The organism is Micromonospora sp. WMMD558, from assembly GCF_049315255.1.
In the GTDB taxonomy this organism is placed as follows: Bacteria; Actinomycetota; Actinomycetes; order Mycobacteriales; family Micromonosporaceae; genus Micromonospora.
This window is the reverse complement of record NZ_CP186061.1, coordinates 5335562-5448512: the sequence shown is the minus strand read 5'-3', so window position 1 is coordinate 5448512 and position 112951 is coordinate 5335562. Positions and strand designations below refer to the sequence as shown.

110 protein-coding genes and 1 riboswitch (1 of these 111 only partly in view) are annotated in these 112951 nt (G+C 74.0%); of the genes, 95 read left to right on the top strand and 15 right to left on the bottom strand.

From position 1 onward, the window contains the following. Positions 1-639: the 3' portion of an acyl-ACP desaturase gene (locus ACN26Y_RS25950; protein WP_155332772.1), read on the top strand. The gene continues 297 nt to the left of window position 1, outside the view; 639 of the gene's 936 nt are visible here — the last part of the coding sequence; the start codon falls outside the window, past its left edge; it ends in the stop codon at positions 637-639. A gap of 146 nt (positions 640-785) precedes the next feature. Here the strand turns inward: ACN26Y_RS25950 and ACN26Y_RS25945 are convergent, their stop codons facing one another. After that, on the bottom strand, positions 786-1301 hold the full coding sequence (locus ACN26Y_RS25945; protein WP_422733663.1) for a PaaI family thioesterase: 516 nt from the start codon (positions 1299-1301) through the stop codon (positions 786-788). A 56-nt stretch (positions 1302-1357) separates the two neighbouring features. Between ACN26Y_RS25945 and ACN26Y_RS25940 the strand changes: the two genes are divergently transcribed. Next, positions 1358-1834, top strand: coding sequence for a winged helix-turn-helix transcriptional regulator (locus ACN26Y_RS25940; protein WP_155332770.1), 477 nt, complete (start codon positions 1358-1360; stop codon positions 1832-1834). Positions 1835-1915: 81 nt separating this feature from the next. Here the strand turns inward: ACN26Y_RS25940 and ACN26Y_RS25935 are convergent, their stop codons facing one another. Next, entirely contained in the window at positions 1916-2746 is an 831-nt protein-coding gene (locus tag ACN26Y_RS25935; RefSeq protein ID WP_155332769.1) for an SGNH/GDSL hydrolase family protein, read from the bottom strand. 251 nt (positions 2747-2997) lie between these two features. On the opposite strand from ACN26Y_RS25935, the gene ACN26Y_RS25930 reads away from it, so the two are divergent. From ACN26Y_RS25930 to ACN26Y_RS25805, 26 genes are all read left to right on the top strand, one after another. Beyond that, the gene (locus tag ACN26Y_RS25930) at positions 2998-4053 is read left to right on the top strand and encodes a S1 family peptidase (RefSeq protein WP_155332768.1); all 1056 of its coding nucleotides are present in this window, start codon (positions 2998-3000) and stop codon (positions 4051-4053) included. 202 nt (positions 4054-4255) lie between these two features. Further along, a complete protein-coding gene (gene aspS / locus ACN26Y_RS25925; RefSeq protein WP_155332767.1) occupies positions 4256-6061 on the top strand; it encodes an aspartate--tRNA ligase in 1806 nt (601 codons plus the stop codon). A 106-nt stretch (positions 6062-6167) separates the two neighbouring features. Continuing rightward, positions 6168-6980: an SDR family oxidoreductase gene (locus tag ACN26Y_RS25920; protein WP_155332766.1), complete on the top strand. Its 813-nt coding sequence runs from the start codon at positions 6168-6170 to the stop codon at positions 6978-6980. An 87-nt stretch (positions 6981-7067) separates the two neighbouring features. Continuing rightward, positions 7068-7661: an ArsR/SmtB family transcription factor gene (locus ACN26Y_RS25915; RefSeq protein WP_155332765.1), complete on the top strand. Its 594-nt coding sequence runs from the start codon at positions 7068-7070 to the stop codon at positions 7659-7661. Further along, positions 7661-8962 (top strand): MFS transporter, encoded by a 1302-nt coding sequence (locus tag ACN26Y_RS25910; RefSeq protein ID WP_155332764.1) that lies wholly within the window; start codon positions 7661-7663, stop codon positions 8960-8962. The genes ACN26Y_RS25915 and ACN26Y_RS25910 overlap by 1 nt, the downstream gene beginning before the upstream one ends. 179 nt (positions 8963-9141) lie before the next feature. Then, positions 9142-9351 carry a hypothetical protein gene (locus ACN26Y_RS25905; protein WP_155332763.1) on the top strand — a complete coding sequence of 70 codons (210 nt, stop codon included), beginning with the start codon at positions 9142-9144 and terminating at the stop codon, positions 9349-9351. Positions 9352-9427: 76 nt separating this feature from the next. Continuing rightward, entirely contained in the window at positions 9428-10936 is a 1509-nt protein-coding gene (locus ACN26Y_RS25900) for a replication-associated recombination protein A (protein WP_155332762.1), read from the top strand. A gap of 2750 nt (positions 10937-13686) precedes the next feature. Continuing rightward, positions 13687-14310: a hypothetical protein gene (locus tag ACN26Y_RS25895; protein WP_155334299.1), complete on the top strand. Its 624-nt coding sequence runs from the start codon at positions 13687-13689 to the stop codon at positions 14308-14310. Positions 14311-14461: 151 nt separating this feature from the next. Continuing rightward, complete coding sequence (locus ACN26Y_RS25890) at positions 14462-14923, top strand: DUF948 domain-containing protein (protein WP_155332761.1); 462 nt, start codon at positions 14462-14464, stop codon at positions 14921-14923. 32 nt (positions 14924-14955) lie between these two features. After that, complete coding sequence (locus ACN26Y_RS25885) at positions 14956-15261, top strand: hypothetical protein (RefSeq protein WP_155332760.1); 306 nt, start codon at positions 14956-14958, stop codon at positions 15259-15261. Next, the gene (alaS, locus tag ACN26Y_RS25880) at positions 15258-17936 is read left to right on the top strand and encodes an alanine--tRNA ligase (protein WP_155332759.1); all 2679 of its coding nucleotides are present in this window, start codon (positions 15258-15260) and stop codon (positions 17934-17936) included. Before ACN26Y_RS25885 ends, alaS begins: the two co-directional genes overlap by 4 nt. A gap of 72 nt (positions 17937-18008) precedes the next feature. Then, on the top strand, positions 18009-18470 hold the full coding sequence (gene ruvX, locus ACN26Y_RS25875) for a Holliday junction resolvase RuvX (protein ID WP_155332758.1): 462 nt from the start codon (positions 18009-18011) through the stop codon (positions 18468-18470). After that, positions 18467-19669: an endolytic transglycosylase MltG gene (gene mltG / locus ACN26Y_RS25870; protein ID WP_155332757.1), complete on the top strand. Its 1203-nt coding sequence runs from the start codon at positions 18467-18469 to the stop codon at positions 19667-19669. Before ruvX ends, mltG begins: the two co-directional genes overlap by 4 nt. Then, entirely contained in the window at positions 19669-20493 is an 825-nt protein-coding gene (locus ACN26Y_RS25865; protein WP_422733662.1) for a shikimate dehydrogenase, read from the top strand. Before mltG ends, ACN26Y_RS25865 begins: the two co-directional genes overlap by 1 nt. A gap of 151 nt (positions 20494-20644) precedes the next feature. Further along, positions 20645-22345, top strand: a complete 1701-nt coding sequence (locus ACN26Y_RS25860; protein ID WP_155332755.1) for a DUF7594 domain-containing protein — start codon at positions 20645-20647, stop codon at positions 22343-22345. A gap of 227 nt (positions 22346-22572) precedes the next feature. Further along, on the top strand, positions 22573-24501 hold the full coding sequence (locus ACN26Y_RS25855; RefSeq protein WP_422734969.1) for a hypothetical protein: 1929 nt from the start codon (positions 22573-22575) through the stop codon (positions 24499-24501). Positions 24502-24593: 92 nt separating this feature from the next. Further along, positions 24594-25136 (top strand): acyltransferase, encoded by a 543-nt coding sequence (locus ACN26Y_RS25850; RefSeq protein ID WP_155332754.1) that lies wholly within the window; start codon positions 24594-24596, stop codon positions 25134-25136. Next, the gene (locus ACN26Y_RS25845; RefSeq protein WP_366603292.1) at positions 25129-26748 is read left to right on the top strand and encodes a lipopolysaccharide biosynthesis protein; all 1620 of its coding nucleotides are present in this window, start codon (positions 25129-25131) and stop codon (positions 26746-26748) included. Before ACN26Y_RS25850 ends, ACN26Y_RS25845 begins: the two co-directional genes overlap by 8 nt. Before the next feature lie 2 nt (positions 26749-26750). Then, positions 26751-28115: an O-antigen ligase family protein gene (locus ACN26Y_RS25840; RefSeq protein WP_155332752.1), complete on the top strand. Its 1365-nt coding sequence runs from the start codon at positions 26751-26753 to the stop codon at positions 28113-28115. Then, positions 28112-29695: a lipopolysaccharide biosynthesis protein gene (locus tag ACN26Y_RS25835; RefSeq protein WP_155332751.1), complete on the top strand. Its 1584-nt coding sequence runs from the start codon at positions 28112-28114 to the stop codon at positions 29693-29695. The genes ACN26Y_RS25840 and ACN26Y_RS25835 overlap by 4 nt, the downstream gene beginning before the upstream one ends. Positions 29696-29703: 8 nt before the next feature. Further along, on the top strand, positions 29704-30606 hold the full coding sequence (locus ACN26Y_RS25830) for a sulfotransferase domain-containing protein (protein ID WP_155334297.1): 903 nt from the start codon (positions 29704-29706) through the stop codon (positions 30604-30606). Beyond that, entirely contained in the window at positions 30603-31865 is a 1263-nt protein-coding gene (locus ACN26Y_RS25825; protein ID WP_155332750.1) for a hypothetical protein, read from the top strand. Before ACN26Y_RS25830 ends, ACN26Y_RS25825 begins: the two co-directional genes overlap by 4 nt. A 222-nt stretch (positions 31866-32087) precedes the next feature. Then, the gene (locus ACN26Y_RS25820; protein ID WP_155332749.1) at positions 32088-32570 is read left to right on the top strand and encodes a UDP-N-acetylglucosamine--LPS N-acetylglucosamine transferase; all 483 of its coding nucleotides are present in this window, start codon (positions 32088-32090) and stop codon (positions 32568-32570) included. Positions 32571-32625: 55 nt separating this feature from the next. Beyond that, positions 32626-33291: a glycosyltransferase gene (locus tag ACN26Y_RS25815; RefSeq protein WP_155332748.1), complete on the top strand. Its 666-nt coding sequence runs from the start codon at positions 32626-32628 to the stop codon at positions 33289-33291. Continuing rightward, positions 33288-34208, top strand: a complete 921-nt coding sequence (locus ACN26Y_RS25810; RefSeq protein ID WP_155332747.1) for a glycosyltransferase family 2 protein — start codon at positions 33288-33290, stop codon at positions 34206-34208. Before ACN26Y_RS25815 ends, ACN26Y_RS25810 begins: the two co-directional genes overlap by 4 nt. 134 nt (positions 34209-34342) lie before the next feature. Then, positions 34343-34999: a methyltransferase domain-containing protein gene (locus ACN26Y_RS25805; protein ID WP_155332746.1), complete on the top strand. Its 657-nt coding sequence runs from the start codon at positions 34343-34345 to the stop codon at positions 34997-34999. Positions 35000-35014: 15 nt separating this feature from the next. Here ACN26Y_RS25805 and ACN26Y_RS25800 read toward each other — a convergent pair whose 3' ends face one another. Beyond that, positions 35015-36253, bottom strand: coding sequence for a cation:proton antiporter (locus ACN26Y_RS25800; protein WP_155332745.1), 1239 nt, complete (start codon positions 36251-36253; stop codon positions 35015-35017). 180 nt (positions 36254-36433) lie between these two features. Between ACN26Y_RS25800 and aroC the strand changes: the two genes are divergently transcribed. Both aroC and ACN26Y_RS25790 read left to right on the top strand, forming a co-directional pair. Then, on the top strand, positions 36434-37612 hold the full coding sequence (aroC, locus tag ACN26Y_RS25795) for a chorismate synthase (protein ID WP_155332744.1): 1179 nt from the start codon (positions 36434-36436) through the stop codon (positions 37610-37612). Continuing rightward, entirely contained in the window at positions 37612-38115 is a 504-nt protein-coding gene (locus ACN26Y_RS25790) for a shikimate kinase (RefSeq protein WP_155332743.1), read from the top strand. Before aroC ends, ACN26Y_RS25790 begins: the two co-directional genes overlap by 1 nt. Here the strand turns inward: ACN26Y_RS25790 and ACN26Y_RS25785 are convergent. Together ACN26Y_RS25785 and ACN26Y_RS25780 are read right to left on the bottom strand one after the other, a co-directional pair. Continuing rightward, the gene (locus ACN26Y_RS25785; protein ID WP_155332742.1) at positions 38105-38881 is read right to left on the bottom strand and encodes a cytochrome c oxidase assembly protein; all 777 of its coding nucleotides are present in this window, start codon (positions 38879-38881) and stop codon (positions 38105-38107) included. The two genes, ACN26Y_RS25790 and ACN26Y_RS25785, sit on opposite strands and share 11 nt — an antisense overlap. After that, complete coding sequence (locus tag ACN26Y_RS25780) at positions 38878-39402, bottom strand: DUF2243 domain-containing protein (protein WP_155332741.1); 525 nt, start codon at positions 39400-39402, stop codon at positions 38878-38880. The genes ACN26Y_RS25785 and ACN26Y_RS25780 overlap by 4 nt, the downstream gene beginning before the upstream one ends. A gap of 141 nt (positions 39403-39543) precedes the next feature. Here ACN26Y_RS25780 and aroB point away from each other — a divergent pair, with 141 nt between their 5' ends. From aroB to nusB, 4 genes are all read left to right on the top strand, one after another. Continuing rightward, a complete protein-coding gene (gene aroB, locus ACN26Y_RS25775) occupies positions 39544-40620 on the top strand; it encodes a 3-dehydroquinate synthase (RefSeq protein WP_155332740.1) in 1077 nt (358 codons plus the stop codon). After that, the gene (aroQ, locus tag ACN26Y_RS25770) at positions 40617-41048 is read left to right on the top strand and encodes a type II 3-dehydroquinate dehydratase (RefSeq protein WP_155332739.1); all 432 of its coding nucleotides are present in this window, start codon (positions 40617-40619) and stop codon (positions 41046-41048) included. Before aroB ends, aroQ begins: the two co-directional genes overlap by 4 nt. A gap of 256 nt (positions 41049-41304) precedes the next feature. Then, positions 41305-41862 carry an elongation factor P gene (gene efp / locus ACN26Y_RS25765; RefSeq protein ID WP_091095583.1) on the top strand — a complete coding sequence of 186 codons (558 nt, stop codon included), beginning with the start codon at positions 41305-41307 and terminating at the stop codon, positions 41860-41862. Between the two features lie 23 nt (positions 41863-41885). Further along, positions 41886-42296, top strand: coding sequence for a transcription antitermination factor NusB (gene nusB, locus ACN26Y_RS25760; RefSeq protein ID WP_196255944.1), 411 nt, complete (start codon positions 41886-41888; stop codon positions 42294-42296). Positions 42297-42404: 108 nt separating this feature from the next. On the opposite strand, the gene ACN26Y_RS25755 is transcribed toward nusB, so the two are convergent. Beyond that, complete coding sequence (locus tag ACN26Y_RS25755; RefSeq protein WP_013285505.1) at positions 42405-42893, bottom strand: transcriptional regulator; 489 nt, start codon at positions 42891-42893, stop codon at positions 42405-42407. 285 nt (positions 42894-43178) lie between these two features. On the opposite strand from ACN26Y_RS25755, the gene pyrR reads away from it, so the two are divergent. The 19 genes from pyrR to ACN26Y_RS25660 all read left to right on the top strand — a co-directional run bounded on the left by pyrR (position 43179) and on the right by ACN26Y_RS25660 (position 65557). Then, a complete protein-coding gene (gene pyrR, locus ACN26Y_RS25750) occupies positions 43179-43763 on the top strand; it encodes a bifunctional pyr operon transcriptional regulator/uracil phosphoribosyltransferase PyrR (protein WP_155332737.1) in 585 nt (194 codons plus the stop codon). Next, complete coding sequence (locus ACN26Y_RS25745) at positions 43760-44686, top strand: aspartate carbamoyltransferase catalytic subunit (protein WP_155332736.1); 927 nt, start codon at positions 43760-43762, stop codon at positions 44684-44686. The genes pyrR and ACN26Y_RS25745 overlap by 4 nt, the downstream gene beginning before the upstream one ends. Then, positions 44683-45960, top strand: a complete 1278-nt coding sequence (locus ACN26Y_RS25740) for a dihydroorotase (protein WP_366603268.1) — start codon at positions 44683-44685, stop codon at positions 45958-45960. The genes ACN26Y_RS25745 and ACN26Y_RS25740 overlap by 4 nt, the downstream gene beginning before the upstream one ends. Beyond that, complete coding sequence (gene carA / locus ACN26Y_RS25735; protein WP_155332734.1) at positions 45957-47126, top strand: glutamine-hydrolyzing carbamoyl-phosphate synthase small subunit; 1170 nt, start codon at positions 45957-45959, stop codon at positions 47124-47126. Before ACN26Y_RS25740 ends, carA begins: the two co-directional genes overlap by 4 nt. Further along, positions 47126-50473, top strand: a complete 3348-nt coding sequence (gene carB / locus ACN26Y_RS25730) for a carbamoyl-phosphate synthase large subunit (RefSeq protein ID WP_155332733.1) — start codon at positions 47126-47128, stop codon at positions 50471-50473. Before carA ends, carB begins: the two co-directional genes overlap by 1 nt. A 94-nt stretch (positions 50474-50567) precedes the next feature. Beyond that, positions 50568-51578, top strand: coding sequence for a quinone-dependent dihydroorotate dehydrogenase (locus tag ACN26Y_RS25725; protein WP_422733660.1), 1011 nt, complete (start codon positions 50568-50570; stop codon positions 51576-51578). 123 nt (positions 51579-51701) lie between these two features. Then, positions 51702-52985, top strand: coding sequence for an adenosylmethionine--8-amino-7-oxononanoate transaminase (locus tag ACN26Y_RS25720; protein WP_155332731.1), 1284 nt, complete (start codon positions 51702-51704; stop codon positions 52983-52985). Between the two features lie 207 nt (positions 52986-53192). Continuing rightward, on the top strand, positions 53193-54032 hold the full coding sequence (gene pyrF, locus ACN26Y_RS25715; RefSeq protein ID WP_155332730.1) for an orotidine-5'-phosphate decarboxylase: 840 nt from the start codon (positions 53193-53195) through the stop codon (positions 54030-54032). 173 nt (positions 54033-54205) lie between these two features. Next, positions 54206-54523 (top strand): integration host factor, actinobacterial type, encoded by a 318-nt coding sequence (gene mihF / locus ACN26Y_RS25710; protein WP_007458370.1) that lies wholly within the window; start codon positions 54206-54208, stop codon positions 54521-54523. A gap of 26 nt (positions 54524-54549) precedes the next feature. Next, a complete protein-coding gene (locus tag ACN26Y_RS25705; RefSeq protein WP_155332729.1) occupies positions 54550-55083 on the top strand; it encodes a guanylate kinase in 534 nt (177 codons plus the stop codon). 43 nt (positions 55084-55126) lie between these two features. Beyond that, a complete protein-coding gene (rpoZ, locus tag ACN26Y_RS25700) occupies positions 55127-55393 on the top strand; it encodes a DNA-directed RNA polymerase subunit omega (RefSeq protein ID WP_013285517.1) in 267 nt (88 codons plus the stop codon). 14 nt (positions 55394-55407) lie between these two features. After that, positions 55408-56616: a bifunctional phosphopantothenoylcysteine decarboxylase/phosphopantothenate--cysteine ligase CoaBC gene (gene coaBC / locus ACN26Y_RS25695; protein WP_155332728.1), complete on the top strand. Its 1209-nt coding sequence runs from the start codon at positions 55408-55410 to the stop codon at positions 56614-56616. 88 nt (positions 56617-56704) lie between these two features. Further along, positions 56705-57898, top strand: a complete 1194-nt coding sequence (metK, locus tag ACN26Y_RS25690) for a methionine adenosyltransferase (RefSeq protein ID WP_422733659.1) — start codon at positions 56705-56707, stop codon at positions 57896-57898. After that, positions 57895-59859 carry a primosomal protein N' gene (locus ACN26Y_RS25685; RefSeq protein ID WP_155334296.1) on the top strand — a complete coding sequence of 655 codons (1965 nt, stop codon included), beginning with the start codon at positions 57895-57897 and terminating at the stop codon, positions 59857-59859. Before metK ends, ACN26Y_RS25685 begins: the two co-directional genes overlap by 4 nt. A gap of 134 nt (positions 59860-59993) precedes the next feature. Beyond that, positions 59994-60977, top strand: coding sequence for an AAA family ATPase (locus ACN26Y_RS25680; RefSeq protein WP_155332726.1), 984 nt, complete (start codon positions 59994-59996; stop codon positions 60975-60977). A 153-nt stretch (positions 60978-61130) separates the two neighbouring features. Next, positions 61131-62396, top strand: a complete 1266-nt coding sequence (locus tag ACN26Y_RS25675) for a cytochrome P450 (RefSeq protein ID WP_155332725.1) — start codon at positions 61131-61133, stop codon at positions 62394-62396. Between the two features lie 47 nt (positions 62397-62443). Beyond that, positions 62444-63004 (top strand): peptide deformylase, encoded by a 561-nt coding sequence (gene def / locus ACN26Y_RS25670; protein ID WP_155332724.1) that lies wholly within the window; start codon positions 62444-62446, stop codon positions 63002-63004. A gap of 7 nt (positions 63005-63011) precedes the next feature. Further along, on the top strand, positions 63012-63938 hold the full coding sequence (gene fmt, locus ACN26Y_RS25665; protein ID WP_155332723.1) for a methionyl-tRNA formyltransferase: 927 nt from the start codon (positions 63012-63014) through the stop codon (positions 63936-63938). Next, the gene (locus ACN26Y_RS25660; RefSeq protein ID WP_370463274.1) at positions 63935-65557 is read left to right on the top strand and encodes an RsmB/NOP family class I SAM-dependent RNA methyltransferase; all 1623 of its coding nucleotides are present in this window, start codon (positions 63935-63937) and stop codon (positions 65555-65557) included. The genes fmt and ACN26Y_RS25660 overlap by 4 nt, the downstream gene beginning before the upstream one ends. A 12-nt stretch (positions 65558-65569) precedes the next feature. Here the strand turns inward: ACN26Y_RS25660 and ACN26Y_RS25655 are convergent, their stop codons facing one another. Beyond that, entirely contained in the window at positions 65570-66436 is an 867-nt protein-coding gene (locus ACN26Y_RS25655; RefSeq protein WP_155334294.1) for a septum formation family protein, read from the bottom strand. 90 nt (positions 66437-66526) lie between these two features. After that, the gene (locus ACN26Y_RS25650) at positions 66527-67423 is read right to left on the bottom strand and encodes a septum formation family protein (RefSeq protein WP_155334293.1); all 897 of its coding nucleotides are present in this window, start codon (positions 67421-67423) and stop codon (positions 66527-66529) included. Positions 67424-67679: 256 nt separating this feature from the next. Here ACN26Y_RS25650 and rpe point away from each other — a divergent pair, with 256 nt between their 5' ends. From rpe to argH, 25 genes are all read left to right on the top strand, one after another. Next, a complete protein-coding gene (gene rpe / locus ACN26Y_RS25645) occupies positions 67680-68360 on the top strand; it encodes a ribulose-phosphate 3-epimerase (RefSeq protein ID WP_155332722.1) in 681 nt (226 codons plus the stop codon). Position 68361: 1 nt separating this feature from the next. After that, positions 68362-69342: a GGDEF domain-containing response regulator gene (locus ACN26Y_RS25640; RefSeq protein WP_155332721.1), complete on the top strand. Its 981-nt coding sequence runs from the start codon at positions 68362-68364 to the stop codon at positions 69340-69342. Positions 69343-69399: 57 nt separating this feature from the next. After that, positions 69400-69573, top strand: a riboswitch (FMN riboswitch). A gap of 158 nt (positions 69574-69731) precedes the next feature. Then, on the top strand, positions 69732-70793 hold the full coding sequence (gene ribD, locus ACN26Y_RS25635; protein ID WP_155332720.1) for a bifunctional diaminohydroxyphosphoribosylaminopyrimidine deaminase/5-amino-6-(5-phosphoribosylamino)uracil reductase RibD: 1062 nt from the start codon (positions 69732-69734) through the stop codon (positions 70791-70793). A 1-nt stretch (position 70794) separates the two neighbouring features. Next, complete coding sequence (locus ACN26Y_RS25630) at positions 70795-71490, top strand: riboflavin synthase (RefSeq protein ID WP_155332719.1); 696 nt, start codon at positions 70795-70797, stop codon at positions 71488-71490. Then, a complete protein-coding gene (gene pnuC, locus ACN26Y_RS25625; protein ID WP_155332718.1) occupies positions 71490-72179 on the top strand; it encodes a nicotinamide riboside transporter PnuC in 690 nt (229 codons plus the stop codon). Before ACN26Y_RS25630 ends, pnuC begins: the two co-directional genes overlap by 1 nt. Next, positions 72176-73441, top strand: coding sequence for a bifunctional 3,4-dihydroxy-2-butanone-4-phosphate synthase/GTP cyclohydrolase II (locus ACN26Y_RS25620; protein WP_155332717.1), 1266 nt, complete (start codon positions 72176-72178; stop codon positions 73439-73441). Before pnuC ends, ACN26Y_RS25620 begins: the two co-directional genes overlap by 4 nt. Positions 73442-73443: 2 nt before the next feature. Continuing rightward, positions 73444-73944: a 6,7-dimethyl-8-ribityllumazine synthase gene (gene ribH, locus ACN26Y_RS25615; RefSeq protein WP_422733658.1), complete on the top strand. Its 501-nt coding sequence runs from the start codon at positions 73444-73446 to the stop codon at positions 73942-73944. Between the two features lie 65 nt (positions 73945-74009). Continuing rightward, complete coding sequence (locus ACN26Y_RS25610; RefSeq protein ID WP_155332715.1) at positions 74010-74273, top strand: phosphoribosyl-ATP diphosphatase; 264 nt, start codon at positions 74010-74012, stop codon at positions 74271-74273. A 46-nt stretch (positions 74274-74319) separates the two neighbouring features. Further along, positions 74320-75165 carry an ATP phosphoribosyltransferase gene (gene hisG, locus ACN26Y_RS25605; protein WP_366602661.1) on the top strand — a complete coding sequence of 282 codons (846 nt, stop codon included), beginning with the start codon at positions 74320-74322 and terminating at the stop codon, positions 75163-75165. A 65-nt stretch (positions 75166-75230) separates the two neighbouring features. After that, the gene (locus tag ACN26Y_RS25600; RefSeq protein ID WP_366602663.1) at positions 75231-76286 is read left to right on the top strand and encodes a DMT family transporter; all 1056 of its coding nucleotides are present in this window, start codon (positions 75231-75233) and stop codon (positions 76284-76286) included. A 260-nt stretch (positions 76287-76546) separates the two neighbouring features. Continuing rightward, on the top strand, positions 76547-77020 hold the full coding sequence (locus tag ACN26Y_RS25595) for a PH domain-containing protein (RefSeq protein WP_155332712.1): 474 nt from the start codon (positions 76547-76549) through the stop codon (positions 77018-77020). A 361-nt stretch (positions 77021-77381) separates the two neighbouring features. Continuing rightward, positions 77382-77996: a translation initiation factor IF-3 gene (gene infC / locus ACN26Y_RS25590; RefSeq protein WP_155332711.1), complete on the top strand. Its 615-nt coding sequence runs from the start codon at positions 77382-77384 to the stop codon at positions 77994-77996. 20 nt (positions 77997-78016) lie between these two features. Beyond that, positions 78017-78211, top strand: coding sequence for a 50S ribosomal protein L35 (gene rpmI / locus ACN26Y_RS25585; RefSeq protein ID WP_155332710.1), 195 nt, complete (start codon positions 78017-78019; stop codon positions 78209-78211). Between the two features lie 32 nt (positions 78212-78243). Beyond that, the gene (gene rplT / locus ACN26Y_RS25580) at positions 78244-78636 is read left to right on the top strand and encodes a 50S ribosomal protein L20 (protein ID WP_155332709.1); all 393 of its coding nucleotides are present in this window, start codon (positions 78244-78246) and stop codon (positions 78634-78636) included. 29 nt (positions 78637-78665) lie between these two features. Then, positions 78666-79556 carry a TrmH family RNA methyltransferase gene (locus ACN26Y_RS25575; protein WP_422733657.1) on the top strand — a complete coding sequence of 297 codons (891 nt, stop codon included), beginning with the start codon at positions 78666-78668 and terminating at the stop codon, positions 79554-79556. 167 nt (positions 79557-79723) lie between these two features. Beyond that, positions 79724-80791, top strand: coding sequence for a phenylalanine--tRNA ligase subunit alpha (gene pheS, locus ACN26Y_RS25570; protein ID WP_422733656.1), 1068 nt, complete (start codon positions 79724-79726; stop codon positions 80789-80791). Between the two features lie 35 nt (positions 80792-80826). Continuing rightward, positions 80827-83373 carry a phenylalanine--tRNA ligase subunit beta gene (pheT, locus tag ACN26Y_RS25565; RefSeq protein ID WP_155332706.1) on the top strand — a complete coding sequence of 849 codons (2547 nt, stop codon included), beginning with the start codon at positions 80827-80829 and terminating at the stop codon, positions 83371-83373. 213 nt (positions 83374-83586) lie between these two features. Continuing rightward, on the top strand, positions 83587-84588 hold the full coding sequence (gene argC, locus ACN26Y_RS25560) for an N-acetyl-gamma-glutamyl-phosphate reductase (RefSeq protein WP_422733655.1): 1002 nt from the start codon (positions 83587-83589) through the stop codon (positions 84586-84588). Positions 84589-84664: 76 nt separating this feature from the next. Continuing rightward, the gene (gene argJ, locus ACN26Y_RS25555) at positions 84665-85837 is read left to right on the top strand and encodes a bifunctional glutamate N-acetyltransferase/amino-acid acetyltransferase ArgJ (RefSeq protein WP_422733654.1); all 1173 of its coding nucleotides are present in this window, start codon (positions 84665-84667) and stop codon (positions 85835-85837) included. Then, the gene (argB, locus tag ACN26Y_RS25550; protein WP_155332703.1) at positions 85834-86769 is read left to right on the top strand and encodes an acetylglutamate kinase; all 936 of its coding nucleotides are present in this window, start codon (positions 85834-85836) and stop codon (positions 86767-86769) included. Before argJ ends, argB begins: the two co-directional genes overlap by 4 nt. Next, positions 86766-88073, top strand: coding sequence for an acetylornithine transaminase (locus ACN26Y_RS25545; protein WP_155332702.1), 1308 nt, complete (start codon positions 86766-86768; stop codon positions 88071-88073). The genes argB and ACN26Y_RS25545 overlap by 4 nt, the downstream gene beginning before the upstream one ends. Continuing rightward, the gene (gene argF / locus ACN26Y_RS25540) at positions 88070-89041 is read left to right on the top strand and encodes an ornithine carbamoyltransferase (RefSeq protein ID WP_155332701.1); all 972 of its coding nucleotides are present in this window, start codon (positions 88070-88072) and stop codon (positions 89039-89041) included. The genes ACN26Y_RS25545 and argF overlap by 4 nt, the downstream gene beginning before the upstream one ends. After that, positions 89038-89553, top strand: a complete 516-nt coding sequence (locus ACN26Y_RS25535; RefSeq protein WP_422733653.1) for an arginine repressor — start codon at positions 89038-89040, stop codon at positions 89551-89553. The genes argF and ACN26Y_RS25535 overlap by 4 nt, the downstream gene beginning before the upstream one ends. Further along, entirely contained in the window at positions 89550-90755 is a 1206-nt protein-coding gene (locus tag ACN26Y_RS25530) for an argininosuccinate synthase (protein ID WP_155332699.1), read from the top strand. Before ACN26Y_RS25535 ends, ACN26Y_RS25530 begins: the two co-directional genes overlap by 4 nt. Positions 90756-90834: 79 nt before the next feature. Beyond that, positions 90835-92298 carry an argininosuccinate lyase gene (gene argH / locus ACN26Y_RS25525; protein ID WP_155334291.1) on the top strand — a complete coding sequence of 488 codons (1464 nt, stop codon included), beginning with the start codon at positions 90835-90837 and terminating at the stop codon, positions 92296-92298. A 115-nt stretch (positions 92299-92413) separates the two neighbouring features. Here argH and ACN26Y_RS25520 read toward each other — a convergent pair whose 3' ends face one another. Both ACN26Y_RS25520 and ACN26Y_RS25515 read right to left on the bottom strand, forming a co-directional pair. After that, complete coding sequence (locus ACN26Y_RS25520; protein WP_230688776.1) at positions 92414-92770, bottom strand: MmcQ/YjbR family DNA-binding protein; 357 nt, start codon at positions 92768-92770, stop codon at positions 92414-92416. A 129-nt stretch (positions 92771-92899) separates the two neighbouring features. Next, complete coding sequence (locus tag ACN26Y_RS25515) at positions 92900-95497, bottom strand: AMP-binding protein (protein ID WP_155332698.1); 2598 nt, start codon at positions 95495-95497, stop codon at positions 92900-92902. Between the two features lie 76 nt (positions 95498-95573). Between ACN26Y_RS25515 and ACN26Y_RS25510 the strand changes: the two genes are divergently transcribed. Both ACN26Y_RS25510 and ACN26Y_RS25505 read left to right on the top strand, forming a co-directional pair. After that, a complete protein-coding gene (locus ACN26Y_RS25510) occupies positions 95574-96233 on the top strand; it encodes a DNA-3-methyladenine glycosylase (RefSeq protein ID WP_155334289.1) in 660 nt (219 codons plus the stop codon). 121 nt (positions 96234-96354) lie between these two features. Further along, on the top strand, positions 96355-96687 hold the full coding sequence (locus ACN26Y_RS25505; RefSeq protein WP_155332697.1) for a hypothetical protein: 333 nt from the start codon (positions 96355-96357) through the stop codon (positions 96685-96687). 402 nt (positions 96688-97089) lie between these two features. Here the strand turns inward: ACN26Y_RS25505 and ACN26Y_RS25500 are convergent, their stop codons facing one another. Further along, positions 97090-97245: a DUF5919 domain-containing protein gene (locus ACN26Y_RS25500; protein ID WP_422733652.1), complete on the bottom strand. Its 156-nt coding sequence runs from the start codon at positions 97243-97245 to the stop codon at positions 97090-97092. A 62-nt stretch (positions 97246-97307) separates the two neighbouring features. Between ACN26Y_RS25500 and ACN26Y_RS25495 the strand changes: the two genes are divergently transcribed. After that, positions 97308-97553, top strand: coding sequence for a hypothetical protein (locus ACN26Y_RS25495; RefSeq protein WP_422733651.1), 246 nt, complete (start codon positions 97308-97310; stop codon positions 97551-97553). Between the two features lie 228 nt (positions 97554-97781). After that, positions 97782-98171 (top strand): DUF2267 domain-containing protein, encoded by a 390-nt coding sequence (locus tag ACN26Y_RS25490; protein WP_422733650.1) that lies wholly within the window; start codon positions 97782-97784, stop codon positions 98169-98171. Between the two features lie 32 nt (positions 98172-98203). Here ACN26Y_RS25490 and ACN26Y_RS25485 read toward each other — a convergent pair whose 3' ends face one another. Beyond that, entirely contained in the window at positions 98204-99031 is an 828-nt protein-coding gene (locus ACN26Y_RS25485) for a hypothetical protein (RefSeq protein WP_422733649.1), read from the bottom strand. Continuing rightward, positions 99024-99554, bottom strand: coding sequence for a SigE family RNA polymerase sigma factor (locus tag ACN26Y_RS25480; protein ID WP_422733648.1), 531 nt, complete (start codon positions 99552-99554; stop codon positions 99024-99026). Before ACN26Y_RS25480 ends, ACN26Y_RS25485 begins: the two co-directional genes overlap by 8 nt. Positions 99555-99707: 153 nt before the next feature. Between ACN26Y_RS25480 and ACN26Y_RS25475 the strand changes: the two genes are divergently transcribed. Beyond that, a complete protein-coding gene (locus tag ACN26Y_RS25475) occupies positions 99708-100403 on the top strand; it encodes a GntR family transcriptional regulator (protein WP_230688775.1) in 696 nt (231 codons plus the stop codon). Next, complete coding sequence (locus ACN26Y_RS25470) at positions 100400-101425, top strand: 1-aminocyclopropane-1-carboxylate deaminase (protein ID WP_155332691.1); 1026 nt, start codon at positions 100400-100402, stop codon at positions 101423-101425. Before ACN26Y_RS25475 ends, ACN26Y_RS25470 begins: the two co-directional genes overlap by 4 nt. A 26-nt stretch (positions 101426-101451) precedes the next feature. Here the strand turns inward: ACN26Y_RS25470 and ACN26Y_RS25465 are convergent, their stop codons facing one another. Together ACN26Y_RS25465 and ACN26Y_RS25460 are read right to left on the bottom strand one after the other, a co-directional pair. Next, the gene (locus tag ACN26Y_RS25465) at positions 101452-102171 is read right to left on the bottom strand and encodes a hypothetical protein (protein WP_155332690.1); all 720 of its coding nucleotides are present in this window, start codon (positions 102169-102171) and stop codon (positions 101452-101454) included. Beyond that, complete coding sequence (locus tag ACN26Y_RS25460; RefSeq protein WP_422733647.1) at positions 102164-102619, bottom strand: RNA polymerase sigma factor; 456 nt, start codon at positions 102617-102619, stop codon at positions 102164-102166. The genes ACN26Y_RS25465 and ACN26Y_RS25460 overlap by 8 nt, the downstream gene beginning before the upstream one ends. Positions 102620-102821: 202 nt before the next feature. On the opposite strand from ACN26Y_RS25460, the gene ACN26Y_RS25455 reads away from it, so the two are divergent. From ACN26Y_RS25455 to ACN26Y_RS25405, 11 genes are all read left to right on the top strand, one after another. Beyond that, entirely contained in the window at positions 102822-104075 is a 1254-nt protein-coding gene (locus ACN26Y_RS25455) for a YncE family protein (protein ID WP_422733646.1), read from the top strand. 479 nt (positions 104076-104554) lie between these two features. After that, positions 104555-105316, top strand: coding sequence for a DeoR/GlpR family DNA-binding transcription regulator (locus tag ACN26Y_RS25450; protein ID WP_155332687.1), 762 nt, complete (start codon positions 104555-104557; stop codon positions 105314-105316). Then, entirely contained in the window at positions 105313-106257 is a 945-nt protein-coding gene (locus tag ACN26Y_RS25445; RefSeq protein ID WP_155332686.1) for a 1-phosphofructokinase family hexose kinase, read from the top strand. The genes ACN26Y_RS25450 and ACN26Y_RS25445 overlap by 4 nt, the downstream gene beginning before the upstream one ends. A gap of 65 nt (positions 106258-106322) precedes the next feature. Beyond that, entirely contained in the window at positions 106323-107495 is a 1173-nt protein-coding gene (gene mtlA / locus ACN26Y_RS25440; protein ID WP_155332685.1) for a PTS mannitol transporter subunit IICB, read from the top strand. A gap of 5 nt (positions 107496-107500) precedes the next feature. Beyond that, entirely contained in the window at positions 107501-107809 is a 309-nt protein-coding gene (locus ACN26Y_RS25435; RefSeq protein WP_155332684.1) for a PTS lactose transporter subunit IIB, read from the top strand. Then, positions 107802-108272, top strand: a complete 471-nt coding sequence (locus ACN26Y_RS25430) for a PTS sugar transporter subunit IIA (RefSeq protein WP_155332683.1) — start codon at positions 107802-107804, stop codon at positions 108270-108272. The genes ACN26Y_RS25435 and ACN26Y_RS25430 overlap by 8 nt, the downstream gene beginning before the upstream one ends. Continuing rightward, positions 108269-109309 carry a zinc-dependent dehydrogenase gene (locus tag ACN26Y_RS25425; RefSeq protein WP_155332682.1) on the top strand — a complete coding sequence of 347 codons (1041 nt, stop codon included), beginning with the start codon at positions 108269-108271 and terminating at the stop codon, positions 109307-109309. Before ACN26Y_RS25430 ends, ACN26Y_RS25425 begins: the two co-directional genes overlap by 4 nt. 39 nt (positions 109310-109348) lie before the next feature. Beyond that, on the top strand, positions 109349-109630 hold the full coding sequence (locus ACN26Y_RS25420; RefSeq protein WP_155332681.1) for an HPr family phosphocarrier protein: 282 nt from the start codon (positions 109349-109351) through the stop codon (positions 109628-109630). Beyond that, entirely contained in the window at positions 109623-111287 is a 1665-nt protein-coding gene (ptsP, locus tag ACN26Y_RS25415) for a phosphoenolpyruvate--protein phosphotransferase (protein ID WP_422733645.1), read from the top strand. The genes ACN26Y_RS25420 and ptsP overlap by 8 nt, the downstream gene beginning before the upstream one ends. A gap of 223 nt (positions 111288-111510) precedes the next feature. Next, positions 111511-112596, top strand: coding sequence for a WD40/YVTN/BNR-like repeat-containing protein (locus ACN26Y_RS25410; protein ID WP_422733644.1), 1086 nt, complete (start codon positions 111511-111513; stop codon positions 112594-112596). Positions 112597-112600: 4 nt separating this feature from the next. Continuing rightward, positions 112601-112873, top strand: a complete 273-nt coding sequence (locus ACN26Y_RS25405) for a MoaD/ThiS family protein (RefSeq protein WP_230688773.1) — start codon at positions 112601-112603, stop codon at positions 112871-112873. The last annotated feature ends 78 nt before the right edge of the window (positions 112874-112951 follow it).

The window sequence follows — 112951 nt, the reverse complement described above, 5'->3', positions numbered from 1 at the left end:
GTGCACCGGTGGACCGCCGAGGAGGGGCGGCACGGCACGGCGATCCGGGACTACCTGACGGTGACCCGTGCCGTCGACCCGGTGGCCCTGGAGCGGGCCCGGATGACGCACATGTCGAACGGGTTCCACAACGCCCACGACGAGGAGATGCTGCACTCGCTCGCGTACGTGTCCTTCCAGGAACTCGCCACGCGGATCTCCCACCGCAACACGGGCAGGGCCACCGGCGACCCGCGGTGCGAGGCGCTGCTCGCCCGGATCGCCGCCGACGAGAACCTGCACATGGTGTTCTACCGCAACCTACTCGGCGCGGCCCTGGAGTTGGCCCCGAGTCAGGCGATGCGCGCCGTGGCCGACGTGCTGGCTGACTTCCAGATGCCGGGCAACGGCATCGACGGCTTCGCCCGTAAGTCGGTGGCGATCGCCCTGGCCGGCATTTACGACCTGCGGCAGCACCGCGACGAGGTGGTGGTCCCGGTGCTGCGGCAGTGGGACATCTTCAAGGTCACCGGTCTGAACGGCGACGGTGAGGCCGCCCGCGAGCAGATCGCCACCCACCTGGACGATCTGGAGCGTGCCGCGTCCCGCTTCGAGGAGAAGCGCGACGCCCGCCGCGCCCGCCGGAGCGCGCTCCGCTGACCCCCTCGGCCTGCTGACCTCGGGCCTGCTGACGCGGCCCCGGGCGCGACCGTCGCCGGCTCTCGGAAGCGACGGCGCGCGCCCGGGGAGTTCCGGGGCCCCTCCCCGGGACTTCCTGCCGGTGCGGGAGGAGGGGCGGCGGGGGATCAGGCCCGGGTGGGGGCGTCCACGGGGAACAGGAGGCAGGTGGACGTGGCGTGGGCGATCAGCCGGCCCCTGGTGTCCGTGAGGCGGGCTTCGGCCAGGGCCGTCCGGCGGCCCCGCTGGAGGACGGTGCCCTCGCAGCGCAGGGTGCCGGAGTCGACGGTGACCGGGCGGAGGAACTTCACGTTCAGGTCGAGTGAGGTGTAGCCCACTCCCGCCGGCAGGGTGGTGTGCACGGCGCAGCCCGCGGCCGTGTCCAGCAGCGTGGAGATGACGCCACCGTGGACGGTGCCGAGCGGGTTGTAGTGGAACTCCTGCGGCACCAGCTCGACGGCGACCCAGCCCTCCTCGGCCTCCATCCGCGCCATGTCGACCAGGTGCATGATCGGCGGGGCGGCCAGCTCGCCCGCGATCATCGCCCGCAGCAGGTCGAGGCCGCTGCGCCGACCGAGCTGAGCGGCGTTGATGCCCGGGTCGGACCAGGAGAACGTACGGCTGCGGTCCTGCGTCTGTGTCATGGACTCAGCCTCGCAGCCGTTTGCTGAGTCTGTCAATCAGACCTAGCCTGGCGGGTATGAGACCCGCGGCACTGGACTGGTCGATCGAGAACTGCACGATCGCCCGCGCGATGGAGGTCCTCGGCGAGAAGTGGACCCTCGTGGTGCTGCGTGAGGTGTTCAACGGCGTCCGCCGCTTCGACGACATGCGGGTCCGCACCGGCGTCCCCCGCCAGGTGCTCACCAACCGCCTCGCCATGCTGGTCGCGCATGGCGTGCTGCGCCGCGAGCCGTACCGGGAGCCCGGCAGCCGGGTGCGTCACGAGTACCGGCTGACCCCCAAGGGCCTCGACCTGTGGCCGGTGCTGGTCGCCGTGCTCGGGTGGGGCGACCGGTACCTCGCCGACCCGGAGGGTCCCCCGCTGCGCGTCGACCACCGTGACTGCGGCGGCGAGGTGGGTGTCGTCCTGCGCTGCGAGCGGGGCCACCAGATCGACGAGCCCCGTGACGTGGTGCCCCGGCCGGGCCCAGGGGCGCGCCGCCGGGCCGGCTGACCCGGTCGGCGGCGCCTGGTGCCGCTGCGGGGAGGCCGGGCGCGCGGACGCCGGAGCGCCGCGCGCCGGTCACGGGCTCGCCTACCAGCGGAAGCCGGCGGCGTACGACACGCTCGCCAGCACCTGCTGCCCGCTGGTGTTCGGGTGGAAGTAGTCCCAGCCGGAGAGCTGGCTCAGGGTGAAGGGGTAGCCGAAGACGGCGTTGTTGTCGAAGAGGCAGTTCGCGCCGTACGCCGCGCAGGCCGCCGCGAGCTGGGCGTTGAAGTCGATCACCCGTTGCCGGACCCGGTTGCGCCGGTCGACGTCGGCCTGGGCGGTGGAGGTGGGGTTGGCCAGCATGGACTGGCAGATGCCGAAGAGCGACCAGGCGCTGCGGGCGCTGCCGCTGCCCTTGCCGACGAACCAGAGCCGGTGGATGTCCGGGACGCTGATGAGGAAGACCTTGGCGTTGGGCAGACCCGCCTTGAGCCGGTTGAGCGCGGAGTCGATGTTCGCCCGGAAGGTGGTCACCGAGGTCATCGTCGACTCCGAGCTGGTGCAGGCGTCGTTCGCGCCGATCAGCATCGTGACGTACCCGACGCCCTGGCTGACCGCGGTGCCGGCCTGGCCGTACATGTCGGCGGACTTCGCTCCCGACCGGGCGTCGTTGTGGTTGCGACCGTTGATGTTCGGGTTGACCGCGCGGATGCGCAGGTAGTGACTGTTCACCGTGGAGTAGTCCCCGGTGCTGAATGAGCGGGAGGTGCAGTCGACGTACCACCCGCAGGCGTTGAAGCCGCGGGTGATGGAGTCGCCGAGACTCGCCATCGAGTTCGGTGGCGGGCCAGCGTCGGCGACGGCGGGGGTGGCGGCGAGCAGGACGAGGGCGATGACGCCGGCGAGGGCGGCCAGCGCGCGACGGATGACGGTCATGGGGGCCTCCGGGTCGCGGGTGCCGGGATACGCGGTTACCGGAGCGTATAGATAACGGTCTGTGTCCACAATGTTGCCGGGCCGTTACATGTGGCCGTTGGGTGAATTCGGGCAAACGGAGGCCTTGCCTATGATCTTAAATATGTGAATACTTCCCTCAGCTCGGCCGGTTCCCGCAGCTAGCCGGGTTGACCCCCGCGGTCCCGCTGCCCTGGCGTGGGCCGTCCCCCCCCGTTCACGGAGGTTGTTACATGCGACCCACGAGGTCCACGTTCCGCCGCGCCGCCACCCTCGTCGCGGCCGGAACCCTGGTCGCCGGAGCCCTGATGGGAGCCCCGGCCCAGGCCGCCCCCGCCGCCGCCTCACCGGACGCCGCCGCCACCCTCGCCGAGCGGCTCGGTGACCGCGCTGCCGGTACCTACGCCGGCGCCAACGGCAAGATGGTCGTCGCCGTGACCGATGCCGTCGCCGCCCGCCAGGTCGCCGCCGCCGGCGCCACCCCGAAGATCGTCACGCGCGGCGCCGCCGAGCTGAACCGCGCCACCGCCGAACTGGAGCGCACCGCCAAGATCCCGGGCACCGCCTGGTGGGTCGACCCGGCCACCAACCAGGTCGTCGTCTCCGTCGACAGCACCGTGACCGGCGCCAAGCTGGAGCGGGTGAAGGCCGCCGCGGCGCGGACCAACGGCGCGGTGCGCATCGAGGCCGAGGCCGGCGTGCTGAGCACCCGGATCTCCGGCGGCCAGGCCATCTACGCCGGCGGCGGCGGGCGCTGCTCGCTCGGCTTCAACGTGCGCAGCAGCAGCGGCGTGAAGTACTTCATCACCGCCGGCCACTGCACGAACATCTCGTCGAACTGGTACTCGAACTCGGCCCAGACCTCGCTGCTGGGCACCCGGGCCGGCTCCAGCTTCCCGGGCAACGACTACGGCATCGTCCGGTACAGCAACCAGACCACCACGCAGCCGGGCAACGTCTACCTGTGGAACGGCAGCTACCGGGACATCACCGGCGCCGCCAACGCGTACGTCGGCCAGTCCGCGCAGCGCTCCGGCAGCACCACCGGCCTGCGCAGCGGCTCGGTCACCGCGCTCAACGCGACGGTGAACTACGCCGAGGGCTCCGTCTCCGGCCTGATCCGCACCAACATCTGCGCCCAGCCCGGTGACAGCGGCGGCTCGCTGTTCAGCGGCTCCACCGCCCTCGGCCTGACCTCGGGCGGCAGCGGCAACTGCAGCACCGGCGGCACCACCTACTTCCAGCCGGTCACCGAGGTGCTGAGCCGCTACGGCGTCAGCGTCTACTGACCGATCCGTCCCGAGCGGGCCGCCGGACTCCTCCTCCGGCGGCCCGCCCGCACGTGGCGGTCCGCCCGCATGTAAGGAAGGGCCCCTTCTTGACACCCGCACGTTAAGAAGGGGCCCTTCCTTACACCCGTGGAACGTGGCGCCGGCAGCCCTGACAGAATGCCGGGGCAGAGACATTCCGCAGACGAGGGAGACGCACGTCGTGATCCGTACCCATGACGCCGGCAGCCTGCGCGCGACGGACGCCGGCACCACGGTGACGCTCGCCGGCTGGGTGGCCCGCCGGCGCGACCACGGCGGTGTCATCTTCGTCGACCTGCGGGACGGCTCCGGCGTGGTGCAGGTCGTCTTCCGCGAGGAGGACGCGCACGCGCTGCGCAACGAGTTCTGCGTCAAGGTCACCGGCGAGGTGACCCGCCGCCCCGAGGGCAACGAGAACCCGGACCTCGCGACCGGCGAGGTCGAGGTGACGGCCGTCGAGCTGGAGGTGCTGTCCGAGGCGGCTCCGCTGCCGCTGCCGGTCGACGACCAGGTGGAGGCAGGTGACGACGTCCGCCTCCGCTACCGCTACCTGGACCTGCGCCGCAGCGGCCCGGCGAAGGCCATGCGGCTGCGCTCGCGGGCGAACCAGCTCGCCCGGACCGTGCTGCACGAGCGGGACTTCCTGGAGATCGAGACCCCGACGCTCACCCGCTCGACCCCCGAGGGCGCCCGCGACTTCCTGGTTCCGGTGCGGCTCCAGCCGGGCACCTGGTACGCGCTGCCCCAGTCGCCGCAGCTGTTCAAGCAGCTGCTCATGGTCGGCGGCATGGAGCGGTACTACCAGATCGCCCGCTGCTACCGCGACGAGGACTTCCGCGCCGACCGGCAGCCGGAGTTCACCCAGCTCGACATCGAGATGTCGTTCGTCACCGAGGACGACGTGATCGACCTCGGCGAGGCGATCGTCGGCGCGCTGTGGAAGGACCTGGCCGGCCACGAGATCGCCCGGCCGATCCCGCGGATCACCTGGCACGACGCGATGGCCCGGTACGGCTCCGACAAGCCGGACCTGCGCTACGGCGTCGAGCTGACCGAGCTGACCGACTACCTGCGCGGCACGCAGTTCCGGGTCTTCGCCGGCGCGATCGACGCGGGCGGCTACGTCGGCGCGGTCGTCATGCCGGGCGGCGCGAGCCAGTCCCGCAAGGAGTTGGACGGCTGGCAGGACTGGGCCAAGGCGCGCGGCGCGAAGGGCCTCGCGTACGTGGTGCTCGACGCCGAGACCGGCGAGGCCCGCGGCCCGGTGGCGAAGAACCTCTCCGAGGAGCACCTGGCCGGCCTGGCCGACGCGGTCGGCGCCAAGCCCGGCGACGCGATCTTCTTCGCCGCCGGCGCCAACATCCGGGAGGCGCAGGAACTGCTCGGCGCCGCCCGGATCGAGATCGCCAAGCGGGCCAACCTGGTCGACGAGAGCGCCTGGGCGTTCTGCTGGGTGGTCGACGCGCCGATGTTCGAACGCACCGACGAGGGAGGCTGGACGGCCGTGCACCACCCCTTCACGTCGCCGAACGCGGAGTGGGTGGACCGCTTCGAGGAGGCGCCGGACCGGGCCCTGGCGTACGCGTACGACATCGTCTGCAACGGCAACGAGATCGGCGGCGGCTCGATCCGTATCCACCGTGGCGACGTGCAGCGGCGCGTCTTCGACCTGCTCGGCATCACGCCCGACGAGGCGCAGGACAAGTTCGGCTTCCTGCTGGAGGCGTTCAAGTACGGCCCGCCCCCGCACGGCGGCATCGCGTTCGGCTGGGACCGGGTCTGCATGCTGCTCTCCGGCGCCGACTCGATCCGGGAGGTCATCGCCTTCCCGAAGACGCGCGGCGGCTTCGACCCGCTGACCGGCGCCCCCACCCCGATCACCGCCCAGCAGCGCCTGGAGGCCGGCATCGACGCCAAGCCCAAGCCGCCGGCGACGGCCCACACCGGCACCGCCGGCCCAGCCGCCCCGGTAGCCGACCCCACCTGACGGCCCCACCCGGCTCCAGCCCGCGTCGATCATGAGGTTGACGGGTGGCGACACGGCGTGTCGCACCCGTCAACCTCATGATCGACAGAGTCGGGGGTGGGGCGGGATGACGCTGCTCGTGGTGGGGGCCAGCGGGTTCCTCGGTCGCGAGGTGTGCCGGCAGGTGGTGGCGGCCGGTCGGCGCGTGGTGGGGACGTACTTCGGCAGCGCGGTCGCGGTGCCGGGTGTCCGGGTGCGCCGGATGGACGTCACGGACCGGTCCGCCGTGCGGGCGCTCCTTGCCGAGGTACGCCCCGACGCGGTCGTCGCCACCCCCTACCGGTACGACGACTGGGCGGTCACCGCCGACGGGGCGGCCCACGTCGCGTACGCCGCCGCCGAGGTCGGGGCGCGGCTGGTGCACCTGTCCAGCGACGCCGTGCACGCCGGACGGCCGACGCCGTACCTCGACGACGAGGCGCCCACCCCGATCTTCCCGTACGGTGCGGCGAAGGCGGCGGCCGAGACCGCCGTACGCGCGATCGACCCCGGCGCCGTGCTGGTCCGGACCTCGCTGATCGTGGGGGAGGGGAGCAAGCAGATCCAGCTCTGCCGGGACGCCCTCGCCGGGCGGGCGGCCCTGTTCACCGGCGAACTGCGCTGCCCGGTCGACGTGACCGACCTGGCCGCCGCCGTCCTGGAACTGGTCGACTCCGATGTCGCCGGCCCATTGAACGTGGCCGGCCCGGACGCGGTGAGCCGCGCCGAGCTGGGGCTGCTGGTCGCCGCGTCGTCCGGTCTGGACCCGGCCGGCCTGAAGACCACCACGAGCGCCCAGTTGGGGCTGCACCGCCCCGCCGAGGTACGCCTCGACTCGTCCCGGGCGGCCGGCCTGCTCCGCACCCGCCTGCGCGGCGTCACCGAACTTCTGATCGCCTGAGCTTCGACCCGCCCGGCCCCGGGCCCTGCGCACACTTTCTATGCACAACTCTTGTGCATAGAAAGTGTGCACAACTATTGTGCAGGTATGGCTGAGAGTGAGGGCGCGCGACCGGCACCGCGCGCGGTGCGGATCGACCACCGTCAGGTCCGGGTGCTGGCGCATCCGTTGCGGATCCGGCTGCTCGGGGCGCTGCGGGTGCAGGGCCCGGCCACCGCCACCACGCTGGCCGAGCTGCTCGGCACCAACACCGGCGCCACCAGCTACCACCTGCGCCAGCTCGCCGAAGTGGGGCTGGTCGTGGAGGATCCCGACCGGGGCACCGGCCGGCAGCGCTGGTGGCGTGCCGCGCACGACGTCACCAACTGGGAGCCCACCGACTTCGACGACGACCCGGACGCCCGGGCCGCCGTCGACTGGATCCAGGCCAACCAGGTCCGCCTGCTCGCCGAGCACGCCGACCGGTGGTTCGCGGTGCAGGACCAGTGGTCGCCGGCCTGGCGGGACGCCTTCGGCATGGGCGACATCTTCCTGACCATCCCGGCCGCCCGGCTCCACGCCCTCGAGGCGGAGCTGTGGCAGGTCCTGGAGCGCTACCGCGAGGAGGCGGACCCGGCCGAGCCGGGTGCCGAGCAGATCCAGGTCTTCCTCGCCGCCTACCCGCTGCTGAAGGGGAAGTGATGACAGGGCTGTCGGTCCGTCAGGTCCGCGCCCGTTACCTCGTCCTGCACGGCCTGCGCTGGCTGCCGGTCGGGTTGCTGATCCCGGTGACGATCCTCCTGATGCAGGAGCGCGGCCTGTCGCTGACTCAGATCGGCGTCGTCGCCGCCGCTCAGGGCCTGCTCGTCCTCGCCCTCGAACTCCCCACCGGCGGCCTCGCCGACGCGCTCGGCCGGCGGCCGCTGCTGGTGGTCGCCGCGCTGGTCAACCTGCTCTCCACCGGTCTGCTGGTGGTGGCGGACACCTTCGCGCTGCTGGTCGCGGTCTGGGCGTTGCAGGGCGTCTACCGCGCCCTGGACAGCGGCCCCCTCGAATCCTGGTACGTCGACAGCACCCTCGCCGCCGACCCGGACGCCTCGTACGAGAAGGGGCTCAGCCAGGGTGGGACGGTGCTCGGCCTCAGCATCGCCGCGGGCGCGCTGGTCAGCGGCGGACTGATCGCGCTCGGGCCGCTCGGGCCGGTCAGCGCCCTCACCGTACCGGTCGTGGCGGCCCTGGCGCTCCAGGTGGTGTCGCTGGTGGCGCTGCTCGCGTTGCTGGACGAGCGTCGGCCCACCGCCGGCGCCGCGGCGCTGCGGTCCTCACTCGCGATCGCCGGGCCGATGGTCGGCCAGGCGTTCGGGCTGCTGCGCCGCTCGCGGGTGCTCGCCGCCCTGGTGGTGGTCGAACTGTTCTGGGGCTTCGGCATGGTGACCTTCGAGAACCTGCTGCCGGTCCGCCTCGCCGACGTCGTCGGTGACCCGGACCGTGCGGCGGCTCTGCTCGGCCCGGGCAGTACGGTCGCCTGGCTCGCCTCGGCTGCCGGCGCCGCGCTCGTCCCGCTGCTCACCCGCCGGCTCGGCGCGGCGCCCACCGCCATGCTGCTGCACGTCGTGCAGGGTGCCACGGTGGTCGGCATGGGCCTGTTGGGCGGTCCGGTCGGGGTGCTGCTCGCCTACTTCGCCTGTTACGCCGTGCACGGCGCGGCCAACCCGGTGTACAAGGGGCTCGTCCATCGTCAGGTCGACGGGCCGAACCGAACCAGCGTGATCTCGCTGACCTCGATGATGGGGATGCCCGCTGCGGCGCTCGGCGGGGTGGTGCTCGGCTTCGTGGCCGACCGGGCCGGCGTGACCACCGCGATGCTGGCCGGCGCGATGGCGCTGGCCCTCGCCGCGGCGTTCTACGTTCCCGCCTGGCAGGCGGCGCGGCGCGACAGGTCACGGTCGGACGTCCCGCTCGACGTCGCGCCGGCGCCGGACGCGCCCGCGTCCACACGTTAAAAAGGGGCCCTTCCACTACCGCAGGCGTTAAGAAGGGGCCCCTCCTTTCACGCGAGGTGGGGAGGGTGGCGGGGGCCGGCCCGGGCGACGCGGCGCCGATCCAGGGTGGAGATTGACGGACGGACCGATTGGGTACATCCCGGCCGACCTACTGGGACCCCCCTCACCGGAGGAACGCCATGCTCGCCATTCTCGCGGCGATCGTTTTCGGGTTCGCCCTGCTCCTCGACCTGATGGACACCAACTTCGGCGCGCCGGACCTGTTCAACTGGAACACCCTCGTACTCATCGGGCTGCTGCTGCTCTCCCTGTACCTGGCTGGGGTCGGCCGTGGGCCGGGCGGCGGCGGCGGTCGCTGGTACCGGGGCCGGCGGCCCGGTCGGGGCTGACCGTAACCGATCAGTGAGGGCCCGGTCGGCGGCGCTGATTCCGGCGTCACCGGCCGGGCCCGGTACTGTTCCCGTGATGGAGTCCGACGCCCTCTTCTCCCTCGGAGGCCCCGCCGCCGCGCCCGCCGCGCCGGGGGGCCCGACCGGCGTGGACGGCTTCACTCCGGTCGGGGAGGATTCGCCCCTGGCCGTCCGGATGCGCCCGGCCAGCCTGGACGAGCTGGTCGGTCAGGACCACCTCCTCGCGCCCGGCGCCCCGCTGCGGCAGCTCGTCTCCGGCGCCGCCCCGATGTCGGTCATCCTCTGGGGGCCGCCGGGCAGCGGCAAGACCACGATCGCGCACCTCGTGGCCCGCGCCACCGACCGCCGCTTCGTCGCCATGTCGGCCCTGAACGCCGGGGTCAAGGACGTCCGCGCCGTCATCGAGGCCGCCCGCCGGCAGCGTCGCGCCGGCGGCCCGCAGACCGTGCTCTTCATCGACGAGGTGCACCGGTTCAGCAAGACCCAGCAGGATTCGCTGCTCGCCGCGGTCGAGGACCGGACCGTCACGCTGCTGGCGGCGACCACCGAGAATCCGTACTTCTCGGTCATCTCGCCGCTGCTGTCGCGGTGCGTGCTGCTCACCCTCCAGCCGCTCGACGACACGGCGGTACGCGGCCTGCTCCGCCGGGCGGTCGCCGACGAGCGCGGCCTGCACGGCGCGTTGACCCTCGACCCCGACGCCGAGGACCACCTCGTCCGGCTCGCCGCCGGGGACGTCCGCAAGGCGCTGACCGCGCTGGAGGCGGCCGCCGCCTCGGCCGCCGCCGTCGGCGCCGACCGCATCGACCTCGGCACCGCCGAGCAGGCGGTGGACACCGCGGCCGTGCGCTACGACCGGGCCGGTGACGCGCACTACGACGTGACCAGCGCGTTCATCAAGAGCATGCGCGGCTCCGACGTGGACGCCGCACTGCACTGGCTGGCCCGGATGCTGGTCGCCGGTGAGGACGCCCGGTTCATCGCCCGGCGTCTGGTGATCTTCGCCAGCGAGGACGTCGGCATGGCGGACCCGGGCGCGCTCGGCGTGGCCACCGCCGCCGCGCACGCGGTGGAGTACGTGGGCCTGCCGGAGGCTCAGCTCAACCTCGCCCAGGCGGTGATCCACCTGGCCACCGCGCCCAAGTCGAACTCGGCGACCACCGCTCTCGGGGCGGCCCTCGCCGACGTCCGGAGCGGCCGGGGCGGGCCCGTGCCGCGCGGGCTGCGCGACGCGCACTACGCCGGCGCCAAGGGCCTCGGCCACGGCGCCGGCTACCGCTACCCGCACGACGACCAGCGTGGCGTGGTCACCCAGCAGTACGTGCCCGACGACCTCGTCGGCACCGACTACTACCGGCCCAGCCAGCACGGTTCCGAACGCGCGGTGGCCGACCGGCTGCCGCTGCTGCGCCGGATCGTCCGCGGGCTTCCGGCCCAGGCCGCGCGCCCGCCCGTGGTGGCGACCGCCGGCGGCACGACGGGCAACGGCCGTCGACCCGGGGGGTCGGTCGACGGTGGGGCGCACGAGGGCGGCACGGAAGCCGCCGAGGAGGGTCAGCAGTGAAGTCGCGTGGGGCGGAGCGACCCGAGGACGGCGCCGACGAGCGGCGTACCAAGGGCCGGCGCTGGGGGCGGGGCAAGGCCGAGGCCGAGCCCGAGGAGCCGATCAGCGGCGAGGAGTTCGGCTGGATCGACGACCTGCGTACGGCCAAGGCGCAGCGGACGGAGCTCGGCCCCGGAGGCGGGCCGGCCGGCCCGGCGACGCCGCCGGACCCGTCCGGCCCCGACGGAGCCGCGCGCGGTCCGGCCGCGACGCCTCCGCCGCGCCGTGGCGAGGCGGGGCAACCGCGACCCGGTGCCGCTCCGGGGCCGGGCGCCGCCGAGCCGGCCGGTCTCGCGCGTCGAGGCGACCTCCCCGCACCGGGTGCCCGTCCCGTCCCGTCGGCCGGTTCCGACCCCGCGGCACGCCGGGCAGGCGGGTGGCCGCAGGGCGGCCCCGACGGGCCGGCGCGACCGGTCTCCGGCCCGGGGACCCCGGCCGCCGCGCCACGGTCACAGCCCACGCCACCGCCCTCCGGGCCCCCGGCGGGCGGCCCGCGCCGCGGCGCACCCGCCGGCGCCCAGTCCGGCCCGCCCGCCCAGTCCGGGCCGCGCCGGCCCGCGCCCGCCGACGTACCCGGCCCGCACGCTCAGTCCGGCCCGCCCGCCCAGGCGCCGCATCCGGCGCGATCCGGTGGTCGCGCCGCACCGCCCGGCCCGCACGCGGCCGGCCCGGCGGGTGCCCGAGGCGTTCCGCCGGGCCCCCACACCGCTCCGGCCGATGTGAACGCCCCCGCGCCCGGGGGCCCGCCGGCAGCCCGCCGCCCGGACGCCGGTCGCGCCGGAGCCGACCCCTACCGGTCCGGTGACCTGACCGGTTCGGCGGCCCGGGTGTCCCGGCCCGGTGCGGTGCCGCCGGCCGCCCGTGACGGCGAGTCCCGGCCCGGCCCGGCCGACCCGTACCGGTCCGGTGACCTGACCGGTTCGGCGGCCCGGGCCCGGGTGCCCCGGCCCGGCCCCGCCGCACCGCCCCCGGCCGGCGAACCCCGGCCCGGTCCGACCCGCCGTGGCGCGGCGAACCCCGGGGGGCCCGCGGACGTCGCCCCGGGCTTCGGCCGCCCGCCGGGCGAGGTGTCCGGCGAGCTGCCGGACGTGGCCGCCCGCGGTGGACCCCACCGCCCGCCGGCGGCCGGCCCCGGCCGACGCCCGGCCCCCGGCACCGACGAACCGGTCGTGCCGCGCAGCGGCAACGCGCCGCCGGTGCCCGGCGTCGCGCCGCGCCGGGCCGGCCGGCGGGCCGCCGCCGAGGAGCCGACCGGACCGGCCCACGGTCCACTGCCTGACGCACCGGGCGAGGCCGGCGAGCCCCGTCCCGCGCCGGGACGCCGCGGCGCGCCGGACAGCGCTGCGCCGTCCGGCGGCCTGCCGTCCCCCGGCCTGCCGTCCGGTGGCCGGCGGGCCGCGCCGGAGAGTGCCGACGCGCCGCCGCGCGGGCGGCGGGCCGCCCCGGAGGACGTCGACGCCGCGCCGCGCGGGCGGCGGGCCGCGCCGGAGGTCGCCGACGCCGCGCCGCGCGGGCGGCGGGCGGCACCGGACGACGCCGCGCCCGGCGTCCCGCCGACCGCGGGCACCGAGACACCGGGCCGTCGGGCCGCCGCCGTCGACGGCGACGACCGACCGGCCACGGAGGGCCGGCGCGGCCGGCCGGAGCGCCCGGCCGACTGGCTCCGGCAGGCCGGACGTACCCCGCACCACACCGATCCCTCGCTGCGGACCATCAACCGTCCGGCGACCCCGCCCGGCTCGCCGGTTGCCCCGCGGAGTGGCCCGCCGGCCGGGCGCCGGGCCGCGAACACCGACGCCGGCCGTGGGCCCGCCGACGGAACCCGCTCCGGATTCGAGCCGCCCGGCGACGGCGCCGACACCGGCCGCGCGCGGCCCGGTCGCGCCCGCCCGGCCGACGGTGCCGCCGCCGGTCCGGCCGCCGCACGTGGCGCCGCCCGGCCGGCCGGTCCGACGTCCGGGCCGGGCACGCCCGACCGGCCGCACCCACCGGCCGGGCCCGCCGCCGAGCGCCCCCGTCCGTCCGCCGCCGCCTCCGGTGCCGGACGTGACCGCCGCCCCATCGGACCGGGTGGGGAAGCCCGTCCGCCCCGACCGGACGGCCCGCCGTCCGCCGTCGCGCGCCCGGACACCGGACCGGTCCGGGGCGCCGCGACCCCGCCCCGCCCTGGTACGCCGACGCCGTCGGTCGCCGGTGGCCCGACCCCGCCCGGCATCGCCCGTCCCGGGGCCGCACCAGGTGGCCCGCGGGGGGCGGCGGCCCCGCCCGGTGCCGTCCGCCCCGGCGCGGCGCCGGCCGGTCCGACGCCGCCCGGGGTGGCCCGTCCCGGCGCCCCGGCCGCCGCTCGGGGCGGCGCTCCCGTCCCGGTCCGGCCGCCGGTCGACGACGGCCCGCCGGAGCCGACGTCCGGGGGCCCGCGGCCACCGGCGGGAGTGGCCCGACCGGCCGGACCCCGGCCCGGCCCGGAGGACCGCTCGTACGGCCGGGCGCTGCCGCCCCAACGGGAGCCCGGTCGACCGGAGCCGTCGGGTGTGTCGCCCGTGCGGCCGGCCGAGCCGGCGCTCGCCCGCGCGGCCGTCGCGCCGCCGGTGGGCGCGGCGGCCGCGGTGCCGCCGCCGGACGGCCCGCCGCCGCACCGGCCCACCGCGCCCGACGACGACACACAGAACCCGAGCGGGTCGGATGGCGCCCGGTCGGAGCTGCGCCGGCAGATGCGCGAGCGGCGGCGGCTGCGGATGGCCGTCCTCGCGCTGGTCAGCATCGTTCTGCTCGGGGCGGTGCCGCTCTTCTTCGGGCTCCGGACCCTGAGCCGCGACCCGGCGTTCGACACGCTCGACGAGCTGGACGTGCCGAGCTGGGCCGCGGTGAAGACGGTGGACGACGTGAGCGGCAGTCGCTGGTGCCTGCTCGACTGCCGGCTGCGGGAGCGCACGGTGGAGTCCGAGAAGTCACCGGAGGAGACCGCGCAGGCGTACGAGGCGGCCCTGACCAGGGACGGCTGGCGGCCGTGGAAGGTGACTCCCTGCCCGGAGCAGCCGGCGAAGGGCAGCTACACCTGCTGGCGTCGGGACGAGTTGACGCTGGACCTGTGGGTGCGGGAGCCGACCTGCGTGCCACCGCCGGTGGACGGGGAACCGGCGGTCGTTCCCTCGCCCGACCCGTCGGCCGCAGCGGAGGAGTGCGCCGGCTCGTTGGTGTCGATGAAGGTCCGCAACGCGATCGACGACGACCGTACGCGGCCGCAGCCGAGCACCGACCCGTCGTTGACCGGTGAGGATCCCTTCCCGACGCTGTCCGAGGACCCGCTCGGGGAACTGACACCCTCACCGTCCTGAGCCGGTTTCCATCACGGACGGTAGGGTCTGGGGCTGGCAGGTCCGCCTGCTCCCGTTGGTCCGTCTCGGGGGCGCGCGGCGTGGCTGTGGGTACGACGGTCGCGCGTTCCGGGACGCCCGGCGCCGCGGATTCGGCTTGAGGAGGACAGGCGTGGACTTTGGAGAGGTCGCGGCGCTGATCGCGGCGATCGCGTTCGCGATGCTGGTGTTGATCCTGATGCTGCCCATCCTGCGGCTGCGGCACACCGTGGACGCCGCCACCCGGATGATCAACGACCTCAACGACCGCACCGCCCCGCTGCTCGGCGACGTCAACTCCACGGTGAAGAACGTCAACACCGCGCTGGAGCAGGTGCAGACCTCGCTGGACGGCGTCAACCTCCAGCTCGCGAAGGTCGACACCATGACCAGCCACGCGCAGAACGTCACCGCCAACATCGCCAACCTCGCCACCGTCGTCTCCGCTGCCGCCGCCAACCCGCTGGTCAAGGTCGCCGCCTTCGGCTACGGCGTCCGCCGGGCCGCCTCGGCGCGGCGGCACGCCGAGGCCGAGCGTGAGGTTCGCGACACGATCAAGCAGCAGCGACGGGCGGCCCGGCGCGGCAACCGCTGACCCGGGCCGGCGGCGAGCGGGAGGATGAGAGCATGAGGCGGTTGTTCTGGCTCGGTATCGGGCTGGCCGTCGGCGTGGTGGTGGTCCGCAAGGCCACCCGGACCGCGCAGGCGTACACGCCGGCGGGGATCGCGAGCGGGCTGTCGGAATCCGCTGGCAACCTGGTCGAGTCGCTGCGTAGCTTCGTGGAGGACGTCCGGATCGGGATGGCCGAGCGGGAGCAGGAGATCCACGAGGCCTTCGCCCGCGGCGAGGCGTTCGACGACCAGTTCGCCGACCTGCGGGAGGACCCGCGCATCGGCGACCGAGACATTTTCCCGGAGGAACACCAGCGATGAAGACGGCGGAGATCAAGCGGCGGTACCTCGCGCACTTCGAGGCGAATGGCCACACCGTGGTGCCGTCCGCTCCGCTGCCCGCCATCAGCGACCCGAACCTGCTGTTCGTCAACGCCGGCATGGTGCAGTTCGTCCCGTACTTCCTCGGCCAGCAGAGCCCGTCGTACCGGCGGGCGGTCAGCGTGCAGAAGTGCATCCGGACGCCGGACATCGACGAGGTCGGCAAGACCAGCCGGCACGGCACGTTCTTCCAGATGAACGGCAACTTCTCCTTCGGGGACTACTTCAAGGACGGGGCGATCCCGTTCGCCTGGGACCTGGTGACCAAGTCGGTCGCCGACGGCGGCTTCGGGCTGGACCCGGAGCGGATCTGGCCGACCGTCTACCTGGACGACGACGAGGCGTTCGGGATCTGGCGGTCGGTCGGCGTGCCGGCCGCGCGGATCGTGCGCCGCGGCAAGGCGGACAACTTCTGGTCGATGGGCATTCCGGGCCCGTGCGGCCCGTGCTCCGAGCTGTTCTACGACCGTGGGCCCGAGTACGGCCGCGAGGGCGGCCCGGCGGTCGACGAGGACCGCTACATGGAGTTCTGGAACCTCGTCTTCATGCAGTACGAGCGGGGTCCGGGCACCGGCAAGGAGGACTACCCGATCCTCGGTGACCTGCCGGCGAAGAACATCGACACCGGCATGGGCCTGGAGCGGATGGCGTCCATCCTCCAGGGCGTCGACAACCTGTACGAGATCGACGAGGTCCGGCCGATCCTGGACAAGGCCGCCGAGCTGACCGGCAAGCGGTACGGCGCGCAGTCCGGGCACGTGGCCAGCGAGTCGCACCCGGACGACGTGCGGCTGCGGGTCGTCGCCGACCACGTCCGCACCGCGCTGATGCTGATCGGCGACGGCGTGACGCCGAGCAACGAGGGGCGCGGCTACGTGCTGCGCCGCATCATGCGCCGCGCGATCCGCGCGGTCCGGCTGCTCGGCTGGCAGGAGCGGGCGATGCCCGAGCTGCTGCCGGTCGCCCGGGCCTGCATGGCGCCGTCGTACCCCGAGCTGGCCACCGACTTCGACCGGATCGCGGACTACGCGTACGCGGAGGAGGACGCGTTCCTGTCCACGCTGCGCGCCGGCACCACGATCCTGGACACCGCCATCACCGAGACCCGCACCGCGGGCCGGACGGCGATCACCGGCGAGAAGGCGTTCCAGCTGCACGACACGTACGGCTTCCCGATCGACCTCACCCTGGAGATCGCGGCGGAGCAGGGCCTGGAGGTGGACGCCGAGGGCTTCCGCCGGCTGATGGCCGACCAGCGGGCCCGGGCGAAGGCCGACGCGCAGGCGCGCAAGACGGGGCACACCGACCTGTCGTCGTACCGGGCGGTGCTCGACGAGGGCGGGCCGGTCACGTTCACCGGCTACCACGAGGTCGCGCGGGAGTCGACGGTGCGGGCGGTGCTCGGCGCCGAGGGTCCCCGCCAGGCGGCGGTCGAGGGCGACACGGTCGAGCTGGTGCTCGACACCACCCCGTTCTACGCCGAGGGCGGCGGGCAGCAGCCCGACCTCGGCCGGATCACGGTGGGCGGCGGGCAGGTCGAGGTCCTCGACGTGCAGCAGCCGGTGCCCGGTCTGATCGTGCACCGGGCCCGGGTCGTCCGGGGTGAGGTGCGTGCCGGCGAGACCGGCTTCGCCGAGATCGACACGAGCCGCCGCCGGGCGATCTCCCGGTCGCACACCGCGACCCACCTGGTGCACCAGACGATGCGCAACTTCCTCGGTGAGTCGGCCACCCAGGCCGGTTCGCTGAACGCGCCGGGCCGGCTGCGGTTCGACTTCAACACGCCGACCGGGGTGGCGCCGAGCGTGCTGCGCGACGTCGAGCAGCAGGTCAACGAGGTGCTCCTGGCGGATCTCGAGGTGCACGCGTTCATCACCTCGCTGGAGGAGGCGCGGCGCATCGGCGCGATGGCGCTGTTCGGCGAGAAGTACGGCGAGCAGGTCCGGGTCGTCGAGGTCGGCGACTACGCCCGGGAGCTGTGCGGCGGCACCCACGTCGCCCGCTCCGGCCAGCTCGGCCTGGTGAAGATCCTGTCCGAGTCGTCCATCGGGTCCGGCGTCCGCCGGGTCGAGGCGCTGGTCGGGATGGACGCGTTCAACTTCCTCGCCCGTGAGCACCTGCTGGTCTCCCGGCTCGCCGAGCTGTACCGGGTGCCCAGCGAGCAGGTCGCGGACCGGGTCGAGCAGACGGTCACCCAGCTGCGGGACGCGGAGAAGGAGCTGGAGAAGCTCCGGGCCCAGCTGGTGCTCGGCGGGGCGGCGGCGCTCGCGGCGCAGGCGAAGGACGTGCGCGGTGTCGCGTACGTCGGGACCGAGGCCCCGGAGGGCGCGGCCGGCAACGACGTGCGGACGCTCGCCCAGGAGATCCGCGGCAAGATCGACCCGGCGCGGCCGGCGGTGGTCGCGGTGGCCGCCCGGGCCAACGGCAAGGCGTCGCTGGTGGTGGCGGTCAACCCCGCCGCCCGCAGCCGTGGCCTGTCGGCGGCCGACCTGGTCAAGGTGGCCTTCTCCGGCCGGGGCGGGGGCAGCCCCGACCTGGCCCAGGGCGGTGGCCTGCCGGCGGCGGAGGCGCCCAACCTGCTCCTGACCGTCGAGAAGGCGGTCGCCGAGGCGTGACACGCTGTCGTACCTGGCCAGGGCGGACCGATCGGTCCGCCCTGGCCCGTCTCCGCCGAGGGGTGACCGTCCGTGACTGAACTGTCTCGGGGAGTGCGGCTCGGTGTGGACGTCGGGCAGGTCCGGGTGGGGGTGGCCCGGTCGGACCCGCACGGGGTGTTGGCCACCCCGCTGGTCACGCTGGCCCGCGACCGGACGGCGGCTCCCGACACGGTCCCGAGCGACGTCGCCGAGCTGGCGGCGCTGGTCGCGGAGCACGAGGCGGTGGAGGTGGTGGTCGGCCTTCCGGTCACCCTCGCCGGACAGCAGGGTCCGGCCGCCGTCCACGCGAGGGCGTACGCTGACCGTCTGGCCGATGTAATAGCGCCCGTGCCGGTAACGCTCACCGACGAGAGGATGTCCACCGTCGTGGCTAGTCGTAGGCTTGCCGAGCGTGGCGTCCGGGGACGACGACAACGCGCGGTGGTCGACCAGGCCGCCGCGGTGGAGATTCTGCAGAGCTGGCTGGACGCGCAGCGGAGGCGGACAGGATGATCGACGATCTGGAGCTCGGGTTCGATGAGCAGGAACGGGGGGAGAAGGGCCGGCATCGGCGCGGCTACGTCCGCAAGCGCAAGAACGGCTCCGGCGGCGGGCGCGGCAAGACCGTCCTGGCCCTGCTGCTGGCCCTGGTCCTGCTCGGCGGTGTCGGCGGCGGTGCCTTCTACGGCTTCGACCGGATCCAGAGCTACTTCGTCACTCCGGACTACGAGGGCGGCGGCACCGGCGAGGTGACCGTCGAGATCAAGCAGGGCGCCCTCATCTCGGACATGGCGGTGGCGCTCTACGACGCGGGGGTCGTCAAGAGCACCAAGGCGTTCGTCGAGGCGGCGGAGGAGAACGCCCGCAGCACCAACATTCAGCCGGGCCTGTACAAGCTGCGCAAGCAGATGAGCGGCGAGAGCGCCGTCGCGGCGATGCTCGACCTGAAGAACCGCGTCGTGAACGGGGTCACCATCCCGGAGGGGCGCTCCGCCAAGAACATCTACAAGCTGCTCTCCGAGAAGACCAAGATCCCGGTCAAGGAGTTCGAGGCGGCGGCGAAGGACCCCGTCGCGCTCGGCGTCCCGAACTGGTGGTTCAACCGCGGCGACGACAAGAAGGCGGCGAAGTCGATCGAGGGTTTCCTCTACCCGGACACGTACGAGATCCCGCCGAACGCGACCGCCGAGTCGATCCTCAAGCTGATGGTGGAGAACTTCGTCACCGTCACCGGTGAGCTCCAGTTCGCCGACAAGGTACAGAAGGGCCTGGGCGGCGTCAGCCCGTACGAGGCGCTGATCGTGGCGTCGCTCGCGCAGGCGGAGGCCGGCAACAAGGACGACCTCGGCAAGGTCGCCCGGGTCGCCTACAACCGGGTGTACAAGGGCAACTTCGACTGCGGCTGCCTGGAGATGGACGTCACGGTCAACTACTACCTGGAGCTGACCGGGCAGCCGACCAAGGCGTCCAAGGACATGACCGCGGCCGAGCTGAACAACCCGAAGAACCCGTACAACCGCAAGCTGCGGGGCATGATCCCCGGCCCGATCAACAACCCGGGCAAGGACGCGCTGGCCGGAGCGATGAACCCGCCCAAGGGCAACTGGCTGTTCTTCGTGGCGATCGACAAGGAGGGCCACTCCGCGTTCGCCGAGACCTACGAGGAGCAGTTGCGCAACGAGGCCAAGGCCCGGGAGGCCGGGATCATCTGATGGCGGTCGCGCGACGGGCGGCGGTGGTCGGCAAGCCGATCGCGCACTCGCTCTCCCCGGTGATCCACAACGCCGGGTACGCGGCGGCCGGCCTGGCCGGCTGGTCGTACACCCGGTTGGAGTGCGCGGAGGCGGAGCTGCCGGCCCTGGTCGCCGGGCTGGGCCCGGAGTGGGCGGGGCTGTCGGTGACCATGCCGGGCAAGGAGGCGGCGCTCGCGCTGGCGGCGGCCGCGTCGCCCGTCGCGACCGCCGTCGGCGCCGCCAACACGCTGGTACGGCGTCCGGACGGCACCTGGTACGCGGACAACACCGACGTCGCCGGCATGGTGGAGGTGCTGACCGGGGCCGGGGTACGGCCCGACGCCACGGTGACGGTGCTCGGCGCCGGTGGCACCGCCCGGGCGGCGGTCGCGGCGGCGGCGCGGTTGCGGGCGCGAGCGGTGACCGTGGTGGCCCGGCGCGTGCAGGCGGTCGACGACCTGCGGCCGGTGGCCGGGGCGGTCGGCGTGCCGCTCGCCGGCGCGCCGTGGGACGACGCAGCCGGGCAGGCCACCGCCGACGTGGTGATCTCGACCGTGCCGAAGGGCGTCGCCGACCCGCTCGCCGGGTCGGTGGCGTGGCGACCGGCCACCGTGTTCTTCGACGCCCTCTACGACCCCTGGCCGACGCCCCTGGCGGCCGCCGCGCGGGCCGCCGGCTGCCGGATCGTCTCCGGCCTCGACCTGCTGCTCGCCCAGGCGGTCGGCCAGTTCGAGCAGTTCACCGGCGTGCCGGCGCCCCGCGCGGCGATGGCCGCCGCCCTGGCCGGTGCGCGGGGCGACTGACCGCAGGGGTGGGCGGGACCGTCCCCTGTGGGTGTACCGGGAATCCTTAGGCGACGGTTAAGACCCGCTTAGGTCCCGCTGTCGTGCCCACGCCGGGTGGCGGCCATCGTTACGCTGCCGAGAGTCAACACAGCAGACACAGGGAGTTTCCTTGGGCAGGCGCGGAGTGCACCGACTGACCCGGCACCACGGCCCGCGGCGTAAGGCGGCGCTGCTGGGCGTGACCGCCGCGGCGGTGGTCGGCGGGCTGGTGGCCGGGGTGATGCCGCTGCTGGCGGCCGACGACATGTCCGTGCGGGCGGTGGCGGACACCACGGCCACCTTCGTGTCGCAGGACGGCGACAACGGTGCCAAGACCACCCTCGCGACCTGCCCGGCGCGCTGCGACGCCAACCCCCGCGGCACCCGCGAGGCGGTCGTCCAGTTCGCGGTGACGACCCTGCCGGCGAACGCCGTCAACATCCGGGCCACGCTGCGGGTGCACGCCTGGCAGAAGTTCGCCGCCAGCGTCACCGCCCACGCGTCCACCGTGGACGCTCGCCTGGCGCGGCCCGCGCCGGCGCCGGTGGGCGCCGTCCTCGACACGGTGGACGGGGTCCAGCCCGGCTTCAACGAGTGGGACGTGTCGAAGGTGGTGACCGGCAACGGCACGGTCACCGTGTCGCTGGCGCAGACGGGGCTGGAGAGCCGCATCTACTGGGCGTCGTCGGAGAACCGCAACCCCGACCTGCGCCCCCGACTCGTGCTCCGCTACGACGTCGGCAGCCGGCCGACCCCGGCGCCGAGCAGCGCCGCACCCTCGCCGAGCCGCACGACGGCGCCGACCACCCCGCCCGCGCCGCCGCCGTCGCCGAGCGCCAGCCCGAGCCGTCCGGCGCCGAGCCCGACCCTGACGCCGTCGCCGCGCCCCGGCGGCTGCGGGCAGGTCTCGTCGAAGCTGGTGCCCTCCTGCGGCGCCTGGTGGGGGATGTACTCGCCGGCGAACCCGGCCACCTGGGACCACGGCCGGGCCGTCGCCGACGTCGAGGCGCAGGTCGGGCGCCGGTTCGACATCGTGCACCGCTACCACGACTTCTCCAACCACGGCAGCAACGGGGCCTTCCCGGACGCGTACGAGCAGCAGCAGATGCGCGAGGGCCGGCTGATGTTCTTCGCCTGGGAGTCCCGGATCTTCTCCTCGGGTGCGGTGCTCACCTGGAAGGACGTCTACAGCGGCCGGCACGACGCGACGATCGACGCGGTCGCCGGCCGGATCCGGGCCACCGGCGTGCCGGTGTTCCTGGGCTTCGACCACGAGCCGGAGGACGAGCCGGCCAAGGGCAGCGACGCCGACTTCGTGCGTGCGTGGCGGTACGTGCACGACCGGGTGGTCGCCGCCGGCGCCCACAACGCGGTCTGGGTGTGGACGATGATGGGCTGGTCCGGCCACTACAGCCGGTACGCCGGCCTGTACCCGGGTGACCGTTACGTGGACTGGGTCGCCTGGGACCCGTACAACTTCCACGTCTGCAACGGCAGCACCGTCTGGAAGAGCCCGTCGACCACCATCGGCAGCTTCTACCGCTGGCTCGACCAGAACGGCATCGGCGCGGGCAAGCCGCGGATGCTCGCCGAGTTCGGCACGAACTTCAACTCGGCCGATCCGGACGCCAAGCGGCGCTGGTTCGAGGAGTTCCCCGCCGCGCTCAAGGCGCACCCGAAGATCAAGGCGGCGATCTACTTCAACTCCGCCGGCATGACGACGCGGACGAGCACCTGCGACATGACGATGAACCACGAGTCGTCCGCCCTGGCCGGGTTCGCCCGGGCCGGTCGCGACAGCTACCTGCGCCAACCGACGCCGGGTAGCTGACGGCGGGTCGACCGCGCGGCGGCGGCGGGGTGGCCGGAGGGGAGTCGGACATCCGACCCGGTACGCTCGCCGTCGTCGCGTGGGGTCACTGACCGCCCAATCGGCGGATATCGCCAAGCAGGGTCGGCGAGGCACGCTACGCGGGTTCTCATCCACCTTGGAGGCGCAGCGTGCCCGAAGTCTCGCTCTCTCGGCGTTCTGCCGGATTCCGCATCCGCGCGGCCGCGATCGGTCTGGTGACCCTCGCCGCCGTGTTGGCCGTGCCGTCGGCGAGTTCCGCCGCCGTGGTACCGGCGCCCGAGACGCAGACCCTGGTGTCGACCAACCCCGGCGACAGCACGCCGCACGCGCGCGACGGCGAGGCCCGCGCGTTCGCGCAGGTCGGTTCGATGGTGTACGTGGGTGGCAGCTTCACGCAGATCCGCCAGACCGCCACCTCGGCCTGGACCACGCAGCGCTACCTGTTCGCGTACGACCGCAGCAGCGGGACGGTCTCCACGACCTTCCTGCCGGTGCTCGACGGCGCCGTCAACACGCTGATCGCCGGCCCGAACAACACGCTGATCGTCGGTGGCGCGTTCAAGAACGTCAACGGCGTGTCGCGCAAGAACCTGGTGGCGCTCAACCCGACCACCGGGGCGATCATCGACAGCTGGGTGGGCCGCTCGGACGGCGGCACCGTACGGGACCTGGTGCTGCACGACAACTGGCTCTACGTCGCCGGCGCGTTCAACTGGTTGAACGGCACCGCGCACGGTGGGCTCGGCCGGCTCAACGCCACCACCGGTGCGATCGACCCGACGTTCAACGTCAACGCGACGGTCGGCCGCCACACGACGGCGCCGTACGTGTGGACCATCGACGTCAGCCCGGACGGGAACACCCTCGTCGTCGGCGGCAACTTCATGTACGTCAACGAGCTGCCGCGCAACCAGATGGCGCTGGTCGACCTCTCCGGCACCCCGACCGTCCTCGACTGGAGCACCGAGAAGTTCGTTCCGCCGTGCGCGGCGCCAGCGACGTTCATCCACTATGTGCAGGACGTGAAGTTCGGCGGCGACGGCACCTGGTTCGTCGTCGGCACCAACGGCGGCGGTGGCTGGCCGGCCGCGTACTGCGACGCGCTGGTCCGGTTCGAGACCGCCGCCCGGGGCAGTGGCCAGCTCGCCACCTGGGTCGACTTCACCGGCAACGACACCATCACCTCGGTCGAGGTCGCCGACAACGTGATCTACCTCGGCGGGCACTTCCGTTGGCTGAACAACCCCAACGCGAGCGACCGCGCGGGCGCCGGTGCCGTCGACCGGCTCGGCATCGCCGCGGTCACCCCCGCGACCGGCATGCCGGTCAACTGGAACCCGCGCCGCAGCGGCAGCGCGTCGATGCCCCCGGGGACCAGCGACTGGGGTTCGACGGTGCCGGTGCTGTGGCGGGGCAGCGACGGGCTGTACTTCGGGCAGAACTCCGACGGGATGGGCGGCGAGTACCACGGCCGGCTCGGCATGTTCCCGCTGACCGGCGGACGGACCGTCACCCCGAAGAACCCGCCGACGGCCACCACCGGCAACCTCTACCTGGGCACGGGTGAGGGTCAGCTGGCCAAGGTTCCGTTCGACGGCACGAACGTCGGCGCCCCGACGACGGTCAGCCAGCCGAACTACACCGGCGCCGGGGCGACCTGGCGGGTGAACGACCGGATCTACTGGTCGCACACGGTGGCGGGTACGCCCACCGGCAGCCGGATCGACATCTCGATGTTCAACGGCGGTGCCATCGGCGTGCCGTGGGAGGCCTCCGGCTACAACGACTGGTTCAACGCCGCCAACATGACCGGGGCGTTCTTCCTCAACGGCCGGCTCTACTACACCCGCACCGGCGCGAACGCCCTCTACTACCGGTACTTCGAGATCGACGGGAACTACCTCGGCGCCACCGAGTTCGTCCTGCCCACCACCGGCGTGACGTGGTCGGCGGTGCGCGGCATGGCCTGGGTCGGCGGCAAGATCGTGTACGGGAGCACCGACGGTACGCTGCGCGGCGTGCCCTTCGACCCGACGGCCGCACCGGCGGTCGACGGCGCGGGGGTCACCGTGCTCGTCCCGGCGAGCGCCGAGCTGACCTGGTCTACCCCGCGGACGTTCTTCTCCGTACAGTGACGCTCATCCGTCCGTAACGGAACATCGGTACGTTGTTCACGTTGGGCCGGCGGCGGATCCTCGTCGCCGGCCCCAGACGTGGGGAGGGGTCGTTGGGCGGCATCCGCCGTGGGCTCGCGGTGCGGGCGGTGTTCGCGGTGAAGCGCGGGTGGTACCGGGCGCGTTATCCCCGGCTGACCCTCGGCCGGGACGTGGAGATCCGGGGGCGGATCCGGCTGCGCCGGGGCGTGCGCGTGCACATCGGTGACCGGACCCGGCTCAACAAGCTGGTCCGGTTCGCCGGGCCGGGCGAGGTCCGGGTCGGTGCCGACTGCCTGCTGAACGCCACCTGGATCGGCACGTGGACGTCGGTCACCATCGGCGACCGGTGCCTGCTGTCGGACTGCGAACTGCTCGACAACGACTTCCACAACCTGTCGCCCGAGCGGCGGCACGATCCGCCCACCCCGGCCTCGCGGGCGCCGATCGTCGTCGAGGAGAACGTCTGGATCGGCGCGCACGCGCTGGTGATGAAGGGCGTCCGGATCGGCCGGGACAGTGTCGTGGGCGCCGCGACGGTGGTGCGGACGGACGTGCCGCCCCGCGTCGTGGTCGTCGGAAACCCCCAACAGACAGTGAAGAAGTTCAATGACTGACGCTCCTGGTGGTTCCTGGTCCGCCGACGCCGCTCCGGGCGGCGGGGGAGCGCCAGGCCGCACGGTCACCCTGATCGACCTGCTGCGCGTACCGCTGCACCGCATCCGCCTGGTGGCGGGGGTGGCCGTGGTCGGGCTGCTCGCCGCGCTCGGCTACGTGCTCCTCGTCCCGAGCGCGGTGACGGCCAACGCCGTGGTCGCGGTCCGTCCGGTGGTCACCGACGCGTTCACGCCCAGCGGGGCGTCCGCCGACCGGGCGGTCAACATGAACGTGGAGAGCGGTATCGCCACCGGCACCGACGTGGTGCAGCGGCTGGTCGACGCGACCGGCCGGGACCAGCGCGACGTGCGCGACGCCCTCGAGGTCGAGGTGCCGACCGGTGGGCAGATCCTGCGCTTCCTCTACACCGCTAACTCGCCGGAGGCGGCGGTGGAGGGCGTCAACCTCGCCGCCCAGGCGTACCTCGACGTGCGGCGGGCCATGTACGAGCGGCAGCGGGAGGACATGCTGCGCTCGTACGACGAGAGCATCAAGAAGGTGCAGGACCAGCAGGTGGCGCTCCAGCGGCGCATCGCCGGCGCCCGCGAGGGCGCGGTGGACGCGGCGGTCGCCGAGCTGGCCGGGGTCAACAACCAGCTCACCCAGCTGAGCTCCGCCCGCACCGAGATCGCGGCGGTCGACGTCAACCCCGGCTGGGTCACCCGCAAGGCCGAGAAGGCGTTGGTCGCCGCGGGCGGGAACCGCCCGCTCTACCTGATCGCCGGCCTGCTGGGCGGTGCGCTGCTCGGCATCGTGCTGGCGTACGTGTGGGAGTCGGTGGACCGCCGGATCCGGTCGGTCGACGACGGGCGGGACGCCACCGGCCTGCCGTTGCTCGGCACGGTCCGCAGCCGGGGCCTGCGCGGGTCGCGGCACGCGGTGGACGCCGACATCCGGTACGTGGCGATGGCGATCGCCGAGCGGGTCCGCGAACCGGCCCGGGTGGCGCTGCTGACCACCCGGGAGGACCAGACCACGATGACCGCCGGGCTGGCGGTGGCCCTCGCCGCCACCGGTCGGGACGTGTACGTCGCCGACGACAGCGGTCGCCTGGAGCGGCTGCGCACCGAGGTGCTGGCCGGCCTGGGACGCCTGCCGGCGGCGGCCAATCCGGCCGGCCCGGCCGTGCCCAAGCCCCGCGAGGGCGGGACGGCCAGCGTCGACGACATCACCGAGCAGATCACCGTCCGCCGGCCCTCTCCGCACCCGACCGGCACCCCCCGCCCGTCCACCGACCCGGACGCCACCATGACCCTGCCCCGGGTCGCATCCGGCGTGCCGGCCAGCGGCAAGAGCCAGGTCAGGAAAGCCGCCGACGAGGTGCCCGTGGGCGCCGGCGGGGTCCGCTTCGGCACCTGGCGGCAGCGGGCCGCCACCGGCACCGTGCTGTTCAACGCCCCACCGGCCGAGGCCGACGAGCGCGGTGTGGCGGCGGGCCGGCAGGGCACCGCGGTGGTGGTGGTCGAGCAGGACCGGACACGGCAGGGCGACCTGCGGCGGTTGGCCGAGCGGCTGCGCGCCGCCGGCGTGACACCCCTCGGGTTCGTGCTCACCCGCAGCGGGCGGGGCTGACGGTGCCCGTCACCCGTGCCCCGGCGACCAGCGAGCCGGCCGGGGACGGGCCCCTCCCGATCCTCCCGCCGCCCCCGCCCCCGCCACCCCCGCCCCGGTTGCCGATCTGGCCGCTGGCCATGATGTTCGGCCTGGTGCCGCTCTGGTGGCTGGCCGGCGCGTTCTACCTGGGCTGGCCGCTGCTGGGCGCGTTGCTGCTCGCGCTGCTGCTGGTCCGGGGCCGGGTGCCGCTGCCGCCGGCTGCCGGGATCTGGCTGCTGTTCCTGGCGGTCGTCCTGGTCAGCGCCACGCAGCTCGAAGCGTTCGCCTCGGTGCTGACGTTCGGGCTGCGGTTCGGGTTCTACGCCACCGCGCTCGTCGTCGGCGTCTACGTCTACGCCGTCGCCCGGGAACGCGCCGACCAGAGCGCGGTACTGGTGCCGATCTGCGCCTTCTGGTTCGGGCTGGTGGTGCTGGGCTGGCTGGGCGTGCTCGTGCCGCGGCTCGCCCTGACCACCCCGGTGGAGCTGCTGCTGCCCGGCGGCATCGCCGGTAACCCGTTCATCAACGACATGGTCCACCTCTCCACCGCGGAGTACAGCGTCCGATCGCTGAACCCGATCTACCGGCCGGCGGCGCCGTACGCGTACACGAACAACTACGGCAGCGCGTACGCGATGACCCTGCCGTGCGTGGTCGCGTTCACCATGCTCCGCCGGCGCGGTGCGCTGCGGTGGGCCGTGCTCGGATCGTTGCCGCTGTCGCTGGCGCCGGCCTTCCTCACCCTGAACCGGGCGATGTTCCTCAGCCTCGGCGTGGGTCTGCTCGTGCTCGGCGTGCGGGCCAGCCTGCGCGGCAACATGCGGGTCGCCGCCTCGATCGTCGGCGTGGTGGTGACCGGCGGGATCGCCACCCTGTTCATCCCCGTCGCCGAGCTGATCGGCAACCGCGTGGAGTCCAGCGACACGAACGCCGACCGGCTCTCCCTCTACAGCGAGGTGCTGCGGCGCGTGGGGGACTCGCCGTGGCTCGGGTACGGCGCGCCGGCCAACGTCGACACGGTCTCGGCCGAAGCCCCGATCGGCACCCAGGGGCAGCTGTGGATGGTGCTGTTCAGCCACGGCGTCCCCGCCCTGCTGTGCTTCGTGGCCTGGTTCCTCGTGGCCGCCCTCGTCTGTGGCCGGGCCACGTCCCCGGCGGGGCAGTGGCTCGCGATCGTGCCGGTGGTGTGTCTGGTGCAGATGCCCTTCTACGGCATGGCGAACCAGAACCTGGCGGTCGCCTTCTACGCGGTCGCGTTCGCGATGGCGCTCACCGAGCGGGAGGCGGCCGCACGGCGGGCGTCGGCGCCGACCCTGCCCGTCGGTCCGCAGGCGGTGACCACGTGACCGCCGCCGTCCGGTCCTCGACGGCCGGCTCGGCCGCGCCGAGCGCCGACGCGGAGACCCGGCGCAGCGCGCGCAGCGGATTCGCCGGCCTGATCGGTGCCGCCACCAGCGGCCTGTTCGGGTTCCTGCTGGCCGTCGTCATCACCCGCGGCTACGGCACCGCGGGCTCCGGCGCGATCTTCGCGGCGATCGGGGTGGTCACGGTGGCGACCGCCGTGTGCACCCTCGGCGCGGAGACCGGCCTCATGTGGGCGCTGCCGCGCCGGCGCACCGGGCCCCGGGGCGACGCCGCCCGCTTGCTGCCGGTGGGACTGCTGCCGCCGCTGGTGGTCGCGGTCGTCGTGGCGGTCACCGGTGTGCTCGCCGCCGACGCCCTCGCCCCCCGCGTGCTCGGTGGCGCGGCCGGGGCGGCGCTGCTCGTGACGAGCTTCGCCGCCGTGCCGGTGGTGGTGCTGATGACGCTGCTGCTCGCCGCGCTGCGCTGCGTACGACCGATCCGGGCGTACGTGTCGGTGCAGTTCTTCCTGCTGCCGGTGGCCCGGCCGGCGCTCGTCGGCGCGGCCGTGCTCGTCGGCGGCGGCCTGGTGGCGGGCATGTCCGCCTGGCTGGTCCCGGCCGGGATCGCCCTGCTGAGCTGCCTGGCCCTGGTCGCCGGCCCGCTCGGCGTGGGCCGGGGGGCGGCGCTGCGGCCCGAGCGGCGGGACTGGTCGACGTTCTGGGGCTTCGCGCTGCCCCGCGCCGCGTCGGCCGCCATCGACGCCGGCAACATGTGGGTCGGCGTGCTGCTCACGTCGGTCCTCGCCGGCGCGGGCGAGGCGGGTGTGTTCGGCGCCGTCGGCCGGTACATCCTCGCCGGCCAGCTGGCGATGCAGGGGTTGCGGGTGGCGGTGTCGCCGCAGCTGTCCCGGCTGCTCGGCGCGGGCCGGCCGGACGCGGCGGCCGCCGTGCACCGGCAGCTCACCGCCTGGGGGCTGGTGCTGTCCTGGCCGGTCTACCTGCTGCTCGCCGTGTTCGGGCTGGCGTTCCTGGAACTCTTCGGGTCCGGCTTCACCGCCGGCGCCACCGCGATGACCGTGCTCGCGCTGGCGATGCTGGTGAACACCGGGGTGGGCAACGTGCAGAGCCTGCTGCTGATGGGCGGCCGCAGCGAGCTGCACCTCGCCGCCACCGTCGCCGGGCTGCTGGTCACCGTCTCGCTCGGTCTGGTGCTGATTCCCGGCCACGGTGCCACCGGCGCTGCGGCGGCCTGGGCCGCCGGCATCGTCACCGAGAACCTGACGGCGGTGACGTGCGCCCGTGTCGTGTTCGGGCAGCCGCTGGTCGACGCGCCGATGCTGCGCGCCGCCGCGGCCACCGTCGCCGGGGTGGGCGCCGCCGCGACGGTCGGGGTGCTGGCCGGCGGCCGGGGCATTCCCGGCCTGCTGGTGGCGGCGGCGGTCCTGGCCGCCGGTTGCGTCGGCTTGTTGACGTTGCCCCGGGTGCGGCACGGCATCCGGGTGACCATGAGGCAGATCCGTGGGCGGGGGGAGGCGGCCCCGACCGCCACCGGCTCCGCACCACCGCAGCAGGAGGGCAGGTGAGGTCCGTCGTGCCGGCTATGCGCGATCGGGTGAAGCAACTCGTGCCGACGCAGGTGACCGAGCGGGTGAAGGAGTCCCTGGTCGGGTACGGCGTCCGGACCAGTGACCGGCGACCGCTGCCGGACTTCCTCATCATCGGCACGAAGCGGGGCGGCACCACCTCCCTGTGGAACTACCTCATCCGGCACCCGCTGGTGCCCCGGCTCTTTCCGGCGTGGAACACGAAGTCCGCCCACTACTTCGAGGAGCACTGGCGGCGCGGCGAGGCGTGGTACCGCTCGCACTTCCCGACGGTCCGGCAGCGCGAGGCGTTGCAGCGGCGGCACGGCGGCCCGGTCCGGGTCGGGGAGGCGGCCCCGCTGTACATGTTCCACCCGCTCGCCGCGCAGCGGGTGGCCGCGCTGATGCCGTCGGTGAAGCTGATCGTGCTGCTGCGCGACCCGGTGGAGCGGGCGTACTCGCACTGGAAGGAGCGGCGCACCCACGGCATCGAGCCGCTGGACTTCGCGGACGCCCTCGCGGCGGAGGAGGAGCGCACCGCGGGGGAGCGGGAGCGGTTGATCGCCGAGCCGGAGTACTTCAGCGAGGCGTACGACTGGTACACGTACCGGTCCCGGGGCCGCTACCTGGAGCACCTGGAGCCGTGGCTGGAGCGCTTCGACCGGGAGCAGTTCCTCTTCCTGCCCAGTGAGGACCTCTACCGGGACGCCCGTTCGACGTACCGCCGGACGCTGGACTTCCTCGGGCTGCCCCCGCACGACCTGCCGGACTTCAAGGTCTACAACGACCGCCGTTCGTCGCCGCTTGACCCGGCGCTGCGGGCGGAGCTGACCGCGTACTACCGCCCGCACAACGAGGCGCTGCGGCAGCGGCTCGGCATGGACCTCGACTGGCCGGACCGGGCCGCGTGACCGCGTCCGCGACCACGTCCGCCGACCCGCGTACGCGAACCGACGGGCTGGGCTGGGTGACCCGTGCGGTCTTCGGCGACGACCGGGTCGCGCTCACCCTGGGCGGCCAGCCGCCGGCCGACCACCGGGTGGTGGCGCGGTACGCGGTCGTCCCGTCGCCGGAGCGGGCCCGTTTCCTGCTCCCGCTGGGCGCGCCCCGGGCCACGGCCGCGTCGCTGCTGGCGTACAACGCACTGCGACCGCCGAAGGTGCGGGCCGTCCGGGCCGTCCTCGGCGGGATCGCCCGCCTGCGCGGGATCGAGCTGGCCCGGTTCCCGACGTTGACCGTGTCCCTGCCCGGCGGGGTGGCGGCCGACGAGGCACTGCTCGCGCACCGGCTCGCCGCCCTCCTCGGTGGCGCGCCGGCGTACGCCGCGTGTGGCGTACGCCCTCCGGACCCGAACCACAAGCCGACCCTGCAACTGTTCGACGCGGACGGCCGGCCGCTCGGCTACGCCAAGATCGGCTGGAACGACGCCACCCGCGCGCTGGTGACCGCCGAGGCGGCGGCCCTGCGCGAGTTGCCGGTGCTCGCCGGTGTGGCGGATCACCCGGTGGCTCCCCGACTGCTCGCCGAGACCACCTGGGCCGGGCAGGTCGTGGCGCTGGTCGAGCCGCTGCCGTCCGACGTACGCGGCGTGCCGGTTACCGACCCGCCGGAGGTGGCCGCGGTGCTCGCGGTGGCCCGCCGGGGCCGCCCGCCGGCTCCGCCGCGCCCGCTGGCGGGGTCGACCTTCCTGGACCGGCTCACCACGACCGCCGAGCGGGCGGCGGCTGCGACACCGGACGGCGCGCGGGCGGTCGCCGCGGTGGCCGCGCTCGCCGGCCGGCACGGCGGGACGGCCGTCGAGTTCGGCCACTGGCACGGCGACTGGGTGCCGTGGAACCTGGGCCGGCACGCCGGCCGGCTGGTCGCCTGGGACTGGGAGCACAGCGGCCGGGACGTGCCGCTCGGTTTCGACCTGGCGCACGACGCGTTCCAGCGCGCCCTGGTGCTGCGCGGCGAGCCGGCCGAGGCCGCGGCCGGCGCGGTGGACGCGCGACTCGACCGGTACGGCGACGCGCTGGGCCTGGACCCGGCCGGGCGCCGCCTGGTGGCTGACGCGTACCTGCTGGAGATGTGGCTGCGGACGTGGCGCCTCGCCGACGCCGGTGCGGGTTGGAACTCCGCGTTGCATCCCGCGCTGTTGGACGTGGTCGACAAGCGACATAACGGGTGAACCGCAGATGTCGCCGGGGTGTTGACGCCGGGTCCACTCCGGAGTGTGATGGTAGGGGTGCAGCTAGTGACGATCGTTGATGTCGCCGGATGCCGTGACGGGCAGAGCCCGTGGCCGGCGGCGGTCGACTGATCATCCGGTCGCCCTATACAACCCGCGCGGGAAACGTGATCTGCTCTCGCGTGGCGTCGATCGGAAGTCCAAGCGAACGTGGGGAGTCGCGTGGAGAGGAACATCGAGGATCGCGGCGATCCTCCCGTCCTGCTGCTGGTCGGGTCGAGTGGCGGGCACCTCGCCCAACTGCTCGCCCTGCGCTCCTGGTACGAGCGCTGGCACCGCGTCTGGGTCACCTTCGACACACCGGAGGCGGTCTCGCTGCTCACCGGCGAGGACGTGGTCCCCGCCCACCACCCGACCACCCGCAACGTGCGCAACCTGCTCCGCAACGCGGTGCTCGCGGCGCGGGTGCTGCGCCGGCGCAGGGTCGCCGCCGTGGTGACCACCGGCGCCGGCGTCGCGGTGCCGTTCGTGGTGCTCGCGTGGCTGCGGCGGATCCCGACCGTCTACATCGAGGTGTACGACCGGATCGACACCCCGACCCTGACCGCCCGCCTCTGCCGGCCGTTCCTGTCCGCGATGCTGGTGCAGTGGGAGGAGCAGCGCCGGCAGTACCCGGAGGCGACCGTCGTGGGGACGCTCCTGTGAGCGCGAGGAGTGCAGCGGAGCGGAGCCCCGCAGTCGCGAACGAGAGGCGGGCCCGATGAGCGGCGACTGCGAGGCGGCCGCGCCGCCGGTGCGGCCGGAGGCCGCGACCCGTGTCCCCCGCCAGCGGGACCGCGCCGGCGCGACCCTGACCACCGTCCTGGTCGCCGTCGGCACCGACAAGCACCCGTTCGACCGGCTGGTCGGATGGCTGGAGAGCTGGGCGCCGGAGGTCACCGACCGGGTGGCGTTCACCGTCCAGCACGGACACACCCGCGCCCCCGGCGTCCCCGGCGCGGTGCCCTTCCTCGGGCACGAGGAACTCCAGGCGGCGATGTCCGGGGCCGACCTCGTGGTCTGCCACGGCGGCCCGGCCACCATCCTGGAGGCCCGCCGGCACGGGCGCCTGCCGATCGTGGTCCCCCGGGACCCGGCCCGCGGCGAGCACGTCGACGACCACCAGCTGCTCTTCGCGCGCCGGCTCGGCGCGGCCGGCATGGTTGTCCTGTGCGAGACCCGCGAGGCGCTGGTGGAGGCGCTCGCCGCCGGAGTCGCCGACCCGGGCCGGTTCGCCGTCCGCGCCGACCCCGACTCGGCCCAGGCGCAGGAGACCGCGGTGGCGCGGGTCGGGGAGATCGTGGAGACGTTGGTGGCCGCGTCCAGTGGCCGGCGGACGTGGTGGCGGCCGTGGACACGGCCGCACCGGAACGGAGCGCGACGATGACCGGACACCCCAGCGTCAGCGCGGTGGTGCCCACCCGGGACCGCCCGGAGCTGTTGCGGTCCGCGGTCCGCGCCATCCTCGACCAGGACTACCCGGGCGACGTCGAGGTGGTCGTCGTGTACGACCGCTCCGAGCCGGACCCGACGCTGGCCGAGCTGTCCCGGCCCGGCCGGCCGGTGCGGGTGGTCCGCAACGAGCGAACCCCCGGCCTGGCCGGCGCCCGCAACACGGGCACCCTCGCCGCCACGGGCGAACTGATCGCCTTCTGCGACGACGACGACGAGTGGCTGCCCGGCAAGCTGCGCGCCCAGGTCGACGCGCTCGCCGCCGTGCCGGGCGCCGAGTTCGTCTCCTGCGGCATCCGGGTGAGCTACGACGGGCACACCGTCGACCGGTCCCTGCCGCGCGACCGGGTCACCCTCGCCGACCTGCTGCGCGACCGGATGACCGAGCTGCACCCGTCGACGTTCGTGATCCGCGCCGCCGCGTTGCGGGACGGGTTCGGGCTGGTCGACGAGGAGATCCCGGGCAGCTACGCCGAGGACTACGAGTTCCTGCTGCGGGCCGCCCGCAGCGCGCCGCTGGTCAACCTGCGCACCCCGTACGTGCTGGTGCGCTGGCACAAGCGCTCGTACTTCGCGCAGCGCTGGGACACCATCTCCGAGGCGTTGCAGTGGCTGCTGGAGCGCTACCCGGAGTTCGGCACCCAGCCGGCGGGCGAGGCGCGGGTCACCGGGCAGATCGCCTTCGCCCGGGCCGCGTCCGGTGACCGGCAGGGCGCGCTGCGCTGGGCGCGGCGGACCATCCGGCGCAACCCGCGGGAGCCGCGGGCGTACCTGGCGCTCGCGGTGGCCGGGCGGGTGGTCCGCGCGGACGCCGTCCTGCGCACCCTGCACAAGCGGGGCCGGGGCATCTGAGGCCGTCGGTGCGGGCGGTGCCCGCCCCGCGGCTCACCCGCGCCCCCGGCTGGGCCGGCGTCCACCCGGTCCCGATGGGCGGTGTCGATTCTCCGACTGACGCACCCACCGTGATCGATGGAATACTCAGCGTCATGGCACTCCACTCGCTGAGGTTCCGTCTCGTCGATGCGCCGACGTCGCTCGGCGCGAAGCGCCGGGCCCGCCGCGCCGCCTGGCTGGCCGACGCGTTCCCCGACCTCGCCGACATGTCGGTGCTGGACCTGGGCGGCCGGGTGGGCAGCTGGGAGCGGGTGCCCGTCCGTCCGGCCCGGGTGCACGTCGTCAATCTGGAACCCCTGCCGCCGGAGTTGCCGGACTGGGCCGAGGCGACCCACGCCGACGCGTGCGACCTGCCGGCGCACATCCTGGCCCGCCGGTACGACCTGGTCTTCAGCAACAGCGTGCTGGAGCACGTGGGCGGGCACGAACGCCGGCGGCGGATGGCCGGGGCGATCCGCGGGCTGGCGCCGGCGTACTGGGTGCAGACCCCGTACCGGTACTTCCCGATCGAGCCCCACTGGGTCGCGCCCGGCATGCAGTTCCTGCCGGTGCCGGCCCGGGTGGTCGTCGCCCGGAAGTGGCCGCTGGCGTACACCCCGGGCAAGTCCTACGAGGCGGCGATGCGGCAGGTCCTCACCACGGAACTGGTCGGCCGGGCCGAGATGCGGTATCTGTTCCCGGACGCCACCATCCGCAACGAGCGCCTGCTGGGCCTCACCAAGTCGCTGATCGCGATCCGTACGGCCTGACCGCGGTCGCCGTCGTCAGGACGGCGGCCCGTTCCCGGCCCCGCGACCGTTCCGGCGTTCCGCGGAGGCCGCCCGCAGCCGCTCGTACCAGTGCGGAGTCGTCGCGGGGTCGAAGATCCGGGCGATCGCGAGGTCGGTGGAGGAGTGCGCCAGGATCGACAGGACCACGGTCAGCGCCACGAGGTGGAACACCTCGTCGGCGGCGGCGATGCCGGCCTGGAGGACGAGCAGGCCGTACACGACCGACGCGAAGCCCTTCGGGCCGAACCACATGGCGGCGAACTGTTCGGTGCGGGTCAGATGCGAGCCGAGGAACGACACCGCCAGTGCGACCGGGCGGGCCACCGCGATGGCGAGCACCGCGAAGACCCAGCCGGTCCAGTGGATCTCGCCGAGGAACTCCACCGAGATCAGCGCACCGAAGACCAGCAGGGCGGCGAGCTTGAACACCTCGGCGATCAGCTCGCCGAAGTGCTCGAAGCTCTCCCGCTGCCGCTCGCCGAAGGTCGCCACCGTGATGCCGGCGGCGAACGCCGCCAGGAACAGGTTGGCGTGGGTGACGTGGCCCAGGGCCAGCACCAGGAGGCCGATCGCCACGCCGTTGAGCGGCTCGTACTGGGTGGAGGCGGAGAAGAAGCGCAGCTTCTCCAGCCGCAGCGCCAACCACGGGACCGCCACCCCGATCACCACGCCGAGCAGCAGCTCGGTGCCCAGCTCGTCGAGGTGCAGGTCGGCCGAGCCGGCGGCGATCGCCAGGAAGAGGATGACGAAGGGCAGCGCGAGGCCGTCGTTGATGCCCGACTCCACGTTGAGCAGGTGCCGCAGCCGCCCGGGCACCCGCTCGTTGCCGACCAGCGCGGCGGCGAAGACCGGGTCGGTCGGGGCCAGCACCGCGCCGATCAGCAGCGCCTCCGGCCAGTCCAGCCCGGCCACGTAGTGCGCCAGCAGCGCGGTGATCAGCAGGGTCAGTGGCAGGCCCCAGCCGAGCGCCCGCCCGGGCAGCCGCCACGCCGCCCGCAGGTCGGCGAAGCCGACCCGCATGCCGTCGGTGAACAGCACGGTGAACAGCGCCAGCTCGGCGAGCGTGGCGACGATCTCGCTGTCGGCGGTGATCTCCAGCACGCCGGTGGTGTCCGGGCCGAGGACGAAGCCGGCGACCAGGAAGAGCACCGCCGTGGAGAGGATGCTGCGGTGCGCGAGGCTGGACAGCAGGACGGCCAGCAGCAGCACGGCCGCGAACGCGAAGAGCAGCACCGGTGCCTCCCGATGGGGTCGACGAAGTCTCCGCCGACCAGACTTCCCGGCACGCCGCCATGATCGTACGGGTTTCCTGCCACCGGCGTCGTCCGGGTCACCGGCGGCCGCCGCGTCCGCAGGGCGGGACGGGCCGGCCACCGCCCCGGGGCGGCCACCCGGCGTGACAGACTGGCCGCTGTGTTGCGCTGGTTGACTGCAGGTGAATCGCACGGTCCCGCCCTCGTCGCGCTCCTGGAGGGCGTACCGGCCGGTGTCGAGGTGACCACCGGGGACATCGCCGGTGAGCTGGCCCGGCGCCGGCTCGGCTACGGCCGGGGCGCCCGGATGTCCTTCGAGCGGGACGAGGTCGAGATCATCGGCGGCCTGCGGCACGGCGTCACGCTGGGCAGTCCGGTCGCGATCCGGGTGGGCAACTCGGAGTGGCCGAAGTGGCGCACCGTCATGGCCGCCGACCCGGTCGACCCGGAGGAGCTTGCCCGGCAGGCCCGCAACGCCCCGCTCACCCGCCCGCGTCCGGGCCACGCCGACCTGGCCGGCATGCAGAAGTACGGGCACACCGACGCCCGGCCGATCCTGGAGCGGGCCAGCGCCCGGGAGACCGCCGCGCGGGTCGCCGTCGGCACCGTCGCCAAGGCGCTGGTCAAGCAGGCGCTCGGCGTCGAGATCGTCTCGCACGTGGTGGAGCTGGGGCCGGTGGCCGCGAAGCCCGGCCTGCGGCCGGCCCCGGCCGACGCCGCCCGGATCGACGCGGACCCGTTGCGCTGCCTCGACCCGGAGGCCAGCGCCCGGATGGTCGCCGAGGTCGACGCCGCGAAGAAGGCCGCCGACACCCTCGGGGGCGTGGTCGAGGTCCTGGCGTACGGGGTGCCGCCCGGCCTGGGCAGCCACGTGCAGTGGGACCGCAAGCTCGACGCCCGGCTCGCCACGGCGCTGATGTCCATCCAGGCGATCAAGGGCGTCGAGATCGGCGACGGCTGGCAGCAGGCGCGCTCCCGGGGCTCCGAGGCGCACGACGAGATCATCCCGACCGCCACCGGTGTCCGGCGGGTCACCGACCGGGCCGGCGGCCTGGAAGGCGGCATCACCACCGGTGAACCGCTGCGGGTCAAGGCCGCGATGAAGCCGATCTCGTCGCTCAACCGGGCCCTGTCGACCGTGGACGTCACCACCGGCGAGCCGGCCACCGCCATCAACCAGCGCTCGGACGTCTGCGCCGTGCCCGCCGCGGCGGTCGTCGCCGAGGCGATGGTGGCGCTGGTGCTCGCCGAGGCGGCGGTGGAAAAGTTCGGCGGTGACTCGGTCACCGAGATGCGTCGCAACCTCGCCGGTTACCTCGACGCGCTGGTGATCCGCTGATGGCGCCCGTCTGCGTCCTCGTCGGCGCGCCGGGCTCCGGCAAGTCCACCGTGGGGCAGGCGCTCGCCGCCCTCCTCGGGGTGGAGTTCCGCGACACCGACCTGGACATCGAGACGATGGCCGGCAAGCCGATCCCGGAGATCTTCGTGGACGAGGGGGAGGCGCACTTCCGTACGCTCGAACGGGCGGCGGTGGCGGCGGCGCTGGCCTCCTGCTCCGGCGTGCTCGCCCTCGGCGGCGGCGCGGTCCTCGCCGAGGAGACCCGGGCGGCGCTGGTGGGCCACCCGGTGGTGCACCTCTCCGTGGAGCTGCCCGACGCGGTCAAGCGGGTCGGCCTCGGCGCCGGTCGTCCGCTGCTCGCGATCAACCCTCGCGCCACCCTCAAGCACCTGATGGACCAGCGCCGGCCCCTGTACGAGGAGGTCGCCACCGCGACCGTGGTCACCGACGGGCGTGACCCGGAGGAGATCGCGGCCGAGGTCGCCGCGCTGCTCAAGGGCTGACGGCAGCCGGTTGCGGCCTGCTGGCCGCCCGCTCGGGCCGCCAGGTGACGAGCAGGGCGAGGGCGAGCAGGATCTCGGCCAGGTCCCCGCCGTAGTACATGATCGTCGCGCCGGCCCGCAGCTCGGCCGCCGTGGCCGGCACGTCGACGAGGACACCGGCGTAGAGGACCTGCGCGAGGGCGGCGTGCGCGGCCACCCCGACGCCCAGCACGACCAGGCGGACCGGGACGCGGGGCCGGTGCGGCCCGGGGTCCGGGCCGGCGATCGACCAGGCGAAGAGGTAGCCGCTCAGCACGAAGTGCAGCTGCACCAGGGCGTGCAGCCCGGCGTTGTCCAGGCTGGCCCGGTACAGCGGGGTGAGGTAGAGCAGCCAGAGCCCGCCCGCGGTGAGCAGCAGGCCGGTGACCGGGTGGGCGAGCGCCCCGGCCGCCGGGTGCCGCAGCAGCCGGACGGCCGCCCGCCCGGTCCGCGGCCCGACGGCGCGCAGCGCCAGCGTGCCGGGAGCGCCGAGCACCAGCGCGAGCGGCGCCAGCATGCCGAGCAGCAGGTGCTGGACCATGTGCCCGGGCAGGTCGCGGGCGGGCCAGAGGAGGCCGGCGACGAGCAGCGCGGCGCCGAGCCCGAAACTCACCGTCCGCCGGTGGCTCCACCCGGCCCGGTCCCGCTGCCCAAGCGCCGCGGCCAGATAGCCCCAGAACAGCACCAGGGGTACGAGGGCGGCCGCCGGGAAGCCGTCGGCCGGATGGCCGGCGTGCGTGAGGGTCACCGCCGCCCGCCGTCGCAGAGGTCGACCGGGGCGGCTCGCCGCTGGATCGTCCAGCCGGCGACCACCAGGGCCGCGCCGAGCGCGAGGAAGCCGAGGTCCCACCAGAGCTGGTGCGGGCCGCCGTGGACGTGGTGGATGCCGAGCAGGTGGTGGTCGACGGTCCCCTCGACGAGGTTGAACAGGCCCCAGCCGACCAGTACCCAGCCCCACAACGCCGGGGAGCGCCACAGCCGGCCCCGGGACCGGGTGACCCGCGCGTAGAGCAGCGCCAGGCCGGTGAGCACCGCCACCCAGGTGACCGCGTGGAAGAAGCCGTCCCAGAGGGTGTTCATCTGCAGGCCGGGCACGGTGTCGACCGGGTACGACCGGATCCCCACGTTGTCGGTGTCGGTACTGCTGAGCATGTGGTGCCACTGGAGGATCTGGTGCAGCAGGATGCCGTCGACGAATCCGCCCAGGCCCACGCCGAGGATCGTCGCCGGCACCCGGATGTCCGCCCCGTCGATGGTCGATCTGGCCATGTGCCGCAACCTCCGCGGTCGGTGGTCGTCCCTCCCGCAACCCGTCCCCCCGGTGGCACCGGTCAAACGTCCGTCCCGAGGCCTGGTCACGGAGTGGACACCGGCCGCGTCCGGACCGCCGCCTCGACTAGGCTGCGCGCGATGGACGACGTGACCCGGATCCCGGTGGGCGGCGAGCGGCCGTACGACGTGCTGGTGGGCCGTGGCCTGCTCGGCGACCTGCCGGCGCTGCTGCCCGGAGCGACCCGTGTGGCGGTGCTGTACGCCCCGCCGCTGACGGACCTGGCCAAGGTGGTCGACGACCGGCTCCGCGCCGCCGGCATGATCCCGCTGCCGGTGGAGGTGCCCGACGCCGAGGCCGGCAAGGACATCGACGTCGCGGCGGCCTGCTGGGACCGGCTGGGCGAGGCGGGCTTCACCCGGACCGACGCCGTGGTGGGCGTCGGCGGTGGTGCGGTCACCGACCTCGCCGGCTTCGTGGCGGCCTGCTGGCTGCGCGGCGTGCGGTGGGTGCCGGTGGCGACCTCCCTGCTCGGCATGGTGGACGCTGCCGTCGGCGGCAAGACCGGCGTCAACACGGCCGCCGGCAAGAACCTGGTCGGCGCGTTCCACCCGCCGGTCGGGGTGCTGGCCGACCTCGCGACCCTGGACGGCCTGCCGGCGGCCGAGCTGGCGGCCGGGATGGCCGAGGTGGTCAAGTGCGGGTTCATCGCCGACCCGGCGATCCTCGACCTGGTCGAGCGGGACCCGGCGGCGGCCACCGACCCGGCCGGGCCGGTGGCGCGGGAGCTGATCGAACGGGCGATCCGGGTCAAGGCCGACGTGGTCTCCGGCGACCTGCGCGAGTCCGGTGTCCGTGAGGTGCTCAACTACGGCCACACGCTGGCCCACGCCATCGAGAAGGTGGAGGGCTACCGCTGGCGGCACGGCCACGCGGTCGCCGTCGGGCTGGTGTACGCCGCGGCGCTGGCCCGGCTCGCCGGTCGCCTCGACGACGCCACCGCGCGGCGGCACCGCACGGCGGTGGCCGCGCTCGGCCTGCCCACCAGCTACCCCGCCGACGCGTGGCCTCAGCTGCTGGAGACCATGCGGGTGGACAAGAAGGCCCGCGGTGACCGGCTGCGCTTCGTGGTGCTGGACGGGCTGGCCCGCCCGGCGATCCTGGAGGGCCCCGACGACGAGCTGCTGGCCGCCGCCTACCGCGAGGTCGCCGCGTGAGGGTGTACGTGCTGAACGGCCCCAACCTGGGCCGCCTGGGCACCCGGCAGCCGGAGGTGTACGGCGCCACCACGTACGCCGACCTGGTGGAGCTGTGCGAGCGGACCGGCCGGGACCTCGGGCTGGACGTGGTGGTGCGGCAGACCGACGCCGAGCACGAGCTGCTCGGCTGGCTGCACGAGGCGGCCGACGAGGGCGCCGCGGTGCTCCTCAACCCGGCCGCGTGGTCGCACTACTCGATCGCGGTCCGGGACGCCTGCGCGATGCTGCGCGGCCCGCTGGTCGAGGTGCACATCTCCAACATCCACGCCAGGGAGCCGTTCCGGCACCACTCGGTGGTCTCCGCCGTGGCGACCGGGGTGATCTGCGGCCTGGGTGTGGACGGCTACCGCCTGGCCCTGCATCATCTGGCCGCCCGCTCCGCCTGACCGGCGAGGTCGGCGGGACACGTCAGGTCACGTCACGCTCCGCCCGCCCCACCCTCCTTCTTCCCCCTTTGCTCTGCTTCAACGGACGCACTGGTTCCAGCCGGATACCGGTGCGCGGGGTGAAGCAGAGCAAAGGGCGCGCAGTAGCACCTGGCCAACTGCGCTAGGTGACCGCCCGCCGACGGCGGCGGGTGCTGCTGCGGCGCAGCTAGTAGACTTGCTCAGTCTGTCCGCCAATTGATGATCAAGGCAGGAAATGGCCACCACCAACGACCTGAAGAACGGCCTGGTACTCAACCTCGACGGTGAGCTGTGGGCCGTCGTCGAGTTCCAGCACGTCAAGCCCGGCAAGGGTGGTGCGTTCGTGCGCACCACGCTCAAGAACGTGCTCTCCGGCAAGGTGGTCGACAAGACCTTCAACGCGGGCACCAAGGTCGAGACCGCGACCGTCGACAAGCGCACCATGCAGTACCTGTACGCCGACGGCGAGGACTACGTCTTCATGGACCTGGAGACGTTCGACCAGATCACCGTGCCCGGCGGCACGGTCGGCGAGGCGGCCAACTACCTGCTGCCCGAGGCCGAGGCGACCGTCGCCACCCACGAGGGCGTGCCGCTGTACATCGAGCTGCCGACCAGCGTCGTGCTCGAGGTCACGTACACCGAGCCCGGCCTCCAGGGTGACCGCTCGACCGGCGGCAACAAGCCGGCCACCGTCGAGACCGGTGCGACCGTGCAGGTGCCGCTCTTCATCACCACCGGCGAGAAGATCAAGGTCGACACCCGCGACGGCCGTTACCTCGGCCGGGCCTGATGGCCGAGGGTCCCAAGCAGCAGATGCCCGCGCGCCGCAAGGCGCGCAAGCGGGCGCTGGACGTGCTCTTCGAGGCCGATCTGCGGGACCGCCCACCGGTCGAGGTGCTCGCCGGCTACGTCGAGCGGATCGAGAAGCCGCGTCCCGAGCACCTGGGGTACACGGTCAGCCTGGTCGAGGGGATCGCCGGCCACCTCGACCGGATCGACGAGCTGATCGCCAGCTACGCCGAGGGCTGGACGCTCGACCGGATGCCGGCGGTGGACCGCAACCTCGCCCGGATCGCGGTGTACGAGCTGCTCCACGTCGACGAGGTCGACGACGCGGTGGCGATCAGCGAGGCGGTGGAGCTGGCCCGGCAGATGTCGACCGACGACTCGCCGCGCTTCCTCAACGGCATCCTCGGCCGCATCGCCGAGTACGCCCCCCGCTGAGCAGCCGATTCCCGCAGCCAGCCGGCGAGCGGGGTGGCGGCGCGCGATGCGACAGGAACGACGAAAGGGCCCGTGCCGGACGGCACGGGCCCTTTCGGTCGTCAGCGCTCAGGAGGCGAAGAACGCCCGCGGGTCGGCGACGAGCACGCCGTGCTCGGTCAGCCGCTCGATCAGGCCGGACGGCGAGGCGTCGTAGACGATCGCCAGGGCGCGCAGGTCGTCGGCGCGGATCGACAGGACGCGGCCGTTGTAGTCACCACGCTGCTGCTGGATCGCGCGGGCGTACCGGGCGACGTACGCGAGGTCCTCGCTGGCCTCGTCGTAGAGTCGCTCGAGGTCCAGGACGATCTTGCTGGTCGGCTCGTGACGGACGCCGCTGCCGTCGGGCAGCAGCTCGGAGACGGGAACGCGGTAGAAGTCGGCCAGCTCGGCGAGACGGGACACGGTGACGGCCCGGTCGCCGCGCTCGTAGGAGCCGACCACCACGGCCTTCCACCGCCCGTTCGACTTCTCCTCCACGCCCTGCAGGGACAGGCCCTGCTGCTGGCGGATGGAGCGCAGGCGGGCGCCCAGCGACTTGGCGTACTCAGAGGGCATTCGGACACTCCCAGTGCTGCTCGGGGTTCTCCCGTCGATCGCTACGGAGCGTGACGGTACGGGGATTGCGACAGCCGGTCAAGTGGTCGTGACCTTACTGTTGGGGGCGCTGGGGGAGTTGTCCCCATTTCGCCGCCCTGACTCCGAGGTCAGCGGGTGGCGACGGTCGGTGCGGTGACCACTGGTAACGTGGCTCGGAGCCCCCGGCCGGTCCGCCCGCGGTCCGCGCCGGTCATCCGACGTCCTTTAACGACCCGTCCCGTGAGGCGGGGAAGGAGGTCCGCCGTGGCCTACCCACCGGCTGCCCGGTCGTCGACCGCGCCGCAACCCTCGGTGAAGGTGATCCTCACCAGCGCCGACGTGCAGCGCGTGGTCGACCGCATCGCCCACCAGATCCTGGAGAAGACCCAGGGCGCCCAGCAGACCGTCCTGCTCGGCATTCCCACCCGGGGCGCACCCCTCGCCCGGCGGCTCGCCGCCCGGATCAGCGCCTTCGAGGGCGTCGACGTCCCGGTCGGCGTGCTCGACATCACCCTCTACCGCGACGACCTGCGTCGGCACGCCACCCGCGCGATCGGGCCGACCGAGCTGCCGGCCGGCGGCATCGACGGCAAGCGGGTCGTGCTCGTCGACGACGTCCTCTTCTCCGGCCGCACCGTGCGCGCGGCGCTCGACGCGTTGAACGACGTCGGCCGCCCGGCGTCGGTCCAGCTCGCCGTCCTGGTCGACCGCGGCCACCGCGAGCTGCCGATCCGCGCCGACTACGTCGGTAAGAACATCCCGACCTCCCTGGCCGAGAGCGTGAAGGTCACCCTCGCGGAGACCGACGGCGCGGACGAGGTCAAGCTGTACGGGGGAGCCACCGCATGATCCGTCACCTGCTCTCCGGCGCCGACCTGGACGCCGCCACCGCCACCCGGATCCTGGACACCGCCGCCGAGATGGCGACCGTGGCCGGCCGCGAGGTCAAGAAGCTGCCGGCGCTGCGGGGCCGGACGGTGGTGAACCTCTTCTACGAGGACTCCACCCGCACCCGGATCTCCTTCGAGGCCGCCGCGAAGCGGCTCAGCGCCGACGTGATCAACTTCTCGGCCAAGGGCTCCAGCGTCGCCAAGGGCGAGAGCCTCAAGGACACCGCGCTCACCCTCCAGGCGATGGGCGCCGACGCCGTGGTGGTCCGGCACCCCGCCTCGGGCGCCCCGCACCGGCTCGCCGACTGGGTGGACGGCTCGGTGGTCAACGCCGGCGACGGCACCCACGAACACCCGACCCAGGCGCTGCTCGACGCGTACACGATGCGCTCCCGGCTGGGCCGGCTCGCCGGTCTCTCGGTCGCGGTGGTCGGGGACGTGCTGCACAGCCGGGTGGCCCGCTCCAACGTCCTGCTGCTGTCCACGCTCGGCGCGAAGGTCACCCTGGTCGGCCCGCCGACGCTCATCCCGGTGGACATCGCGCAGGCGCTCGCGCCCGGCACCGACGTCTCGTACGACCTGGACGCGGTGCTGCCCCAGTCGGACGTGGTGATGATGCTGCGGGTGCAGCGCGAGCGCATGAACGACTCCTACTTCCCGTCCGCCCGCGAGTACGCCCGCCGCTACGGCCTCGACGGCCCGCGCATGCGCCGGCTGCCCGATCACGCGATCGTCATGCACCCCGGCCCGATGAACCGGGGCATGGAGATCACCCCCGAGGTCGCCGACTCGCCCCGCTCCACCATCGTCGAACAGGTCGCCAACGGCGTCTCCGTCCGGATGGCCGTCCTCTACCTGCTGCTCGGAGGGAACAACCGGTGAGCGCGTACCTGATCACCAACGTGAGTGTCGTCGGCGGCGCACCGACCGACCTGCTGATCCGCGACGGCGTCGTGGCCGAGACCGGCACGGGCCTCGCGGCGTCCGACGCCACCGTGGTCGACGGCACCGGCCTGGTCGCCCTGCCCGGCCTGGTCGACCTGCACACCCACCTGCGCGAGCCGGGCCGCGAGGACGCCGAGACCGTCGAGTCGGGCTCCCGGGCGGCGGCGCTCGGCGGCTACACGGCGGTGTGCGCGATGGCGAACACCTCCCCGGTCGCCGACACCGCCGGCGTGGTCGAGCAGGTGTGGCGGCTGGGCCGGGAGGCCGGGCTGGTCGACGTGCAGCCGATCGGCGCGGTCACCGTCGGCCTGGCCGGCGAGCACCTCGCCGAACTGGGCGCGATGGCCGACTCCGCCGCCCGGGTGCGGATCTTCTCCGACGACGGGCACTGCGTCGCCGACCCCCGGCTGATGCGCCGGGCGCTGGAGTACGTGAAGGCGTTCGACGGGATCATCGCCCAGCACGCCGAGGAGCCCCGCCTGACCGAGGGCGCCCAGATGCACGAGGGGGAGGTGTCCACCCGCCTCGGCCTGACCGGCTGGCCGGCGGTCGCCGAGGAGGCGATCATCGCCCGGGACGTGCTGCTCGCCGAGCACGTCGGCAGCCGGCTGCACATCTGCCACGTCTCCACCGCCGGCAGCGTCGAGGTGCTGCGCCAGGCCAAGGCCCGGGGGGTCCGGGTCACCGCCGAGGTGACCCCGCACCACCTGCTGCTCACCGACGAGAAGGCGGCCACCTACGACCCGGTCTACAAGGTCAACCCGCCGCTGCGCACCACCACCGACATCGCCGCGCTGCGTGCCGCGCTGGCCGAGGGCGTGATCGACGTCATCGCCACCGACCACGCCCCGCACGCGGTGGAGGACAAGGAGTGCGAGTGGGCGTACGCCCGGCCGGGCATGCTCGGCCTGGAGACGGCGCTGTCGATCGCGCTGGACGTGCTCGGCCCGCAGTGGGACCTCGTCGCCGAGCGGATGTCCCGCGCCCCGGCGCGCATCGCCGGCCTGGCCGACCACGGCCACGACCCGAGGCCGGGCGTACCGGCCAACCTGACCCTGGTGGACCCGGCCGCCCGCCGCACGATCGAGCCCGCGGAACTGGCCAGCCGCAGCCGCAACACCCCGTACGCCCGCATGACGCTGCCGGGTCGCATCGTGGCGACCTTCCTGCGCGGCGAGCCGACGGTCCTGGACGGAAAGGCAGTGAAGTGACCCGTAGACGACCGGCGATCCTCGTCCTGGAGGACGGGCGCACGTTCCACGGTGAGGCGTACGGCAGCGTCGGGGAGACCTTCGGCGAGGCGGTCTTCAACACCGGCATGACCGGTTACCAGGAGACGCTGACCGACCCGTCCTACCACCGCCAGGTGGTGGTGCAGACCGCGCCGCACATCGGCAACACCGGGGTCAACGGCGAGGACGACGAGTCCGGCCGGATCTGGGTCGCCGGGTACGTCGTCCGCGACCCCGCCCGGATCGGCTCGAACTGGCGCGCCACCGGCGGGCTGGAGGACCGGCTCGCCGCCGAGGGCGTGGTCGGCATCAGCGGCGTCGACACCCGCGCGCTGACCCGCCACCTGCGCGAGCGCGGCGCCATGCGGGTGGGTGTGTCCAGCGTGGAGACCGACCCGCGGGCGCTGCTGGCCCGGGTGCGCCAGTCGCCGCAGATGGTCGGCGCGGACCTCTCCGCCGAGGTGACCACCCCGAAGCCGTACGTGGTCGAGGCGGTGGGGGAGCACCGGTTCACCGTCGCCGCCCTCGACCTGGGCATCAAGCGCAACGTGCCGCGGCGGCTCGCCGCCCGCGGGGTCACCACCCACGTGCTGCCCGCCCACTCGACGATCGACGACCTGCTCGCCACCGGCGCCGACGCGGTGTTCTTCTCGCCCGGCCCGGGTGACCCGGCCACGGCGGACGGGCCGGTGGCGCTGGCCCGCGAGGTGCTGACCCGCGAGGTGCCGCTGTTCGGCATCTGCTTCGGCAGCCAGATCCTCGGGCGGGCGCTCGGCTTCGGCACGTACAAGCTGGGATACGGCCACCGCGGGATCAACCAGCCGGTGCTGGACCGGGCGACCGGCAAGGTCGAGGTGACCAGTCACAACCACGGCTTCGCGGTGCGGTTCCCCGGCGCCGAGCCGGGGGCGGTCGTGCCCAACCAGGTGATCGACACCGAGTTCGGCGGTGTGGAGGTCAGCCACGTCTGCCTCAACGACAACGTGGTCGAGGGGCTGCGGGCCAGGGACGTGCCCGCCTTCACCGTCCAGTACCACCCGGAGGCGGCGGCCGGCCCGCACGACGCGGACTACCTCTTCGACCGTTTCGCCGAACTGATCGAGGGCGGCGGCCTCGACCGGAACCACAGCGAAGGCGGGAAGTAATGCCGAAGCGGACCGATCTGAAGCACATCCTGGTGATCGGCTCCGGGCCGATCGTCATCGGTCAGGCCTGCGAGTTCGACTACTCCGGCACCCAGGCGTGCCGGGTGCTGCGCAGCGAGGGGATCCGGGTCAGCCTGGTCAACTCGAACCCGGCGACGATCATGACGGACCCGGAGTTCGCCGACGCCACGTACGTCGAGCCGATCACCCCCGAGTTCGTCGAGCTGGTCATCGCCCGGGAGCGTCCGGACGCGGTGCTGCCGACCCTGGGCGGCCAGACCGCGCTCAACACGGCGGTCGCCCTGCACGAGGCGGGCGTGCTGGAGAAGTACGGCGTGGAGCTGATCGGCGCGAACATCGACGCCATTCGCCGCGGCGAGGACCGGCAGCTGTTCAAGGACATCGTCGCCAAGGCGGGCGTCCGGATCGGCGTCGAGGACCCCGCCGCCCTGGTGCCCCGGTCCCGGGTCTGCCACTCGATGGACGAGGTGCGCGACACCGTCGCCGACCTGGGCCTGCCGGTGGTGATCCGGCCGTCTTTCACGATGGGCGGCCTCGGCTCCGGCATGGCCCACACCGACGAGGACCTGGAGCGCATCGCCGGCGCCGGCCTGGCCGCGAGCCCGGTGCACGAGGTGCTCATCGAGGAGAGCGTGCTCGGCTGGAAGGAGTACGAGCTCGAACTGATGCGCGACCGCCACGACAACGTGGTGGTCGTCTGCTCGATCGAGAACGTGGACCCGATGGGCGTGCACACCGGCGACAGCGTGACCGTGGCCCCGGCCATGACGCTGACCGACCGGGAGTACCAGCGCCTGCGGGACCTCGGCATCGCCGTGCTGCGCGAGGTGGGGGTGGACACCGGCGGCTGCAACATCCAGTTCGCGGTCAACCCGGCCGACGGCCGGATCGTCGTGATCGAGATGAACCCGCGGGTGTCCCGCTCGTCGGCGCTCGCGTCGAAGGCGACCGGTTTCCCGATCGCGAAGATCGCCGCGAAGCTCGCCATCGGCTACACCCTCGACGAGATCCCCAACGACATCACCCTCAAGACCCCGGCGGCGTTCGAGCCGACCCTGGACTACGTGGTGGTGAAGATTCCCCGGTTCGCCTTCGAGAAGTTCCCCGGCGCGGACCCGGAGCTCACCACCACGATGAAGTCCGTCGGCGAGGCGATGAGCCTGGGCCGGAACTTCACCGAGGCGCTCAACAAGGCGATGCGCTCGATGGAGACGAAGGCGGCCGGCTTCTGGACCCTGCCCGACCCGGACGGCGCCACGAAGGAGAACACCCTCGCCGCGCTGCGCATGCCGCACGACGGGCGGCTCTACACCGTCGAGCGGGCGCTGCGCCTGGGCGCGTCGATCGCCGAGGTGGCCGCCGCCTCCGGCGGCATGGACCCGTGGTTCCTGGACCAGATCGCCGGCCTCGTCGAGCTGCGGGCCGAGATCGTGGACGCGCCGGTGCTCGACGCGGACCTGCTGCGCCGCGCGAAGCGGGCCGGCCTGTCCGACCGCCAGCTCGCCGCGCTGCGCCCCGAGCTGGCCGCCGAGGACGGCGTGCGTACGCTGCGGCACCGCCTTGACGTCCGCCCGGTCTACAAGACGGTGGATACCTGCGCCGCCGAGTTCGAGGCGACCACCCCGTACCACTACTCGTCGTACGACTCGGAGACCGAGGTACGCGGTTCGGACCGGCCGAAGGTGCTGATCCTCGGCTCCGGGCCGAACCGGATCGGGCAGGGCATCGAGTTCGACTACTCCTGTGTGCACGCGGTGATGGCGCTGCGGGACGTCGGCTTCGAGACCGTCATGGTCAACTGCAACCCGGAGACCGTCTCCACCGACTACGACACCGCCGACCGGCTCTACTTCGAGCCGCTGACCTTCGAGGACGTCCTGGAGGTGTGGCACGCCGAGGACTCCTCCGGCAGGGCGGCCGGCGGCCCGGGCGTGGTCGGGGTGATCGTGCAGCTCGGCGGGCAGACCCCGCTGGGCCTGGCGCAGCGGCTCAAGGACGCCGGTGTGCCGGTGGTCGGCACCTCCCCGGAGTCGATCCACCTCGCCGAGGAGCGGGGCGCGTTCGGGTCGCTGCTGGCCCGGGCCGGCCTGCGCGCCCCGGCGCACGGCACCGCCACCTCGTACGACGAGGCCAAGGCGATCGCCGAGGAGATCGGTTACCCGGTGCTGGTCCGCCCGTCGTACGTGCTGGGCGGGCGCGGCATGGAGATCGTGTACGACGACCCCACGCTGCGCGACTACATCGGCCGGGCCACCGACATCTCCCCGGACCACCCGGTGCTGGTGGACCGCTTCCTCGACGACGCCATCGAGATCGACGTCGACGCGCTCTGCGACGCCGACGGCGAGGTCTACCTCGGCGGCGTGATGGAGCACATCGAGGAGGCCGGCATCCACTCCGGCGACTCGTCCTGCGCGCTGCCGCCGATCACCCTGGCCGGCTCGCACGTCGCCCAGGTCCGCCGCTACACCGAGGCGATCGCCCGGGGCATCGGCGTGCGGGGCCTGCTCAACGTGCAGTACGCCCTCAAGGACGACCAGCTCTGGGTCCTGGAGGCGAACCCGCGCGCCTCGCGGACCGTCCCGTTCGTCTCCAAGGCCACGGCGGTGCCGCTGGCGAAGGCGGCGGCCCGGATCGCGCTCGGCGCCACCATCGCCGAACTGCGTGCCGAGGGCCTGCTCCCAGCCGACGGGGACGGCGGCACCCTCCCGCCGGACGCGCCGATCGCGGTCAAGGAGGCGGTCCTGCCGTTCAAGCGCTTCCGCACGCCCACCGGCAAGGGGATCGACTCGCTGCTCGGCCCGGAGATGAAGTCCACCGGCGAGGTGATGGGCATCGACACCGCCTTCGGGCACGCCTTCGCCAAGTCGCAGTCCGCCGCGTACGGCTCCCTGCCGACCGGCGGCCGGATCTTCGTCTCGGTCGCCAACCGGGACAAGCGCGGCATGATCTTCCCGATCAAGCGCCTCGCCGACCTGGGCTTCGAGATCGTCGCCACGGCCGGCACCGCCGAGGTGCTGCGCCGGCACGGCATCGCCTGTGAGCAGATCCGCAAGCACTACGAGTCCGGCGAGGGCGAGGACGCGGTGTCGATGATCCTCGGCGGCGACGTCGCGCTCGTGGTCAACACCCCGCAGGGCTCCGGCGCCAGCGCCCGCTCCGACGGGTACGAGATCCGCAGCGCCGCGGTGACGGCGGACATCCCCTGCATCACCACGGTCCCCGGCGCCGCCGCCGCGGTGATGGGCATCGAAGCCCGTATCCGGGGCGACATGCAGGTCCGCCCGCTCCAGGACCTCCACGCGTCCCTGCGGGCCCGCCGGTGACCCCCGCCCGACCCACGTCGATCATGAAGTTGACGGGTGGGTTGATCTCCGATCCACCCGCCAACTTCATGATCAACACGGTGGGGGGCCGACGGTGATGTTCGAGCGGGGGGTGCGGCCGGTTCTGTTCCGGGTGGGGGGTGGGGACGCGGAGGCGGCGCACGAGTGGACGCTGCGGCGGCTCGCCGGCCTCGCCCGGGTGCCGGCCGCGCTGGCGGTCCTGCGGGCCCGGTACGCCGTGCGGGCGCCCCGGACCGTCTTCGGCGTGGAGTTCCCCAACCCGGTCGGGCTGGCCGCCGGGATGGACAAGGACGGCGCGGCGCTGCCGGCGTGGCCGGCGCTGGGCTTCGGGTTCGTCGAGGTCGGCACCGTCACCGCGCACCCGCAGCCGGGCAACCCCCGGCCGCGGCTGTTCCGCCTGCGCGACAGCGAGGCCGTGGTGAACCGGATGGGCTTCAACAACGCCGGCGCCGCGGCCCTCGCGGCCCGGCTGGCGGCGCTGCCCCGCCCGATCGGGGTGCCGCTGGGCATCTCGCTCGGCAAGTCCAAGGTCACCCCCCTCGACGAGGCGGTCGAGGACTACCGGGCGTCGTACCGCGCGCTGCGCGACCACGGTGACTACTTCGCGGTCAACGTCTCGTCCCCGAACACGCCGGGCCTGCGCTCGTTGCAGGACCGGGCGCACCTCGACGCGCTGCTGGGCGCCCTGGTGGGGGAGAAGCCGGTCCTGGTGAAGATCGCACCGGACCTCACCGAGCCGGCGGTCGCCGAGCTGCTGGAGGTCTGCCTGGCCCGGGGCGCGGCCGGGGTGATCGCCACCAACACCACCCTCGCCCGCGACGGCCTGGCCCCGGCCGACCGGGCGCGCGGCGCCGAGACCGGCGGCCTGTCCGGCCGTCCCCTCGCCGCCCGGGCCCGCGAGGTCGTTGCGTTCGTGCACCGGGAGACCGGCGGCCGGCTGCCGATCGTCGGTGTCGGCGGCATCCTCGACCCGGACGACGCCACCCGGATGTTCGACGCCGGCGCGTCCCTGGTCCAGCTGTACACCGGCCTCATCTACCGGGGACCGGCCCTGGTCCGTGCCGCCGCCCGTGCGGCGGCGTGAAGGTCCCGACCCGGTGAGGCGGCCGCGCCGGAGCGGACCCGCCGGGGTCACCCGGCCCGCCGGCGCGTTCCCGGGGCGGGCGGGCCCCGGCGCCGCGACCGGTCCGGGCAGGAAGGAACTCAGGTGACTCCCGAGCAGATCGCGCGGATCCAGGCCGTCGACGCGGCGCACGTGTGGCACCCGTACGCGGCGGTGCCACCGGCCAGCCCGCCGTACGTCGTGGAGAGCGCGCAGGGCGTACGGCTGCGGTTGGCCGACGGGCGGGAGCTGGTGGACGGCATGTCGTCCTGGTGGGCGGCGATCCACGGCTACCGGCACCCGGTGCTCGACGAGGCGGTGACCGACCAGCTCGGCCGGATGAGCCACGTGATGTTCGGCGGGCTGACCCACGAGCCGGCGGTCACGCTCGCCCGCACCCTCGTCGAGCTGGCCCCGGACGGCCTGGAGCACGTCTTCCTCGCCGACTCCGGCTCGGTGAGCGTCGAGGTGGCCGTGAAGATGTGCCTCCAGTACCAGCGGGCCACCGGCCGGCCGGAGCGCCGCCGGCTGGGCACCTGGCGGGGCGGGTACCACGGCGACACGTTCCACCCGATGAGCGTCTGCGACCCGGAGGGTGGCATGCACCACCTGTGGGGCGACGTGCTGCCCCGGCAGGTGTTCGCCCCGGTGCCACCGGGCGGCTTCGACACGCCGCCCGACCCGGCGTACGAGGCGGCGCTCGCGGACGCGGTCGAGCGGCACGCCCACGAGCTAGCCGCCGTCATCGTCGAGCCGGTCGTCCAAGGGGCCGGTGGGATGCGCTTCCACCACCCGCACTACCTGCGGGTGCTGCGGGAGGTCACCCGCGCCCACGGGGTGCTGCTGATCTTCGACGAGATCGCCACCGGCTTCGGCCGGACCGGTGCGATGTTCGCCGCGGAGCACGCCGGGGTGGCCCCTGACGTCCTCTGTGTGGGCAAGGCGCTCACCGGGGGGTACCTGACCCTGGCCGCAGCCCTCTGCACCCCGGAGATCGCCCGGGGCATCTCCCGGGCCGGTGTGCTCGCGCACGGTCCCACCTTCATGGGCAACCCGCTCGCCTGCGCGGTCGCCAACGCCTCCCTCGGCCTGCTGCGGGCCGGGGACTGGCCGGGCGAGGTGCAGCGGATCGAGGCGGGGCTGCGGGCCGGCCTGGAGCCGCTGCGTGGCGCGCCGGGCGTGGTGGACGTACGGGTGCTCGGCGCGATCGGCGTGGTGCAGCTCGACCACGATGTGGACCTCCCGGTGGCCAGCGCCGCGGCGGCCGGCGAGGGCGTCTGGCTGCGGCCGTTCCGGGACCTGGTCTACACCATGCCGCCGTACGTCACCGACGACGCCGACGTGGTCCGGATCGCCGCCGGGGTCGCGGCCGCGGTGAAGGCCGGCTGACCGGCCGGTTCCGGCCGGTGGGGGAGTACGCGGGCGGCGCGGGCCGCCCGCCGGGAAGCGCCCGCGGGGGCGGCGACGGACGCGGGCGGGCACGTGGCCGTCGGTGCAGTCGACGCGCCCGGGCGGGCGCGGTGGTGGCGGGGGCGGCGTGCTGCCGCCCCGAGACGACGACGATGCGCGCTGCGGGCGCGGAGAGGGAGAGCAGCGATGGAGACCTTCGGCGCCCGGTTGCACCGGGCCGTCAGCGAGCGGGGACCGCTGTGCGTGGGCATCGACCCCCACCCGGGTCTGCTCGCCCGGTGGGGGCTCGACGACGACGTGCGTGGCCTCGAACGGTTCGCCGGGACGGTGGTGGAGGCCCTCGGCGACCGGGTCGCGGTCGTCAAGCCCCAGTCCGCCTTCTTCGAGCGGTTCGGGGCCCGTGGCGTGGCAATCCTAGAGTCAACTATCCGACAGTTACGAAATTGTGGCTCGCTCGTTCTGCTCGACGTCAAGCGCGGTGACATCGGCTCGACGGTCGCCGCGTACGCGTCCGCGTACCTCGATCCATCGAGTCCGCTCTATGTCGACGCGGTGACGGCGAGCCCGTACCTCGGCGTCGGCTCACTCGCGCCGATGTTCGAGCTGGCCGCCGCCAACGGGGGTGGCGTGTTCGTGCTGGCGCTCACGTCCAACCCGGAGGGGGCGGCCGTCCAGCGGGCCCGCGCCGCCGACGGGCGGACCGTCGCGCAGACCGTAATCGACGAGATTTCCCAGCTCAACGCGGGTGCGCAGCCGTTGGGCAGCTTCGGCCTGGTGGTCGGGGCGACCATCGGCGAGACCGGCCACGACCTCTCCACGGTCAACGGTCCGCTGCTCGCGCCCGGCCTCGGCGCGCAGGGTGGGAGCGCGTCCGACCTGCGCGTCGTCTTCGGTTCCAGCCTGCCCGCGGTGCTGCCGTCGTACTCCCGCGAGGTGCTGAACGCGGGCCCCGACGTGACCGCCCTGCGGGCCGCCACGGACCGCGTCCTGGCCGACTGCCGGGCCGTCCTGGCTGGCCGCGACTGACTGACGGCTCGGTCACTTTCTGTTGATCATCGCGCGTCCACGTTGCCGAAAGCTCCGCTGACCGCTAGTTTTCCCCGCGCTGGGAACCAAGGACACCTTGGTTCACAGCGACACCACGTTTCACAGTGCGGCGGTGCGTCCCGCCCGTCGCGATAGGGACCTGAGGAGAACTGGTGCCGCTCCCGTCACTGACCCCCGAGCAGCGCGCAGCCGCGCTGGAGAAGGCCGCGGAGATCCGCAAGGCCCGCGCTGAGCTGAAGGAGCAGCTCAAGCAGGGCAAGACCACCCTCGGAGCCGTTCTCGAGCGGGCCGAGTCCGACGACGTCGTCGGCAAGCTGAAGGTGTCCGCCGTCCTGCAGGCGATGCCGGGCATCGGCAAGATCCGGGCGACCCAGATCATGGAGAAGCTCAAGATCGCCGACAGCCGGCGCCTGCGTGGCCTCGGCGAGCAGCAGCGCAAGGCCCTGCTTGGAGAGTTCGCCGCCAACTGAGGCCGGCAGCCGTGTAGAAACAAGCAGTGAGCACGGATGGCGAGACGCGCCCGGTGGCTCGGCTCACTGTCCTGACCGGGCCTTCGGGTTCCGGCCGGGACGGTGTCGCCGCGCTGGTCCGGGCGCGTTCTCCCGCCGTGTGGACGCCGGTGCCGGCGACCACCCGGCCCCGGCGTGACCACGAGGTGGACGGCGTCGACCGCGTCTTCCTCACCCCCGCCGAGTTCGACCGGCTCGTCACCGTCGGCGGCCTGCTGGAGTGGAGCCGCACCGGCCCGCACCGGCGGGGCACGCCCGGCGAGCCGCTGCGGTCGCGGCTCGCCGGCGGTGATCCCGTCCTGCTGCCGCTCGACCTGGCCGGCGCGCTGCTGGTCCGGGCGGCGGTGCCGGACGCCCGGCTGATCCTGCTGCATCCGCCCGGCACCCGGCCCGATCCGGTCACGGCGGGCCACTTCGAACACACCGTGGCGCACGACCTCACCGAGCGGGTCGTGGACAAGCTGGTAGGATTGTTCGGTTCTTCCTTCCTGGCTCCGGCGCGACCGCGCGTGCGCGGTTGACCGCCAGCACCGCGCGCGGTGTGACAGACGCAGAGGTCAACACGTGGGATCCATCGCCACCAACCCCGAAGGCATCACCAACCCGCCGATCGACGAGCTTCTCGAGAAGACCACGTCGAAGTACGCGCTGGTCATCTTCGCCGCCAAGCGTGCGCGGCAGGTCAACGCCTACTACAGCCAGCTCGGCGAGGGCCTGCTGGAGTACGTCGGCCCGCTGGTCGAGACCACCCCGCAGGAGAAGCCGCTCTCCATCGCCATGCGCGAGATCAACGCGGGCCTGCTCACCGCCGAGCCCACCGACCAGCCGTAACCCGCACCAGCCCGATGTCTCCCCGGATCGTCCTCGGGGTCGGCGGCGGGATCGCCGCGTACAAGGCGTGCGAGCTGCTGCGGCTCTTCACCGAATCGGGCCACCAGGTCCGCGTCGTCCCGACCGCGTCGGCGCTCCGCTTCGTCGGGGCGCCGACCTGGGCGGCGCTCTCCGGGCAGCCGGTCGCCGACGACGTCTGGTCGGACGTCCACGAGGTTCCCCACGTGCGGCTCGGCCAGCAGGCGGATCTGGTGGTCGTGACGCCGGCCACCGCCGACCTGCTCGCCAAGGCCGCCCACGGGCTCGCCGACGACCTGCTCACCAACACACTGCTCACCGCGCGCTGTCCGGTCGTCCTGGCCCCCGCGATGCACACCGAGATGTGGGAGCACCCGGCCACCGTCGCCAACGTCGCGACCCTGCGGGCCCGCGGCGTGCGGGTCATCGAACCGGCGGTCGGCCGACTCACCGGCGCCGACACCGGCAAGGGACGGCTGCCCGACCCGGCGGAGATCTTCGCCGTGGCTCGGCGCGCCCTCGCGCGCGGCGTCGCCGCCCCGGCGGACCTGGCCGGCCGGCACGTGGTGGTCACCGCGGGCGGCACCCGGGAGCCCCTCGACCCGGTCCGTTTCCTCGGCAACCGCTCCTCCGGCAAGCAGGGGTACGCGTTCGCCCGCACCGCCGTCGCGCGGGGAGCCCGGGTGACGCTCGTGTCGGCGAACGTCACGCTGCCCGACCCGGCCGGCGTCGACATGGTGCGGGTCGGCACGACGAGCGAGCTGCGCGAGGCGACGCTCAAGGCCGCCGTCGACGCCGACGCGGTGGTCATGGCGGCCGCTCCGGCCGATTTCCGCCCGGCGACGTACGCGACTGGCAAAATCAAGAAATCGGACGACGGCAGCGCGCCCACGATCGAGCTCGTCACGAACCCGGACATCGCCGCCGAGCTCGGCCAGCGCCGTCGCCCGGAGCAGGTGCTGGTGGTGTTCGCCGCGGAGACCGGCGACGCCGAGGCCAACGGCCGGGCGAAGCTCGCCCGCAAGCGGGCGGACCTCATCGTCATCAACGAGGTCGGCCCGGACAAGGTCTTCGGCGCCGAGACCAACGCGGCGACGGTCATCGGCGCGGACGGCTCGGTCAGCCGGATGCCCGAGCAGTCCAAGGAAGACCTCGCCGAAGGCGTCTGGGATCTGGTCGTCGCCCGGCTCGTCGGCCGTTCCTGACGGCTGGAACGGGCACGACCGAAGAGGCCGACTCCGGACGCGGGTGATTACACTGCCGCGGAACGACCTTTCCAAACTTAGGAGTGCCGTGACACGCCGCCTCTTCACTTCCGAATCGGTCACGGAAGGCCATCCCGACAAGATCGCCGACCAGATCAGTGACGGGATCCTCGATGCGTTGTTGGCGGAGGATCCGCGGAGTCGGGTCGCGGTGGAGACGTTGATCACGACTGGTCAGGTGCACATCGCGGGTGAGGTGACCACGAAGGCGTATGCCGACATCCCGACGATCGTGCGTCGCACGATCCTGGATATCGGCTATGACTCGTCGAAGAAGGGTTTCGACGGTGCCTCGTGTGGGGTGAGTGTGTCGATCGGGGCGCAGTCGGCGGACATCGCGCAGGGTGTGGACAACGCGTTCGAGTTGCGTACGGGTGCGTCGGAGAGTGCGTTGGACGCGCAGGGTGCCGGTGACCAGGGGATGATGTTCGGCTTCGCGTGTTCGGAGACGCCGGAGTTGATGCCGTTGCCGATCGCGTTGGCGCATCGGTTGTCGCGGCGGTTGGCGCAGGTGCGTAAGGACGGCACGGTGCCGTATCTGCGGCCGGATGGTAAGACGCAGGTGACGATCGAGTACGAGGGTCTGCGTCCGGTGCGGTTGAACACTGTTGTGGTGTCCAGCCAGCATGCGGCGGACATCTCGTTGGAGTCGCTGCTCACCCCGGATGTTCGGGATCATGTGATCACGCCGGAGGTGGAGTCGCTGGGGTTGGATACCGAGGGGTACCGGTTGTTGGTGAATCCGACGGGCCGGTTCGAGATCGGTGGTCCGATGGGTGATGCCGGGCTGACCGGTCGGAAGATCATCGTGGATACGTACGGCGGGTACGCGCGGCACGGTGGTGGGGCGTTCTCGGGTAAGGATCCGTCGAAGGTGGACCGGTCGGCGGCGTATGCGATGCGGTGGGTGGCGAAGAACGTGGTCGCCGCGGGTCTGGCGGAGCGGTGTGAGGCGCAGGTGGCGTATGCGATCGGTAAGGCGCATCCGGTGAGTTTGTTCATCGAGACGTTCGGCACGGAGACGGTGCCGGTGGAGCGGATCGAGAAGGCGGTCACGGAGGTGTTCGATCTGCGGCCGGCGGCGATCATCCGGGATCTGGACCTGATGCGGCCGATCTACGCGCAGACCGCCGCGTACGGGCACTTCGGTCGGGAGTTGCCCGACTTCACGTGGGAGAGCACCGACCGCGCCGCCGACCTCAAGTCGGTAGCGGGAGCCTGAGCGGCACCACGCGCAGCGACCGGCGACCCGCCGAGGGGTCGCCGGTCGCTCGTGTCTGCGTCGACGTGCCGCTGGCCCACCTCGATCGCCCCTTCGACTACCTGGTGCCCGAGGCCCTCGACGCCGACGCCGCCCCCGGCACCCGGGTGAAGGTCCGCTTCGCCGGCCAACTCGTCGACGGCTGGCTGCTGGAGCGGGCCGACGCGTCCGAGCACCCCCGGCTCGCGTACCTCGACAAGGTCGTCTCCCCGGAACCGGCGCTCGCGCCGGAGATCGCACGGCTCGCCCGCGCGGTGGCCGACCGGTACGCCGGCAGCCTCGCCGACGTGCTCCGCCTCGCCGTCCCGCCCCGCCACGCCCGGGTGGAGAAGGAACCCCACCAGCCACCCGAGGCGGGCGAAGCGCCTCCCGTACCGGACGGCTGGCGCGACTACCCCGCCGGCCCGGCCCTGCTGCGGGCCCTCGCCGACGGCCGCCCCGCCCGCGCGGTCTGGTCCGCGCTCCCCGGCGAGGACTGGCCCGCCCGGTACGCGGAGGCCGTCGCCGCGACCGTCGCCGGTGGCCGAGGCGCCGTGGTGGTGGTCGCCGACGCGCGCGACCTCGACCGGCTCGACGCGGCCCTGACCGGCGCCCTCGGTCCCGGCCGGCACGTCCAGCTCACCGCCGCGCTCGGTCCGGCCCGGCGGTACCGGGCGTTCCTCGCCGCCCGCCGTGGCGACGTCCCGGTCGTGATCGGCACCCGGGCCGCCATGTTCGCCCCGGTGCACCGGCTCGGTCTGGTCGCCATCTGGGACGACGGCGACGACCTGCACGCCGAACCCCGGGCCCCCTACCCGCACGCCCGCGAGGTGCTGCTGACCCGCGCCCAGCTCGCCGACGTCGCCGCCGTGGTCGGCGGGTACGCCCGCACCGCCGAGGCCCAACTGCTCGTCGAGACCGGATGGGCCCGCGAGGTCGTGGCCGACCGGGCCACGGTCCGCGCCCGTACCCCGGCCATCGCCCCCACCGGCGACGACCCGCAACTGGCCCGCGACCCGGGCGCGGCCACCGCCCGGCTGCCCAGCCTTGCCTGGACCACCGCCCGCGACGCGCTGCGCGCCGACGCCCCGGTGCTGGTCCAGGTGCCCCGCCGCGGCTACCTGCCGTCGGTGGCCTGCGCCACCTGCCGCACTCCGGCCCGCTGCCCACACTGCGCCGGCCCCCTGGCCCTCCCGTCCGCCGAGGGGGCTCCCGCCTGCCGCTGGTGCGGGCGCGTCGCCGCCGCGTACGCCTGCCCGGAGTGCGGGGGACGGCGCCTGCGGGCCTCGGTCACCGGCGCCCGGCGGACCGCCGAGGAACTGGGCCGGGCGTTCCCGGGCGTGCCGGTACGGACCTCCGGGCGGGAGGAGGTCCTCGCGACCGTGCCCGGCGGTGCCGGCCTCGTCATCGCGACCCCGGGCGCCGAGCCGGTGGCCGACGGCGGCTACGGCGCCGTGCTGCTGCTCGACTCGTGGGCGCTGCTCACCCGCGCCGACCTGCGGGCGGGGGAGGAGGCGTTACGGCGGTGGCTCGGCGCCGCCGCACTGGCCCGTCCCGCGGCGGCCGGCGGCCGGGTGGTGGTCGTCGCCGACGGCGGGCTCGCCCCGGTCCAGGCGCTGCTGCGGTGGGACGCGGCCTGGTTCGCCGCCCGGGAACTGGCCGAGCGCCGCGACCTGGGCTTCCCCCCGGCGGTCCGGATGGCCAGCGTCACCGGCCCACCGGCCGCCGTCGCCGACCTGCTCGCCGAGGCCCGGCTGCCCGAGGACGCGGAGGTGCTGGGCCCCGTCCCCGCCGACGACGACCGGGAACGGATGCTGGTCCGGGTGCCCCGGGCCCGCGCCGCCGCCCTCGCCGGGGCGCTGCACGCCGCGGCCGGGGTGCGCGCCGCCCGCAAGGCCGCCGACCCGGTCCGGCTCCAGGTCGACCCCCTCGCCCTGTTCTGACCGGTCGCACGCCGCGCCACGGTCATCACCGTCCGTCACCGAAGCGGGTGTGGCGGACACGCTGTGTGGGAAGTGACCCGGGTACGGGTGATAGCATCGCCCGTCATCAGCCGGTGATCAGAGGTGGACCAGTCGTGACCGTTCGTCAGTCGATCGTCTTCAACGGTGACCTCGGCAGCGGCAAGAGCACCGTCTCCGTGGAGATCGCCAAGCGCCTCGGCATGCGCCGGGTCAGTGTCGGCGACCTCTACCGGCAGATGGCGCAGGAGCGGCAGATGACCGCCCTCCAGCTCAACCTGCACGCCGAGCTGGACCAGGCCGTCGACGGCTACGTCGACCAGCTCCAGCGGGACATCGCCGCCTCCGGCGAGAGCCTCGTCATGGACTCCCGGCTGGCCTGGCACTTCTTCACCGACGCGCTCAAGGTCCACATGATCACCGAGCCGGGCGAGGCGGCCCGCCGGGTGCTCCTGCGGCCCTCCGGCCCCGCCGAGAGCTACACCTCCCTGGAGGAGGCCAAGGCCAGGCTCAAGGAGCGCAGCGAGAGCGAGCGCGGCCGGTTCATCGTCCGGTACGGGGTGGACAAGGCCCGGCTGCGGAACTACGACCTGATCTGCGACACCACCCGGGCCACCGCCGAGGACGTGATCGAGCACATCGTCGACGCGTACGAGGGGCGGCTCTGCCCGGACGTGCTGCGGGACACCCCGCCGCTGCTGCTGCTCGACCCGGCCCGGGTCTACCCGACCGAGGACATCGCCGCCCTGCGCGACCTGTGGGACACCGAGTTCGTCGACGACGTCGCCGCGGCCGGCGACGAGGCCCTCGAACCGCTGCGGATCGGCTACACCGGCGAGTACTTCTTCGTCGTCGACGGGCACCGCCGGCTCAGCGCCGCGCTCCAGAACGGGTTCCGGATGGTGCCCGCGCGGCTGGTCGCCGAGGTGGACGAGCCCGTGGTCGGCGGGATGAGCGCGATCGACTACTTCACCGCCCAGGTGCGGCCCAGCCTGATCCACGACTGGGAGGCGGCCCACAAGATCGAGCTGCCGCTGCCGGAGCACGCCCTGCTGGGGCGCGGCGCCGTGCTGGCGGGCGAGCCCGGCGCCGGTTCCTGACCGCCGGGTCGGCCCGGCCCGCCTCGGCCGGGCTCCCGGCCCCGTGGCGTCGGCGCGACCCGCACCGGCGGCCCGTGCCTCGGCGGGGCTGACGGCGGGCCGCCGCGCGCGCATGATGGAGCCTCCGGCACCCCTCGACGCGGGAGGCGACCCATGGACGCATCCGAGGCGGTCGCACTGCTCATGTCGCCGCAGGGGCGGCTCGACCCGTACCCGACGTACGAGCGGCTGCGCGCGCACGGGCCGGTGGTGGAGGCCGCGCCCGCCTTCTTCGTGGTCACCGGGTACGCGGAAGCCGACGCGATCCTGCGCGACGCCCGGTTCGGCGTGCTCGACGACGACCTGCGGGACAACCTCTGGCCCGGATGGCGGCAGAGCGCGGCCGTCGCGTCGATCTCCCGCTCGATGCTGCGGACCAACCCGCCGGACCACACCCGGCTGCGCCGGCTCGCCGCCGGGGCCTTCACGCCACGCCGGGTCGCCGCCATGCGGGACGTCGTCGCGGCGCAGGCCGACCAGCTCGTCGACGCGATGGCCGAGCGGGGACGGGACGGCACGCCGGTCGACGTCATGGCCGACTTCGCGTACCCGCTGCCGGTGGGGGTTATCTGCGCGCTGCTCGGCGTACCCGCGCAGGACCGGCCGCTGTTCCGCCGCTGGGCGGCCGACCTGACCGGCATCCTGGAGCCGGAGATCACCCCGGAGGACCTGGCGGTGGCGGACCGGGGCGCCACCGAGCTGAGCGACTACTTCGCCGAGCTGGTCGCGGCGCGACGGCGGGCACCCGCCGACGACCTGACCACCGCCCTCGTGCAGGTGCACGACGCCGACGGTGACCGGCTCTCCGGCGACGAGCTGCTGGCGAACCTCGTGGTGCTGCTGGTCGCCGGCTTCGAGACCACCACCAACCTGCTCGGCAACGGCCTGGTCGTGCTGCTGGACCACCCCCGGGAGGCCACCGCGCTGCGCGCGCACCCCGACCTCGCGCCGGCGCACGTCGAGGAGCTGCTCCGGTACGACTCCCCGGTCCAGCTCACCACCCGCCGCAGCGACGCGCCGGCCCGGGTCGGGGGCACGGAGCTGCCGGCCGGCAGCTGGGCGCTGCTGCTGCTCGGTGCCGCCAACCGCGACCCCCGGCGCTTCCCGGAGCCGGCCCGGTTCGACCCGTGGCGCGCCCAGCCGCATCCGCTCTCCTTCGGGGCCGGCCCGCACTACTGCCTCGGCGCCGGGCTGGCCCGGCTGGAGGCGCAGGTCGCCTTCCCGCTGCTGCTGCGCCGGCTGCCCGGCCTGGCGCTGGCCGGCACGCCCCGCCGCCGGACCCGGTTGACGCTGCGTGGCTACGACACCCTCCCGGTCACCGTCGCCGCGGCGGTCGGCGATCGCGGTACGCCGGCCGGGGCCGGCCCGGCCACTCCGTAGACTGGTACGGCACGCCCGTCGCCGAGCCCACGAAGGAGCCACCCCGCGTGACCGTCCAGCCCATCCGTCTGTTCGGCGACCCGGTGCTGCGCACGCCGGCCGATCCGGTGGTCGACTTCGACGTCGAGCTGCGCAAGCTCGTCGCCGACCTGACCGACACGATGCGCGAGCAGAACGGTGCCGGCCTCGCGGCGCCGCAGCTCGGCGTGGGCCTGCGGGTGTTCACCTTCGACGTCGACGACGTGGTCGGCCACCTGGTCAACCCGGTGCTCGAATTCCCCGACGAAGAGGAGCAGGACGGCCCGGAGGGCTGCCTCTCCATTCCCGGGCTCTACTTCGACACCAAGCGTCGGCAGAACGTCATCGCCAAGGGCTTCAACGGCTACGGCGACCCGATGCAGATCGTCGGCGCCGGCCTGATGGCCCGGTGCGTGCAGCACGAGACCGACCACCTCGACGGTGTCCTCTTCGTCGACCGGCTCGACGCGGCCGGCCGTAAGGCGGCCATGAAGGCGATCCGCCAGGCCGAGTGGTACGACCCGGCCGCCCCGCCGACGGTCAAACTCAGCCCGCACGCCGCCAGCAGCCCCTTCGGCCTGGGGCGGTGACCGGCCGATGCGCCTGATCTTCGCCGGCACGCCGGCCGTCGCCGTCCCCGCTCTGGAGGCGGTCGCCGCCTCCCGCCACGAGCTCGTGGCCGTGGTCACCCGGCCGGACGCCCCCGCCGGGCGCGGTCGTGGGCTGTCCCGCTCCCCTGTGGGCGCCTGGGCCGACCAGCACGGCGTCGAGGTGCTCACCCCCGCCCGGCCGCGCGAGCCCGAGTTCCTCGACCGGCTGCGCGAGCTGGCGCCCGACTGCGTGCCCGTCGTGGCGTACGGGGCGCTGGTCCCGCCGGCCGCCCTGGAGATCCCCGGGCACGGCTGGATCAACCTGCACTTCTCGCTGCTGCCCGCGTGGCGGGGCGCGGCGCCGGTGCAGCACGCGGTGCTGCACGGCGACGAGCTGACCGGCGCCAGCGTGTTCCAGTTGGAGGAGGGGCTGGACACCGGGCCGGTGTTCGGCACCGTCACCGACGAGATCCGCGCCACCGACACCTCCGGGGACCTGCTGGAGCGGCTCGCCCACTCCGGCGCCGGCCTGCTGGTCGCCGTGCTCGACGCGATCGAGGACGGCACCGCTCGGGCCGAGCCGCAGCCGGCCGACGGGGTGTCCCTGGCGCCGAAGCTCACCGTCGAGGACGCGCGGGTCCGCTGGACCGACCCGGTGTTCGCGGTGGACCGCCGCATCCGCGCCGCCACCCCCGCCCCCGGCCCGTGGACCACCTTCCGCGACGAGCGGGTGAAGCTCGGCCCGGTGACGCCGGTCGCCGACGGTCCCGACCTGAAGCCGGGGGAACTGCTGGTGGAGAAGTCCCGGGTGCTGGCGGGCACCGCCACCACGCCGGTGCGCCTCGGCGAGGTCCGGGCCGCCGGCAAGAAGGCCATGCCGGCGAGCGACTGGGCGCGTGGCGCCCGGGTCGCCGCCGGGGAGGTCTTCGCGTGACCGACCGCGCCGACCGCTCCGACCGTCCCGACAACCCCCGCGGCGGCCGTTTCGACGCCGGCCCCGCGGGCGTCCCGGACGCCGCCCGTCTCGGTCGGGCCGACGAGCCCGGCTCCACCCGGTTCGGGCGGGCCACCGGTGGCCGGCCGGACCGCGCCGCGCCCCGGCGGGCCGGTGCGCCCCGCGACGACCGGCGGGCGGGCGCCGGCCGCCCGGAGCGCGGTGCCACCACCGGGGGCGCACGCCCCGGTCGCCGTCCGGGACCCGCCGACCGGCCCCGGTACGCCGCGTACGAGGCGATCGAGGCGGTCAACCGGGATGACGCGTACGCCAACCTGGCGCTCCCGGCGATCCTCCGCGACGCTGGGCTGGCCGGCCGTGACGCCGCCTTCGCCACCGAGCTGACCTACGGCACACTGCGCCACCTCGGCACCCTCGACGCGATCCTCACCGACGCCGCCGGGCGGGACGTGGCCCGGATCGACCCCCCGGTCCGCGACGCGCTGCGGCTCGGGGCGTACCAGCTGCTGCACACCCGCGTGCCCGCGCACGCCGCCGTCTCGTCGACCGTCGACCTGGTCCGGACCGTCGGGCCGGGCGCGACCGGGTTCGCCAACGCGGTGTTGCGCGAGGTCGCCGGTCGGGACGTCGACGCGTGGGTGGCGAAGCTCGCCCCGCCGATGGACACCGACCCGGTCGGCCACCTGGCGCTCGCGCACAGCCATCCGCAGTGGATCGTGCGGGCGTTCGCCGAGGCGCTCGGCGGCGACCTCGGTGAGACCACCCGCCTGCTCATCGAGGACAACGAACGCCCGCCGGTGCACCTGTGCGCCCGCCCCGGGCTCGCCGACCCGGTCGAGCTGGCCGACGAGGTCGGCGGCGCGCCCGGCGCGTTCTCCCCGTACGCGGTCTACCTGGGCGGCGGCGCGCCGGGCGACCTGCCGGCGCTCACCGAGGGCCGGGCGCACGTGCAGGACGAGGGCTCCCAGTTGGTGGCCGACGCCCTCGCCGTGGCCCCGCTCGACGGGCCGGACGGGCGGTGGCTCGACCTGTGTGCCGGCCCGGGCGGCAAGTCCGGCCTGCTCGGCGCCATCGCCGCCCAGCGGGGGGCGCGGCTCACCGCGGTGGAGGTGTCCGAGCACCGCGCCCGCCTCGTCGCGCAGGCCACCCGCGATCTGCCGGTGACCGTGCTGAACACCGACGGCCGCGCCGTCGGCGACCACCCGAAGCTCGCGGAGGAGCACTTCGACCGGGTGCTGGTCGACGCGCCGTGCACCGGCCTGGGGTCGCTGCGCCGGCGGCCCGAGTCGCGTTGGCGCCGGCAGCCGTCGGACCTGCCGGCGCTGACCCGGTTGCAGCGGGAACTGCTCGGGGCGGCGCTGCGGGCCGTGCGCCCCGGCGGTGTGGTCGCGTACGTCACCTGTTCGCCGCACACCGTCGAGACGCACGTGACGGTCACCGAGTCGGCCCGCCGGGCCGGGGTGCCGGTCGACTTCGTCGACGCCCGCCCGCTGCTGCCGGCGGGGATGCCCGGGCTCGGCGGTGGGCCGACGGTGCAGTTGTGGCCGCACCGGCACGGCACCGACGCGATGTTCCTCGCGGTGCTGCGCCGCGGCTGACGCGGCCGGCGCTCAGCCCATCGGCAGGCCTGAACGGCCGGCGCCCTTCATCGAGCGGGTGAGGTTGCGCTCGCTCACCCACAGGAAGCACTGCACGCCGCGGTTGCCGTCGCGCCACTCCGCCTCGAGCGGGTGGTACCAGATCGAACCGGTGCGGAAGCGGACCTCGCCGCGCGGCACCTTCGCGTACGCGGCGATCAGCGCCAGGCAGCCGTCGCGGACGCGGCGGTCGTTCTTGGTAAACGCCGCGTAGCTGGTGTCCGGCGCGACCCAGACGCCGACGAACTCGGCGTGGTGCGGGCGGGTGCACGACACGGGGGCCATCCGAATGATCCGGTCGTCCTTGACGGCCGGGTTGAAGCAGGTGTGCCGCAGCGGCGACGAGCCGGCCAGCGCCCCGCCGAGACGGGCCGTGCGGGTGACCACGCTCGGGTCGTCCATGCTCCGGATCTCCGCCGCGTCGCAGCGGAACCAGCGGGCCCCACCCGTCCAGGCGGCCGGTGACGGGAACACCACGGACAGGCCGACCCGGCCGCTGCGCCAGTCCGCGCCCAGCGCCCGCGTGGCCTCCCGGTCGCAGGTGGCGTGCGCGGTGCGCGTCCCGGCGGAGCCGGGCGACGGCGGCGTCGTCCCCGTCGCGCCGGCACCGGTCAGCGTGCCCACGTGCAGCGTCTCCACCCGGTGCGGCCGCTCGCACGGCACCGGGTCGTACGCCCCGAGGTAGCCGACCCGGGCCACGTGCGCGTGACACGTCCCCGCCTCGGGGACGAAGGCGGTCGGGGCGCTGATCGTGGCCCAGTCGTCGACCAGGTCACCGTCGGTGCCGGCCGGCGGCGCGACGCAGCCGGTGAGCGCCACGACCACCACGCCGAGCGCCATTCCCGCGAACCAGCGTCGCTTCACCCTCCGACCTCCCGTCGCCCGGTAGACGCGGCATCGTCGATGCCGGCCACGGAGCGGGAGCATACGTCAGATCGCCGGCAGCCCCTGCGGGCCCGCGCCGCGCATCGAGCGGGTCAGCTTCCGGTCGTCACTCCACAGGAAACAGCGCACGCCCCGGTCGCCCTCCTCCCACTCCCGCTGGGACGGCGGGTAGAAGATCGAGCCGGCCCGGTACGGCAGGTCGCTGTTGTTGGGCACGTCGGCGAAGGCGGCGATGAGCGCCATGCAGCGCTGGTGTGCCTGCTGCTCGTTGCGGGTGAACTCCGCCCAGCTCATGTCGCGTTCCACGTACACGCCGACGAACTCGGCCCGGTGCGGCTCGGTGCACAGCACCGGTGCCATGTAGTTGAGGTTCTCGCCGATCAGCTTGGGGTCGAAGCAGCGGTGGATCAGCGCGGAGTCGCCGAGCATCGCGCCGCGGAGGCTCCCGGTCCGGTTGACCGGCCGGGTGTTGTCGATGCTGTCGGTCTCGCTGAGGTCGCAGCGGAACCAGCGGGCGCCACCGGTCCACGCGGGAACGGACGGCAGGGCGATGTTCATGGTGAGGCGGGCGGAGTGCCAGTCACCGCCGAGCACCTCGCGGACCCGCTGGTCGCACTCGGCGCGGGCGGCGCGCAGGTCCGGCGAGCCCGGTTCGGGCCGGCGGGCGCCGTCGGCGACCGGGCCGGTGAACGTGCCCACGTGTACGGCCTCCGCCAGGTGGTTGCGGGCGCAGTCCACCGTCTCGTACGTGCTCGCCTGCACCACGGCGGTGATCCGGGGGAGGCAGACCCCGGCGGCCGGGACGAACAGCCGCGCCTCGGCCAGCGCGGGCCAGTCGTCGGTGAGGTCGCCGTCGGATCCGCCGGGCCGTACGCAGCCGCCGAGCAGGAGCGCGGCCGCGCCGGCCAGCGCCACCGCTCGGAGAGGAAGCCACCGTCGCATCATCCGCCCTTTCCGGGAGCTGACGGCCGGCCACCGCGGACCCGGCCGGCGCGCCAGGTGGTCGTGCGGCCCACGTCACCGTCCCTCATGGAGTTTTGCCGTGTTTCCGTCATCCAGCCAGTCACGAATGACCCTTCGTCCGGATTCACCCGTCCGGAACGGCCAATTCTGCACCACTGGTCACCGCTGGGTCACAGGGCGTCCCGGTTGGTGCCGTGCCGGCGGCGGCTGGTGGCCGCGTTCGTACACTGGCCCCGTGACCGTACCGCCGCCCATCGTCGCGCCGAGCATCCTGGCCGCCGATTTCGCCCGCCTCGCCGACGAGGTCCGTGCCGTCGAAGATGCCGCCGACTGGTTGCACGTGGACGTCATGGACAACCACTTCGTGCCGAACCTGACCATCGGGCTGCCGGTCGTGCAGAGCCTGCGGGCCGCCACGAAGCTCCCGTTCGACGTGCACCTGATGATCGAGGATCCGCGCCGGTGGGCCCCCGGGTACGCCGACGCCGGGGCGTACAACGTCACCTTCCACGCGGAGGCCTGTGACGACCCGGTGGCGCTGGCCAAGGACCTGCGGTCGGCCGGGGCGAAGGCGGGGCTGGCGATCGACCGGGACACTCCGGTCGAGCCGTACCTGGACCTGCTGCCCAGCTTCGACACGCTGCTGATCATGACGATCAAGGCGGGCTTCGGTGGGCAGCGGTTCATCCCGCACCTCCTCGACAAGGTGCGCACGGCGCGCCGGCACGTCGACGCCGGCCACCTGGAGGTGCGCATCGAGGTCGACGGCGGCATCGCCGCCGACACCATCGCCCAGGCCGCCGAGGCCGGTGCCGACGCCTTCGTCGCCGGCACCGCCGTCTACGGCGCGGACGACCCGGCCGAGGCCGTCCGGAAACTGCGGGCCATGGCGGAACGCGCGGCTTCCGGGGCCTGAGGTGGACCCGGCCGGCGACCGCCCGGACGTCATCCTCGTCGTCGACGACGACGAGGACATCGCGCGCTTCGTCGAGTTCAACCTCCGCCTGCACGGGTACGACGTGATCCACGCCAGCGACGGCCAGGAGGCCCTCGAGGTGATCGGGCGTCAGCGTCCCGACCTCGCCGTGGTGGACCTGATGATGCCGCGCGTCGACGGCCTGGAGCTGACCCGGCGGCTGCGCGCCGACCCGATGACCGCGGCGCTGCCGGTGATCATGCTGACCGCCAAGGGGCTCACCGTGGACAAGGTGCACGGCCTCAGCGCCGGCGCCGACGACTACCTGGTCAAGCCCTTCGACACCGCCGAACTGGTGGCCCGGGTCAGCTCCACCCTCCGTCGCAACAAGGAGTTCCGCGAGGTCTCGCCGCTGACCGGGCTGCCCGGCAACAGCCGGATCCGCCGGGAGATCGCCGACCGCGTCCGGGTCGGCTCGGACTACGCGGTCGGCTACATCGACATCGACCGGTTCAAGAGCGTCAACGACCGGTACGGCTTCGTCCGCGGCGACGACTTCATCTCCGCGCTGGCCCGCAGCCTGCACCGGGCCGTGGTGTCGGTGGGCCTCCCACCGGCCTTCCTCGGGCACGTCGGCGGTGACGACTTCGTCTTCGTCTGCACGCCGGAGCAGGTCCGGCCGCTCACCTCGCGGGTCTCGGCCGACTTCGAGAAGGCCGCCGACGCGCTGTACGACCCGTCGGACGCCGCCCGCGGCTACGTCGAGCTGAAGGACCGGCGCGGCAACCTGCGCCGCGCCGCCCTGGTCACGCTCTCGATCGGCGTCTCCGTCTCGGACGCCGACAAACGCATCACCAGCCCCCTGGAGGCGATGACGATCGCCTCGGAGATGAAGACGGTGGCGAAGAGCCAGCCCGGCTCGTACGTGGCGGTGGACCGGCGCCGCGGCGTGGCCGATCCGAGCGATCGTCATGTGAAGTAGCTCGCGAGGGTGGCGACAGTCGCCCCGGAGCGTGTAAGACTGCCGGTAGTACCCACCACGCGCTGGCGGGACTCGGTGTAATTCCGAACCGGCGGTGATCCACGGTGCGACCGTGGTAAGCCCGCGACCCGGGAGCGGTTCGTCCGCCCGGTGGACCTGGTGAGACTCCGGGGCCGACGGTTGGGTGCGGGCACGCCCGCGCTCAGACAGTCCGGATGGGAGACAGCGCGCGGGACGGACGGGCCGTGCCCGGCTGCCGACCTCGGCATGCCGTGACCGCCCCCCGGGTCGGCCCTGCCGTCCCCGGATTCCGCCGCCGCACGCCCGCGGCCCGATGCCGTCGCTCCCGTCGCCGCCCGCGCGCCGACCGGCGAGTGAGAGGGCAGGGCATGGCCGGCGTCTCCGTCGACGAGGCGATGCGTCGCGCGGTCGAACTCGCCGCGCGCGGTCTCGGCACCACCAGCCCCAACCCGGTCGTCGGCTGCGTGCTGCTCGACGCGGACGGCCAGGTCGTCGGTGAGGGCTTCCACGCGTACGCCGGCGGGCCGCACGCCGAGATCGTCGCGCTGGCCCAGGCGGGGGAGCGGGCGCGCGGTGGCACCGCCGTCGTCACCCTGGAGCCCTGCGACCACACCGGTCGCACCGGCCCCTGCAGCACCGCGCTGGTGCAGGCCGGGGTGTCCCGGGTGGTCATCGCCGTGCCCGACCCGAACCCGGTCGCGTCGGGCGGCGCCGCCACGTTGCGCGCCGCAGGGGTCCAGGTCGACACGGGGGTACGCGCCGCCGAGGCGGAGGCCGGCAACATCTCCTGGCTGACCTCGATGCGCCGGGGCTGGCCGTACGTCATCTGGAAGTACGCCGCGACGCTGGACGGCCGGTCGGCGGCCGCCGACGGCACCAGCATGTGGATCACCTCCGAGGCGGCGCGGATGGACGTGCACGCCCTCCGCGGGACGGTCGACGCCGTCATCGCCGGCGTGGGCACCGTGCTGGCCGACGACCCCCGCCTCACCGCCCGGAACCTGCGCGACGGCAGCCTGGCCATCCGCCAGCCGCTGCGGGTGGTGGTCGACTCGGCGGGGCGTACCCCGTCCGGGGCACGGGTCCGCGACGCCGCCGCCTCGACCTGGATCGCCACCGCAGCGGAGGTCGGCGCCGGCCCCGACGGCCGGGTGGACCTGCCGGCGCTGCTCGCCGTGCTGCACGGCCGCGGGGTGCGGGCGGCGCTGCTGGAGGGCGGGCCGCGCCTGGCCGGCGCGTTCCTCGCCGCCGGCCTGGTCGACAAGATCGTCGGGTACGTCGCGCCCCGGCTGCTCGGCGCCGGCCCGACCGCGTTGGTCGACGCGGGTGTGACCACGATCGCCGAGGCCATCGAATTGGAGCTCGTCGACGTTACGCAGGTCGGTCCCGATCTGCGGATCACCGCGCTGCCCCGGAAGAGGGAGGGCTGACATGTTCACCGGCATCGTCGAGGAGTTGGGCGAGGTCGTCCGGGTCACCGAGACCGCGGGCGACTCCGCGCTGGTCGCGATCCGTGGCCCCCTGGTCACCTCGGACGCCCGGCACGGCGACTCGATCGCGGTCAACGGCGTCTGCCTGACCGTGGTGGATGTCGCCGACGGGACGTTCACCGCCGACGTGATGGGGGAGACGCTGCGCCGCTCCGCGCTCGGCGCGCTGCGGCCGGGCGACCCGGTCAACCTGGAGCGGGCCGCCGCCCTCGGCAGCCGCCTGGGCGGGCACCTGGTGCAGGGGCACGTGGACGGCGTCGGCGAGGTCGTCTCCCGGGAGCCGGCCGACCAGTGGGAGACGGTACGGTTCCGCCTCCCCGCCGCCCTGGCCCGGTACGTGGTGGAGAAGGGCTCGATCACCGTCGACGGGGTGTCGCTGACCGTGGCGGGCGTCGGGACCGACTGGTTCTCGGTCGGCCTGATCCCGACCACGCTGAAGCTCACCACCCTCGGGACGCGCGGTGTCGGCGACCCGGTCAACCTCGAGGTCGACGTGCTGGCCAAGTACGTCGAGCGCCTGCTCGGCGCGCACCTGCCGGGCGAGGCGGGCCGGCCGGAGGGGGGCCTGCCCGGCGCCGTCGGCCTGCCCGGCAGCGGCGGCCTGCCCGGCGTCGCGGCCGCGGGCGGGGTGGCCTGATGGGCCCGCTCGGCTGGCTGCTCGACGCCCAGGTGAGCATCGCCGGCTCGCCCGTGCTGGTCCGCGAGATCGTCGGCAACGTCTTCGGCCTCGCGTCCGCCCTGCTCGGGCTGCGCCGGCTGGTGTGGGCGTGGCCGGTCGGCATGATCGGCAACGCGTTGCTGTTCACCGTCTTCCTCGGCGGGGCGTTCGCCACGCCGCAGGCGCACGACCTCTACGGCCAGGCCGGCCGGCAGGTGTTCTTCTTCGGCGTCAGCCTCTACGGCTGGTGGCGCTGGTCGCACAACCGCCGCCGGGGCGCCGACGGGGCGCCGGCCGTGGAGCCGCGCTGGGCCACCGGCCGGGAACGGCTCGGCCTGCTGCTCGCCGCCGTCGCCGGGACCGCGGCCGCGTACCCGGTGCTCGCCGCACTGGGCTCCTGGGGCCCGCTGCCGGACGCGTGGATCCTCACCGGCAGCCTGCTCGCCACCTACGGGATGGCCCGCGGCTACGTCGACTTCTGGCTCATCTGGATCGCCGTCGACGCGGTGGGCGTGCCGCTGCTGCTGCGCGGCGGCTACTACCCCTCGGCGGCCATGTACCTCGTCTACGGCGCGTTCTGCGTCTGGGGCCTCGCCGCGTGGTGGCGCACGTCGCGCGCCACCCGCCCCGCCCCGATCACGCCGACCTACTCGGAGGCAGTCGCATGAGCACCTTTGGCAGCATCGAGCAGGCCGTGGAGGACATCGCGGCCGGCCGGCCCGTCGTCGTGGTCGACGACGAGAACCGGGAGAACGAGGGCGACCTGATCTTCGCGGCCGAGCTGGCGACGCCGGAGCTGCTCGCGTTCATGGTCCGGTACACGTCGGGCTACATCTGCGTGCCGCTGACCGAGAGCGAGTGCGACCGGCTGGACCTGCCGCCCATGCACCACACCAACCAGGACAAGCGCGGCACCGCGTACGCGGTGACCGTGGACGCCCGGGAGGGCGTGAGCACCGGCATCTCGGCCGCCGACCGGGCGCACACGATCCGGCTGCTCGCCGACCCCACCACCGGCCCCGCCGACCTGGCCCGACCGGGCCACGTGGTGCCGTTGCGGGCCCGCGAGGGCGGCGTGCTGCGCCGGCCCGGGCACACCGAGGCCGCGGTCGACCTGACCCGGCTGGCCGGGCTGCGCCCGGCCGGCGTGCTCTGCGAGCTGGTGAACGACGACGGCACGATGATGCGGCTGCCGGACCTGGAGAAGTTCTGCGCCGAGCACTCGTTGACCCTGGTCACCATCGCGGACCTGGTCGCCTACCGGCGGCGGACGGAGAAGCAGGTCGAGCTGGTCGCCGACACCCGCATGCCGACGAGCCACGGCGTGTTCCGGGCCCTGGGCTACCGCAGCGACTACGACTCGGCCGAGCACGTCGCGCTGGTGATGGGTGACATCGGCGACGGCCGGGACGTGCTGGTGCGGGTGCACTCGGAGTGCCTCACCGGCGACGTGTTCGGCTCGGTCCGCTGCGACTGTGGCCCGCAGCTCAACGCCGCCCTGGACCGGGTCGCCCAGGAGGGGCGGGGCGTGGTGCTCTACGTCCGCGGGCACGAGGGGCGGGGCATCGGCCTGCTGCACAAGCTCCAGGCGTACCAGCTCCAGGACCTGGGCCGGGACACCGTCGACGCCAACCTGGACCTGGGCCTGCCGGCGGACGCCCGGGACTACGGCACCGGCGCGCAGATCCTCTACGACCTGGGCGTGCGCTCGATGCGGCTGCTCACCAACAACCCGGCCAAGCGCGCCGGCCTGGAGGGGTACGGCCTGACCATCACCGGGCGCGAGGGCCTGCCGGTGCGGCCGCACCCGGAGAACGTTCGCTACCTGCGGACCAAGCGGGACCGGATGGGTCACCTGCTGGACGAACTGGACGAGGTGACCGAGGCGCCGATGGGCCGCCCGGTTCCCGGCGACGAGATCGGAGCGTAGACATGGCGGGATTCGGGGAGCCGGGCATCGACACCGTCGACGCGACCGGTCTGACGGTGGGAGTGGTCGCGGCCCGCTGGCACGGTGACCTCACCGACCACATGCTCGACCGGGCGGTCGCCGCCGCCGAGGCCTGCGGGGCGCGCTCGGTGGTGGCCCGGGTGGCCGGCTCGGTGGAGCTGCCGGTGGTCGCCCAGGCCCTCGCCCGCCGCTGCGACGTGGTGGTCGCGCTCGGTGTCGTGGTGCGCGGCGCCACCGCCCACTTCGACTTCGTCTGCCGCTCGGTCACCGACGGGCTCACCCGGGTGGCGCTGGACGAGGGCAAGCCGGTCGCGCACGGCGTGCTGACCGTCGACACCATCGAGCAGGCCCGGGACCGGGCCGGCCTGCCCGGCTCGGCCGAGGACAAGGGCTGGGCGGCCACCGTCGCCGCGTTCGACGCCGCCCTCGCCATCCGCGGGGTGTCGGCGGCCTCCGCCCAGCGCGTCGGCTTCGGCGGCTGACCACGGGACGGACGCGCCGGACCCCTGCGGCGCCGCGGCGGCCCGGTGGTTGAGAGAATCGGCCGGTGAAGACGTTCGAGGAGTTGTTCGCCGAGCTGCAGGCCAAGGCCGCCGCCGGCACCCCGGGCTCGGGCACGGTCGCCGCCCTGGAGAAGGGGGTGCACTTCATCGGCAAGAAGGTCGTCGAGGAGGCGGCCGAGTCGTGGATGGCCGCCGAGCACGAGGGGCCCGAGCGGGCCGCCGAGGAGATCTCGCAGCTGCTCTACCAGGTGCAGGTGCTGATGCTCGCCACCGGTCTCGACCTCAAGGACGTCTACCGACATCTGTGAGTGCGTCCCCGTGTCGATCCTCCCCGATCCCAAGGAGCACTCCGTCATGCTGCGTGTCGCCGTTCCCAACAAGGGCGCCCTCGCCGATTCGGCCGCCCAGATGCTGCGCGAGGCGGGCTACCGCCAGCGCACCGACCCGAAGGACCTGGTCTGCCGGGACGAGCCCAACGACATCGAGTTCTTCTACCTGCGCCCGAAGGACATCGCCACCTACGTCGGCTCCGGTGACCTGGACGTCGGCATCACCGGCCGGGATCTGCTGATCGACTCCGGCGCGCCGGCCGAGGAGATCGTCGACCTGGCCTTCGGCCGGGCCACCTTCCGCTTCGCCGCCCGCCCCGAGGACGTCGACTCCGTGCAGGAGCTGGGCGGGCACCGGATCGCCACCGCGTACCCCGGCCTGGTCGAGCGGCACCTCGCCGACCTCGGTGTGAAGGCCGACGTGATCCGCCTCGACGGCGCGGTGGAGAACGCCATCCGTCTCGGTGTCGCCGACGTCGTCGCGGACGTGGTGGAGACCGGCGCCACGCTGCGGCAGGCCGGCCTGGTCGTGTTCGGCGAGCCGCTGCTGCGGTCCTCGGCCGTCCTGGTCCGCCGCGCCGCCGCGCCGACCCACCCGCAGTGCGAGCAGCTCCTGCGCCGCCTGCACGGGGTCCTCGTCGCCCGGCGCTACGTGATGCTCGCGTACGACGTGCCGGCCGGCCTGCTCGACCGGGCCAGTTCGCTGACGCCGGGCATCGAGTCGCCGACCGTCTCCCCATTGCACCGCGAGGGCTGGGTGGCCGTGCAGGCGATGGTGCTCCGCGACGACGTGCACCGGATCATGGACGAGCTGTACGAGTTGGGTGCTCGCGCGATCCTCGTCACGAACATCCACGCGTGCCGGCTGTGAGGCGGCCCTTCCGGGCGCCCGAAGCCTCGTCGGTATTACCGCCGGCCCCGGCGGCACCCCGCCTGGTGCCCGCGTGGGTCGCGCTGGTCGTGGTGACCCTCGGCGGGGTCGCCTCGGCGGCGCAGGGTGCGGTGAACGGCGAGCTGGGCGAGCGGGCCGGCGACGCCACCCTCGCCGCCGTGGTCAACAACCTCGGCGGATGTCTCCTGGTGGGGCTCGGGGTGCTGGCGCTCCGGTCGCTCCGCGCCGACCTGCGCGGGTTGCGCGGGGCGCGCCTGCCCTGGTGGGCGTACCTGGGTGGGCTCGGCGGCGCGGCGATCGTCGTGCTCGGCGCGTACGTGGTGCCGGTGCTCGGGGTGGCGGTGTTCACCATCGCCCAGGTCGCGGGCGGCAGCCTCGGCGGGCTGGCGGTGGACCGGGCCGGTCTCGCACCGGTGGGGCGGATCGCGTTCACCGGTCCCCGGCTGGCCGGGGCGCTGCTGGGGGTGGCGGCGGTGACGCTGGCCCAGCTCGGGCAGCCCGTCGGCGACCTGGCTCTGGGCGTGGTCCTGCTCGCCGTCGTCGGCGGCGTCGCGGTGGCGTTGCAGTCCGCGCTCAACGGCCGGGTCTCGGCCGCCAGTTCCGCCGCCGCCGGGGTGGCGGTGAACTTCGCCGTCAGCACCCCGGCCGTGCTGCTCGTCGCGGCGCTGGCCGGGGCCCTGACCGGTCCCGCCCCGTCCTGGCCGGACGCCTGGTTCCTCTACACCGGCGGTCTCCTCGGCGTCGGCATCGTCGCCAGCCTGGTGGTCGGCGTCCGGGTGGTGGGCGTCCTGCGGACCGGGCTGCTGCTGGTCGCGGGCCAGCTCGGCGGCGCGCTGGTGCTGGACGCGCTGCTGCCCGGCGGCCCCGGCGTCCGGCTGCCGGTGCTCGCCGGGGCGCTGCTCACCCTGGCCGCCGCTCTGCTCGCCGGCCGGGGCTCCGGGCAGGGCCGTGGATGGCGCACCGGACGGGGCGTCGGGCAGGGTTCCGGGCGGGGTGACACAGTGCCCGCCCCGTCCGTCGGGCCGGCGGGGTTGCCCACCCAGAGCACTCGGCCGGACCTGGGTGAACCGGTGGACCGGCCGTCCGGCCGCCGCTCCTGATCGCCCGAGCCCCGGCCAACCGCCCGGCGCCCTTTGCTCTGCTTCAACGGACGCACCAGTTCCGGCCCGAAACCTCCGCGTGGGGTGAAGCAGAGCAAAGGGCCTGCATCACCCGGTCGCCGCCACCGGCGGCTCGTCGGCTGGCCACCCAGGCCGGCCCACGCCCACCATCCGCCGGCCCGCCGTGGCGGATCAGCGGGCCGGGGCCGGTCGCGTGTGGCGGGCGCGGGCGGGCCCGAGGCGGGTGGCAGACTGGTGGGGTGAGCGAAACCGAGTCGATCCGCATCCGGCCCCGCCGCATCCGGCTGGTCTGCTGGGCCTCGGCGGCGGTGCTGGTGGTGGTGTTCACCCTCCTGGCCACGTCGCTGACCGGGCCGACCGGCAACGGCTACGGCACGTTCCAGCGGGGCGACCAGCTCGCCATGATCGGCCTCGGCGTGTTCGGCGCGTTCGGCTTCCTGCTCTTCACCCGCCCGATGGTCGAGGCTGACGCGCGGCGGGTGCGGGTGCGCAACGTGATCGGCTCGTACGAGCTGCCGTGGGAGGTCGTCCGCGGGGTCCGCTTCGACCGGGGCGCCCCGTGGGCCAGCCTGGAGCTGCACGACGACGACCTGGTGCCGATGGTGGCCCTCCAGGCCGCCGACAAGGAACTGGCCGTCGAGGGGGTCCGCGCGCTGCGCCGCCTGCACCAGGCCCACCAGACCCGCCTGGCCGAGGGCGCCTCCGGCCGCTGACCGGCCGGGCGGCACCCCGGCCGGCGCGCGTTCCCGGCCGGCCGCCATGCCCGGTTTGGGGTCACCCTGGGCGGGGGTGTAGTGTTGTGGAGTCGACCAGGCTGTCCGCGTTTGTGCGGGCGGCCGTGAAAGTGGGGCGCCTGCTCCCACCCGAGTCGCCGCGAGGCGGCCGGGTCCGGTCACCGGTTCCGGGCACGTCCCGGCGCCGGATGCGCGACCATGTGGTCGTGCCGACCGGTCGAGCGGGCCCTGGCATGCGCCGGGGCCTTCTGCTTTCCGGGTCGGTTCCCACCCGGGAGCCGCGGGGTCGGCCACGCAGGAACACTCGACTCGAGGAGGCCCCATCAGCGTCGAACCACGCGTGAACGAGCAGATCCGGGCACGTGAGGTCCGACTGGTCGGCCCTGAGGGTGAGCAGGTGGGCATCGTCCCGCTGGAGCGCGCCCTTCAGCTGGCCGCGGACGTCGACCTGGACCTGGTCGAGGTTGCGCCGATGGCGCGCCCGCCGGTGTGCAAGCTCATGGACTTCGGCAAGTTCAAGTACGAGAGCGCACTCAAGGCGCGCGAAGCGCGGCGTAACCAGCAGCAGACCGTCATCAAGGAGATGAAGCTCCGGCCGAAGATCGACCCGCACGACTACGAGACCAAGAAGGGTCACGTGGTGCGGTTCCTCAAGGCCGGCGACAAGGTCAAGGTGACGATCATGTTCCGCGGTCGGGAGCAGAGCCGCCCGGAGCTGGGGTACCGGCTCCTGCGCCGGCTCGAGTCCGAGATCTCGGAGCTGGGGTACGTCGAGGCCGCGCCGAAGCAGGACGGCCGCAACATGATCATGGTGCTCGCACCGCACCGCGCCACCAAGGCGGCCGCCACGGCGGCCCGCGGCGGCGCGCTACCGCGGGGCGAGCGGGAATCCGGCGCCCCCGAGGCGGCGCCGCCGGTCGAGCCGGCCGGACCCGCCGGGACCACCGGCGAGTAACAGGGGAGAAGACGTTCCACATGCCGAAGATGAAGAGCCACACCGGGATGGGCAAGCGCGTCCGGCTGACCGGTAAGGGCAAGGTCGTGAAGCAGCAGGCGGGCCTGCGCCACAACCTGGAGAAGAAGCCCTCCACCCGGACCCGCCGCCTGACCGGCACCGTCGTCGCCGCCAAGGCCGACGTCAAGCGCATCAAGAAGCTGCTCGGCCGCTGACGCGCGCCACCTGAACCGAAGAAGGAGTTGAGATGGCACGCGTCAAGCGGGCTGTGAACGCCCAGAAGAAGCGCCGTACCCTGCTGGAGACCGCGAGCGGCTACCGCGGTCAGCGCTCCCGCCTGTACCGCAAGGCCAAGGAGCAGGTGCTGCACTCGATGCAGTACGCCTACCGGGACCGTCGTGACCGCAAGGGCGACTTCCGGCAGCTGTGGATCCAGCGGATCAACGCGGGTGCCCGCGCCAACGGGCTCACCTACAACCGCCTGATCCAGGGCCTCAAGCTGGCCGGCATCGAGGTCGACCGGAAGATCCTGGCCGACATGGCCGTCAACGACGCCGCCGCCTTCGCGGCGATCGTCGAGCTGGCCCGCGCCGCCGTCGCGGCCGAGGGCACCGGTGGCGCCGCGGCCCAGGCCGCCTGATCCACCCACGGCAGATCGAGGCGTCTCCCATGCAGTCACGACCGCACGGGAGGCGCCTCGACGCCGTCTCCGGGCCGTTCACGCCGCGTACCCCACGGGTTGTCGCCGCCCGTCGGCTCCAGCGCCGCCGGGACCGCGACGCGGCCGGCCGGTTCCTGGCGGAGGGGCCGCAGGCGGTCCGCGAGGCCCTCACCCGGCCCCGCACGGTCCTGGAACTCTTCGGTACGCCGGCCGCGCTCGACCGGTACGCGGACCTGGCCGCCCGCGCGGCCGCCGCCGACGTACCCGTCTCCGAGGTCACCGACGAGGCCCTCGCCGCGCTCACCGAGACCGTCGCCCCGCAGGGCCTCGTCGCCGTGTGCCGGCACCTCGACGTACCGCTGGACACCGCCCTCGCGCGCGGGCCGCGGCTGGTCGCGGTGCTCGCCGGCATCCGTGATCCGGGCAACGCCGGCACCGTGCTGCGCACCGCCGACGCGGCCGGCGCCCAGGTGGTCGTCTTCGCCGGCGAGGCGGTCGACCCGTACAACGGCAAGGCGGTGCGGGCCTCAGCCGGCAGCCTCTTCCACGTCGACGTGGTGCGCGCGCCCGACCCCCTCGCGGCGGTCGCCGCGCTGCGGGCCGCCGGGCTCGCCGTGCTGGCCACCACCGGGTACGGCGTGGACGACCTGGACGACCTCGCCGACGCCGGCCGGCTGGCCGCCCCCACCGCCTGGCTGTTCGGCTCCGAGGCGCACGGGCTGGCCGACGAGCTGACCGCCGCCGCCGACGCCCGCGTCCGGGTGCCGCTGCACGGGCGCGCCGAGAGCCTCAACCTGGCTGCGGCCGCGGCGGTGTGCCTGTACGCTTCAGCGAGAGCGCAGCGCCGGCCGTCGACCGGCTGCGCGGCCGAGACAGCAGGGGAGAGTGCCCGCCCATGAACGCGCCACGGCGTTCGTTTAGCCAGCCCGCCGGTGTCGGCGGGCGGCGGGCCTGACCTGCTCTCCGCACAACTCCCACCGGCGGGCTGCGGCGAAGCCGCGCGTCCGTAGACTCGCTTCGCCGCCTGACGAGGGCCGGCGCCGCCGTGAGGGAGTGCCCGTACGCCATGACCTACCGCAACGATCCGTACGACCCGAAGCAGGTCGCCCTGCTCGACCCGGCCGCCCTGGCCGAGGCCGTCGCCGCCGCCGAGAAGGCGTTCGCCGACGCCGCCGACCCGGACGCGCTGACCGCGCTGCGCCCCGCGCACCTGGGTGACCGGGCCCCGGTCTCCCTGGCGCGCCGCGAGATCGGCGCGCTGCCGCCGGCCGCCAAGGCCGACGCCGGCAAGCGGGTCAACGAGGCCCGCCGGGCGATCGAGTCCGCGTACGCCGCCCGTGCCGAGGTCCTCGAGCGCGAGCAGGCCGAGCGGATGCTGGTCGAGGAGCGGGTGGACGTCACCCTGCCGTACGACCGGCGCCCGCAGGGCTCGCGGCACCCGGTCAGCACGCTCATGGAGCAAGTCAGCGACTTCTTCGTCGGGATGGGCTACGAGGTGGCCGAGGGTCCCGAGGTCGAGCTGGAGTGGACCAACTTCGACGCGCTGAACATCCCGCCGGACCACCCGGCGCGCGGCCTGATGGACACCTTCCACGTCGCACCGGAGAGTTCGGGCCTGGTGCTGCGGACCCACACCTCGCCGGTGCAGGCGCGGACGATGTTGACCCGCAAGCCGCCGATCTACGTGATCTGCCCCGGCCGGGTCTACCGCACCGACGAGCTGGACGCCACCCACGCGCCGGTCTTCCACCAGGTGGAGGGCCTGGTGGTCGACAAGGGCATCACGATGGCGCACCTGCGCGGCACCCTGGACCACTTCGCGCGCGCCATGTTCGGCCCGGACGCGAAGACCCGGTGGCGCCCGCACTACTTCCCGTTCACCGAGCCGTCGGCCGAGTTCGACGTGTGGTTCCCGGAGCACCGCAAGGGTCCGCAGTGGGTCGAGTGGGGTGGCTGCGGCATGGTGAACCCGCGCGTGCTGCGGGCCTGCGGCATCGACCCGGAGGTCTACTCCGGATTCGCCTTCGGCATGGGCATCGACCGGACGGTCATGTTCCGCCACGGTGTCGGCGACATGCGGGACATGGTCGAGGGCGACGTCCGGTTCACCCGGGCGTTCGGATACGGGGCGTAGTGCGGGCACGAGTTACGGAGACGGTGGTCTGAGTCATGCGAGTTTCTGTCAGCTGGCTGCGCGAGTACGTCGACCTGCCGGCCCACCTGGCCCCGGCCGACCTGGAGCAGGCCCTGGTGGACCTGGGCATCGAGGTCGAGTCCATCGTGGACCTGGGTGAGACGGTCACCGGGCCGCTGGTGGTCGGTGAGGTCCGGGAGATCGAGGAGCTGACCGGCTTCAAGAAGCCGATCCGGTTCTGCCGGGTCGACGTGGGCGACGCCAACGGCACCGGCGAGCTCCAGGAGATCGTCTGCGGGGCGCGGAACTTCACCGTCGGCGACCGGGTGGTGGTGATCCTCCCCGGCGGCGTGCTGCCCGGGAATTTCGCCATCGGGGCGCGCAGGACGTACGGGCGCAACTCCAACGGCATGATCTGCTCCGCGAAGGAGCTGGGGCTCGGTGACGACCACTCGGGCATCATCGTGCTGCCCGAGTCCAGCCCGGCCAAGCCCGGCGACGACGCCCGCCCGGTGGTGGGGCTCGACGACGTCGTGGTCGAGGTCGAGCTGACGCCCGACCGCGGCTACCAGATGTCGGTGCGCGGCATCGCCCGCGAGCTGGCGCACGCCGTCGGGGTGCCGTTCCGCGACCCGGGGCTGGTGCCGGCGCCGGGCGCCACCGAGCGGCCCGCGTACCCGGTCGAGGTGCGTGACACGGTCGGCTGCGACCGGTTCGCCGCCCGGATGGTGCGTGGCGTCGACCCGGCCGCGCCCTCGCCCGCCTGGATGGTGCAGCGGCTCACCACCGCCGGCGTCCGCAGCATCTCGCTGCCGGTCGACATCACCAACTACGTGATGCTCGAACTGGGCCAGCCGATGCACGCGTTCGACGCGGACCGGATCGCCGGCACGCTGGTGGTCCGCCGCGCCGAGCCGGGGGAGAAGCTGACCACCCTGGACGGGGTGACCCGTACCCTCGCCGCCGAGGACATGGTGATCTGCGACGACACCGGGCCGGTCTCGCTCGCCGCGGTGATGGGCGGGGAGACCAGCGAGGTGGTCGAGGGCACCACGAACGTGCTGTTCGAGGCCGCCCACTGGGATCCGGTGATGGTCGGGCGCACCGCCCGCCGGCACAAGCTGTTCAGCGAGGCCGCGAAGCGCTGGGAACGGGGCGTCGACCCGGCCCTGCCGCTGGTCGCCATCGAGCGGGCGGTCCGGCTGCTGGTCGAGCACGGCGGCGGCACGGTCGGCGACGAGATCCTCGACCTCGATCACGTCCGGCCGCGTACGCCGATCAGCATGCCGGCCGACCTGCCGTCGCGGCGGGTCGGGGTGGCGTACCCGCCGGCGCGGGTGGTCGACCTGCTGGAGCGGGTCGGCTGCACGGTCGCCGGCGGCGCGGACCGGCTCGCCGAGGATCCGGGCGAGGTCGGCGTGTCGGCCGGCGGCGCGGTCGCGCTGACGGTCACCCCGCCGACCTGGCGGCCGGACCTCACCGACCCGGCCGACCTGGTCGAGGAGGTGGTCCGCCTAGACGGGTACGACCGCGTGCCGTCCGTGCTGCCGGTCGCGCCGGCCGGCCGCGGCCTCACCTGGCAGCAGCGGCGCCGCCGGGCGATCGCCCGGGCGCTCGCCGACCAGGGGCACGTCGAGGTGCTGTCGCAGCCGTTCGTCGCCCCCGACCTGGCCGACCTGCTCGGGTTGCCGGCCGACGACCCGCGCCGGCGGGCGGTGCGCCTGGCCAACCCGCTGTCGGAGGAGGAGCCGCTGCTGCGCACCACGCTGCTCGGCCCGCTGCTCGGCGTGCTTCGGCGCAACCTGGGCCGGGGCCAGCGTGACCTCGCCCTGTACGAGGTCGGCGCGGTCTTCCACCCGCGCCCCGACGCGGGGACCCCGCCGCACATGGGGGTGGAGCACCGCCCGTCGGACGCCGAGTTCGCCGCCGCCGACGCGGTCCTGCCGGACCAGCCGCGGCACGTCGCCGTGGTGCTGGCCGGTGAGATCGAGCCGACCGGCTGGTGGGGTGCGGGCCGCCCGGCCGGCTGGGCGGACGCGGTCGAGGCGGCGCGGACGGTGCTGGCGGTGGCCGGCCTGCCCGACGACCGGGTCACCGTGCGGGCCGCCGAGCACGCGCCCTGGCACCCCGGGCGGTGCGCGCAGGTGCTGGTCGGCGACACCGTCGTCGGGCACGCCGGTGAGCTGCACCCGGCGGTCGTCGCCGCGCTGGAGCTGCCCCGGCGGACCGCCGCGATGGAGCTGAACCTGGACGCCGTGCCCGCCGCCCCGATGCTCCAGGCGCCGGCTGTCTCGTCGTTCCCGCCCGCACTGATCGACGTGGCCCTGGTCGTGGACGCCTCGGTGCCGGCGGCGCAGGTCCAGCAGGCGCTGGTGGAGGGCGCCGGTGAGCTGCTGGAGTCGGTGCGCCTGTTTGACGTGTACTCCTCCGAGCAGCTCGGGGCGGGGCGTCGGTCGCTGGCGTACAAGCTGACGTTCCGGGCGCCCGACCGCACCCTGACGGTGGAGGAGGCGGTGGCGGCCCGCGACGCGGCGGTCGCCCGCGCCGCCGAACGCCACGGCGCCACCCTCCGGGGCGCGTGAAAGGAAGGGGCCCCTGTTAACGCCTCCGGTAGAGGAAGGGACCCCTGTTAACACCTGTGCAGCACGGTGAGGTCCGTGTCGTGCTCAGCGCGGCACGGGCCTCATCGCGTCACGGACGGGGTGATCCGCGACACGACCACATTCCCATGCAACTGATTGCATGACCATGCAGCCGATTGCTAGCCTTGTCTGCATAGTCATGCGGAGGTGAGTATGGGAATCCGAGTCGCGGTCGCCGGGGCGAGCGGCTACGCCGGGGGCGAGCTGCTGCGCCTGGTCGCCGGGCACCCGGAGTTCGACCTGGTCGCCGCCACCGCGCACAGCCAGGCCGGGCACCGGTTGGACGCCGTACACCCGCAGCTCACCGGGCTGGACCTGGTGCTCACCGCGACCGACCCGGCGGCCCTGGCCGACGCGGACCTGGTCTTCCTGGCCCTGCCGCACGGCGAGTCGGCGGCGCTCGCCGCCCAGCTCCCTCCCCACGTGCGGGTCGTCGACCTCGGCGCCGACCACCGGCTCGCCGACCCGTACGACTGGGCCAACTACTACGGCGGCACCCACGCCGGGCAGTGGACCTACGGCCTGCCCGAGCTCCCCGGCCAGCGGGAGCTGATCGCCGGCGCCACCCGGGTCGCGAACACCGGCTGCTACGCCGCCACGATCACCCTGGCGCTCGCCCCACTGATCGTCGCCGGCGCCGCCCAGCCCGCCGACGTGGTGGTGGTCGCCGCCTCCGGCACCTCGGGCGCCGGCCGGGCCGCCAAGCCCCACCTGCTCGCCAGCGAGGTGATGGGCGACCTGTCGCCCTACCGGGTCGGCGCGCACCAGCACGTCCCGGAGATCAAGCAGGCCACCGGCGCGACGACCCTGTCGTTCACGCCGGTGCTCGCGCCGATGCCCCGCGGCATCCTCGCGACGGTCACCGCCGTGCCCGCCCGGGGTGTCGACCCGCAGGCGGTGCTCGCGGAGGCGTACGCGGACGCGCCGTTCGTGCACGTGTTGCCCGAGGGGCGGTGGCCGCACACCGCCGCCACCCTCGGCTCCAACTCCTGCCACCTCCAGGCCACCGTCGACGTCGACTCCCGCCGGATGATCGTGGTGAGCGCCCTGGACAACCTCGGCAAGGGCGCGGCCGGCCAGGCCGTGCAGAACGCCAACATCATGCTCGGCCTGCCGGAGACCACCGGCCTGTCCGTCTGGGGGACCGCGCCGTGAGCGAATACAGCGAGCGAAGCATCAGGCACGGCAGCGCGGCGCCTCGCGCCGCCGCCGAGCGGAGCGAGGTGGCGGCGTGAGTGTCACCACGCCCCGGGGGTTCCGGGCGGCCGGGGTGGCGGCCGGCCTGAAGGCCAGCGGCGCGGCCGACGTCGCCCTCGTCGTCAACGACGGCCCGGACGCCGGCGTGGCCGGCGTCTTCACCGCCAACCGGGTCAAGGCCGCGCCGGTGCTCTGGACCCAGCAGGTCGTCCACGGCGGCGTGGTCCGGGCGGTGGTGCTCAACTCCGGCGGCGCCAACGCCTGCACCGGCCCCGGCGGCTTCCAGGACTCCCACGCCACCGCCGAGCACACCGCCGCCGCGCTCACCGGGGCCAGCCCCCGGCTGTTGCTCGGCGCCGGCGAGGTCGCGGTCTGCTCCACCGGCCTGATCGGCGAGCGGCTGCCCATGGGCAAGCTGCTCCCCGGCGTCCGCGACGCCGTCCGGGCGCTCGGCCGGGACGGCGGGCCGGCCGCCGCCCAGGCCATCATGACGACCGACACCCGGCCGAAGAACGCCGTCGCCCAGGGCAGCGGCTGGACCGTCGGCGGCATGGCCAAGGGCGCGGGGATGCTCGCCCCGGCGCTGGCCACGATGCTCTGCGTTCTCACCACCGACGCGGTGGCCGGCCCGGAGACCCTGGACGCGGCGCTGCGGGCGGCCTGCCGGGTGACGTTCGACCGGATCGACTCCGACGGCTGCATGTCCACGAACGACACCGTGCTGCTGCTGGCCAGCGGCGCGAGCGGCATCGCGCCCACCGAGGCGGAGCTGACCGCCGCGGTCACCGCCGCGTGCCACGACCTCGCGCAGCAGCTGATCGCCGACGCCGAGGGCGCCACCAAGCAGATCGCGATCGAGGTGGTCGGCGCGGCCCGTGAGGACGACGCGGTCGAGGTCGCCCGCAGCGTGGCCCGCAACAACCTGGTCAAGACCGCGCTGTTCGGCAACGACCCGAACTGGGGACGGATCCTCGCCGCGGTGGGCACCACGGCCGCCGCGTTCGAGCCGGACGCGGTCGACGTGGCCGTCAACGGTGTGTGGGTGTGCCGGGGCGGGGCCGCCGCCGAGGACCGGTCGAAGGTGGACCTGACCGGGCGGGACGTGACCATCCGCATCGACCTGCACGCCGGTGACGCCGAGGCGACCGTCTGGACGAACGACCTGTCGCACGCGTACGTGCACGAGAACTCGGCGTACTCGACATGAGCCTCACCACCGACCTCACCCGCGCCCAGGCCAAGGCCGCGACGCTGATCGAGGCGCTGCCCTGGCTGGCCCGCTTCTCCGGCTCGACCGTCGTGGTCAAGTACGGCGGCAACGCCATGGTCGACCCGGAGCTGCAGCAGGCGTTCGCCGCCGACATGGTGTTCCTGCGCTACGCGGGCCTCAAGCCGGTCGTGGTGCACGGCGGCGGCCCGCAGATCTCGGCCATGCTGGGCCGGCTGGGCATCGACAGCGAGTTCCGGGGCGGGCTGCGGGTGACCACGCCGGAGGCGATGGACGTGGTCCGCATGGTGCTCGTCGGCCAGGTGGGGCGGCAGCTCGTCGGGCTGGTCAACGCGCACGGCCCGTTCGCCGTCGGCCTCTCCGGCGAGGACGCCGGCCTGTTCACCGCCGTCCGGCGGCCCGCGTACGTCGACGGGCAGCCGGTCGACGTCGGCCAGGTCGGCGACGTGGAGTCGGTGGACGTCTCGGCGGTCACCGACCTGATCGCGGCCGGCCGGATCCCGGTGATCTCCACGGTGGCCCCGGACGCGGACGGGGTGCTGCACAACCTCAACGCCGACACGGCCGCCGCCGCGCTGGCGGTCGCCCTGGAGGCCCGCAAGCTCGTCGTCCTCACCGACGTGCCGGGCCTCTACGCCGACTGGCCGGACACGTCGAGCCTGATCAGCGAGATCAGCGACGACGAGCTGGCGAAGCTGCTGCCGTCGCTGGAGTCCGGCATGGTCCCGAAGATGGAGGCGTGCCTGCGGGCGGTGCGCGGGGGAGTGCCCGCCGCGCACGTGGTCGACGGCCGGGTCGCCCATTCCACGCTGCTGGAAGTGTTCACGTCGGAAGGCTTCGGAACGATGGTCGTGAGCGCGGAGCCCGCGGGTCCCGCGGTCGTGACCGAGGAAGGCGTGGTGCCGGCATGAGCACCCTTCTCGACCGCTGGCGGCAGTCCATGATGGACAGCTACGGCACGCCGCCGCTCGCGTTGGTCTCCGGCTCCGGCGCCGTCGTGGTCGACGACGCCGGCCGGGAGTACGTCGACCTGCTCGGCGGCATCGCCGTCAACGCGCTCGGACACGCCCACCCGGCGGTGGTGGCGGCCGTGTCCAAGCAGGTCGCCACCCTCGGGCACGTGTCCAACCTGTACGCCGCCGAACCCCCGGTGGCCCTCGCCGAACTGCTGCTGGCGCTCGCCGGGCGGCCCGGCCGGGTGTTCTTCACCAACTCCGGCGCGGAGGCGAATGAGGCGGCCTTCAAGCTGTCCCGGCTCACCGGGCGCACCCACGTGGTCGCCACCCGGGGCGGCTTCCACGGCCGGACCATGGGCGCGCTGGCGCTCACCGGACAGCCGGCCAAGGCCGACCCGTTCCGGCCCCTCCCGGGCGACGTCACCCACGTCGAGTACGGCGACGCCGCCGCGCTGGCGGCGGTCGTCACCGAGGCGACCGCGATGGTGATCCTGGAGCCGATCCAGGGCGAGAACGGCGTCGTCGTCCCGCCCCCCGGCTACCTGGCCGAGGCCCGGCGGATCACCGCCGCCCACGGCGCCCTGCTGGTGCTCGACGAGGTGCAGACCGGCGTCGGCCGGACCGGGCACTGGTTCGCCCACCAGGCCGACGGCGTCGAGCCGGACGTGGTCACCCTCGCCAAGGGCCTCGGCGGCGGGCTGCCCATCGGCGCCTGCCTGGCCTTCGGCCCGGCCGCCGAACTGCTTGGTCCCGGCTCGCACGGCACGACGTTCGGCGGCAACCCGGTCAGCTGCGCGGCCGCCCTCGCGGTCGTCGCCACCATCGCCAACGAGGGGCTGCTCGACCACGTCAAGCGGATCGGGGAGCGGCTGCGCCGCGGGATCGAGGCGCTCGGCCACTCCCTGGTCATCGAGGTCCGGGGCGCCGGCCTGCTGCTCGGGATCGCGCTCACCGGGCCGGTCGCCGGCACCGTGGCCAGCGCGCTGCGGGACGCCGGTTTCCTGGTCAACGCCGTGCAACCGGACGTGGTCCGGCTCGCCCCGCCGTTGATCCTCGGCGCCGCCCAGGTCGACGCGTTCCTCGCCGCCCTGCCGGCCGCCCTCGACTCCGCCGCGCTCGCCGACGCCGCGCTCGCCACCGCACCGTCGGTCAGCGAGGCCCGCGAGGCCGCCGCACCCGCCGGCCCGGCCGGCTTCGCCGACAGCGCGCCGGCCGTCCTCGGCGGCACCGGCCCGACCTGCCCGGAGGAGACCACATGATCCGGCACTTCCTGCGGGACGACGACCTCTCGCCCACCGAGCAGTCGGCCGTGCTCGGCCTCGCCGCGCGGATGAAGGCCGACCGGTTCGCGTACAAGCCGCTCGCCGGGCCGCGGTCGGTGGCGGTGCTGTTCGACAAGCAGAGCCTGCGCACCCGGATCTCCTTCGACGCCGGCATCGCCGAGCTGGGTGGGCACCCGCTCGTCGTGGACACGCAGGTCACCCACTTCGGTCGCGGGGAGACCCTCGCCGACGCCGGCCGGGTGCTGTCCCGCTACGTGGCGGCGATCGTGCTGCGCACCCACGGCGACGACCGCATCGCCGAGGTCGCCGCCCACGCCACCGTGCCGGTGGTCAACGCGCTCACCGACACCTACCACCCGTGCCAGTTGCTGGCCGACCTGCTCACCGTCCGGGAGCGCCTCGGCGGCACCGCCGGGCGGACCCTCGCCTACGTCGGGGACGCGGGCAACAACATGGCCCACTCGTACCTGCTGGCCGGAGCCATCGCCGGCATGCACGTACGGGTGGCCGGGCCGGCCGGCTTCCAGCCCGACCCGGACGTGCTGGCTCGCGCCGAGAAGATCGCCGCCGGCACCGGCGGGTCGGTCCGCGCCGGAACCGACCCGGTCGGGGCCGCCCGCGGCGCCGACGTGATCGCCACCGACACCTGGACCTCCATGGGCCAGGAGGAGGACGGCCTGGACCGGATCACGCCCTTCCTGCCGTACCAGGTCAACGCCGCGCTCCTCGCGCACGCCGCGCCGCACGCGATCGTGCTGCACTGCCTGCCCGCGCACCGCGGCGAGGAGATCACCGACGAGGTGCTCGACGGCCCGCAGAGCGCGGTCTTCGACCAGGCGGAGAATCGGCTGCACGCCCAGAAGGCGCTGCTGACGTTCCTCCTCGGGGCCGCACCCGCCCCGGACGTGGTGGCGCTGGACGCCACCACCAGGGAGACACCATGACCGCCCCGCTGACCCGGGCCGCCCGCCACGGCCGCATCGTCGAGCTGATCCGCGACAAGGCGATCCACTCGCAGACCGAGCTGGCCGAACTGCTCGCCGGCGAGGGCGTCCAGGTCACCCAGGCCACCCTCTCGCGGGACCTGAAGGAGCTGGGCGCGGTGACCGTCCGCGGCGGCGACGGGCGCGGCGTCTACCTGATCCCCGAGGACGGCCACCGCCCGCTCCGCGAGGCGGAGGCCGCGCCGGCCCGCCTGGTGCGGCTGCTGCGCGAGCTGCTCAACGGGGTCGACTCCAGCGGCAACATCGCCGTGCTGCGCACCCCGCCGGGCGCAGCCCACTACCTGGCCAGCGCGTTGGACCGAGCGGGCCTGCCCGAGGTCGTCGGCACGATCGCCGGCGACGACACCATCCTCGTCGTGGCCCGCGAGGCCGACGGCGGAGCCGCGCTCGGCGACAAGCTCGCCGGCTGGGCCCGCCGCGAAGACAACGTTGAAGGGAGCACCACATCATGACCGAGCGGGTCGTCCTGGCGTACTCCGGAGGGCTGGACACCTCCGTCGCCATTCCGTACCTGGCCGAGCAGACCGGCGCCGAGGTGATCGCGGTGGCGGTCGACGTCGGGCAGGGCGGCGAGGATCTCGACGCGATCCGGCAGCGCGCCCTGGACTGCGGCGCGGTGGAGGCCGAGGTGGTCGACGCGCGCGACGAGTTCGCCGCCGACTACTGCCTGCCGGCCATCCGCGCCAACGCCCTCTACATGGACCGCTACCCGCTGGTCTCCGCGCTGAGCCGCCCGCTGATCGTCAAGCACCTCGTCGCCGCGGCCCGCAAGCACGGCGGCACCATCGTGTCGCACGGCTGCACCGGCAAGGGCAACGACCAGGTCCGCTTCGAGGTCGGTCTGGGCGCGCTCGCCCCCGATCTGAAGATCGTCGCGCCGGCCCGGGACTTCGCCTGGACCCGGGACAAGGCCATCGCCTTCGCCGAGGAGAAGGGCCTGCCGATCGACGTGACGGCGAAGTCGCCGTACTCGATCGACCAGAACCTGTGGGGCCGCGCCGTCGAGACGGGCTTCCTGGAGGACATCTGGAACGGCCCCATCGAGGACCTGTACTCGTACACGTCCGACCCGGCGCAGGAGCGGGACGCCGACGAGGTCGTCATCACCTTCGACGGCGGCAACCCGGTCGCCATCGACGGCGAGACCGTCACCCCGTACCAGGCGGTCCTGGAGCTGAACCGGCGCGCCGGCGCCCAGGGCGTCGGCCGGCTCGACATGGTCGAGGACCGGCTCGTCGGCATCAAGAGCCGCGAGGTGTACGAGGCGCCGGGCGCGATCGCGCTGATCACCGCCCACCAGGAACTGGAGGCGGTCACCGTCGAGCGGGACCTGGCCCGGTTCAAGCGCGGCGTCGACCAGCGCTGGGGCGAGCTGGTCTACGACGGCCTGTGGTTCTCCCCGTTGAAGTACGCGCTGGACGCGTTCATCGACGACGCCCAGCAGCAGGTGTCCGGCGAGGTGCGGCTCACCCTGCACGGTGGACGGGCCACCGTCACCGGCCGGCGGTCCGAGGCCAGCCTCTACGACTTCGGCCTGGCCACCTACGACACCGGCGACACCTTCGACCAGTCGCTCGCCAAGGGTTTCGTGCAGCTGTGGGGTCTGCCCAGCAAGATGGCCGCCGCCCGGGACGCCCGGTTGGGTGGCTCCTGATCGTGGGTGCGAGCGCGAGGAGTGAACGAGCGGAGCGAGTGAGCCCCGCAGTCGGGAGCGGAAGATGAGCGCTGCCACAATGGGCGGGGTGGACGACAAGAGCCTGACCGAGAACACCGCCGCCACCAACCGGACGAGCCTGTGGGGTGGCCGGTTCGCCGGCGGCCCCGCCGAGGCCCTCGCGCGGCTGTCGGTGAGCGTGCAGTTCGACTGGCGCCTCGCCCCGTACGACATCGCGGGTTCCCGGGCGCACGCCCGGGTCCTGGCCGGTGCCGGCCTGCTCGACCCGGAGGAGCTGGGGAGGATCCTGGCGGCGCTGGACGACCTGGAGGCGGCCTGCGCCTCCGGCCAGTTCCGCCCCACCATCGACGACGAGGACGTGCACACCGCGCTGGAACGCGGCCTGCTGGAGCGGCTCGGCAGCCTCGGCGGCAAGCTGCGCGCCGGCCGGTCCCGCAACGACCAGGTCGCCACCGACCTGCGGCTGTACCTGCGGGACCACGCCCGCGGCGTGGCGGCCCGCCTGGTCGAACTCGCCGAGGCGCTGGTCGAGCAGGCCGAGCGGCACGTGGACACCGCCGCGCCCGGCATGACGCACCTCCAGCACGCCCAGCCGGTCACGTTCGGGCACTGGCTGCTCGCCCACGTGCAGCCGCTGCTGCGCGACCTGGAACGCCTGCGCGACTGGGATCACCGCACGGCGATCAGCCCGCTCGGCGCCGGCGCGCTGGCCGGTTCCGGCCTGCCGCTGGACCCGGTGGCGGTCGCCAAGGAGCTGGGCTTCCGCACGTCCTTCGCCAACTCCATGGACGCGGTCGCCGACCGGGACTTCGTCGCCGAGTTCCTCTTCGCCACCGCGCTGATCGGCGTGCACCTGTCCCGCCTCGGCGAGGAGGTGGTGCTGTGGACGTCGCAGGAGTTCGGCTGGGTGGAGCTGGACGACGCCTTCGCCACCGGCTCGTCGATCATGCCGCAGAAGAAGAACGCGGACATCGCCGAGCTGGCCCGGGGGAAGTCCGGCCGGCTGGTCGGCGGGCTGATGAGCGTGCTCACCATGCTCAAGGGCCTGCCGATGACGTACGACCGGGACATGCAGGAGGACAAGGAGCCGGCCTTCGACGCGGTCGACACCCTGGAGCTGCTGCTGCCGGCGCTCGCGGGCATGGTCTCGACGATGACGGTACGCGTCGACCGGCTGGTCGCCGCCGCGCCGGTGGGCTTCTCCCTCGCCACCGAGGTGGCCGACTGGCTGGTCCGCCGGGGCGTGCCGTTCCGGGACGCGCACGAGATCACCGGCAAGCTGGTCGCGCTGTGCGTGGCGCGCGACTGCGCGCTCGACGAGGTCTCCGACGACGACCTCGCGGCGGTCAGCGAGCACCTCGACCCGTCGGTGCGGGACGTCCTCTCGGTGCGTTCCGCCCTGGCGGCCCGGACCACGCCCGGGTCCACCGGCCCCGGTCCGGTCGCCGACCAGCTCGCCGCCGCCGCGGACAAGCTGGCCGGCTGGAAGGAGTGGGCCGCCGAGCGGGTCGTCCCCCGCTGAGCGACCGCCGCACGCTCGTCGCGCGCACGATGTCGCGCAACTTCGGGGAAGCTGTTGCCTCCCGGCCTGGTGAAGCAGCAGGTTCCCCGAAGTTGCCGCCCGACCCGTCCCGAGCTCACCCCGTCGGGCGTTCCCGCTTCGGCAGCTTCGCCACCACCGCGTCGTACGACGCGTCGACGGCGACGGTCAGCTCCTCGTCCTCGATCTCGCCGTCCAGGCGTAGGGTGTTCCACCCGGACCGGCCGATGTACGGCGACGGCTTCGCGTCCGCCGGGTACCGGTGGATCCACTCGTCGGCGACGTCCCGGTTGGGGCCGCACTTCACCCCGATTCTCGGCTCCGCCTCGGCCGAGCCGAGGAAGGCGAAGATCCGGCTACCGACCTTGACCACCTCGTCGCCCTCCCAGGGCTGGTCCAGCCACGCGCCCGGCTTGCCCAGGCAGTACGCCCGCATCTCCTCGCGCTCCACCATGCCTCCCGCCGTCGGCTCTCCTGCCGGTAGTCGTACCCCATCGGGCGGACAGTCCGCAGGTCCGTTCCGTGGCATCGTGATGCCCGTGGTCCTTTGCCACCCGACCAGGACCTGGGGAACGGGTGATGCTCAGCGGGGCGTCGAACCGTGGACGGGCCGGCTGAGCATCACCTGATCATGGTTGCGGGCTCGCGGTGGTACGAGCGCCGTCACCCAGCGCCAGACGCGGTTGACCAGGGCGGCGTACGCGATGCCGAGCGCGATCGATGCGGCGAGGGCGACCAGCGGCAGGTCCCGCAGGTGCGGGTAGACCTGCCAGTGGGTCAGGTAGATGTAGAGCGAGCTGGCAGCGAGGATGCCGGCCACCTTGTTGACCACGGCCAGGCTCGGCACGGTCGGCTTCCAGGTCAGCAGCGCGAAGCCGGCCACGATCAGCGCCTCCCGCCACGGCTGCCCGAAGAAGCCCGGCACGGTGGCCGCGACGGCGGCGGTCACCAGCAGCCGCTGCCGGACGCCGTCGGCCCGGGCGGCCGCCCAGCCGAGCGTGAACAGCCAGCCGGCGACCAGCGCCGACGGCAGGTCGTGGCGGGCGTCGAGGCCGAACACGTCGTACCGGCTGAGGAGCGCGAGCGCGGTCAGCCCCAGCGGGAAGGCGAAGGGATACCGCCGTTCCCAGCGGTCCACCCGGCGCAGCCCGAGCAGCGCGGCCAGGCCCACCAGCAGGTAGACCACCGCCTCGACGAACCAGAAGTGCCAGCCGTCCGGCACGTCGGGCCGGAGGATGCTGTTGACCAGCAGCAGGGTGCTCAGCTCGTACTGGTCGTTGAGCAGCATGACCGCGCCGATCCAGGCGGTCGTCGGCAGCACGATGCGCAGCAGGCTCGCGCCGATCTGCCGCAGCCGGTCGCGCCGGCCGGCGTCGGTGAGCTGGAACCGGGCGAAGTTGAAGCCGGCCACGGCGAGCAGCAGGTGTGCTCCACCGGTGATCGTGAACAGCGGGATGTGCGAGCCGACGATCAGCACGATCGCCGCCGCCCGCAGCGCCACGCTGGTCTCCAGGGAGCGCCGGCGGCGCGGCTCGGGGGAGGCGCACCCCGGATCCCGGTCACGGCCGCGCAGCTCCGCGATCGGCAGGGTGTGCCAGTTCGCCGGCAGGTGCCCCAGCTCCTGCTCCAGCCGCACCGACATCTCGACGTACGACAGGGAGTCGCCGCCGAGGTCGACGAAGCTCAGGTCCGGGGTGACGTCGGTCCGGTCGAGCACCTGCGCGTACAGCTGGCAGAGGTCACCGGCGGCGGCCGGTTCGGCCGCCGGGGCCTCGACCCCGGCGGCGGCCAGCCCGCGCAGCGCCGCCAGGTCCGGCTTGCCCGAGGCGAGCCGGGGCAGCTCGGCGAGCACGAGAATCCGCACCGCCCGGGGCGGCAGCCTCACCTCGTCGGCGACCAGGCGGCGGAGCCGGCGAGGGTCGCCCGCGCCGGCCACTGCCACGATCAGCTCGTCGTCCCCGCCCACGCAGGTCGCGGTGATCCCGTGCGCGGCCAGCAGCGCGTCGATCTGCTGCGGGTCGATCCGCAGCCCCAGGATCTTGGCGAACCGGCTGCGCCGGCCGACGATCTCCCACAGGCCCTCCGGCGTCCGCCGGGCCAGGTCACCGGTGTGCAGCTCGTCGACGGTGCGGCCGAGCGCCAGGTCGGCGGGGGAGTGCGCGTACCCGAGCATGACGTTCGGGCCGGAGTACACCAGCTCGCCGGCGTCCGGGTCGGGATGGTCGGCGACCGGGGCGAGCCGGAACGCGCCGCCGGGCACCGGCACGCCGATCGCCGCCGGGTGGTCGAGGGCCAGATCCGGCGGGAGGTACGCCATCCGGGCGGTCGCCTCGGTCTGGCCGTACATGACGAAGAGGTCCCAGCCGGCGCGGCGGCCCAGCTCGGCGTACCGGCGCACCCGGTCCGGGGCGAGCCGGCCGCCGGCCTGGGTGACGTAGCGCAGGTGCGGCAGGTCCATCGCGGCGAAGCCGACCCGGTCCAGCAGGTCGAAGGTGTACGGCACCCCGGCGAACGTGGTTGCCCGGGTGTCCCGGAACAGCTCCCAGAAGCAGGTGTCGGCGACCGACAGGTCGGTCAGCACCAGTGCGGCGCCCCGGACCAGGTGGCTGTTGACCACCGACAGGCCGTAGCAGTAGTGCAGGGGCAGGGTGGTGGCCGCCCGGTCGGTGTCCCGGATGCCCAGGTAGCCGGCGATCGACTCCGCGTTGGCCTGGAGGTTCGCCTGCGACAGCCGGACCAGCTTCGGTGAGCCGGTCGAGCCGGAGGTGCTGAGCAGCAGCGCCAGCTCCGGGTGCAGGTCGTGCGCCGACGCCGCCCGGCGGTGCTCGACCCGCCAGCCGCCGTCGGCCGGGCCGACCACCACGTCCGGGTCGTACGCGTCGACCAGGCCGCTGAGCGCCGCGTCGTGCCCGCCGGGCACCAGCAGCACGGGGTGGCCGGCGTGCAGGGCGGCCAGGTACGCGACCAGCGAGTCGACCGTGTTCGCGCCGACCACCAGCACCAGCCGTCGGCCGGCGCCCAGCCGCCGGGCCGTGACGGCGACCCGCTCGGCGAGGTCGGCGTAGGAGATCTGCCCGTCCCGGGTGACGATCGCGGGACGGCCGCCGTGGGCGGCCAGGTCGCGAACGAACGGCACCGCCCCGACGGCCGGGACCAGGGAGGACAGGGGTGTCACGGGCACCAACTCTAAGGTAAGGCTGGCCTTGCTTCCTAGTGTCGGGCGACCGCCGTCACGGCCGGATAGGGTCGCAGCCGTGGTGACCCGACCCGACCGACGCCCCGCTGCCCTCGCGGAGCTTGCCGACCTGCTCGCCGGGCCGGTGGTGCCGGCCGCCCGCGGCCTGCTCGGCGCCCGACTGTCCGCCGGCGGGGTCACCGTCCGCATCACCGAGGTGGAGGCGTACGCCGGCACGGCCGGTGATCCCGCCTCGCACGCCCACCGGGGCCGCACGCCCCGCAATGCGGTGATGTTCGGGCCGGCCGGGCACGCCTACGTCTACTTCACCTACGGCATGCACTGGTGCATGAACGTGGTGACCGGGCCGGACGGGGAGGCCTCGGCGGTGCTGCTGCGGGCCGGCGAGGTGGTCGACGGCCTCGACGTCGCCCGGGCGCGGCGCCCCGCCGTACGCCGGGCCGTGGATCTCGCGCGCGGGCCGGCCCGGCTCTGCGCGGCGCTGGGGATCGACCGGTCGGTGTACGGCGCTCACCTGCTCGGCGACGGCCCGGTCCGGCTGCTGCCGCCGGCCGAACCGGTGCCGGAGGAGGCCGTCACGGCCGGGCCGCGGGTCGGGGTGACCGGCGCGCACGACGTGCCGTGGCGGTTCTGGATCACCGGCGACCCGACCGTCAGCACCTACCGCCGACACGTCCCCCGCCGGCGCGGCCAGCCGGTCGACACCGAGTTATCGGCGTGACCGAGTCGACCCCATGACCGCCCTGGGCCGAACACGTCTCGGGCTGGATGAGGGATCGGAAGACTGGCCGGCAATTTCCGCTGATCCCGGGCCGGGCACCCGTGCGATAGCGTGTGGCCCCATGGGATCGGTGGACCTGGTCTTGGCCGTCGTGGCCGCTGCGGCCAACCTGGCCGTGGCCGCCGTGCTGCTCGCCAGGAGCGGTGGCGGCACGGCGGTGCCTCGGATCTTCGGCCGCCCGCAGCCCTTCCCGCGCCTGCGGGCCGCGATGCACGCCTGTCTGGGGCTGGGGATGGGCGTCGGCTGGCTCGTCAAGGACATCTTTCCGCCTCACTCCATGGGCGACGTGGTGCTGTTCAACGTGATAAGGATCCTGCTGGTGGCTGGCCTCGTCACCGCCCTGCTGGCTGCCTTCCTGCACGGGCGATCCAGCCGTGACGAGGCTGCCCGCTAGTGCGGTGGCCGCCTCGCGGCGTCGAGATCAAGCAGGTGCCCGGACCAGCCACTACCGCCGCCGAGGGCAGACTGAATACCAGCCGCGTCTACATGGCCAACCCGGGCTGTCGTACAAGCCGCCGTTCTGTTGTCACCGCTCGTGCGGGTTTGCTGATGACACGGCGCCACGATAGAAGTCGATGACTGCCTCACGGAGCCCGGGAGTGACTGCGAGCGTCACGACGGACGCGATGTCGTGGTCGCGGCCATCCTGGTACGTCACGCTCGATCGCGTAGTCGAGGTCCGAGACGGGGTCGCGGTCACCCTTGACGGTCAGGGCACCAGGCGACCGGTGACGCATCGCGGCCGTCGCGCGCGCCATCGCTTCCAGCGCGATGGGCAGCAGGTCGCGGTACTCGCTCACAGCAGCTGTCCGCGTTGCCACTGCGACTCGAAGACCTGCTCGAACACGGTGTACAGGCCGGCGCCCGCCTGGTCCTGGCGGATGACGAAGGCGGGGGAGTCGACTCCCCGAGTCTCGGCGAGGTGGGGCTGCGCCACACACAGATCGTCCACGAGCAGGATGTTGAACCGGAGTCCCGCCACAACGCCTGCCGCGCGGACCGCAGGCAGCTCCAGTGACCGTGCCTCGTTGGGTCATCCACCTGCCGACCACGTTGACCAGCCCCGAAGGCGCGATCATCCTCGCCACGGCACTGCGCGACTCGCTCGATCACGTCAGCGCGATCGACTTCGGCGAGACCACGCTCAGCGAGGAGGACCGCCAGTTCCTGCGTACCCGTGTCTGGTGTGACGCCCGGATCGACGGTGCCGGCCGCTGCCGGCGACGCGACGGCCACGACGGACCGTGCCGGTCACGCTAGGCCGCACCACGATCGTGCCGCCGTGTCCGGTCTGCGTGCGTATCGGCCCGTCCGGGTCGCGGAGGACGGCGGCCGGGCGGGTGAGTCGTCGGAGGATCGCCCACCGGCCCTTCCGTGTGCCCCGTTTGCCCGGTGCGGCACCGGGAATGCGACCGTGCGCCAGCCGGTGCGCCGCCGCCCCAGCGGCCTTCCCATCCTCGGCGACGGGCCCTCGGAAGGAGAGACCCGGTGGACAGTACGGAGTTCCTCAACGCGGTGGCGGAGCGGGCCGGACTGCCGCTCCCCGAGGCGGCGACGGTCACCCGCGCCACCCTCACGACGTTGACGGCGCGGGTCAGCGGTGAACAGGCCCGCGGCCTGGCCGCGCAGCTCCCCGAGGAGTTCCAGGGGTACCTGCGCAAGGAGGTGGACTTCGCCGAGCCGCTCGATCTGGTGCAGTTCCTCACCGAGATCCAGGCCCGCACGGGACTGGACGGCGATCGCGCCGCCGTCACTGCCCGGGCCGTGCTGACCACCCTGTGCGAGGCGGTCAGCGCCGACGAGCGCGACGACCTGGTCGCGGAACTGCCGAAGGACTTCCGGCGGCTGCTCCGGCCGGCGGCTCGCGTCCAAGGGTGATCCGCCGGCCCGGCGACGCCGGGAGGCCACCCTCAGCCGAGTCGGGCGGCGGCCCGTCCGGCGAGGTCGCGCACGCGGGCCGGGTCCGACGGGTACGCCCGGACCGTGGTCACGATGTCCCCGACGCGGACGACGGCGATGTGGTCGATCTGTGGCTCCGTGCTGTCCGCCGGAGTCTGTTCCTGCTTGAGGAGCAGGGACTCGTCGCCGGCGATGCCCGTGTCAACGACGGTGACCCGGATGGCCGGCCCGTCCGAGGCGGCCTCCCCGCACCGGTCGACGGCGGCGCGGACGTCGGTCAGGTTCTCGTCGCCCCAGCCGGTCTCGTACCGCTCCACGATCTGGAAGGCGCTGGTGGCGGCGTCGCCGTCGCCCGACCGGTAGGCGACCGTCTCGACGGAGTCCTGGTGCGGCAGTGAGGGGAACTGGTTCGACCGGTACGCCGCGCAGATGCCGTCCCAGAATCCCCAGAACCACATGTCCGGGTTCTGGATCTGCTCCGCCTCGAACGGACGCCAGGTGCCCGGACCGAGTTCGTCGGGCTGGAGTAGCCCGGCAGCGTCCCCGGTGGGCCCCGGCCGGGACGGCGACGGCGTCGGGGTGGGCGGCGTCGGGGCCGGCACGGTGGCGGTCGGTGTCGGGCCGGCCGGGGGTGCGACGCCGTCGGGCCGGGACGGCCACGCGGTCGCGCCGAGGCCGGCGGCCGCGGTGGTGACGGCCAGGACACCGGCCCCCGCCGCGAGCGCCGTGCGCCGGGTGCGCTGCCGGCCGCGCCGGCGCACCTGCTCGGCGGCGGCGAAGTCGGCCGGGGGCCGGGCGCCGCGCATCCCGGCGAAGAGCGTATCGAGCTGATCAGACACGGCTCTCCTCCTCAAGGTCGATGCCGAGCAGCCCGGCGAGCGCGCGGCGACCGCGCGCGAGCCGGGCCTTCACGGTGCCCTCGGGTGCCCCCGTCTCCCGGGCGACGGCCGAGACCGGCAGGTCGCAGAGGTGGTGCAGCACGATGGCGGTGCGTTGCTCGACCGGGAGCCGGGCGAGCGCGGTGACGAGCGCGACACTGTCCGGGTTGGGTCCCGGCAGGTCGTCGGGGGGGCCGGCCCGCCGGTGGGCGAAGACGGCGTTGCGGGCCCGGCGCCACCGGCTCACCGCGATCCGCCGGGCCACGGTGCGCATCCACGCCTCGGGGGCGTCGTACTCCCGCACCGTCGACCAGCGTTGCCAGGCCCGGGCGTACGCCTCGTGCAGCACGTCCTGGGCCTCGGCGGCGTTTCCGGTCAGGGCGTAGAGGAACTCGAAGAGCCGCTGCCGGGTCGCGCGGTAGAACGCGTCGAACGAGCTCTGCGGGTCCTCCGCCGTGGTGGCGGCGGTGTCAACCTCCGGCATCGGATCCCCTCCCCTCTCGGCCCGTCGACCCGGCCTGCGGGCGGCCGGCGTGACACCCCCACTGACGCCCGGCCGGTAGCGGCGGTTGCATCGGTGCGAACAAGAGTCCCGGCGGGGTTCCCCGAATCGAAATTGACATCTAACATATCAGTTGTGGATCTCAAGCCGGTGGGCCGGACGCTCCTGCGCGACCAGGCGTACGTCGCCATCAAGACGGCGATCGTCGCCGGGACGCTCGCGCCCGGCCAGGTCGTCCGCGACCGCGACCTCGCCGAACGGCTGGGTTTCTCCCGGGCGCCGGTCCGCGACGCGCTCGCGCGGCTCGCCGACGAAGGGCTGGTCGAATCCAAGCCGCAGAGCCACACCCGGGTGACGCCGCTCATCCTCCGCGACGTCCGCGACGCCCTGGTGGTCGTGCGGACCATGCACGAGCTGGCGGCCCGGTCGGCCGTTCCCCGGCTGAGCGGCGACGACCTCGCCACCATGCGCGCGGCCAACGCCGAGTTCGCCGGCGCCGTGCGGAGGGGCGACGTGGAGCGCGCGCTGCGCGCCGACGACACCCTGCACGACGTGCTGGTGGCCGCCTGCGGCAACCGGGCGGTCGCCGCGACGATCGACCGTTACACCCCGCTCATCCGACGGCTCGAACGGCAACGGTTCACGACCCTGCCCGGGGAGGGGTCGGTACGCCGGCACGAGGAGCTGATCCGGGCGTGCGCGTCCGGCGCCCCCGAAGCCGCCGCCGACATCACCGCCACCATCTGGTCCAGCCTCGACGAGATCCTTCAGGCCGATCTCGCGGACGAAGCCGTCCGGGCACCCCACGAGCCTCCCCAGGAGATGCCATGACCCCCGCACTCGACTCCTTCGCCCGGTACCCTCTGCTCTTCGGCGCCTCCCCGGTGCACCCGCTGGAGCGGCTCACCGCGCACCTCGGCGGCGCGTCGGTGTGGGCGAAGCGGGAGGACTGCAACTCCGGCATCGCGTTCGGCGGCAACAAGACCCGCAAGCTGGAGTACCTGGTCGCCGACGCGCTCGCGCAGGGCTGCGACACGCTGGTGTCGATCGGCGGCGTGCAGTCCAACCACACCCGGCAGGTCGCGGCGGTGGCGGCCCGGGTCGGCCTGCGCTGCGTCCTCGTGCAGGAGAGCTGGGTGGACTGGCCGGACGCCGGCTACGACAAGGTCGGCAACATTCTGCTGTCCCGGCTGGCCGGCGCGGACGTCCGCCTGGTCCGGGCGGGCTTCGGCATCGGCGTCAAGGAGAGCTGGCAGCGGGCGCTCCGCGAGATCGAGGAGGCCGGCGGCAAGCCGTACGCGATCCCGGCCGGCGGCTCCGACCACCGGCTCGGCGGCCTCGGCTTCGCCCGGTGGGCGTACGAGGTGGCCGAGCAGGAACGCGAGCTGGGCGTCTTCTTCGACACGATCGTCGTCTGCTCGGTGACCGGGAGCACCCAGGCCGGCATGGTCGCCGGCTTCGCCGCCCTGCAGGCCGCGGGCGGCCGGCCCCGCCGGGTCGTCGGCGTGGACGGCTCCGCCAAGCCGAAGGAGACCTGGGACCAGGTGGCCCGGATCGCCCGCGACACGGCCGCCCTCATCGGGCTCGACCGTCCCCTCGCGGACGACGAGATCGTCCTCGACGAGCGCTACCACGGCGGCACGTACGGCATCCCGGACGAGCGCACCCTGGACGCCATGCGCACGGCCGCGCGGACGGAGGGGATGATCACCGACCCGGTCTACGAGGGGAAGTCGATGGCCGGTCTCGTCGACCTGGTCAGTACCGGTGAGATCGGTCGGGACTCGACCGTGCTCTACGCCCACCTCGGCGGCCAGCCCGCGCTCAACGGCTACAGCGCGCTGTTCTCCTGAGACCGTCGCCAGGCCGGGTGCTTCGCTCACCCCAGCGAGGTGGCGATCTCGATCGCCGCCAGCTTGGTGAGGTCGCCCTCGAGGCGGTAGCTCACCCCGTCGGTCTCCCAGATGAGGGTCGAGGCGGCGAGCCGGGCGGTCTCCACGCGCGGCGTGCCCGTGCGATCCACGTACACCAGTTCGTGCGGCCCGCCGACCCAGACGGCGCTGCCGTCACCGACCTGGACCCAGTCCACCCCTGGTCCGCCGGCCTGCTTCTGAAAGACCGGGTCGAGACGACCGTCGAACGCGTCGATCCGCAGCGTGCCGTCGCGATAGAGCAGGGTCGCGACCCGGTACGTCCCCGTGTCGTCTCGATCGGCCACCAGCACCTGCTCGGGCGGGCCCAGCTTCGCCGGCAGGCGGATCGGGAAGCGGACCTTGTCCTGTGCCTCGGTCAGGGCGGCGGGCCGCTGCGACGGCAACGGCACGGACGTCGTGGTGGGAAGCGCCCGTCCGGGAGACGTGGCGATGGCGACCCCGGCGAACCTCAGCAGCTCCGCCACGGCGTCGGCGAGGGCGGCCCGCCCCGGGGGCAGCGCCATGGCGAGCAGGGCGGCGAGCGCGGCGGCCAGACAGTAGCGCCACCGGCGCCGGCGGGCCGCCGGCGCGGCGAGCCGCGCGCGTACCCGGGCGGCCACCTCGGGCGGGTCAGGTGTCTCCAGCCAGCCGGAGAGTTCGCGCAGCTCCTTCTCGAGGTCATCCATTGCGGACCTCGGCGAGGTCGAGCAGGCTGCGAAGTTTCTTCAGGGCCCGCGACATCCGCGACTTCACCGTGCCCCGGGGCCAGCCCAGCACCGCCCCGGTCTCCTCCTCGTTGAGATCGAGGAAGAACCGGCAGACGATGACCTCGCGGTCCTTCACCGGCAGCCGGCGTAACGCCTGGACCAGCGTGGCGCGGCGTTCCGCGGCCAGGACGGTGTCGACGGCGACGTCCCCGGTGACCTCCGGTGCCGGGTTGCTCGTCGCGGCGCGGAGGGCGAGCCCGTCCCGGCGGATGCGCGACCGGTGCAGGTTGCGGGTCTCGTTGGCGACGATGGCCAGCAGCCAGGAGCGGAAGGAGGACTCGCCCCGGTAGCGGGAGAGGCTGCGGAAGGCCTTCACGAACGCCTCCTGGATGGTGTCCTCGGCATCCGCGCCCGCGCCGAGGAGCACCGCGGTCCGGTACGCGGACGCGGTGTGCCGGGCGACCAGGAGTTCGTACGCCTCCAGGTCACCTGCCCGGGCGCGGGTGACGAGATCCTCGTCGTCCAGTGGGAACCTCCGGTGGGGACGACCTCATGACACCGCCCGGCGCGATCGGGTTCCACCTGGCCGACCGGAACCTCAGCGCCGCCGCCGGTGTCACCCGGGCATGATGGCAAAGACGACGATCTCGCGGCGTACCGTCCTGACCCTGCTCGCGGCCACCGGCACCGCCACGGTGGTCGGTTGCGAGCGAACCCGCCGGCAGGCCCCGGCGGCGAACGTCCCGATTCCGGATGCGCTGGTCGTCGACATCGCGGACGGGCTCGGGCTGCTGCGCGGTGACGAGCGGCAAAGCTTCCCGGGCTCGCTTCCCGCCGCCGACGGGTCGGTCATCCACGCGACCGCACCCGACGGCGGTGACACCGCCTTCTGGCGGGTCGACACCGCCACGGGCCGGACCTCCGCGCGGATCACGCTGCCCGGACGCTGGCTGCCGCAGGCGGTCTCGGCCAGCGGTACGACGGTCGCGCTGACGTCGGACGCCGTGAACGTGACCGACGGGCGCCCGGAGGGGCGGAACGCCACCCCACTGATGATTGTCGACGGGAACGGGGTCCCTCGGCGTCTGGAACTGCCCGGCAACTACGTCCCGGAGACCTTCACCGAGGATCTCACCGGGCTGTTCGTCCTGGAGTGGCTTCCGCCGACGTCGCCGGACCGCTACCGGGTCCGCGTCGTCGACCTCGCCACCACGCAGCCGGGTCCGCTCTTCACGCGAGACAAGGGGCCGGTCCCGGTCGGCGCGGAGGAGGAGATGCGGGGTGAGGGACGCCAAGCGGTGATGGCGCCGGACCGGTCGACCCTCTACACGCTCTACACCCATCAGCCCGGCCACCGGCACACCCGGGACCTGGTCAGCGGTCGGCCCGGCCACGTGCACGCGTTCGTCCACACGTTGCACCTCACCGGGCGGTGGGCGTTCTGCGTCGACCTGCCGAACCCGTTCGGTGCGGCGCCCGGGAGCGGTCACGCCATCGCGATCACCCCGGACGGAGGCCGGCTCGTCGTCGTCGACGCCACGTCCGGTACGGCGGCGGAGATCTCGACCCAGGACCTGACCGTACGGCGAACGGTCCGGCTGCCCAGCGGCATCGGGACGGCTCACGCCGCCGCCGACCGTGCCCGCCTCTTCGTCGGCGTGGGTACGACGGTGCGGACCATGGGCCTGGCCGACCTCGGGCCGACCGGTGAATGGCAGGTTCGCGAGCCGGTCACCGGTCTCGTGCCGAGCCCGGACGGCCGGCGGCTGTACGTGGGCCAGACCGATTCCGTCAGCTGGCACGATCCGGCCACCGGTGCCGAGTTGGGCCGAGTGCCGGTGCCCGGCCTGGTGACGCTGCGCGGCCTGGTCGCCGGCGCCTGACACCAGAAGCCCGAGGGCGGGGCGACGTGGAACCTGATCCGGGAGCTCAACACGTACTGGTGAGCGCAGGGGGCCTGACAGGGCGAACGGCACCGGCACGTAGAGCCTGTAGACCATCGCCGTACGGACGCGGTCGCGCCGGCACGCCGCCCGCAGATCGGCACCCGGACGCCCGTTCTCGCCCACGCCGGCGCTGACCTTTCGCAGCCCTTGAAACGATCCGGGAGATCGGGGACCGCGACGGCCTCGCGGCCCGCCCGTGCTACTGATGCTCAACGAGCCGGGGACGAGCCTCCATTCGGACGTGCTGCGGCCGCTCGCCGGTCTGATCCTCGCCGGGGCGGCCCGTACCCAGGTCGTGGTCGTCACCCATCCCGGGGCGCTGTGGCGGCAGATTGCCAGTGCTGACCTCTTGACCTCCCACACACTCGGGCGTAAACAAAGAGGAAGCCACATCGAAACGGCGGTGAAACCAAGCGATGTACGCCGAGGAACGGCAACAGGAGATCCTCCGCAGGGCCCGGGCCCAGGGGCGCGTCGACGTGATGGTCCTGGCCGAGGAACTGGCGGTGACCAGCGAGACCATCCGGCGGGACCTGACCGCGTTGGAGCGGGCGGGGGTGCTGCGCCGCGTGCACGGGGGTGCGATCCCGGTCGAGCGGCTGGGTTTCGAGCCGGCACTCGCCGCTCGGGACGCGGTGCTGACCGCGGAGAAGGAACGCATCGCCAAGGCGGCCCTCGCCGAGGTCCCAGACGAGGGAGCCGTCATCATCGACGCGGGCACGACCACCGGGCGGCTGGCCCAGGCGCTGAACACGGAGCGCGAGCTGACGGTGATCGTCAACGCCCCGCCGCTGGCGACTTTGCTGGCCGCCCGGCCCAATCTCAACGTGATCATGCTCGGCGGCCGGGTTCGGGGCCGGACGATGGCGACGGTGGACGACTGGGCCCTGCAGGCGCTGTCCCAGATGTACGTCGACGTGGCGTTCATGGCGACCAACGGCTGCTCGGTCGAGCGCGGGCTGACCACGCCGGATCCCGCCGAGGCCGCCGTCAAGCGGGCGATGATCGCCGCGGCCCGGCGTACCGTGCTGCTGGCCGACCACACGAAGTTCGGCAACGACTACCTCGCACGGTTCGGCCGGCTCGCCGACGTCGACGTGGTCATCACCGACACCGGGTTGAGCACCGCCGCCGCCGGTGCGCTGCGGCACGCCGGCCCGGAGGTGATCCGGGCATGATCCTCACCGTCACCCTCAACCCGAGCCTGGACCGGGCCGTCGCCGTCGAATCGCTCGTGCGCGGAGCGGTGCTGCGGGCGGCACCCGCGCACCTCGACCCCGGCGGCAAGGGAGTCAACGTCGCGCGGGCGCTGCTCGCCAACGACGTGCCGTCGCGGGCCGTCATCCCGTGCGGCGGCCCGGAGGGGGAGCAACTGGTCCGGCTGCTGGCAGCGGAGGGCGTACCCATGGTCGCCGTACCGGTCGCCGGACGGACCAGGTCCAACATCACCCTCGCCGAGCCGGACGGCACGATCACGAAGATCAACGAACCGGGCCCGGCGCTCTCCGGCGCCGAGCTGGAGGCGGTGACCGAGCTGGTGCTGTCCGCCGCCGGCTCGGCCGACTGGGTCGTGGTGTGCGGCAGCAACCCGCCGTCCCTGGCGGTCGACGAGTTCGGCAAGCTGTGCCGCCGGCTGCTCGACGCGGGAGTCCGGCTGGCGGTCGACACCAGCGGCCCGGCGCTGGTCGCCGCGGCGGCCGCGGGAGCATGGCTGCTCAAGCCCAACCGGGAGGAGCTCGCCCAGGCTACCGGGCGGGCGGTCGACTCGACGGAGGACGTCGTCACCGCCGCCCAGCACCTACGCGAGTTGGGCGCCCGGGCCGTGGTGGCCAGCCTGGGTGCGGACGGTGCGGTCCTGGTCGACGGCGACGGCGTCGTCACCGGAACCGCACCCGTCGCCGAGCGCCGCAGCAACGTCGGCGCCGGGGATGCCCTGCTCGCCGGCTTCCTGGCCGGTGGCGCCACCGGCGGGGAGGCGCTCGCCGAGGGACTCGCCTGGGGCGCGGCGGCGGTCAGCCTGCCGGGCAGCCGGATGCCCGGGCCCGGCGACCTGCGCCGCGACCACGTCCACATCCACCATCGGCCGGACCTGGTCCGGCACCTGCTCACAAGGGACTGACTGGCCCGACTCACCCCCACCACCCGCACCGGCCCGGCGGCCGGCAGTCGAACAGGAGGCCACCCATGGCCACGGATTACACCCCCGCCGTCACGGGGACCGGCATCAAGGCCCGGATCCAGCGGGTCGGCGGTCACCTGGCCGGCATGGTCATGCCCAACATCGGTGCGTTCATCGCCTGGGGTCTGATCACCGCGCTGTTCATCCCCACCGGCTGGATCCCCAACGAAACCCTCGCCGAGCTCGTCGGGCCGATGATCACGGTCCTGCTTCCGGTGCTGATCGGCTACACCGGGGGCCGGCTGGTGCACGGCCAGCGCGGAGCGGTCGTCGGCGCCGTCGCCACGATGGGCATCGTGGTCGGCAGTGAGGTGCCGATGTTCCTCGGCGCCATGCTGATCGGCCCGCTGACCGCATACCTGCTGAAGCTCTTCGACGAGGCCGTCGAGGACCGCGTCCGGGCCGGCTTCGAGATGCTGGTCAACAACTTCTCCGCCGGCATCATCGGCGGTGGCATGGCGCTGGTCGGCGTCTGGGTCATCGGTCCGGTCGTCCGGTGGTTCACCGACCTCGCCGGTGACGGTGTCGACTGGCTGGTCTCCAACAACCTGCTCCCCGTCGCCTCGGTCCTGGTCGAGCCGGCGAAGGTACTCTTCCTCAACAACGCGATCAACCACGGCGTGCTCGGCCCGTTGGGCGTCGCGCAGGCGGCGGAGACCGGCAAGTCGATTCTCTTCATGATCGAGTCCAACCCCGGTCCCGGGCTCGGGCTGCTGCTGGCCTTCCTGTTCTTCGGGCCCCGCACGCTGCGCCCCACCGTGCCGGCCGCGATCATCATCCAGTTCCTCGGTGGCATCCACGAGATCTACTTCCCGTACGTGCTGATGAAGCCGCGGCTCATCCTCGCCATGATCGCCGGAGGCGCGGCCGGCGTCGGCACCTTCATGATCACCGGCGCCGGTCTGGTCGCCACCCCCTCGCCGGGCAGCATCTTCGCCTACGCGGCCGTCACGCCGCGGGGTGGCTGGTTCGGCGTCTTCCTCGGTGTCCTCATCGCTGCGGCGGTCTCGTTCGTCGTGGCGTCCGCGCTGCTCGGCTTCGGCCGGCTCAAGGACGACCAGCCGGACGACCAGGCGGGCGGCGACGAGGCGGAACCCACGCCGGCGACCGCCCACGGGGCGCCCCTGCCGCGGCAGACCGCCGGAACCAGTACCCCCACCGCAGCTTCGGAGGCCTGAGCGACATGACCACCATCCAGGGAAGCGACATCCGGAAGATCGTCGTCGCCTGCGACGCCGGCATGGGCAGCAGCGTGATGCTCGCCAGCCAGCTCCGGAAGCAGCTCGGCAAGCACTCGGTGGCGGTGGAGCACACCCCGGTCGAGCACATCCCCGCCGACGCCGACGTGGTCGTCGTCCACACCGGACTCGCCGCCCGCGCCCGGGCCGTCGCCCCCGAGAAGGTCGTCGTGCCGTTCCAGGTGTTCGTCGGCGATCCAGCGGTGGCAAAGGTCGTCGCCGCGGTGAAGAACGGCGGTGCGGTCGATGGCTGAGGTGACGACCGGACGGCTCGCCGCGCTGCTCGACCGACGGGCGATCCGGCTCCGCGAGACCGCCGCCGACCGGGAGGACGCGATCCGGCGCAGCGGCGCGGTGCTGGTCGAGACCGGTGCCGTCGATCCCGCGTACGTCGAGACGATGCTGGCGCGGGAACGCGCGGTGTCGACGTACGTGGGCGAGGGAGTGGCCATTCCGCACGGCACCCTCGCCGGCAAGGACGCCGTACGCCGGGACGCGCTCGCGGTGCTCCGCTTCCCGGCCGGCGTGGACTGGGGTGGCGAGCAGGTCGTGCTCTGCGTGGCGATCGCCGCCCGCGGCGACGGTCACGTGGCCCTGCTCGCCCAGCTGGCCGAGATCCTGCTGAACCCCGAGCGAGCCCGCGCGCTGCGGGAGGCGACCGACGCCGACGGGGTTCTCCGGCTGCTCAAGCCCGTCGATGAGGAGACTGACCGATGAAGGTTGTCCGCTTCCACGCTCCCGGTGACGTGCGGGTCGAGGACGCAGCCGAACCGACGCCGGGACCGGGCGAGGTCAGGATCCGGGTACGGAACTGCTCCACCTGCGGTACCGACGTGAAGATCTGGCGGTTCGGTCACCACCACATCGACCCGCCCCGGGTGATGGGTCACGAGATCGCCGGCGAGATCGTCGACATCGGAGCCGACGTGACCGACTGGCGGCCCGGCGACCGGGTCCAGGTCATCGCGGCGATCCCGTGCGGGCGGTGCGACCAGTGCCGCCGCGGCCGGATGACGGTCTGCCCCAACCAGGAGTCGATCGGCTACCACTACGAGGGCGGCTTCGCCCAGTACATGGTCGTGCCGGCCAAGGTGCTCTCCGTCGACGGCCTCAACCGCATCCCGGACGGGGTCAGCTTCGCCGAGGCGTCGGTGGCGGAGCCGTTGGCGTGCGTCCTCAACGGCCAGGAACTCGCCCGGGTCGGGGCGGGCGACGACGTCGTGGTCATCGGCTCCGGCCCGATCGGCTGCCTGCACGTACGGCTCGCCCGGGCGCGCGGTGCCGCCCGGGTCACCCTGGTCGACCTCAACCGGGACCGGCTGGACCTGGCGGCGGCGCTCGTCGCGCCGGACGCCACGGTCTGCGCGGCGGAGAACGACCCGGTCGACGCGGTCCTCAAGGCGACCGACGGCGCCGGAGCCGACGTCGTCATCACCGCGGCCGCCTCCGGCGCCGCACAGGAGCAGGCGCTGCAGATGGTCGGCCGCCAGGGCCGGATCAGCTTCTTCGGCGGCCTGCCCAAGGACCGGCCGGTCATCGCCGTCGACGCCAACCTGGTGCACTACCGCGAGCTCACCATCGTCGGCGCCAACGGCTCCAGCCCCGCTCACAACAAGGCCGCACTGCAGCTCATCGCCAGTGGTGCGGTGCCGGTCGCGGACCTGATCACCGACCGGCTGCCGCTGGAGCGGGCCCTCGACGCGTTCGACATCGTCTCCCGGGGCGCCGGCATCAAAGTCACCGTCGAGCCCTGACCGGCTCGGATCCGTGGATCCACCACCTGAGGAGTCGTCATGCCCGAACGTACCGTCGCCGTCGGGTCGACCAGCGGGCTGCACGCCCGCCCCGCCGCCCTCTTCGTCGAGGCCGCCACCGCCCAGCCCGTCGCGGTCAGCGTCCGGCTGCCGGGCGGCCGGCCGGTCCCCGCCCGCAGCATGCTCTCCGTCCTGTCCCTCGGGGCCACCCACGGCACCGAGGTGATCCTGTCGGCCGAGGGCGACGGGGCGGAGGCCGCACTGGAGGCCCTCGCCGACCTGCTGCGGCGCAACCTGGACGAGGAGCCGGCCGATGCCTGAGCGGCTGACCGGCATCGGGGTCAGTCCCGGCCTGGCCGCCGGTCCGCTGCTGCGGGTGGCTCCCGCGCCCCGGCTGCCGGAACCGGCCGCCGTCGCCGACGTCGAGGCGGAACTGACCCGCGCCGCCGCGGCCCTCTCCGCGGTCGGCACCGAACTGCGCCGCCGCGCGGACTCGGCGGGGCGGCCGGAGGCGGCCGCGATCCTCCGGGCCCAGGCGATGATCGCCGAGGACCCGCTCCTCCGCGACACGATCGCCGAGGCCGTCCGGGCCGGTCGGGACGCCCCGCACGCGATCGCCGACGCCTTCGCCGAACATCGTCGGGCGTTCCAGGCCGCCGGCGGTCACCTCGCCGAACGGGTCACCGACCTCGACGACATCCGGGACCGCGCCGTCGCCGCGAGCCTCGGGCGGCCGATGCCGGGCGTCCCGACCCCGGGATATCCGTACGTGCTGGCCGCGCGTGACCTCGCCCCGGCCGACACCGCCGACCTGGATCCCGAGCTGGTGCTCGCCCTGGTGACCGAGCTGGGCGGCCCGACCAGCCACACCGCGATCCTGGCCCGGTCCCTCGGTCTGCCCGCCGTGGTGTCCTGCGCCGGGACGCTGGCCGTTCCCGACGGAACGGTGGTCCGGGTGGACGGCGCTTCCGGCGAGGTGCTCACCGACGCCGACGAGGCCGTCGTCGCCGCCACCCGGGCGGCGGCGGCGCGGAGCCGGCGGGCCGGCCGGAGCCGGGGACCGGGCCGCACCGCGGACGGGCACGAGGTGAGGCTTTTGCTCAACGTCGGCTCCGCGGCCGAGCTGCGCGGGGAGGAGGCGGCCGGGGCGGAGGGGGTGGGCCTCTTCCGTACCGAGCTGCTGTTCCTGGGCCGGAACACGGCGCCCGGCATCGAGGAGCAGAGCCGGGCGTACGCGGAGGTCTTCGCGGCGGTGGACAGCCGCCCGGTGGTGATCCGGACGCTGGACGCGGGCGCCGACAAGCCGCTGCCCTTCCTCGACCAGGCCGGCGAGCCCAACCCGGCACTCGGCGTGCGGGGTCTGCGGATCGCCCGACGCCGGCCCGAGGTGCTCCGGACCCAGCTGCACGCGATCGAGTTGGCGGCCCGGCGGACCGGCGCCGAGGTCCGGGCGATGGCGCCGATGGTGGCGACCGCCGCGGAGGCCGGCGAGTTCGCCTCGATAGCGCGCGGCGCCGGCCTGGACACCGTGGGCGTGATGGTGGAGGTGCCGGCGGCGGCGCTGCGCGCCCGGCGGCTGCTCGACGAGATCGACTTCCTCAGCGTGGGCACCAACGACCTGAGCCAGTACGCCTTCGCCGCCGACCGGCAGTGCGGCGACCTCGCCGGCCTGCTCGATCCGTGGCAGCCGGCACTGCTGGAGCTGATCGCCGGCTGCGCGACCGCCGGCCGGACGGCCGGCAAGCCGGTCGGTGTCTGTGGGGAGGCGGCCGCCGATCCGCTGCTCGCGGTGGTGCTCACCGGTCTCGGCGTGAGCAGCTTGTCGATGTCCCCGCGGGCGCTGGCACCGGTGCGGGCGGCGCTGGCCGCGCACTCCCTCGCCGACTGCGAACGGCTGGCCGCGCTCGCGCTCGCCGCCGACGACGCGGAGCAGGCGCGGGCCGCCGTCCGGCGCGCGGCCCGGCCGGCGCCGGACTGACCGGGCGGGTCACCCGCGTTCGTGCTGGCAGGTCGAGTGCGGAAGCACAGGACCAGCTCGGGCGCGTCCGCGGTTGGGGATCGTGCCAGGCGTCCCCGTCCCCGCGGTCCGCGACACCGCCGCACCGGACGGCGGCGCGGACCGTACGGCCGGCCGTCGGGTTCTGTCGGTGGGTGTGGCCATAATCACGGGACGCGTATCGCCGAGGGGACGGAGACGGTCGATGGCCACACTGCTCGCGATCGGGACGGCCAAGGGCCTCTTCCTGGCCACCAGCACCGACGGCCGGCGCACCTGGGAGGTCACCGGGCCGCGTCACCCGATGACCGGGGTGTACGCGGTCGCGATCGACACCCGCCGCGCCTCACCGCGGCTGCTCGCCGGCACGACCAGCTCACACTTCGGTCCGACGGTCGCGACCAGCGACGATCTCGGCGCCAACTGGCGCGAGCCGGAGCACGCGCCGGTGGCCTTCCCGGCCGACACCGGGGTCAGCCTGGGCCGGGTCTGGCAGCTCACCCCGGCCGGCGCCGACCAGCCCGACGTGGTGTGGGCGGGCACCGAGCCGTCGGCGCTGTTCCGGTCCGACGACGGTGGGGTGACCTTCGAGCTGGTGCGGGGCCTGTGGGACCACCCGCACCGGGAGCAGTGGGGCGCCGGCTTCGGCGGCCAGGCGGTGCACACCGTGCTGCCGCATCCGGCTGACACCGACCGGGTCACCGTCGCCATGTCCACCGGCGGCGTCTACCACTCGACCGACGCCGGCACGAGCTGGTCGCCCGGCAACACGGGCATCCGGGCCTACTTCCTGCCCGACGAGTGGCCCGAGTTCGGTCAGTGCGTGCACAAGGTCACCCGGGACGCGGGCGATCCCGCCCGCCTCTACGCGCAGAACCACCACGGCGTCTACCGCTCGGACGACGACGGGCGCAGCTGGTCGTCGATCGCCGAGGGCCTGCCCAGTGACTTCGGCTTCCCGATCGTCACCCTGCCGGGCCGGCCCGGCAGCGTCTTCACCTTCCCACTCGCCGCCGACAGCGAGCGCTTCCCGGCCGGCCGCCGGTGTCGCGTCTGGCGGTCCGGCGACGCGGGCGCCACCTGGGAGCCGCTGAGCGCCGGCCTGCCGGAGGGCCCGTTCTTCCCCGCCGTGCTGCGGGACGCCATGTGCGCCGACGACGCCGAGTCCGGTGGCGTCTACTTCGGCACCCGCTCCGGCGAGGTCTACGCGAGCCGCGACGCCGGCGACTCGTGGTCCCTGGTGGCCGCGCACCTGCCCGACGTGCTCTGCGTCCGCGCGGCGGAGGTGTGACGTGGTGACGGTGCTGCTGCCCGGGCCGCTGCGCGGCGAGGCCGGCGGAGCGAGCCGGCTGACGGTCGCGACCTCGGGCACCCTGCGGGCCGTCCTGGACGAGGTGGCCGACGGCTGGCCCCGGCTGGGCCGGCGGATCCGTGACGAGCGCGGCGAGCTGCGCCGCTACGTCAACGTCTACGTCGACGGGGAGGACTGCCGGCACCTCGGCGGCCTGGACACGCCGGTGCGTGACGCCGCCGAGGTGCAGGTTCTCCCGTCGGTGGCGGGCGGCTGACGGCAGCGCCCCGACCGGTCGACGGCGTGATCCGGGCCACCCGGCCGGCCGATGCGACCGGAATAGTTGACTCGTCAA

Excerpts from the sequence above, each read along its gene's own strand:
- ACN26Y_RS25895 (WP_155334299.1), top strand. The coding sequence starts at position 13,687 with ATGCGCGAGCGGCGGCGGCTGCGGATGGCCGTCCTCGCGCTGGTCAGC.
- ribD (WP_155332720.1), top strand. The coding sequence starts at position 69,732 with ATGGCCGGCGTCTCCGTCGACGAGGCGATGCGTCGCGCGGTCGAACTC.
- ACN26Y_RS25845 (WP_366603292.1), top strand. The coding sequence starts at position 25,129 with ATGACTGACGCTCCTGGTGGTTCCTGGTCCGCCGACGCCGCTCCGGGC.
- pnuC (WP_155332718.1), top strand. The coding sequence starts at position 71,490 with ATGGGCCCGCTCGGCTGGCTGCTCGACGCCCAGGTGAGCATCGCCGGC.
- hisG (WP_366602661.1), top strand. The coding sequence starts at position 74,320 with ATGCTGCGTGTCGCCGTTCCCAACAAGGGCGCCCTCGCCGATTCGGCC.
- ACN26Y_RS25905 (WP_155332763.1), top strand. The coding sequence starts at position 9,142 with ATGCTCGCCATTCTCGCGGCGATCGTTTTCGGGTTCGCCCTGCTCCTC.
- pheT (WP_155332706.1), top strand. The coding sequence starts at position 80,827 with ATGCGAGTTTCTGTCAGCTGGCTGCGCGAGTACGTCGACCTGCCGGCC.
- ACN26Y_RS25885 (WP_155332760.1), top strand. The coding sequence starts at position 14,956 with ATGAGGCGGTTGTTCTGGCTCGGTATCGGGCTGGCCGTCGGCGTGGTG.
- rpmI (WP_155332710.1), top strand. The coding sequence starts at position 78,017 with ATGCCGAAGATGAAGAGCCACACCGGGATGGGCAAGCGCGTCCGGCTG.
- argB (WP_155332703.1), top strand. The coding sequence starts at position 85,834 with ATGAGCCTCACCACCGACCTCACCCGCGCCCAGGCCAAGGCCGCGACG.
- ACN26Y_RS25675 (WP_155332725.1), top strand. The coding sequence starts at position 61,131 with ATGGACGCATCCGAGGCGGTCGCACTGCTCATGTCGCCGCAGGGGCGG.
- ACN26Y_RS25410 (WP_422733644.1), top strand. The coding sequence starts at position 111,511 with ATGGCCACACTGCTCGCGATCGGGACGGCCAAGGGCCTCTTCCTGGCC.
- ACN26Y_RS25790 (WP_155332743.1), top strand. The coding sequence starts at position 37,612 with ATGGCGCCCGTCTGCGTCCTCGTCGGCGCGCCGGGCTCCGGCAAGTCC.
- ACN26Y_RS25935 (WP_155332769.1), bottom strand. The coding sequence starts at position 2,746 with ATGACCGTCATCCGTCGCGCGCTGGCCGCCCTCGCCGGCGTCATCGCC.
- ACN26Y_RS25810 (WP_155332747.1), top strand. The coding sequence starts at position 33,288 with ATGACCGGACACCCCAGCGTCAGCGCGGTGGTGCCCACCCGGGACCGC.
- ACN26Y_RS25945 (WP_422733663.1), bottom strand. The coding sequence starts at position 1,301 with ATGACACAGACGCAGGACCGCAGCCGTACGTTCTCCTGGTCCGACCCG.
- ACN26Y_RS25655 (WP_155334294.1), bottom strand. The coding sequence starts at position 66,436 with ATGGCGCTCGGCGTGGTGGTCGTGGCGCTCACCGGCTGCGTCGCGCCG.
- ACN26Y_RS25505 (WP_155332697.1), top strand. The coding sequence starts at position 96,355 with ATGGGATCGGTGGACCTGGTCTTGGCCGTCGTGGCCGCTGCGGCCAAC.
- ACN26Y_RS25575 (WP_422733657.1), top strand. The coding sequence starts at position 78,666 with ATGCAGTCACGACCGCACGGGAGGCGCCTCGACGCCGTCTCCGGGCCG.
- ACN26Y_RS25620 (WP_155332717.1), top strand. The coding sequence starts at position 72,176 with ATGAGCACCTTTGGCAGCATCGAGCAGGCCGTGGAGGACATCGCGGCC.
- fmt (WP_155332723.1), top strand. The coding sequence starts at position 63,012 with ATGCGCCTGATCTTCGCCGGCACGCCGGCCGTCGCCGTCCCCGCTCTG.
- ACN26Y_RS25650 (WP_155334293.1), bottom strand. The coding sequence starts at position 67,423 with ATGCGACGGTGGCTTCCTCTCCGAGCGGTGGCGCTGGCCGGCGCGGCC.
- ACN26Y_RS25430 (WP_155332683.1), top strand. The coding sequence starts at position 107,802 with ATGGCTGAGGTGACGACCGGACGGCTCGCCGCGCTGCTCGACCGACGG.
- argC (WP_422733655.1), top strand. The coding sequence starts at position 83,587 with ATGGGAATCCGAGTCGCGGTCGCCGGGGCGAGCGGCTACGCCGGGGGC.
- pyrF (WP_155332730.1), top strand. The coding sequence starts at position 53,193 with ATGGAGACCTTCGGCGCCCGGTTGCACCGGGCCGTCAGCGAGCGGGGA.
- ACN26Y_RS25420 (WP_155332681.1), top strand. The coding sequence starts at position 109,349 with ATGCCCGAACGTACCGTCGCCGTCGGGTCGACCAGCGGGCTGCACGCC.
- ACN26Y_RS25470 (WP_155332691.1), top strand. The coding sequence starts at position 100,400 with ATGACCCCCGCACTCGACTCCTTCGCCCGGTACCCTCTGCTCTTCGGC.
- argH (WP_155334291.1), top strand. The coding sequence starts at position 90,835 with ATGGGCGGGGTGGACGACAAGAGCCTGACCGAGAACACCGCCGCCACC.
- carB (WP_155332733.1), top strand. The coding sequence starts at position 47,126 with ATGCCGAAGCGGACCGATCTGAAGCACATCCTGGTGATCGGCTCCGGG.
- ACN26Y_RS25425 (WP_155332682.1), top strand. The coding sequence starts at position 108,269 with ATGAAGGTTGTCCGCTTCCACGCTCCCGGTGACGTGCGGGTCGAGGAC.
- ACN26Y_RS25755 (WP_013285505.1), bottom strand. The coding sequence starts at position 42,893 with ATGCCCTCTGAGTACGCCAAGTCGCTGGGCGCCCGCCTGCGCTCCATC.
- ACN26Y_RS25450 (WP_155332687.1), top strand. The coding sequence starts at position 104,555 with ATGTACGCCGAGGAACGGCAACAGGAGATCCTCCGCAGGGCCCGGGCC.
- ACN26Y_RS25630 (WP_155332719.1), top strand. The coding sequence starts at position 70,795 with ATGTTCACCGGCATCGTCGAGGAGTTGGGCGAGGTCGTCCGGGTCACC.
- ACN26Y_RS25445 (WP_155332686.1), top strand. The coding sequence starts at position 105,313 with ATGATCCTCACCGTCACCCTCAACCCGAGCCTGGACCGGGCCGTCGCC.
- ACN26Y_RS25940 (WP_155332770.1), top strand. The coding sequence starts at position 1,358 with ATGAGACCCGCGGCACTGGACTGGTCGATCGAGAACTGCACGATCGCC.
- ACN26Y_RS25780 (WP_155332741.1), bottom strand. The coding sequence starts at position 39,402 with ATGGCCAGATCGACCATCGACGGGGCGGACATCCGGGTGCCGGCGACG.
- ACN26Y_RS25805 (WP_155332746.1), top strand. The coding sequence starts at position 34,343 with ATGGCACTCCACTCGCTGAGGTTCCGTCTCGTCGATGCGCCGACGTCG.
- mtlA (WP_155332685.1), top strand. The coding sequence starts at position 106,323 with ATGGCCACGGATTACACCCCCGCCGTCACGGGGACCGGCATCAAGGCC.
- ACN26Y_RS25545 (WP_155332702.1), top strand. The coding sequence starts at position 86,766 with ATGAGCACCCTTCTCGACCGCTGGCGGCAGTCCATGATGGACAGCTAC.
- ACN26Y_RS25915 (WP_155332765.1), top strand. The coding sequence starts at position 7,068 with ATGGCTGAGAGTGAGGGCGCGCGACCGGCACCGCGCGCGGTGCGGATC.
- alaS (WP_155332759.1), top strand. The coding sequence starts at position 15,258 with ATGAAGACGGCGGAGATCAAGCGGCGGTACCTCGCGCACTTCGAGGCG.
- pheS (WP_422733656.1), top strand. The coding sequence starts at position 79,724 with ATGACCTACCGCAACGATCCGTACGACCCGAAGCAGGTCGCCCTGCTC.
- ACN26Y_RS25930 (WP_155332768.1), top strand. The coding sequence starts at position 2,998 with ATGCGACCCACGAGGTCCACGTTCCGCCGCGCCGCCACCCTCGTCGCG.
- ACN26Y_RS25465 (WP_155332690.1), bottom strand. The coding sequence starts at position 102,171 with ATGGATGACCTCGAGAAGGAGCTGCGCGAACTCTCCGGCTGGCTGGAG.
- ACN26Y_RS25455 (WP_422733646.1), top strand. The coding sequence starts at position 102,822 with ATGGCAAAGACGACGATCTCGCGGCGTACCGTCCTGACCCTGCTCGCG.
- ACN26Y_RS25480 (WP_422733648.1), bottom strand. The coding sequence starts at position 99,554 with ATGCCGGAGGTTGACACCGCCGCCACCACGGCGGAGGACCCGCAGAGC.
- ACN26Y_RS25910 (WP_155332764.1), top strand. The coding sequence starts at position 7,661 with ATGACAGGGCTGTCGGTCCGTCAGGTCCGCGCCCGTTACCTCGTCCTG.
- ACN26Y_RS25520 (WP_230688776.1), bottom strand. The coding sequence starts at position 92,770 with ATGGTGGAGCGCGAGGAGATGCGGGCGTACTGCCTGGGCAAGCCGGGC.
- ACN26Y_RS25530 (WP_155332699.1), top strand. The coding sequence starts at position 89,550 with ATGACCGAGCGGGTCGTCCTGGCGTACTCCGGAGGGCTGGACACCTCC.
- argF (WP_155332701.1), top strand. The coding sequence starts at position 88,070 with ATGATCCGGCACTTCCTGCGGGACGACGACCTCTCGCCCACCGAGCAG.
- ACN26Y_RS25920 (WP_155332766.1), top strand. The coding sequence starts at position 6,168 with ATGACGCTGCTCGTGGTGGGGGCCAGCGGGTTCCTCGGTCGCGAGGTG.
- ACN26Y_RS25745 (WP_155332736.1), top strand. The coding sequence starts at position 43,760 with ATGATCCGTCACCTGCTCTCCGGCGCCGACCTGGACGCCGCCACCGCC.
- mltG (WP_155332757.1), top strand. The coding sequence starts at position 18,467 with ATGATCGACGATCTGGAGCTCGGGTTCGATGAGCAGGAACGGGGGGAG.
- ACN26Y_RS25435 (WP_155332684.1), top strand. The coding sequence starts at position 107,501 with ATGACCACCATCCAGGGAAGCGACATCCGGAAGATCGTCGTCGCCTGC.
- ACN26Y_RS25900 (WP_155332762.1), top strand. The coding sequence starts at position 9,428 with ATGGAGTCCGACGCCCTCTTCTCCCTCGGAGGCCCCGCCGCCGCGCCC.
- efp (WP_091095583.1), top strand. The coding sequence starts at position 41,305 with ATGGCCACCACCAACGACCTGAAGAACGGCCTGGTACTCAACCTCGAC.
- ACN26Y_RS25865 (WP_422733662.1), top strand. The coding sequence starts at position 19,669 with ATGGCGGTCGCGCGACGGGCGGCGGTGGTCGGCAAGCCGATCGCGCAC.
- nusB (WP_196255944.1), top strand. The coding sequence starts at position 41,886 with ATGCCCGCGCGCCGCAAGGCGCGCAAGCGGGCGCTGGACGTGCTCTTC.
- ribH (WP_422733658.1), top strand. The coding sequence starts at position 73,444 with ATGGCGGGATTCGGGGAGCCGGGCATCGACACCGTCGACGCGACCGGT.
- coaBC (WP_155332728.1), top strand. The coding sequence starts at position 55,408 with ATGTCTCCCCGGATCGTCCTCGGGGTCGGCGGCGGGATCGCCGCGTAC.
- ptsP (WP_422733645.1), top strand. The coding sequence starts at position 109,623 with ATGCCTGAGCGGCTGACCGGCATCGGGGTCAGTCCCGGCCTGGCCGCC.
- ACN26Y_RS25815 (WP_155332748.1), top strand. The coding sequence starts at position 32,626 with ATGAGCGGCGACTGCGAGGCGGCCGCGCCGCCGGTGCGGCCGGAGGCC.
- ACN26Y_RS25535 (WP_422733653.1), top strand. The coding sequence starts at position 89,038 with ATGACCGCCCCGCTGACCCGGGCCGCCCGCCACGGCCGCATCGTCGAG.
- rplT (WP_155332709.1), top strand. The coding sequence starts at position 78,244 with ATGGCACGCGTCAAGCGGGCTGTGAACGCCCAGAAGAAGCGCCGTACC.
- aroB (WP_155332740.1), top strand. The coding sequence starts at position 39,544 with ATGGACGACGTGACCCGGATCCCGGTGGGCGGCGAGCGGCCGTACGAC.